The 110,496-nt window shown below is 71.7% G+C and carries 111 protein-coding genes, 1 rRNA gene and 4 pseudogenes (1 of these 116 only partly in view); 57 read left to right on the top strand and 59 right to left on the bottom strand.

The annotated features are described in order from the left end of the window. Positions 1 to 447: the 5' portion of an Lrp/AsnC family transcriptional regulator gene (locus ACFOSY_RS30085; protein ID WP_369161787.1), read on the bottom strand. It extends 12 nt beyond the left edge of the window; the window shows 447 of its 459 coding nt (coding positions 1-447); its start codon is at positions 445 to 447; its stop codon lies beyond the left edge, outside the window. Positions 448 to 567: 120 nt separating this feature from the next. Next, on the bottom strand, positions 568 to 1,254 hold the full coding sequence (locus ACFOSY_RS30080) for a UbiX family flavin prenyltransferase (RefSeq protein WP_394312923.1): 687 nt from the start codon (positions 1,252 to 1,254) through the stop codon (positions 568 to 570). Between the two features lie 91 nt (positions 1,255 to 1,345). On the opposite strand from ACFOSY_RS30080, the gene ACFOSY_RS30075 reads away from it, so the two are divergent. Next, positions 1,346 to 1,951 carry a rhomboid family intramembrane serine protease gene (locus ACFOSY_RS30075; RefSeq protein ID WP_394312916.1) on the top strand — a complete coding sequence of 202 codons (606 nt, stop codon included), beginning with the start codon at positions 1,346 to 1,348 and terminating at the stop codon, positions 1,949 to 1,951. A gap of 27 nt (positions 1,952 to 1,978) precedes the next feature. On the opposite strand, the gene mqnP is transcribed toward ACFOSY_RS30075, so the two are convergent. Together mqnP and ACFOSY_RS30065 are read right to left on the bottom strand one after the other, a co-directional pair. After that, positions 1,979 to 2,884 (bottom strand): menaquinone biosynthesis prenyltransferase MqnP, encoded by a 906-nt coding sequence (gene mqnP, locus ACFOSY_RS30070; RefSeq protein WP_394312913.1) that lies wholly within the window; start codon positions 2,882 to 2,884, stop codon positions 1,979 to 1,981. Then, on the bottom strand, positions 2,881 to 4,338 hold the full coding sequence (locus ACFOSY_RS30065; protein ID WP_394312911.1) for a menaquinone biosynthesis decarboxylase: 1,458 nt from the start codon (positions 4,336 to 4,338) through the stop codon (positions 2,881 to 2,883). The genes mqnP and ACFOSY_RS30065 overlap by 4 nt, the downstream gene beginning before the upstream one ends. Before the next feature lie 67 nt (positions 4,339 to 4,405). On the opposite strand from ACFOSY_RS30065, the gene ACFOSY_RS30060 reads away from it, so the two are divergent. Continuing rightward, positions 4,406 to 4,729, top strand: a complete 324-nt coding sequence (locus tag ACFOSY_RS30060; RefSeq protein ID WP_394312910.1) for a PLD nuclease N-terminal domain-containing protein — start codon at positions 4,406 to 4,408, stop codon at positions 4,727 to 4,729. A gap of 25 nt (positions 4,730 to 4,754) precedes the next feature. On the opposite strand, the gene ACFOSY_RS30055 is transcribed toward ACFOSY_RS30060, so the two are convergent. Next, positions 4,755 to 6,575 (bottom strand): serine/threonine-protein kinase, encoded by a 1,821-nt coding sequence (locus ACFOSY_RS30055; protein ID WP_394312908.1) that lies wholly within the window; start codon positions 6,573 to 6,575, stop codon positions 4,755 to 4,757. A 239-nt stretch (positions 6,576 to 6,814) separates the two neighbouring features. Between ACFOSY_RS30055 and ACFOSY_RS30050 the strand changes: the two genes are divergently transcribed. The 3 genes from ACFOSY_RS30050 to ACFOSY_RS30040 are packed head-to-tail and all read left to right on the top strand — an operon-like array spanning position 6,815 to position 8,313. Further along, on the top strand, positions 6,815 to 7,507 hold the full coding sequence (locus ACFOSY_RS30050; protein ID WP_394312905.1) for a DUF6232 family protein: 693 nt from the start codon (positions 6,815 to 6,817) through the stop codon (positions 7,505 to 7,507). After that, entirely contained in the window at positions 7,504 to 7,848 is a 345-nt protein-coding gene (locus ACFOSY_RS30045; RefSeq protein WP_394312903.1) for a hypothetical protein, read from the top strand. Before ACFOSY_RS30050 ends, ACFOSY_RS30045 begins: the two co-directional genes overlap by 4 nt. Positions 7,849 to 7,854: 6 nt before the next feature. Further along, positions 7,855 to 8,313: a nucleoside deaminase gene (locus ACFOSY_RS30040; RefSeq protein ID WP_394312901.1), complete on the top strand. Its 459-nt coding sequence runs from the start codon at positions 7,855 to 7,857 to the stop codon at positions 8,311 to 8,313. A 66-nt stretch (positions 8,314 to 8,379) separates the two neighbouring features. On the opposite strand, the gene ccsB is transcribed toward ACFOSY_RS30040, so the two are convergent. From ccsB to hemL, 7 genes are all read right to left on the bottom strand, one after another. Further along, entirely contained in the window at positions 8,380 to 9,492 is a 1,113-nt protein-coding gene (ccsB, locus tag ACFOSY_RS30035; RefSeq protein ID WP_394312898.1) for a c-type cytochrome biogenesis protein CcsB, read from the bottom strand. After that, entirely contained in the window at positions 9,489 to 11,303 is a 1,815-nt protein-coding gene (gene resB / locus ACFOSY_RS30030) for a cytochrome c biogenesis protein ResB (RefSeq protein ID WP_394312894.1), read from the bottom strand. Before resB ends, ccsB begins: the two co-directional genes overlap by 4 nt. A gap of 4 nt (positions 11,304 to 11,307) precedes the next feature. Next, on the bottom strand, positions 11,308 to 12,081 hold the full coding sequence (locus ACFOSY_RS30025) for a cytochrome c biogenesis CcdA family protein (RefSeq protein WP_225654274.1): 774 nt from the start codon (positions 12,079 to 12,081) through the stop codon (positions 11,308 to 11,310). A 1-nt stretch (position 12,082) separates the two neighbouring features. Beyond that, complete coding sequence (locus ACFOSY_RS30020; protein ID WP_394312891.1) at positions 12,083 to 12,742, bottom strand: TlpA family protein disulfide reductase; 660 nt, start codon at positions 12,740 to 12,742, stop codon at positions 12,083 to 12,085. A gap of 77 nt (positions 12,743 to 12,819) precedes the next feature. After that, positions 12,820 to 14,097 (bottom strand): hypothetical protein, encoded by a 1,278-nt coding sequence (locus ACFOSY_RS30015; RefSeq protein WP_394313050.1) that lies wholly within the window; start codon positions 14,095 to 14,097, stop codon positions 12,820 to 12,822. A gap of 154 nt (positions 14,098 to 14,251) precedes the next feature. Further along, positions 14,252 to 14,899 (bottom strand): histidine phosphatase family protein, encoded by a 648-nt coding sequence (locus ACFOSY_RS30010; protein ID WP_037817550.1) that lies wholly within the window; start codon positions 14,897 to 14,899, stop codon positions 14,252 to 14,254. A 59-nt stretch (positions 14,900 to 14,958) separates the two neighbouring features. Beyond that, positions 14,959 to 16,275: a glutamate-1-semialdehyde 2,1-aminomutase gene (gene hemL / locus ACFOSY_RS30005; protein WP_394312889.1), complete on the bottom strand. Its 1,317-nt coding sequence runs from the start codon at positions 16,273 to 16,275 to the stop codon at positions 14,959 to 14,961. Positions 16,276 to 16,604: 329 nt separating this feature from the next. Here hemL and ACFOSY_RS30000 point away from each other — a divergent pair, with 329 nt between their 5' ends. Continuing rightward, complete coding sequence (locus ACFOSY_RS30000) at positions 16,605 to 17,213, top strand: hypothetical protein (RefSeq protein WP_189409268.1); 609 nt, start codon at positions 16,605 to 16,607, stop codon at positions 17,211 to 17,213. Between the two features lie 67 nt (positions 17,214 to 17,280). Here ACFOSY_RS30000 and ACFOSY_RS29995 read toward each other — a convergent pair whose 3' ends face one another. Together ACFOSY_RS29995 and ACFOSY_RS29990 are read right to left on the bottom strand one after the other, a co-directional pair. Beyond that, positions 17,281 to 18,600: a tyrosine-type recombinase/integrase gene (locus ACFOSY_RS29995; RefSeq protein WP_394313047.1), complete on the bottom strand. Its 1,320-nt coding sequence runs from the start codon at positions 18,598 to 18,600 to the stop codon at positions 17,281 to 17,283. Position 18,601: 1 nt separating this feature from the next. After that, positions 18,602 to 18,856, bottom strand: coding sequence for a helix-turn-helix domain-containing protein (locus tag ACFOSY_RS29990; protein ID WP_308408041.1), 255 nt, complete (start codon positions 18,854 to 18,856; stop codon positions 18,602 to 18,604). Positions 18,857 to 19,305: 449 nt separating this feature from the next. Here ACFOSY_RS29990 and ACFOSY_RS29985 point away from each other — a divergent pair, with 449 nt between their 5' ends. The 7 genes and pseudogenes from ACFOSY_RS29985 (at position 19,306) to ACFOSY_RS29955 (ending at position 30,529) form a co-directional block, all read left to right on the top strand. Beyond that, complete coding sequence (locus tag ACFOSY_RS29985) at positions 19,306 to 19,542, top strand: helix-turn-helix transcriptional regulator (protein ID WP_073725478.1); 237 nt, start codon at positions 19,306 to 19,308, stop codon at positions 19,540 to 19,542. A gap of 146 nt (positions 19,543 to 19,688) precedes the next feature. Beyond that, positions 19,689 to 20,945, top strand: a complete 1,257-nt coding sequence (locus ACFOSY_RS29980; protein WP_394312885.1) for a DUF3631 domain-containing protein — start codon at positions 19,689 to 19,691, stop codon at positions 20,943 to 20,945. 207 nt (positions 20,946 to 21,152) lie between these two features. Then, positions 21,153 to 21,959 carry a DUF2637 domain-containing protein gene (locus ACFOSY_RS29975; protein WP_394313044.1) on the top strand — a complete coding sequence of 269 codons (807 nt, stop codon included), beginning with the start codon at positions 21,153 to 21,155 and terminating at the stop codon, positions 21,957 to 21,959. A 113-nt stretch (positions 21,960 to 22,072) separates the two neighbouring features. After that, positions 22,073 to 22,714 carry a plasmid mobilization relaxosome protein MobC gene (gene mobC / locus ACFOSY_RS29970; protein ID WP_337657260.1) on the top strand — a complete coding sequence of 214 codons (642 nt, stop codon included), beginning with the start codon at positions 22,073 to 22,075 and terminating at the stop codon, positions 22,712 to 22,714. Continuing rightward, a complete protein-coding gene (locus ACFOSY_RS29965) occupies positions 22,711 to 24,417 on the top strand; it encodes a relaxase/mobilization nuclease domain-containing protein (RefSeq protein WP_394312882.1) in 1,707 nt (568 codons plus the stop codon). Before mobC ends, ACFOSY_RS29965 begins: the two co-directional genes overlap by 4 nt. Positions 24,418 to 24,835: 418 nt before the next feature. Then, positions 24,836 to 29,565, top strand: a pseudogene (locus ACFOSY_RS29960) (DUF6531 domain-containing protein); the annotation flags it as partial. 475 nt (positions 29,566 to 30,040) lie between these two features. Next, positions 30,041 to 30,529 (top strand): hypothetical protein, encoded by a 489-nt coding sequence (locus tag ACFOSY_RS29955; RefSeq protein ID WP_269959244.1) that lies wholly within the window; start codon positions 30,041 to 30,043, stop codon positions 30,527 to 30,529. A 168-nt stretch (positions 30,530 to 30,697) separates the two neighbouring features. On the opposite strand, the pseudogene ACFOSY_RS29950 reads toward ACFOSY_RS29955, so the two are convergent. The 3 genes and pseudogenes from ACFOSY_RS29950 to ACFOSY_RS29940 form a co-directional block, all read right to left on the bottom strand. After that, positions 30,698 to 30,889: pseudogene (locus ACFOSY_RS29950) on the bottom strand (flavoprotein); the annotation flags it as partial. A gap of 54 nt (positions 30,890 to 30,943) precedes the next feature. Further along, complete coding sequence (locus ACFOSY_RS29945) at positions 30,944 to 31,174, bottom strand: DUF397 domain-containing protein (RefSeq protein WP_257101872.1); 231 nt, start codon at positions 31,172 to 31,174, stop codon at positions 30,944 to 30,946. Beyond that, complete coding sequence (locus ACFOSY_RS29940) at positions 31,171 to 32,052, bottom strand: helix-turn-helix domain-containing protein (RefSeq protein ID WP_394312876.1); 882 nt, start codon at positions 32,050 to 32,052, stop codon at positions 31,171 to 31,173. The genes ACFOSY_RS29945 and ACFOSY_RS29940 overlap by 4 nt, the downstream gene beginning before the upstream one ends. A 183-nt stretch (positions 32,053 to 32,235) precedes the next feature. Between ACFOSY_RS29940 and ACFOSY_RS29935 the strand changes: the two genes are divergently transcribed. Further along, complete coding sequence (locus ACFOSY_RS29935) at positions 32,236 to 33,558, top strand: hypothetical protein (RefSeq protein ID WP_394312874.1); 1,323 nt, start codon at positions 32,236 to 32,238, stop codon at positions 33,556 to 33,558. 19 nt (positions 33,559 to 33,577) lie between these two features. Beyond that, entirely contained in the window at positions 33,578 to 34,294 is a 717-nt protein-coding gene (locus ACFOSY_RS29930; protein ID WP_337657381.1) for a 2'-5' RNA ligase family protein, read from the top strand. Here ACFOSY_RS29930 and ACFOSY_RS29925 read toward each other — a convergent pair. Beyond that, positions 34,272 to 34,715: an ATP-binding protein gene (locus tag ACFOSY_RS29925; RefSeq protein ID WP_237490577.1), complete on the bottom strand. Its 444-nt coding sequence runs from the start codon at positions 34,713 to 34,715 to the stop codon at positions 34,272 to 34,274. The two genes, ACFOSY_RS29930 and ACFOSY_RS29925, sit on opposite strands and share 23 nt — an antisense overlap. 223 nt (positions 34,716 to 34,938) lie before the next feature. Here ACFOSY_RS29925 and ACFOSY_RS29920 point away from each other — a divergent pair, with 223 nt between their 5' ends. The 5 genes from ACFOSY_RS29920 (at position 34,939) to ACFOSY_RS29900 (ending at position 37,841) form a co-directional block, all read left to right on the top strand. Next, on the top strand, positions 34,939 to 35,169 hold the full coding sequence (locus ACFOSY_RS29920) for a DUF6415 family natural product biosynthesis protein (RefSeq protein WP_269959246.1): 231 nt from the start codon (positions 34,939 to 34,941) through the stop codon (positions 35,167 to 35,169). A gap of 88 nt (positions 35,170 to 35,257) precedes the next feature. Beyond that, positions 35,258 to 35,476 carry a hypothetical protein gene (locus ACFOSY_RS29915; protein WP_394312867.1) on the top strand — a complete coding sequence of 73 codons (219 nt, stop codon included), beginning with the start codon at positions 35,258 to 35,260 and terminating at the stop codon, positions 35,474 to 35,476. Positions 35,477 to 35,618: 142 nt separating this feature from the next. Continuing rightward, entirely contained in the window at positions 35,619 to 36,737 is a 1,119-nt protein-coding gene (locus ACFOSY_RS29910; RefSeq protein ID WP_394312865.1) for a radical SAM protein, read from the top strand. Next, positions 36,734 to 36,946: a hypothetical protein gene (locus tag ACFOSY_RS29905; RefSeq protein WP_386934675.1), complete on the top strand. Its 213-nt coding sequence runs from the start codon at positions 36,734 to 36,736 to the stop codon at positions 36,944 to 36,946. Before ACFOSY_RS29910 ends, ACFOSY_RS29905 begins: the two co-directional genes overlap by 4 nt. Before the next feature lie 85 nt (positions 36,947 to 37,031). After that, positions 37,032 to 37,841, top strand: coding sequence for an aminoglycoside phosphotransferase (locus ACFOSY_RS29900; RefSeq protein WP_394313041.1), 810 nt, complete (start codon positions 37,032 to 37,034; stop codon positions 37,839 to 37,841). 191 nt (positions 37,842 to 38,032) lie between these two features. Here ACFOSY_RS29900 and ACFOSY_RS29895 read toward each other — a convergent pair whose 3' ends face one another. From ACFOSY_RS29895 to ACFOSY_RS29885, 3 genes and pseudogenes are all read right to left on the bottom strand, one after another. Next, on the bottom strand, positions 38,033 to 38,221 hold the full coding sequence (locus ACFOSY_RS29895) for a hypothetical protein (RefSeq protein ID WP_233226803.1): 189 nt from the start codon (positions 38,219 to 38,221) through the stop codon (positions 38,033 to 38,035). Positions 38,222 to 38,667: 446 nt separating this feature from the next. Beyond that, positions 38,668 to 38,922, bottom strand: coding sequence for a hypothetical protein (locus ACFOSY_RS29890; RefSeq protein WP_394312861.1), 255 nt, complete (start codon positions 38,920 to 38,922; stop codon positions 38,668 to 38,670). A gap of 110 nt (positions 38,923 to 39,032) precedes the next feature. Beyond that, a pseudogene (locus ACFOSY_RS29885) lies at positions 39,033 to 40,214 on the bottom strand (IS3 family transposase). 97 nt (positions 40,215 to 40,311) lie between these two features. Here ACFOSY_RS29885 and ACFOSY_RS29880 point away from each other — a divergent pair. Beyond that, positions 40,312 to 41,370 (top strand): CHAT domain-containing protein, encoded by a 1,059-nt coding sequence (locus tag ACFOSY_RS29880; RefSeq protein ID WP_394312858.1) that lies wholly within the window; start codon positions 40,312 to 40,314, stop codon positions 41,368 to 41,370. 328 nt (positions 41,371 to 41,698) lie between these two features. Here ACFOSY_RS29880 and ACFOSY_RS29875 read toward each other — a convergent pair whose 3' ends face one another. Further along, positions 41,699 to 42,007, bottom strand: coding sequence for a winged helix-turn-helix transcriptional regulator (locus tag ACFOSY_RS29875; RefSeq protein WP_394313039.1), 309 nt, complete (start codon positions 42,005 to 42,007; stop codon positions 41,699 to 41,701). A gap of 142 nt (positions 42,008 to 42,149) precedes the next feature. Between ACFOSY_RS29875 and ACFOSY_RS29870 the strand changes: the two genes are divergently transcribed. After that, entirely contained in the window at positions 42,150 to 42,746 is a 597-nt protein-coding gene (locus ACFOSY_RS29870) for a carboxymuconolactone decarboxylase family protein (RefSeq protein WP_394312856.1), read from the top strand. Between the two features lie 30 nt (positions 42,747 to 42,776). Continuing rightward, positions 42,777 to 43,070: a DUF1330 domain-containing protein gene (locus ACFOSY_RS29865; protein ID WP_394312853.1), complete on the top strand. Its 294-nt coding sequence runs from the start codon at positions 42,777 to 42,779 to the stop codon at positions 43,068 to 43,070. Positions 43,071 to 43,081: 11 nt separating this feature from the next. On the opposite strand, the pseudogene ACFOSY_RS29860 reads toward ACFOSY_RS29865, so the two are convergent. Together ACFOSY_RS29860 and ACFOSY_RS29855 are read right to left on the bottom strand one after the other, a co-directional pair. Then, a pseudogene (locus ACFOSY_RS29860) lies at positions 43,082 to 43,156 on the bottom strand (flavoprotein); the annotation flags it as partial. 198 nt (positions 43,157 to 43,354) lie between these two features. Further along, the gene (locus tag ACFOSY_RS29855) at positions 43,355 to 45,295 is read right to left on the bottom strand and encodes a BTAD domain-containing putative transcriptional regulator (protein ID WP_394312850.1); all 1,941 of its coding nucleotides are present in this window, start codon (positions 45,293 to 45,295) and stop codon (positions 43,355 to 43,357) included. 204 nt (positions 45,296 to 45,499) lie between these two features. On the opposite strand from ACFOSY_RS29855, the gene ACFOSY_RS29850 reads away from it, so the two are divergent. After that, positions 45,500 to 46,378 carry an alpha/beta fold hydrolase gene (locus tag ACFOSY_RS29850; protein WP_394312847.1) on the top strand — a complete coding sequence of 293 codons (879 nt, stop codon included), beginning with the start codon at positions 45,500 to 45,502 and terminating at the stop codon, positions 46,376 to 46,378. A 113-nt stretch (positions 46,379 to 46,491) separates the two neighbouring features. Further along, the gene (locus ACFOSY_RS29845; protein ID WP_394312844.1) at positions 46,492 to 46,992 is read left to right on the top strand and encodes a DUF4396 domain-containing protein; all 501 of its coding nucleotides are present in this window, start codon (positions 46,492 to 46,494) and stop codon (positions 46,990 to 46,992) included. A gap of 59 nt (positions 46,993 to 47,051) precedes the next feature. Here the strand turns inward: ACFOSY_RS29845 and ACFOSY_RS29840 are convergent, their stop codons facing one another. Together ACFOSY_RS29840 and ACFOSY_RS29835 are read right to left on the bottom strand one after the other, a co-directional pair. Beyond that, positions 47,052 to 47,666 (bottom strand): sigma-70 family RNA polymerase sigma factor, encoded by a 615-nt coding sequence (locus ACFOSY_RS29840; RefSeq protein ID WP_394312842.1) that lies wholly within the window; start codon positions 47,664 to 47,666, stop codon positions 47,052 to 47,054. 206 nt (positions 47,667 to 47,872) lie between these two features. Further along, entirely contained in the window at positions 47,873 to 48,523 is a 651-nt protein-coding gene (locus ACFOSY_RS29835) for a hypothetical protein (protein ID WP_394312839.1), read from the bottom strand. Positions 48,524 to 48,974: 451 nt separating this feature from the next. On the opposite strand from ACFOSY_RS29835, the gene ACFOSY_RS29830 reads away from it, so the two are divergent. Both ACFOSY_RS29830 and ACFOSY_RS29825 read left to right on the top strand, forming a co-directional pair. After that, the gene (locus ACFOSY_RS29830) at positions 48,975 to 50,483 is read left to right on the top strand and encodes a SulP family inorganic anion transporter (protein ID WP_394312837.1); all 1,509 of its coding nucleotides are present in this window, start codon (positions 48,975 to 48,977) and stop codon (positions 50,481 to 50,483) included. Positions 50,484 to 50,637: 154 nt separating this feature from the next. After that, a complete protein-coding gene (locus ACFOSY_RS29825; protein WP_394312835.1) occupies positions 50,638 to 51,273 on the top strand; it encodes a VOC family protein in 636 nt (211 codons plus the stop codon). A gap of 39 nt (positions 51,274 to 51,312) precedes the next feature. Here the strand turns inward: ACFOSY_RS29825 and ACFOSY_RS29820 are convergent, their stop codons facing one another. From ACFOSY_RS29820 to ACFOSY_RS29795, 6 genes are all read right to left on the bottom strand, one after another. Further along, positions 51,313 to 52,578, bottom strand: a complete 1,266-nt coding sequence (locus ACFOSY_RS29820) for an ArgE/DapE family deacylase (RefSeq protein ID WP_394312833.1) — start codon at positions 52,576 to 52,578, stop codon at positions 51,313 to 51,315. A gap of 85 nt (positions 52,579 to 52,663) precedes the next feature. Continuing rightward, entirely contained in the window at positions 52,664 to 54,067 is a 1,404-nt protein-coding gene (locus ACFOSY_RS29815; RefSeq protein ID WP_394313037.1) for a HAMP domain-containing sensor histidine kinase, read from the bottom strand. A 48-nt stretch (positions 54,068 to 54,115) separates the two neighbouring features. Next, the gene (locus ACFOSY_RS29810; protein WP_394312831.1) at positions 54,116 to 54,859 is read right to left on the bottom strand and encodes a response regulator transcription factor; all 744 of its coding nucleotides are present in this window, start codon (positions 54,857 to 54,859) and stop codon (positions 54,116 to 54,118) included. A gap of 73 nt (positions 54,860 to 54,932) precedes the next feature. After that, complete coding sequence (locus tag ACFOSY_RS29805; protein ID WP_394312829.1) at positions 54,933 to 55,565, bottom strand: FMN reductase; 633 nt, start codon at positions 55,563 to 55,565, stop codon at positions 54,933 to 54,935. Further along, on the bottom strand, positions 55,562 to 56,698 hold the full coding sequence (locus ACFOSY_RS29800; RefSeq protein WP_394312825.1) for an LLM class flavin-dependent oxidoreductase: 1,137 nt from the start codon (positions 56,696 to 56,698) through the stop codon (positions 55,562 to 55,564). The genes ACFOSY_RS29805 and ACFOSY_RS29800 overlap by 4 nt, the downstream gene beginning before the upstream one ends. Positions 56,699 to 56,762: 64 nt before the next feature. Further along, entirely contained in the window at positions 56,763 to 57,275 is a 513-nt protein-coding gene (locus tag ACFOSY_RS29795) for a MarR family winged helix-turn-helix transcriptional regulator (RefSeq protein WP_394313036.1), read from the bottom strand. Positions 57,276 to 57,460: 185 nt separating this feature from the next. Between ACFOSY_RS29795 and ACFOSY_RS29790 the strand changes: the two genes are divergently transcribed. The 4 genes from ACFOSY_RS29790 (at position 57,461) to ACFOSY_RS29775 (ending at position 59,467) form a co-directional block, all read left to right on the top strand. Then, complete coding sequence (locus ACFOSY_RS29790) at positions 57,461 to 57,796, top strand: YnfA family protein (protein ID WP_394312822.1); 336 nt, start codon at positions 57,461 to 57,463, stop codon at positions 57,794 to 57,796. Positions 57,797 to 57,898: 102 nt separating this feature from the next. Continuing rightward, a complete protein-coding gene (locus tag ACFOSY_RS29785; RefSeq protein WP_225654298.1) occupies positions 57,899 to 58,678 on the top strand; it encodes an SDR family NAD(P)-dependent oxidoreductase in 780 nt (259 codons plus the stop codon). After that, positions 58,675 to 58,854 carry a hypothetical protein gene (locus tag ACFOSY_RS29780; protein WP_394312819.1) on the top strand — a complete coding sequence of 60 codons (180 nt, stop codon included), beginning with the start codon at positions 58,675 to 58,677 and terminating at the stop codon, positions 58,852 to 58,854. The genes ACFOSY_RS29785 and ACFOSY_RS29780 overlap by 4 nt, the downstream gene beginning before the upstream one ends. Positions 58,855 to 58,903: 49 nt before the next feature. Beyond that, a complete protein-coding gene (locus tag ACFOSY_RS29775; protein ID WP_394312816.1) occupies positions 58,904 to 59,467 on the top strand; it encodes a dihydrofolate reductase family protein in 564 nt (187 codons plus the stop codon). A 21-nt stretch (positions 59,468 to 59,488) separates the two neighbouring features. Here the strand turns inward: ACFOSY_RS29775 and ACFOSY_RS29770 are convergent, their stop codons facing one another. Next, positions 59,489 to 60,682 carry an RtcB family protein gene (locus ACFOSY_RS29770; protein WP_394312814.1) on the bottom strand — a complete coding sequence of 398 codons (1,194 nt, stop codon included), beginning with the start codon at positions 60,680 to 60,682 and terminating at the stop codon, positions 59,489 to 59,491. A gap of 216 nt (positions 60,683 to 60,898) precedes the next feature. On the opposite strand from ACFOSY_RS29770, the gene ACFOSY_RS29765 reads away from it, so the two are divergent. The 3 genes from ACFOSY_RS29765 (at position 60,899) to ACFOSY_RS29755 (ending at position 64,077) form a co-directional block, all read left to right on the top strand. Beyond that, positions 60,899 to 61,723, top strand: a complete 825-nt coding sequence (locus ACFOSY_RS29765; RefSeq protein WP_394312811.1) for a DUF3558 domain-containing protein — start codon at positions 60,899 to 60,901, stop codon at positions 61,721 to 61,723. 133 nt (positions 61,724 to 61,856) lie between these two features. Then, entirely contained in the window at positions 61,857 to 62,708 is an 852-nt protein-coding gene (locus tag ACFOSY_RS29760) for a DUF3558 family protein (protein ID WP_394315864.1), read from the top strand. 115 nt (positions 62,709 to 62,823) lie between these two features. Beyond that, positions 62,824 to 64,077, top strand: coding sequence for a DUF2637 domain-containing protein (locus ACFOSY_RS29755; RefSeq protein ID WP_394312806.1), 1,254 nt, complete (start codon positions 62,824 to 62,826; stop codon positions 64,075 to 64,077). Positions 64,078 to 64,142: 65 nt separating this feature from the next. Here ACFOSY_RS29755 and lysS read toward each other — a convergent pair whose 3' ends face one another. Next, on the bottom strand, positions 64,143 to 65,909 hold the full coding sequence (gene lysS / locus ACFOSY_RS29750) for a lysine--tRNA ligase (protein ID WP_394312800.1): 1,767 nt from the start codon (positions 65,907 to 65,909) through the stop codon (positions 64,143 to 64,145). A 233-nt stretch (positions 65,910 to 66,142) separates the two neighbouring features. Here lysS and argS point away from each other — a divergent pair, with 233 nt between their 5' ends. After that, positions 66,143 to 67,900: an arginine--tRNA ligase gene (gene argS, locus ACFOSY_RS29745; protein ID WP_394312798.1), complete on the top strand. Its 1,758-nt coding sequence runs from the start codon at positions 66,143 to 66,145 to the stop codon at positions 67,898 to 67,900. 94 nt (positions 67,901 to 67,994) lie between these two features. On the opposite strand, the gene ACFOSY_RS29740 is transcribed toward argS, so the two are convergent. Next, entirely contained in the window at positions 67,995 to 68,378 is a 384-nt protein-coding gene (locus ACFOSY_RS29740) for a peptidase inhibitor family I36 protein (RefSeq protein WP_394312795.1), read from the bottom strand. A gap of 286 nt (positions 68,379 to 68,664) precedes the next feature. Here ACFOSY_RS29740 and ACFOSY_RS29735 point away from each other — a divergent pair, with 286 nt between their 5' ends. Together ACFOSY_RS29735 and ACFOSY_RS29730 are read left to right on the top strand one after the other, a co-directional pair. Further along, positions 68,665 to 69,435 (top strand): peptidoglycan-binding protein, encoded by a 771-nt coding sequence (locus ACFOSY_RS29735; protein ID WP_394312792.1) that lies wholly within the window; start codon positions 68,665 to 68,667, stop codon positions 69,433 to 69,435. Further along, on the top strand, positions 69,432 to 70,280 hold the full coding sequence (locus ACFOSY_RS29730) for a helix-turn-helix domain-containing protein (RefSeq protein ID WP_394312791.1): 849 nt from the start codon (positions 69,432 to 69,434) through the stop codon (positions 70,278 to 70,280). Before ACFOSY_RS29735 ends, ACFOSY_RS29730 begins: the two co-directional genes overlap by 4 nt. 26 nt (positions 70,281 to 70,306) lie before the next feature. On the opposite strand, the gene ACFOSY_RS29725 is transcribed toward ACFOSY_RS29730, so the two are convergent. The 3 genes from ACFOSY_RS29725 to ACFOSY_RS29715 form a co-directional block, all read right to left on the bottom strand. Beyond that, a complete protein-coding gene (locus ACFOSY_RS29725; protein WP_394312788.1) occupies positions 70,307 to 71,149 on the bottom strand; it encodes an arylamine N-acetyltransferase family protein in 843 nt (280 codons plus the stop codon). A gap of 48 nt (positions 71,150 to 71,197) precedes the next feature. Further along, positions 71,198 to 72,433, bottom strand: coding sequence for an aminotransferase-like domain-containing protein (locus tag ACFOSY_RS29720; protein ID WP_394312786.1), 1,236 nt, complete (start codon positions 72,431 to 72,433; stop codon positions 71,198 to 71,200). A 152-nt stretch (positions 72,434 to 72,585) separates the two neighbouring features. Next, positions 72,586 to 74,031 carry a transcriptional regulator gene (locus ACFOSY_RS29715; RefSeq protein WP_394312784.1) on the bottom strand — a complete coding sequence of 482 codons (1,446 nt, stop codon included), beginning with the start codon at positions 74,029 to 74,031 and terminating at the stop codon, positions 72,586 to 72,588. A gap of 213 nt (positions 74,032 to 74,244) precedes the next feature. Between ACFOSY_RS29715 and ACFOSY_RS29710 the strand changes: the two genes are divergently transcribed. Together ACFOSY_RS29710 and ACFOSY_RS29705 are read left to right on the top strand one after the other, a co-directional pair. After that, entirely contained in the window at positions 74,245 to 74,994 is a 750-nt protein-coding gene (locus tag ACFOSY_RS29710) for a DUF4232 domain-containing protein (protein WP_394312782.1), read from the top strand. Between the two features lie 115 nt (positions 74,995 to 75,109). Further along, entirely contained in the window at positions 75,110 to 75,697 is a 588-nt protein-coding gene (locus tag ACFOSY_RS29705; protein ID WP_394312779.1) for a hypothetical protein, read from the top strand. A gap of 19 nt (positions 75,698 to 75,716) precedes the next feature. Here the strand turns inward: ACFOSY_RS29705 and hemB are convergent, their stop codons facing one another. Beyond that, positions 75,717 to 76,709 (bottom strand): porphobilinogen synthase, encoded by a 993-nt coding sequence (hemB, locus tag ACFOSY_RS29700; protein WP_394312777.1) that lies wholly within the window; start codon positions 76,707 to 76,709, stop codon positions 75,717 to 75,719. A 517-nt stretch (positions 76,710 to 77,226) separates the two neighbouring features. Here hemB and ACFOSY_RS29695 point away from each other — a divergent pair. The 8 genes from ACFOSY_RS29695 to ACFOSY_RS29660 all read left to right on the top strand — a co-directional run bounded on the left by ACFOSY_RS29695 (position 77,227) and on the right by ACFOSY_RS29660 (position 85,269). Then, on the top strand, positions 77,227 to 78,603 hold the full coding sequence (locus ACFOSY_RS29695; protein WP_394312775.1) for an FAD-binding oxidoreductase: 1,377 nt from the start codon (positions 77,227 to 77,229) through the stop codon (positions 78,601 to 78,603). Positions 78,604 to 78,755: 152 nt separating this feature from the next. Next, the gene (locus tag ACFOSY_RS29690) at positions 78,756 to 79,520 is read left to right on the top strand and encodes an alpha/beta fold hydrolase (RefSeq protein WP_394312772.1); all 765 of its coding nucleotides are present in this window, start codon (positions 78,756 to 78,758) and stop codon (positions 79,518 to 79,520) included. 30 nt (positions 79,521 to 79,550) lie between these two features. Continuing rightward, entirely contained in the window at positions 79,551 to 80,510 is a 960-nt protein-coding gene (locus tag ACFOSY_RS29685; protein ID WP_394312770.1) for a D-2-hydroxyacid dehydrogenase family protein, read from the top strand. A 117-nt stretch (positions 80,511 to 80,627) separates the two neighbouring features. Continuing rightward, positions 80,628 to 81,236: a LysE family translocator gene (locus tag ACFOSY_RS29680; RefSeq protein WP_394312767.1), complete on the top strand. Its 609-nt coding sequence runs from the start codon at positions 80,628 to 80,630 to the stop codon at positions 81,234 to 81,236. Beyond that, on the top strand, positions 81,233 to 81,973 hold the full coding sequence (locus ACFOSY_RS29675; RefSeq protein ID WP_394312765.1) for a B3/B4 domain-containing protein: 741 nt from the start codon (positions 81,233 to 81,235) through the stop codon (positions 81,971 to 81,973). The genes ACFOSY_RS29680 and ACFOSY_RS29675 overlap by 4 nt, the downstream gene beginning before the upstream one ends. Before the next feature lie 14 nt (positions 81,974 to 81,987). Beyond that, positions 81,988 to 83,457, top strand: a complete 1,470-nt coding sequence (pdxR, locus tag ACFOSY_RS29670; protein WP_394313035.1) for a MocR-like pyridoxine biosynthesis transcription factor PdxR — start codon at positions 81,988 to 81,990, stop codon at positions 83,455 to 83,457. A gap of 106 nt (positions 83,458 to 83,563) precedes the next feature. Further along, complete coding sequence (locus ACFOSY_RS29665; RefSeq protein WP_394312763.1) at positions 83,564 to 83,956, top strand: hypothetical protein; 393 nt, start codon at positions 83,564 to 83,566, stop codon at positions 83,954 to 83,956. A gap of 89 nt (positions 83,957 to 84,045) precedes the next feature. Next, a complete protein-coding gene (locus ACFOSY_RS29660) occupies positions 84,046 to 85,269 on the top strand; it encodes a hypothetical protein (RefSeq protein ID WP_394312760.1) in 1,224 nt (407 codons plus the stop codon). Positions 85,270 to 85,384: 115 nt separating this feature from the next. Here ACFOSY_RS29660 and ACFOSY_RS29655 read toward each other — a convergent pair whose 3' ends face one another. Continuing rightward, positions 85,385 to 85,855 carry an RICIN domain-containing protein gene (locus ACFOSY_RS29655; protein WP_394313032.1) on the bottom strand — a complete coding sequence of 157 codons (471 nt, stop codon included), beginning with the start codon at positions 85,853 to 85,855 and terminating at the stop codon, positions 85,385 to 85,387. A gap of 199 nt (positions 85,856 to 86,054) precedes the next feature. Next, positions 86,055 to 86,246 (bottom strand): hypothetical protein, encoded by a 192-nt coding sequence (locus ACFOSY_RS29650; protein WP_394312755.1) that lies wholly within the window; start codon positions 86,244 to 86,246, stop codon positions 86,055 to 86,057. A gap of 458 nt (positions 86,247 to 86,704) precedes the next feature. On the opposite strand from ACFOSY_RS29650, the gene ACFOSY_RS29645 reads away from it, so the two are divergent. Continuing rightward, positions 86,705 to 87,316, top strand: coding sequence for a DUF4232 domain-containing protein (locus ACFOSY_RS29645; RefSeq protein ID WP_394312753.1), 612 nt, complete (start codon positions 86,705 to 86,707; stop codon positions 87,314 to 87,316). A gap of 85 nt (positions 87,317 to 87,401) precedes the next feature. Here the strand turns inward: ACFOSY_RS29645 and ACFOSY_RS29640 are convergent, their stop codons facing one another. Further along, positions 87,402 to 87,968, bottom strand: coding sequence for an RICIN domain-containing protein (locus ACFOSY_RS29640; protein WP_394312750.1), 567 nt, complete (start codon positions 87,966 to 87,968; stop codon positions 87,402 to 87,404). A gap of 239 nt (positions 87,969 to 88,207) precedes the next feature. Between ACFOSY_RS29640 and ACFOSY_RS29635 the strand changes: the two genes are divergently transcribed. Both ACFOSY_RS29635 and ACFOSY_RS29630 read left to right on the top strand, forming a co-directional pair. Continuing rightward, positions 88,208 to 88,879, top strand: a complete 672-nt coding sequence (locus ACFOSY_RS29635) for an RNA polymerase sigma factor (RefSeq protein ID WP_394312748.1) — start codon at positions 88,208 to 88,210, stop codon at positions 88,877 to 88,879. After that, positions 88,876 to 89,103, top strand: coding sequence for an anti-sigma factor family protein (locus ACFOSY_RS29630; RefSeq protein ID WP_394312746.1), 228 nt, complete (start codon positions 88,876 to 88,878; stop codon positions 89,101 to 89,103). Before ACFOSY_RS29635 ends, ACFOSY_RS29630 begins: the two co-directional genes overlap by 4 nt. Positions 89,104 to 89,140: 37 nt before the next feature. Here ACFOSY_RS29630 and ACFOSY_RS29625 read toward each other — a convergent pair whose 3' ends face one another. Next, positions 89,141 to 89,647, bottom strand: coding sequence for a DM13 domain-containing protein (locus tag ACFOSY_RS29625; RefSeq protein WP_394312744.1), 507 nt, complete (start codon positions 89,645 to 89,647; stop codon positions 89,141 to 89,143). A gap of 194 nt (positions 89,648 to 89,841) precedes the next feature. Here ACFOSY_RS29625 and ACFOSY_RS29620 point away from each other — a divergent pair, with 194 nt between their 5' ends. Beyond that, entirely contained in the window at positions 89,842 to 90,594 is a 753-nt protein-coding gene (locus tag ACFOSY_RS29620; RefSeq protein ID WP_394312741.1) for a hypothetical protein, read from the top strand. Positions 90,595 to 90,621: 27 nt separating this feature from the next. Here ACFOSY_RS29620 and ACFOSY_RS29615 read toward each other — a convergent pair whose 3' ends face one another. Further along, positions 90,622 to 91,056 (bottom strand): ATP-binding protein, encoded by a 435-nt coding sequence (locus ACFOSY_RS29615; protein WP_394312740.1) that lies wholly within the window; start codon positions 91,054 to 91,056, stop codon positions 90,622 to 90,624. Positions 91,057 to 91,220: 164 nt separating this feature from the next. Between ACFOSY_RS29615 and ACFOSY_RS29610 the strand changes: the two genes are divergently transcribed. Both ACFOSY_RS29610 and ACFOSY_RS29605 read left to right on the top strand, forming a co-directional pair. Beyond that, complete coding sequence (locus ACFOSY_RS29610; protein WP_394312738.1) at positions 91,221 to 92,054, top strand: helix-turn-helix domain-containing protein; 834 nt, start codon at positions 91,221 to 91,223, stop codon at positions 92,052 to 92,054. After that, positions 92,051 to 92,245, top strand: coding sequence for a DUF397 domain-containing protein (locus tag ACFOSY_RS29605; RefSeq protein ID WP_394312735.1), 195 nt, complete (start codon positions 92,051 to 92,053; stop codon positions 92,243 to 92,245). Before ACFOSY_RS29610 ends, ACFOSY_RS29605 begins: the two co-directional genes overlap by 4 nt. Before the next feature lie 97 nt (positions 92,246 to 92,342). Here the strand turns inward: ACFOSY_RS29605 and ACFOSY_RS29600 are convergent, their stop codons facing one another. Beyond that, on the bottom strand, positions 92,343 to 93,146 hold the full coding sequence (locus tag ACFOSY_RS29600) for a methyltransferase domain-containing protein (protein WP_394312733.1): 804 nt from the start codon (positions 93,144 to 93,146) through the stop codon (positions 92,343 to 92,345). 28 nt (positions 93,147 to 93,174) lie between these two features. Here ACFOSY_RS29600 and ACFOSY_RS29595 point away from each other — a divergent pair, with 28 nt between their 5' ends. Beyond that, positions 93,175 to 93,618: a MerR family transcriptional regulator gene (locus tag ACFOSY_RS29595; RefSeq protein ID WP_394312731.1), complete on the top strand. Its 444-nt coding sequence runs from the start codon at positions 93,175 to 93,177 to the stop codon at positions 93,616 to 93,618. Between the two features lie 60 nt (positions 93,619 to 93,678). Here the strand turns inward: ACFOSY_RS29595 and ACFOSY_RS29590 are convergent, their stop codons facing one another. The 5 genes from ACFOSY_RS29590 to ACFOSY_RS29570 form a co-directional block, all read right to left on the bottom strand. After that, on the bottom strand, positions 93,679 to 95,385 hold the full coding sequence (locus ACFOSY_RS29590) for a bifunctional uroporphyrinogen-III C-methyltransferase/uroporphyrinogen-III synthase (protein ID WP_394312729.1): 1,707 nt from the start codon (positions 95,383 to 95,385) through the stop codon (positions 93,679 to 93,681). Beyond that, the gene (hemC, locus tag ACFOSY_RS29585; protein ID WP_394312727.1) at positions 95,382 to 96,341 is read right to left on the bottom strand and encodes a hydroxymethylbilane synthase; all 960 of its coding nucleotides are present in this window, start codon (positions 96,339 to 96,341) and stop codon (positions 95,382 to 95,384) included. The genes ACFOSY_RS29590 and hemC overlap by 4 nt, the downstream gene beginning before the upstream one ends. Next, the gene (locus ACFOSY_RS29580) at positions 96,338 to 98,044 is read right to left on the bottom strand and encodes a glutamyl-tRNA reductase (RefSeq protein ID WP_394312725.1); all 1,707 of its coding nucleotides are present in this window, start codon (positions 98,042 to 98,044) and stop codon (positions 96,338 to 96,340) included. The genes hemC and ACFOSY_RS29580 overlap by 4 nt, the downstream gene beginning before the upstream one ends. Then, complete coding sequence (locus ACFOSY_RS29575; RefSeq protein WP_394312723.1) at positions 98,041 to 98,832, bottom strand: redox-sensing transcriptional repressor Rex; 792 nt, start codon at positions 98,830 to 98,832, stop codon at positions 98,041 to 98,043. Before ACFOSY_RS29575 ends, ACFOSY_RS29580 begins: the two co-directional genes overlap by 4 nt. Positions 98,833 to 99,133: 301 nt before the next feature. Continuing rightward, positions 99,134 to 99,415, bottom strand: a complete 282-nt coding sequence (locus ACFOSY_RS29570; RefSeq protein WP_394312721.1) for a glutaredoxin family protein — start codon at positions 99,413 to 99,415, stop codon at positions 99,134 to 99,136. 106 nt (positions 99,416 to 99,521) lie between these two features. Between ACFOSY_RS29570 and ACFOSY_RS29565 the strand changes: the two genes are divergently transcribed. The 3 genes from ACFOSY_RS29565 (at position 99,522) to ACFOSY_RS29555 (ending at position 103,139) form a co-directional block, all read left to right on the top strand. Continuing rightward, a complete protein-coding gene (locus tag ACFOSY_RS29565) occupies positions 99,522 to 100,433 on the top strand; it encodes an HAD family hydrolase (protein WP_394312719.1) in 912 nt (303 codons plus the stop codon). Positions 100,434 to 100,857: 424 nt separating this feature from the next. Next, positions 100,858 to 101,634: an ECF subfamily RNA polymerase sigma factor, BldN family gene (locus tag ACFOSY_RS29560; RefSeq protein ID WP_031022504.1), complete on the top strand. Its 777-nt coding sequence runs from the start codon at positions 100,858 to 100,860 to the stop codon at positions 101,632 to 101,634. Positions 101,635 to 101,897: 263 nt separating this feature from the next. Further along, on the top strand, positions 101,898 to 103,139 hold the full coding sequence (locus tag ACFOSY_RS29555) for a DUF5667 domain-containing protein (RefSeq protein WP_394312715.1): 1,242 nt from the start codon (positions 101,898 to 101,900) through the stop codon (positions 103,137 to 103,139). Between the two features lie 102 nt (positions 103,140 to 103,241). Here the strand turns inward: ACFOSY_RS29555 and ACFOSY_RS29550 are convergent, their stop codons facing one another. The 9 genes from ACFOSY_RS29550 to rrf form a co-directional block, all read right to left on the bottom strand. After that, a complete protein-coding gene (locus ACFOSY_RS29550; RefSeq protein WP_394312712.1) occupies positions 103,242 to 104,306 on the bottom strand; it encodes a lysophospholipid acyltransferase family protein in 1,065 nt (354 codons plus the stop codon). Between the two features lie 14 nt (positions 104,307 to 104,320). After that, positions 104,321 to 105,382, bottom strand: coding sequence for an NAD-dependent epimerase/dehydratase family protein (locus ACFOSY_RS29545; protein ID WP_394312709.1), 1,062 nt, complete (start codon positions 105,380 to 105,382; stop codon positions 104,321 to 104,323). A gap of 232 nt (positions 105,383 to 105,614) precedes the next feature. Further along, positions 105,615 to 105,713 (bottom strand): 30S ribosomal protein bS22, encoded by a 99-nt coding sequence (locus ACFOSY_RS29540; protein ID WP_003948845.1) that lies wholly within the window; start codon positions 105,711 to 105,713, stop codon positions 105,615 to 105,617. 153 nt (positions 105,714 to 105,866) lie between these two features. Then, entirely contained in the window at positions 105,867 to 106,079 is a 213-nt protein-coding gene (locus ACFOSY_RS29535; protein WP_157842153.1) for a helix-turn-helix domain-containing protein, read from the bottom strand. Positions 106,080 to 106,208: 129 nt separating this feature from the next. Further along, positions 106,209 to 107,024 (bottom strand): phosphatase, encoded by an 816-nt coding sequence (locus ACFOSY_RS29530; RefSeq protein ID WP_394312702.1) that lies wholly within the window; start codon positions 107,022 to 107,024, stop codon positions 106,209 to 106,211. A 93-nt stretch (positions 107,025 to 107,117) separates the two neighbouring features. Beyond that, complete coding sequence (locus tag ACFOSY_RS29525; RefSeq protein ID WP_394312700.1) at positions 107,118 to 108,290, bottom strand: acetoin utilization protein AcuC; 1,173 nt, start codon at positions 108,288 to 108,290, stop codon at positions 107,118 to 107,120. Next, on the bottom strand, positions 108,241 to 109,473 hold the full coding sequence (locus tag ACFOSY_RS29520) for an MFS transporter (protein WP_394312698.1): 1,233 nt from the start codon (positions 109,471 to 109,473) through the stop codon (positions 108,241 to 108,243). Before ACFOSY_RS29520 ends, ACFOSY_RS29525 begins: the two co-directional genes overlap by 50 nt. 60 nt (positions 109,474 to 109,533) lie before the next feature. Then, positions 109,534 to 110,208: an HAD family hydrolase gene (locus ACFOSY_RS29515; RefSeq protein ID WP_394312696.1), complete on the bottom strand. Its 675-nt coding sequence runs from the start codon at positions 110,206 to 110,208 to the stop codon at positions 109,534 to 109,536. 65 nt (positions 110,209 to 110,273) lie between these two features. Next, a 5S ribosomal RNA gene (gene rrf / locus ACFOSY_RS29510) occupies positions 110,274 to 110,390 on the bottom strand. Between the last annotated feature and the right edge of the window lie 106 nt (positions 110,391 to 110,496).

The raw sequence follows: 110,496 nt of genomic DNA, 5'->3' as shown, positions 1-110,496 counted from the left end.
TTCGGGCAGCTCACCGACGCGGTTCTCCCACTTGGTGGAGAGCACGATCGTGGTACGGGTGCGGGAGACGCCCTTGGTGCCGGACAGCCGGCGGATGATCTTCTCGAGGCCGTCCACGTCGGTGGCGCGCACCTTGAGCATGAACGAGTCGTCGCCGGCGATGAACCAGCAGTCCTCGATCTCCTGGAGGTCCTTCAGCCGCTGCGCCACGTCCTCGTGGTCGGCGGCGTCGGAGAGGGAGATGCCGATGAGGGCGATGACGCCCAGGCCGAGCGAGGCGGAGTCCACCGTGGCGCGGTAGCCGGTGATGACGCCGGCCGCCTCCAGCCGGTTGATGCGGTCGGTGACGCTGGGTCCCGACAGACCGACGAGACGCCCCAGCTCCGCGTACGAGGCCCGGCCGTTCTCCCGCAGGGCCTGGATGAGCTGCCTGTCCACCGCGTCCATCGAATCGATGCCTTCCGCTGAAGAGGTACGAAGTTTCCGAGAGGTGGTGCCGTGAGTGCCGTGAGTCCGTGAGGTGCGCCCCGGTCCGGCGGGAAGCGCCGGGGTGCGGGGAGGGGTGGGTCAGTCGTCCGCGCGGGATCCTCCGCCGAGGTCGCCCTCCCAGCGGCGGTACAGGGTGTGGGGGACGCCCGCCGCGTCGAGTACGCGTCCCGCGACGAAGTCCACCAGGTCCTGGATGTGCGTCGCGCCCGCGTAGAAGGCCGGTGAGGCGGGCAGTACGGTGGCGCCCGCGTCGTCCAGCGTCACCAGGTGCCGCAGCGTCTGGCCGTTCAGCGGGGTCTCCCGTACGGCCACGACCAGCGGACGGCCCTCCTTGAGGGTCACGCTCGCCGCCCGCTGGAGCAGGTCCTTGGACAGCCCGAGCGCCACTCCGGCGACGCTCGCCGTGGAGGCGGGCACGATGAGCATGCCCTTGCTCGGGTACGACCCCGAGGACGGCCCGGCCGCGAGGTCCCCGGCGGCCCAGTACCGTACGCCGTCGAGGTCGACGGAGAAGGTGTCCGGCTTTCCGTCCGCCCCGCGGGACAGCCATTCCCGCAGGTCGTCACGCCAATGGGCGTCCCGGAAGGCGATCTTGGTCTCGTCCAGCAGGGTGAGCCGCGAGGCCCGGCTGACGACGAGGTCCACGCTCTCCCCCGCCGCGAGCAGCGCGCGCAGCACGGCCGCGGCGTAGGGGGTGCCGGAGGCGCCCGAGACCCCTACGATCCAAGGCGATCGCCGCGTCTCTCCTGGCTTGGCTGGGTTCACAGGACCGAGCCTATCCAAAGTCGCAGGACGGGAACCGGGCCAGGGTCGCCGGGCGTTCTCCCCCACAACGGGCCGGCGGTGGGGGTGCACGATGACGGACACGCGTCCGACGTGGTCGCGCGGCGACCGGGTGCGGGCCGCCGCGCTGCTGGTGGCGGGCTGGGTGGCGCTGCTGTGGCTGCTCGAGGTGGCCGACGCGGCGAGCGGTCACGCGCTGGACGACTTCGGCGTCGTGCCGCGTACGCCGTCCGAGCTGGTGGACGTCGTCCCGTCGGCGTTCATCCACTTCGGCTTCTCCCATGTGGCGGCGAACAGCGTGCCGCTGCTGGTGCTGGGCTTCCTCGCGGCGCTCGGCGGGATACGCCGGTTCCTGGCGGTCTGCGCGCTGATCGTCGTCGCGGACGGCCTGGGCGTGTGGCTGATCTCCCCGGCGGACAGCAACACGGCGGGCGCCTCCGGCCTGATCTTCGGCCTCTTCGGCTATCTGCTGGTCAGCGGTTTCGTCGAGCGCCGCCCGCTGGGCATCCTGGCCGGGGTCCTGGTGGCCGCGGTCTGGGGCGGCTCGATCCTCGCCGGCCTCGCCCCCACCCAGTCGGGCATCAGCTGGCAGGGCCACCTGATCGGCCTGGCGGCGGGCATCGCGGCGGCCTTCCTCCTCCGCCGCCGCCCCGCGAAGCCCCTCACACCGGCCCTCTAGTCCGCCGGCCGCACCGTAGGCCGCCCGCTACACCGTCAGTCCGCGCACCAGCAGGTCGAGCAGCGCGCACACGAAGAGCGCGATGCCGATGAAGCCGTTGACGCTGAAGAACGCGCGGTTCAGGCGGGTCAGGTCGTTCGGGCGGACGATCGTGTGCTCGTAGACGAAGGCGCCGGCCACGATCAGCAGGCCCAGCCAGAAGAACGCGCCGGCGTCGGTGAGCAGCGCGTACCAGGCGAACAGGGCCGTCGTGACGGCGTGGCAGGCGCGGGCGCCCCAGATCGCCGCGGGGATGCCGAAGCGGGCCGGGACGGACTTCACGCCGATCTCCCGGTCGGTCGCGACGTCCTGGCAGGCGTAGATCAGGTCGAAGCCGCCGATCCAGATGCCGACCGCGAGGCCGAGGACGACCGCCTCCCAGGACCAGGAGCCGGTGATCGCCAGCCAGCCGCCGACCGGGCCCATCGCCTGGGCGAGACCGAGGATGGCCTGCGGGAAGTTGGTGAACCGCTTGCCGTACGGATAGACCACCATCGGGATCACCGCGACGGGGGCCAGGGCCAGGCAGAGAGGGTTCAGCAGGGCGGCCGCGCCGAGGAAGACGGCGAGGGCGATCAGCGCGCCGGTCCAGGCGTGCTTGACCGACATGGCGCCGGTGACCAGCTCGCGGTGCGCGGTGCGCGGGTTACGGGCGTCGATCTCGCGGTCGATGATGCGGTTGGCGGCCATCGCGAAGGTGCGCAGGCCGACCATGGCGACGGTCACCAGGAGCAGCCGGCCCCAGTGGATGTTCTCGTCCCACTCGTACATCGCGGTCAGCGCGGCGATGTAGGCGAAGGGCAGCGCGAAGACCGAGTGCTCGATCATCACCAGGCGCAGGAAGGCCTTGGTGCGTCCCGGCTGCTGCGGGAGGGCGGCGGAGGCCGAGGTCACAGTCCGTACTCCTTCCAGCGGCGGTCGACCAGCGCGGCCGTGTCCGGGTCGGACTCGACCATGTCGGGCCAGCCGCCGTCGCGGGTGTACCCCTCCTCGGGCCACTTCCGCGTCGCGTCGATGCCCGCCTTGCCGCCCCAGAACTGCTGGTACGAGGCGTGGTCGAGGTGGTCGACCGGGCCTTCGACGACCGACAGGTCACGGGCGTAGTCGGTGTTGCCGAGGGCCCGCCAGGCGACCTCGTGCAGGTCGTGGACATCGCAGTCGGAGTCGACGACCACGATCAGCTTGGTCAGCGACATCATGTGCGCGCCCCAGATGGCGTGCATGACCTTCTGCGCGTGCTTCGGGTACTTCTTGTCGATCGAGACGATCGCGCAGTTGTGGAAGCCGCCGGCCTCGGGGAGGTGGTAGTCCACGATGTCCGGCACGATGATCTTGAGAAGCGGGAGGAAGAAGCGCTCCGTGGCCCGGCCCAGCGGGCCGTCCTCCGTCGGGGGCCGGCCGACCACGATCGACTGGAGCAGGGGACGCTTCCGCATCGTCACGCAGTCGATCGTCAGGGCGGGGAACGGTTCCTGCGGCGTGTAGAAGCCGGTGTGGTCGCCGAACGGGCCCTCGGGCAGCATCTCGCCCGGCTCCAGCCAGCCCTCGATCACGACCTCCGCCTGCGCGGGCACCTGGAGCGGAACGGTCTTGCAGTCGACCATCTCGATCCGCTTGCCCTGGAGGAACCCGGCGAACAGGTACTCGTCGATGTCGCCGGGCAGCGGCGCGGTGGAGGCGTACGTCACGGCCGGCGGGCAGCCGAAGGCGATGGCGACGGGCAGGCGCTCGCCGCGCCGGGCGGCCACCTGGTAGTGGTTGCGGCTGTCCTTGTGGATCTGCCAGTGCATGCCGATGGTGCGCCTGTCGTGGCGCTGGAGGCGGTACAGACCGAGGTTGCGGACGCCCGTCTCCGGGTCCTTGGTGTGGGTGAGCCCCAGGTTGAAGAAGGAGCCGCCGTCCTTGGGCCAGGTGAACAGCGCCGGCAGCTGCTCCAGGTCCACGTCGTCGCCGGTGAGGACGACCTCGTGCACGGGCGCGTCGGAGGACTTCACCTTCTTCGGCGGCACGTGCGTCATCGCGCCGAGCTTCCCGAACGCCTCGCGCACGCCGACGAACCCGTGCGGCAGCTCGGGCTTCAGCAGCCCGCCGATCTTCTCGGAGATCTCCGCGTACGACTTCAGGCCCAGCGCCTTCAGCAGGCGGCGGTCGGTGCCGTACACGTTCATCGCGAGAGGCATGCGCGAGCCGCGCACGTTCTCGAAGAGCAGCGCCGGACCGCCGGCCTTGTTCACCCGGTCGACGATCTCACCGACCTCCAGATAGGGGTCGACCTCGGCCTTGATGCGCTTGAGGTCGCCCTCGCGCTCCAGCGCCCTGAGCAGGGAGCGAAGATCGTCGTAAGCCATGGGGTCCAGTATCCCCGAGCGGCTACGCTGGACTCGTACCGCCCACCGCTTTCGCTGGAGAGGACCCATGCTTCGGGTGCTGATGTTCCTCGTGCCACTGGCCCTCAGCGTTTACGCGTTCATCGACTGCATCAGCACCAACGACGACGACATCCGCCACATGCCGAAGCCGCTGTGGGCGATCCTCGTTCTGCTCTTCCCACTGGTCGGTTCGATCTCGTGGCTCATCGCCGGCAAGAAGCGGCAGCCCGCGGGCCGCTCCCCGTGGCAGGCCGGCGGCGGCCGCCAGTGGGTCGCCCCGGACGACAACCCCGACTTCCTGAAGTCCCTCGACGAGGACACGAAGCGGGAGAAGGACCGCGACCCGGACGAGGACCCCAGGAACGACTGAGGCCGCCGGGGCCCGCATCGCCGAGCTAGGTCCGCGACCAGCTCTGGGACGCCGTGCCCTCGCACACCCGCGTCATGATCAGGCCGCTGGGCCTGGAGTGCTCCAGACACTGGCCGGACTTGGCGAGGATCACGGTGCCGCCCGAACCGAGACGCCACTCCTGGGCGTTGTCCGCGCCGCAGACGCCCGTGTGCATCGAGCCGTAGGCGCTCAGACAGTTGCCGCTCTCCGTGTGGACGATCCGGTACGCGCCGCCCGAGGCGCTCTCCAGGCTCCACCGGGCCGCCGGGGACGCGCAGTCACCTCCGGAGACGCTGCCGTAGCCGGCGTTGCCGGACCCGACGAGACACCGTCCGCTGAACCCGTTCCGCAGGGGCGCGGCGCCTCCCGAGCCGCCACCGCCCGAGGCGGAATCCCCGCCGCCGGATCCGCCGCCTTCGTCGCCGCCCCCGCCGGCGTCGGTGTCGCCGCCCGCACCGGGCCGCGTGCCCGCACCACCGTCGCCCGCGCCCGCACCGGCGCCCGCGTTCGAGCCCGCGCCCCCGGAGTCCTTCTCCCCCTCCTTCGCGTCGTCCTTCTGCTTCTTCGAGGCGGACGGGCTGCCGGACGGGGACGGTTTCGCCCGCCCGGCGGTCGCGGACGGCGAGACGTCGGCGGAGACGGTCACGGACGCGGAGGGGGTGGGACCTCCCGCGGCGTTGCCCGAGTCGGTGACGTACGGGAGGAGCTGGAAGGCGAGGGTGCCGCCGGTCACGACGACCACGACCGGTACGACGACGGGCAGGATGCGCCGCCGGCGCTCCTTGCGCGCGGGCGGCTCCTTCTTCTCACCGGCCTTCTTCTCACCGGCCTTCTTCTCACCGGCAGGTTCCTCGTCCGGCTTGCCGGCCGCTTCCGTCGCGCCCACGGTCGGCGGGAGGTCCCGCGGATCCGGGGTGCGGGCGGCGAAGGCGGCGCGCTCGGCCAGCCGCTCGCTGACGGCCGAGGGCCAGAGGGGCGTGCCGGACGGGCCGCGTCCGGAGGCCGCCTCGACCAGTTCCGCGGCGGTGGGGCGGCCCTCGTGGTCCTTGTCGAGGCAGGACGCGACGACGTCGGCCAGCGCCGGGTCCAGCCCCCGCAGCGGCCCCAGGTCAGGCTCCTCGTGCACGATGCGGTACAGCACGGCGTGCCCCGAGTCGTCGCCGAAGGGCGGCCGGCCGGAGGCGGCGTAGGCGATCACGGAGCCCAGCGCGAAGACGTCGACGACGCCGCTCGGCGCCCGCTTGCCGGAGGCCTGTTCGGGCGACATGTAGGCGGGCGTGCCCACGACCATGCCGGTCCTGGTGAGCTGGCTCTGGTCGGCGGCGCGGGCCACGCCGAAGTCGATGAGGGTGAGGCCGTCCAGGGTCAGCATCACGTTGGACGGCTTGAGGTCGCGGTGCACCATGTCCAGCGCGTGCACCGCCGCCAGCCCCGCGGCGGCCTCGCGCAGCAGCAGCCACAGCGCCTCGGGCGGCAGGGGGCCGTGCAGGTCGACGGCCTCGCGCAGGGTGATGCCGGGCACGTAGGCGGTGGCGAACCACGGCGGGCGGGCGTCCCGGTCACCGGCGAGCAGCGGGGCGGTGGCCTCGTCGGGGAGCCGGGAGAGGTTGTCCAGCTCGTGCCCGAAGCGGCGCAGGAAGTCCCGGTCCTCCCCGGCGACCGAGGGCAGCACCTGCTTGACCGCCGCGTAGCGGCCCTCGTGGACGCCGAGGTACACCCGGCCCATGCCGCCGGCCCCGAGACGCCCGAGCAGCGGGATCGGCCCGATCCTGCGCGGGTCGTCGTCCTGCAACGGCTCGGCCCCGCTCCCCGTGAGGCCGGTCACGTCTTCCCCGCTCAACTCTGTCCCCGTTCCACCTGTCACCCCGACCACTCGCGGCCCGCCGTCGGCCACTGACGGGACGCTACATCGTCACGCCCGGCAGCCCCAAGTGACGCTGTGTATACGTATGGTGAAACACCGTCAGTCCAAGGTGGCGCGTGCACGTAACTGACTTGCGCCGACGACACCGAGCGTGGTTAATGGGTCACCCCCTGACACCTTTTCAGATGACGGAGACCCCGGTGAGCACGGAGAGCGCCCCGCCGCCCGTACCTGGCACGCCACCGCCCGGTCCGGCCCCTCAGCCGTACCCGGCGTTCCCGCCTCCGGCCCAGCGGACCGAGCCCCCGGGGCACTACGACGTGCCGCCGCCGCCCGCGGCGCCGCCGCGGAGCATGCGCTCCCTCGACCTGCGGGTCGGCAGACGGCTGCTGTGGGTCGGCGGGGCCGCGTACCCCCTGCAGAACATCACCCGCGTCTACACGTTCACCCTCACGCCCCGCCGCAAGGACGCCACGATGCTGTTCCTCAAGCGGGCCGCGCTGACCCTCGCGCTGGCGTTCGGGCTGACGATCGTGGCGGCGCTGACGACGATCGGCAACCAGTCCCTGGCCGGCGGCATCCTCGTCCTCACCTGGCTGGGCGCCGTCGGGGCCCTGGTGTTCAGCGCGGTGGAGATGTTCTCCGTCCTGGGGGCGCCGTCCCAGTACGTGCTGGCGGTGGAGACCTCGGGTCCGTCCATCGCGATGGTGACCAGTTCCGACCCGCGCCGGCTCGACCAGCTCGTCGGGCCCATCGTGCAGGCCATCGAGAATCCCGAGGCGGAGTTCCAGGTCAGGGTGGAGCAGCTCCTGGTCAATCCCAAGAACTATTACTTCGGCGACAACGTCAACATGTACGGCGGATCAGGCAACGTGGGAGTGGGGCACTCATGAGCGGCGACAACTACTACTTCGGTGACAGCGTCTCGATCCACGGCGGACTCGGCCACACCGGCATCGTGAAGCATCAGGCCGCCCCGGCGCAGACGTCTCCCGCCCTGGAGGCGGCCGTCCAGCAGCTCGTCGAGCTGCTCACCGAGCTGCGCGCCCAGGTGCCGCCGGCCCGGGCCCGGTCCATCGACGAGGCCCTGCCGGACATCACGTCCCCCGCCGTCGAGCCGCAGCAGCGCCACCGGGCCCTGCTGGCGGTGGCGGGCATCGCCGCCACCGTGGGAGCGGTCGGCCAGCCCGTCGTCGAGGCCGTGAACAGCGTCCTCGCGCTGCTCGGCGGCTGATCCCCGATGAGGCCGCTGGACGAGGCGACCGCCCGCACCTGGCTGGCCACCGCGCTGGAGGAGGCGTGGGCCGGTCTTGCCGAAGGGGGCGTTCCGATCGGGGCGGCGTTGTACGGGGCGGACGGGACGCTGCTGGGGCGGGGGCGGAATCGGCGGGTGCAGGACGGGGATCCGTCGGCGCACGCGGAGACGGCGGCCTTCCGGGCGGCGGGACGGCAGCGGTCGTACCGGGGGACGACGATGGTGACCACGCTGTCGCCCTGCTGGTACTGCTCGGGGCTGGTGCGGCAGTTCGGGATCTCGCGGGTGGTGGTCGGGGAGGCGGTCACCTTCCGCGGCGGGCACGACTGGCTGGCGGAGCACGGGGTGGAGGTCGTGGTGCTCGACGACCCGGAGTGCGTCGCGACGATGCGGGAGTTCGTCGCCCGTGACCCGGAGCTGTGGAACGAGGACATCGGGGAGTGAACGCGGCGGAGGCCGCCCCGGGACTGGCGTCCGGGGCGGCCTCCGTGCGGCGGGTGGCGGGGCCGGTCAGAAGCCGGCCGACTGGAGCACGCCGAGGCCGACGTCGGCGTAGGAGTGCTTGCCGTTGACGAAGATGTTGACGCCGTAGTAGTTGAACAGCCAGCAGCCGAAGGCGAGCAGGGCCAGGTAGGCGGCCTTGCGGCCCTTCCAGCCGGCGGTGGCGCGGGCGTGCAGGTAGCCGGCGTAGGCGACCCAGGTGATGAAGGACCAGGTCTCCTTGGGGTCCCAGCCCCAGTAGCGGCCCCACGCGTCGCCGGCCCAGATGGCGCCCGCGATGATCGTGAACGTCCACAGCGGGAACACGGCGGCGTTGACGCGGTAGGCGAACTTGTCCAGCGAGGCCGCCGAGGGCAGGCGCTCCAGGAAGGACGTCGCGAAGCTGCCGGGCTTGCCGCCGCCGGCCAGCTTGTTCTCGTACGAGTCCTTGAAGAGGTACATGACCGTCGTGAACGCGCCGACGTAGAACACCGCGCCGCACAGGATCGCCGTGGAGACGTGGATGTACAGCCAGTACGAGTGCAGGGCGGGAACCAGCTGGTCGCTGGCGGTGTACAAGACAGTGACGGCGAGACCGAGGTCGAGGAGGACCGACGTGGTGAGGAACAGGCCCAGCCAGCGCACGTTCTTCTTCAGCGCCAGCAGCAGGAGGTACACGCCCACCGCGGTCGTGGAGAAGGTGATGTTGAACTCGTACATGTTGCCCCACGGCGCCCGCTCCACGGACAGCGCGCGGGTCAGCACCCCGCCGAAGGACAGCGCGAACGCGAGCACGGTGAGCGAGATGGCGATACGCCCGTAGAGGTCGCCCTGCTCGTCGCCGCCGTGCGCCCCGGGCCCGTCGGGCACGTCACGCGAGCCGGAGGCGGCGCGGACGGTGACCTTGGGCCGCTCCAGCACGGCGGTGCCGCCGCCCTGCCGCACGGTGACGGCCGGCGCCGTCCCCGCGGCGGCCGTCTTCGGGGTGAGCGCGGCCGCCGTGCGGGCGACCTTGCTGCGGCTGCCGAAGAGCCACTCGGCGATGTACGCGAAGAAAGCGAGGGTGTAGACCGCCATCGCGGAGTAGATCAGCACGTTGCTGATCTCCGCGAGGTTCTCGTTGGTCGCGGCGGCGAGAGTCACTGCTGCTCAGCCCCTTCGGCAGGCACGGCGTGAGAGTCGGGGTCGGTGGTGTCGGAGGTGTCGGAGGTGTCGGAGGTGTCGGAGGTGTCGCTGGTTCCGGGTCCGCCGGACGTTCCCGTGTCTTCGGGGGCTGTGCCGTCCGGGTCGGGGTCCGTCACGCCGGGCGCGCGCTCGTAGAGGATTCCGGCGAGGTCGCCGAGCTCCTCTGGCACCTTCGCGGACTCGCTGCGGCCGAGGCCCGCCATCTCCACGACGGTCACGCCGTCGTCGCCGCGCACCGCGCGCACCCACACGCGGCGCCGCTGCACGAAGAGGGAGGCGGCCAGGCCGCCGATCGCGGCGAGGGCGCCGCCGAGCGCCCAGCCGCCGCCCGGCTCCTGGACGACCTGGAAGCCGGCCCACTCCTTGACGTCCTTCTCGAAGGTGATCGAGCCGGCTCCGCCGGGGAGCTTCATGGTCTCGCCGGGGGTGAGCAGCTTCTTCAGCAGCTGTCCGTCGGCGTCCTTGAACTCCTTCATCTTCGACTTGTCCATCTGGTACACGCTCTGCGGAATGCCGGAGTCGGCCTTCAGGTCGCCGTGGTAGGCGTTGAGCGCGAGCACCGGATAGTCCAGCGCCGGGAACTGGGAGAGCATCGTGCCGCTCGCGGACCCGCCGAAGGTCGGCACGAAGAAGGCCTGGAAGCCGAGCTGCTCCTTCTTGCCCTGCGGGTTGCGGTAGCCGTCGAGGACCTTGACGACGCCGTTGGAGGTGACGTTGTTGTCCAGCGGCAGCAGCGGCACGGCGTCCCGGTAGACGATCTCGCCCTTGCCGTCGCGGACGGTCACCACGGGCGCGTAGCCGTGGCTGACGAGATAGACCTTGGCGTCGCCGATCTCCAGCGGCTTGTTCACCTTGATGACGGTGCGCTTCTCCTCACCGTCCGCGCCCTCGGTGTACGTGACCTCGGTCTCGTAGGTGCGCGGGGTGCCCCGGTTGGGGCCGGAGCGCTCGTAGGTGCCGGTGAACTCCTTGACGTCGAAGCTGAACGGCACCAGGTCGTCGTTGGTGAAGAGGTTGCCGGACTTGAAGTCGTCGTACTGGGTGAGCGTGTTGGAGAAGCCGTCGCCCTCGACGACGATCTTGTTGCCCTCGGACTTGAAGAGCTGGCCCCAGGCGAACGCGATCAGCATGACGATCAGCGCGAGGTGGAACGCCAGGTTGCCGAGCTCGCGCAGATAGCCCTTCTCGGCGGCGACGGCGTCACCGACGGCATGGGCGCGGAACCGGCGCTTCCGCAGCAGCGCGAGGGCGGCCTCGCGCACCTCCTCGGGGGTGGCCGAGGTGCGCCAGGAGGTGTGCGCGGGCAGCCGGGTCAGCCGGCGGGGCGCGCCCGGCGGGCGGCCGCGCAGCTGGCCGACGAACTGCCAGGTGCGGGGCACGATGCAGCCGATGAGGGAGACGAACAGCAGGATGTAGATCGCGGAGAACCACACCGAGCTGTACACGTGGAACAGCCCGAGCTTGTCGTAGACGGGCGCGAGGACGTCGTGCCGTTCCCGGAAGTCGGCGACCCGCGTCTCGTCGACGCCGGTCTGCGGGATGAGCGAGCCGGGGATCGCGGCGAGCGACAGCAGCAGCAGGAGCAGCAGCGCCACGCGCATGGAGGTGAGCTGCCGCCAGAACCAGCGCGCCCAGCCGATCACGCCGAGGGCGGGCAGGTTCGCCGTGGGGGCGTCCTCCACGGGGGCGGTGGACAGCTGGGAGCCGGCCGCGCCGAGGTCCTGGTCGTCACCGGTCTTCGTGGTGTCGTCCGTCGTGGTGTCGCTCATCGGGTCAGATCCCCACCGTGAAGCCGTTGGACCAGGTCTGCATCTCCGCCACGAGGGTGTCCCACGCGCCGGTCAGCAGGAGCACGCCGGTCGCGATCATCATCGTGCCGCCGATGCGCAGCACCCAGACGTAGTGCCGCTTGACCCAGCCGAAGGCGCCGAGCGCCTTGCGGAAGGCCACGGCGGCGAGCACGAAGGGCACGCCCAGTCCCAGACAGTACGCGACGGTCAGCACGGCGCCCCGTCCGGCGCTCTCCTGCTGCGCGGACAGGGTGAGGACGGAGGCGAGGGTGGGCCCGATGCAGGGGGTCCAGCCGATGCCGAAGAGGGCGCCGAGCACGGGCGCGCCGATCAGTCCGGTCGCCGGCCGCTTGTGGAAGCGGAACTCCCGCTGGGTGAGCCAGGGCATCAGGCCCATGAAGAAGACGCCCATGAGGATCATGAAGACGCCGAGCACCTTGGACAGCACGCCCGACTGCTCCTGGAGCGTCTGCCCGAAGTAGCCGAAGAAGGCGCCGCCCGAGACGAACACGACGGTGAAGCCGAGGACGAACAGGGAGGCGCCGGCCACCATGCGGCCGCGCCGGGCCTCGGCCAGGTCGGTGCCGGAGACGCCGGTGACGTAGGAGAGGTAGCCGGGGACGAGCGGCAGGACGCAGGGCGAGAAGAAGGAGACAAGGCCGCCGAGCACGGCGATGGGCAGGGCCACCAGCAGGGCGCCGTTGAGCACCGTGCCGTTGTAGCCCGTCTCCGCGGCGAGCGTGTGCAGGGCCGTCACGTCACTTCTCCGCGACGACCGGCTGAAGCATCTTCCGCAGCCGTTCCTCGTCGAGGGCGGTCAGCGAGCGGGCGGCGACCCGGCCCTCCCGGTCCAGCACCAGGGTGGAGGGGATGGCCTGCGGGTTGAGCGTGCCCTTCTCGAAGCGGAGCATCAGCTTGCCCGTGGGGTCGTACAGGCTCGGGTAGGTGATGCCGAAGTCCTTCTCGAAGGCGAGCGCGGCGGTGGTGCTGCCGTCGCGGGTGTTGATGCCGACGAACTGAACGTCCTTGCCCGCGTACTCCTGGGACACCTTGGCGAAGTACTTGGCCTCCGCGCGGCACGGGTTGCACCAGGAGCCCCAGACGTTGAGGACGACGACCTTGCCCTTGAAGTCGCCGACGTCGAGCCGCTCGCCCTCGAGGGTCTCGCCGGACAGGTCGGGCGCGGCGACGCGCTTGCCCGCGGGGACCGTGGAGATGCCGTCGGTGCCGGTGACGAAGCCGGTGTCGCCGCCACCGCCGGAGGTGCCCCCGGAACCGCACGCGGTCAGGAGCAGTGCGGCCGCGGCGGCGCCGGCGGCCAGGGCGGCACGGCGGCGGGCGCGCACGGCACGGGCGGCGCGGTACGGGCTCTGCGCGGCTCGGTTCGAGCGCTGGGGGGCGCGGCTGGCGGCACTCATGTGAAAAGTTTCGCATGCCCGTTCTGGGGATCTTGCGCACCCCCCCGTGGGCTCCTCCGCGGGCGGAGAACCGCATCTCAGGCGGGGTCGGAGGCCCCCGTGGGCGTGGCGCCGGCGAGGTCGCGGGTGAACGCCTGCCAGCCGCCGGTGGGTTCCTGGCCGACGTCCAGGGTGCGCAGCCGGTCGAGCATCTCGGGCTTCTGCACGTCGAGCCAGTCGCAGAACTGCCGGAAGGAGACGATCCTCACGTCCCCGCCCTTCTCCTTCTCGCGCGCGATGTGCGTGAGGGCCTGCTCCACGGCGTCCATGTAGATGCCGCCGTTCCACTGCTCGAAGTGGTTGCCGACGAAGAAGGGCGCCCGGTTCGTCTCGTATGCCCGCTTGAAGCCGGAGATCAACGCCTGCGCGGACTGCCGTCGCCAGCCCGGGTAGTTGTGCGCCGGGGCGTTGGTGGAGTTGACCGACTGGTTGGCGAGCATGTTGTAGTCCATCGAGAGGACTTCGAAGGAGTGTCCGGGAAACGGTATCTGCTGGAGCGGAAGGTCCCATATGCCCTGCTTCTTGGAGGGCCAGACCTGACGCCCTCCGGGCGAGGACGCGTCGTAGCGCCAGCCCAGCTCACGGGCGGTGGGCAGCAGCTGGTCCTGCCCCAGCAGACAGGGCGTACGGCCGCCGGTCAGCTCCTTGTCGTAGTCGAACGGCAGCGACTCCACGTCCGTCCACCCGGAGTTGGTCCGCCACTCCTTCACGAACGACTTCGCCTGCTCGATCTCGCTGCGCCACTGCCGCGACGTCCAGTTGCCGACGCTGCCCGAGCCGGCGCAGAAGTGCCCGTTGAAGTGGGTGCCGATCTCGTGGCCCTCGAGCCAGGCGCGGCGCAGGTTCCGCAGCGTGTCCTTGATGTGCGCGTCGGTGAGGTAGCCGATGTCGGAGGCGCCGCGGGGGTTGCCCGGCGGGTCGTAGAGCCGCTTCTTCGACTCCGGGAGCAGATAGATGCCCGAGAGGAAGAACGTCATGGACGCGCCGTGCTCCTTGGCGAGGTCCAGGAAGCGCGGGAACAGCCCGTTGCCGACCTCGCCGGCGCCGTCCCAGGAGAACACCACGAACTGCGGGGGCGCCTGACCCGGCTCCAGCGGCACGGGTTGCTCGGGCTGGTGGGGCTGCCGGCCGGTGAAGGAGGTGGAGCCGTCGCCGATCGGCCGGACCGTCGCGTTCGGCTTCGGCTTGGGCGACCCGGGACGGTCGCCGGCCCCGGGGCGGGAACCGCCGGAGGGGGTCGATCCGTCGGAGCCTGTGTGGCCGCCGCAGCCGGCCAAGGAGACTGCGGCCGCGGCCCCCGCGCCGAGCCCGAGCATTCCCCTGCGGGAGAGAGCGCGCATGGCGTCCCCCTTCGTCATGTCCCTGAGTGGTCACCCATTTAGAGGACATGACGAAGCGGGAGGTTCCCGTCGGATGCGGAGGTTTCGCAAGGAATTTCGATGAGGGCGGCGCACCGCCCTCACACGGGCGTCACGCGCCGTAGGCCTTGCCGCCGCCCTTCGCCGGCTTGGCGCCCGCCCGCAGATGCGCGGGCACCAGGTCGAGGGCGGGCTCGCTGTAGCCCACGGAGACGATGCTGTCGCCGCGGAAGGTGAACGTGGTCAGCGAGGCCAGGGTGCACTGGCGGCGGCGCGGGTCGTGCCACAGCCGGCGCTTCTCCACGTACGACCGCACGATCCAGATCGGCAGCTGGTGGCTGACCAGCACCGCCTCGTGCCCGCGCGCCGCGTCCTTCGCCGCCTCCAGCGCGCCCATCATGCGCACCACCTGGTCGACGTACGGCTCGCCCCAGGACGGCTTGAACGGGTTGACGACGTGCTTCCAGTTGGCCGGGCGGCGCAGCGCGCCGTCGCCGATGCCGAAGGTCTTGCCCTGGAAGACGTTCTCCGCCTCGACGAGCCGACGGTCGGTGGCGATGTCCAGGCCGTGCGCCTTGGCGATGGGCTCGGCCGTCTCCTGCGCCCGCTCCAGCGGGGAGGCGCCGACGTGCACGACGTCCCGGGACGCCAGGTGCTCGGCGACCCGGTCGGCCATACGGCGGCCCAGCTCGGAGAGGTGGTAGCCGGGGAGGCGGCCGTAGAGGACGCCGTCCGGGTTCTCCACCTCGCCGTGCCGCATCAGATGGACGACGGTGACGTCCTCGGGGCTCTTGTCGTGCCCGGGCTTGTTGTCGACGCTCACGCGGTGGCCTCCGCCGCTGCTCGGGCCGCCGCCGGGAGGGCGTCGGCGATGCGCTGGACGGCCCGCTCGTCGTGGGCCGTGGACACGAACCAGGACTCGAAGGACGACGGCGGCAGGTAGACGCCGTTCGCCAGCAGCGAGTGGAAGAACGCGGTGAAGCGGAAGGACTCCTGCTTCTTGGCGTCCTCGTAGTCGCGCACCGGGTTCTCCGTGAAGAAGACGGAGAACATGTTGGAGGCGTTCTGCAGCGTGTGCGCGACGCCCTCCTTGGTCAGCGCCTCGGTGACGAGCGACCGGATCTGCGCGGAGACCGCGTCCACCGTCTCGTACGCGGCGTCGTCGAGCAGCCGCAGCTGGGCGAGGCCGGCGGCGGTGGCGACCGGGTTCCCGGAGAGGGTGCCCGCCTGGTAGACCGGGCCGGCCGGGGCGAGGTGCGCCATGACGTCGGCGCGCCCGCCGAACGCCGCGGCCGGGAAGCCGCCGCCCATCACCTTGCCGAAGGTCATCAGGTCGGGCCGCACGCCGTCGACGCCGTACCAGCCGGCGCGGCTCGTACGGAAGCCGGTCATCACCTCGTCGGAGATGTACAGCGCGCCGTTCGCCGCGCACGCGTCCTTCAGGCCCTGGTTGAAGCCGGGCAGCGGCGGGACGACGCCCATGTTGCCCGGGGACGCCTCGGTGATCACGCAGGCGATCTCGCCCGGGTGCGCGGCGAACGCGGCGTGCACGGCGTCCAGGTCGTTGTACGGCAGCACGATGGTGTCGCCGGCCTGCGCGCCGGTCACACCGGGGGTGTCCGGCAGCGCGAAGGTCGCCACACCGGAGCCGGCGGCGGCGAGCAGCGAGTCGACGTGGCCGTGGTAGCAGCCGGCGAACTTGACCACCTTGGTGCGCTGCGTGAAGCCGCGGGCGAGGCGGATCGCCGACATGGTGGCCTCGGTGCCGCTGGACACCAGCCGCACCTGCTCCAGCGGCTCGATCCGGGCGGTCATCTCCTCGGCGAGCGCGACCTCGCCCTCACCGGGCGTGCCGAAGGAGGTGCCGCGCGCGACGGCCTCCTGCACGGCGGCGATCACCTCGGGGTGCGCGTGCCCGAGGATCATCGGCCCCCAGGAGCACACCAGGTCGACGTACTCGCGCCCGTCGGAGTCGGTCAGGTAGGGCCCGCTGCCGGAGACCATGAACCGGGGCGTGCCGCCGACGGCGCGGAAGGCACGCACCGGTGAGTTCACACCACCGGGAGTGACGGCCGCGGCACGATCGAACAGGGCCTGCGAGGCTGGGGCTTCGTACGAATATGGCAGTTCGCTCATGACCTGCGACTTCTCCGACCTTTTCCGACGTCCCGGGTTTTCTCGCCGGGCTGCGGCTGCTGTGACTCGTTTCAGGGTAGGCCAGGGGCGCGCCACGGCATCCCCGCCCCGATCGGGGCCGTGATCCGGGTCCCGGAGCGGCCGTGATCTGCGAAACTGACACCTGGTGCACACATCCCGCACGGCCGGGGCGGCCGCGGCCCGCGAAGATGTCGCGGACGGATGTTTCACCGCACGTTTCGGCGGGCGGCCGTGGGGGAGGTCACTGTCACGATGATCGGGTTGCGCGGCGGGGGCCACGCGTCCTAGAAAAGCAGTCGGGTGGAGATATGCATCGCGGTGGCGGACTGGGCGAGGGGACCGATGACCTGGGTCCTCGACGTGCCCGGCGGGGAAGGCACCGACGCGAAGCGGAGGAATCGGATCAGATACGTCGTGCACACGGCGAGCCGGAGCGGATCGGCCCGCTGAGCGGGGCGGGGAGCAGGAATGGTGGTCGGGTGGGGGTGACGTACAAGTACTTCGGTGCGCCGGACGGCGCCACCGCGGCCCGCGTCCCGATCTCCATGCGCCCCGAGGAGCTCGGCGGGGACGAGCTGGGCATGGGCGGCATGTTCACCAAGATCAAGCCCGAGACCATGGCCGCGATGGTCCTCACGGGCATCGAGGGCGTGCCCCTGCACAAGGTCCCGCCGCTCGAACTGGTCGTCCTGCACCCGGACTACGCGGTCGTGAAGCTGCCCATGACGGTGGTGGATCCCCTGCGGGACATAGGCGAGGAGGCGGTCGGCGCGGCGGCCTTCATCTGGTCGACGGTCCCGGACCGGGGCGGCCCGCGCGACGCGTTCAATGTCTACCAACTGCTGCACGAGTGGCAGGACTTCAGCCACCGGCTGCATGAGGCGGGGCATCAGCCGTATTGCTTGGTGTGGCCCTGAGCTGGGATTTCGTGAGGGTCGGGCGGGGTCTTCGGGCCTCGCCCTTTTGCGTGCCGGGGAGGGACCGTCAGGCGGCCAGGGCACATTGAGGGCACATTGGTTTTGCTGGGGGTGGTGATGTGCCCTGGGGCTCTCCGGTTTCCAACGGCTCCGCGCCGGTGAAGGCGTCGTCTATCGCCTTGCGGGTCCGGCTCTCGCTGGACGGCAGCAGGTGCGTGTACGTCCGCAGCGTGAAGCCCGGGTCCGAGTGGCCGAGGTACTCGGAGAGCGCCTTGATGCTCTCCCCCGCGTCCAAGAGCACGGAGGCATACGCGTGACGGAGGGCGTGCATGCCGTCCTCAGGAGCCGCCTGGAGGTATCTCGCCCCGCGCTCGCGGGGAGGGATCACGCCGGCGGCGACCAGGGCTCGCTTCCAAGCGCCCATGTTGAAGACGCTGCGGTTGTACGCTCGGCCCTTCTCGTCGACGAAAAGCAGCCGGAAGGTCTTGGGCTCGCCGTCGGGCTTCGCCCAGGGCAGCGTGACCGCCGTGGGCGGGAATCGCCTCATGTGACCCTTGAGGGCAGTGGCCAGCTGCACCGACAGCGGCACTGACCGGATCCGGTTGCCCTTGGGCAGAGCGAAAACTGGCTTCGTGCCGACGAGCCGCACCTGGCGGTTGACGTGGATCCAGCCGCCCCTGAAGTCGATGTCCTCGACGGCGTATCCGAAGACCTCCCCCTGGCGCAGGCCGCACCCGAAGGCGAGCTTGCCGCCTGCCTGGAAGCGCTCGGGCAGCCCGGCGATGACGGCACGCACACGCTCCAGGGACCAAGGGACGATCTTCTTCTTGGTCGCGGTCGGCAGCTTGACCGACTTCGACTTGCACGGGTTCTTCGGCAGCAGCCCGTCCTCCACGGCCATGCCCAGGATGCTGGAGAGGATGTCGAAGATGCCCTCGATCGTCGACACCTCGAAGCCGCCGTCCTGCAGCGCGCGAATCCAGCCCTGAATGACCGAAGGCTTGTTCAAGGACCGCAGTTCGCGCCGGCCGAGGTGGGCGACGATGTGGTTGCGGACGGTGGCCTCGTAGCGGAGGGCCGTGGTCGGGCCTACCGAGTTCGCGTCGAGCCACTTCTGGGCGTAGGCGCCGAGCGTCTGCTTCGTCTCAGCGGGAACGACGTAGCTGCCGCTCCGGATCTCGACGTCGACCTCGGCCGCCCGCTTGTCGGCTTCGGCCCTCGTGTGGAAGTTCTCTTTGCGCTGGTGGTTGTCCAGGTCCCGGTACCGGACCTGCCAGCGCTTACCGATCCCGTGGTCAGAGGTCGGGATCATCCGCCGGGTGCGGCTCTTGTGCTCGCTGCACTGGGTCTCCGGCTTGGGATGGGACTTGTGCCAGCGGTCGTACACGTCAGCCAAGGAGGACCCCCTGGGCACGGCAGCAGAGGTCTGCTTCGGTGTGGCGAGGGTGGGCGGGGCAGACCCCGGCAGGCAGCAGAGCCGTCGCACGAACACCGAGGGCTTCGGCGATCACGACGAGGTCGTCGATGTCGCAACGTCGATGGGCGCGCTCGGTGCGGCTGAGCGCGGTGTTGGTCATCGGGCGACCCATCGCGGTGCAGTGGGCAGCCAGTTGATGCTGGGTGAGGCCGAGCGCCAGCCGCATGCGCTCGATAGCGCGGGCGGTATGCAAGCCGGCGGGGCCTATTTCGAGAGGTCGAGTTGCCATAACAGGTAGCTGTAACTTGCAGCCGAAGCCTTTGGCAAGAGTTGGTTCTTAAACCCTACAGAAGTCGCACCCGGCCGGATCAACAATCGCGCCGGCTAATGCACGACACGCGGCACCGGGGAGGCAGCGCCGCCGATTCCGCCCACCGGAAAGCGAGCGCAGTGTAGCTGACCGCACCTCTCGACGATGGGCCACCACCTGGCCTTACGAACAGCACATCACCCTGGCGCCGACTTTTTGGTCAACCGCCAATTCGCCCTTACGGTATTGCCTCCCGCGCTCACCAACGGGAACTTCTGGAGCCTTCTAGAACCAACTCTGGACTTCTCCGCCCAGGGTGTGGCTGTGTTGTCCACGCAGTTGTCCGAAACCGAAAAGGGAGCCCTATGCCGAGCCTTTCCCCTCGCCCTGACCACACCACTGCCGACGCCAACCGACGCGGCCCCCTCGCCACCCCGGCGGAAGTCGCCGAGTACCTCGGGGTGCCGGTCAAGACGCTCTACCAGTGGAAGTACCGGGGCATCGGCCCGAACGTGCACAAGGTCGGTCGCCACCTGCGCTACCGCTGGGCCGAGGTGGACGCCTGGCTCAATGCCCAGGCCGCGTACGACCTCGCCGTCTGAGACCACCACACGGGAAAGCGAAGCGGCTCCCGGCGAGCCGCCGCCGGGAGCCGCGCGGCCCCTTCCCACATCGCCCCTTGCCAGAAAACGATCTGTCTCGGTGAGTCCGGACCTTGCCCGTCCGAACTCACCAGGGAGGAACGCCTGTGGACGAATCTACGACCTCTCCAGCCCCCACCGCACCCGCCGTCACCCCGTCTTGGCCACCCGTGGCCATCCCCTGCCAGGGCCCGGCGTCCGATCCCTCACCCAGCGAGCGTGATCGGACGGATAGCTCCAACGAAGGCGCCGGCCTGCTGGACGAGCTGCGCGCAGCGATCGCCCGGTACGTGATCCTGCCAAGTGGCGAGGCGCTGACCGCCGTCACGCTGTGGGTGGCGGCCACGCACATCCAGCCCGCACTGCAGCACGCTCCGCGCCTGGCGGTGGTCGGGCCGGCGAAGCGGTGCGGCAAGTCCCGCCTGCTGGACGTGATCACGGAGACGGCGCACGACCCGCTGATCACCGTGAACACCAGCCCGGCTGTCGTCTTCCGTGCCATCGGTGACGACCCGCCCACTCTGCTGGTGGACGAGGCCGACACCATCTTTGGCAGCATCAAGGCCGCCGAGAAGAACGAGGAACTGCGCGGCCTGCTCAACGCCGGCCACCAGCGCAACCGGCCCGCCCTGCGGATCTCCGGCCCCGAGCACAAGACGCGGAAGTTCCCCACCTTCGCCATGGCCGCGCTTGCCGGCATCGGCGCCCTGCCGGACACGGTCATGGACCGGGCGGTGGTGATCCGCATGCAACGCCGCAAGGACGGCGAGCGGGTCGAACAGTTCCGCTCCCGCCGCGACATCCCAGCCTTGCACGCTCTGCGAGACCGCTTGGAGGCGTGGCTCCGTCCGCTCCTGGACACCGCCGAGGACCTGGTACCGCGGATGCCGGTGCAGGACCGCGCGGCGGACACCTGGGAACCGCTCGTGATCGTCGCGGAGCTGGCCGGCGGCACCTGGCCCGAGGACGCGCGCGCTGCATGCGCGGCCATGTGCGCCGCCGAGGTGGACAAGGACGACGAGTCCAACCTCAAGACCCGCCTGCTGCAGGACATCCGGCGCGCCTTCGCCCGCTGCGGCGACCCGGACATCATGCGCACCCGGGACCTGCGGGAGGAACTCCTCAAGGACCAGGAGGCTCCCTGGGCCGAGTACGGCACTACCGGCCTCAGCCCACGCCATCTTGGGCTCCTCTTGAAGGACTTCGACATCAAGGCCGCCACCCTCCGCTTCGAGGGCGGCAGGCAGGCCAAGGGCTTCGCGCGCCTCCGCTTCACCGACGCCTGGGCGCGGTACTGCCCGGAGGAGTCCGCCTCCGGGAACGGTGACGAGAGCGCCCCGATCGGCCCGGACCCGCACCCGTAAAGACTCGTCGCACCCGTCGCATCGCAGGTCAACCCCGTGACGGGTGTCGTCGCTGCGACGAGTCGTCTCGTACCACGACGATCACCCGTACCTGCTCTGACCAGCCGTGCGACGGGTGCGACGGGTCCGCTACCTCTTTGCCCACCATCCCTCCCCGCTTGGAGCACCCGCTTGCCCGTACGCACCACCGCGACCCCAGTACCGATGATGACCGCCGCGATTCGCCTGGGAGTCGCTCTGGTCGGCACGATCGGCTTCGCCCTCTCGTACGACGCCCTGCGGCAGATGGCAGTGGCCATCCACATCCGCGGAGTGCTGACGTACGCCTTCCCGCTCGTGATCGACGGGTTCATCGCCATCGGCGTCGCGGCCCTGCTCATCCTGCGAGCCGCCCCCTGGCGCTCTCGCCTCTACGTCTGGGCCCTCGTCGGCATCGCCACCGTCACGAGCATCTGGGCGAACGCCCTGCACGCCGTTCGTCTCAACCAGGAGAGCGACGCTGCCGGGCTCCACCTGGACGACGTCACCGTCGGCGCCCTGTCGGCCATCGCCCCGCTCGCGCTCGCCGGAGCCGTCCACCTGGATCTCGTCATACGCCGCCACAGCACTGGTCGGCACTCGACTGAACCGGTCAGTGCTCAGCGCCACATTCACGTCGAGGACTTGCTGCGGCCCGCTCCGGACAGCGACACGGCCGATGTCTCGAAGGGCGCGGCACAAGCACGGCATGAAGTTGTGGCGGAGGACATCGCGGACGTGGCGGACCCTCCGGCCGAAGTGGCGGAGGCGCGTCAGCCCCACAGCCAGATCAAGGGTCGGCAGCTCAGCGCTTCCACGGAAACGCTCCTTGCTCTCGGCCGCGCCGCGCCCCTGGGCCGCCAAGGACGTATCTCCCGCCGCCACGTCGAAGCGGCGATCCGAGCCCAGGGCCACCCCGTCGGCAAAGACCGCCTCACCGAGATCACACGCCGCCTGCAGGCCGAACTCGACCGTACGCCCGAGCGCGCCTCCTAGCGCGCTGACCGGTCGGTACCGCCCGTCATCGCGCTGCTCTGCGAGTGGACAGAGGGCGGAGCCGACCGCCCCTGGCACTTACCGTCCGCCGACCCCTAGGAAGGACTGCCCCGATGCGCGAAGCCCGACGTGAGCTGCCCTCCGGACAGCGGGAGATGACCACGAGCGTCACCCAGCCAGCAAGGTATGCCGTTGGACCGTCCAAGGGACGGTCCAACGGGAGTTCCGCCCCGGGGGTGGCGGAGACCCACGGGCGCCAGGGGGCACCCGAGGAAGGACAACGCGTCCAGGCCACCCCCGTCGTCCTCCCTCGTGCCGCCGAAGCCGCCGCCCTGCACCGCATCGCCCGCCGCCGCAAGCGCAAAGACACTCAGCGCAAGGCACGCGTCGACGTGCGCTACAGCATCGAAGAGAAGAGCGCCATCCTCGCCAAGGCCCGGTCGCTCAACATCGCCGGCGCCCACTACGTCGGCGCCGTCGTTATGGCCCACATCCACGGTGATCTCGCCCTGCCCGGCCAGCGCACCCCGCTGGACGACTACATCGACGAGCTGACCGCCCTGCGCGAGCAGGTCGCCAAGATCGGCAACAACACCAATCAGATCGCCCGAAAGCTCAACTCCGGCGGTCATCCACACTCTGGGGACACCGCCGCCCTCGCCCAGGTCGAACGCACCCTCGGCACGGTCCGAGCAGCCATCAGCGAGATCGCCGCAGCTGCGAACCAGGCCGTCACCAACAAGGCCGCCCGATGATCGCCAAGATCAGCAGCGGAAAGGACACGGCTGGCCTGATCCGGTACCTGTTCGACACCAAGAAGGCCAAAGACCACAGCGACCCCCACCTCGTCGCCTCCTGGGACGGCTTCGCCCCCGACCCCGGCCGCACGGACGACTTCACCGCCACAAAGCGGCTTCTCGTGGCTGACCTCGACCTCCGCGTCAAGCAAGCCCGCCGACTCGGCCGCGCACCCGAGCGGCACGTCTGGCACTGCTCCCTCCGCGCCGCCACAACCGACCGCCACCTCAGCGACGAGGAGTGGGCCAACATAGCCCGCCGCGTCGTGGCCGCCACCGGCATCGCGCCACAAGACGACCCGGACGGCTGCCGCTGGGTCGCCGTCCGCCACGCCCCCGACCACATCCACATCGCCGCCACCAAGGTCCGCGGCGACCTGAGCACCGCACGCCACTGGAACGACTACCTCACCGCCGACCGCGAACTCGCCGCCATCGAGAAGGAGTACGGTCTCTTCCAAGTCGCCCGCGGAGACCGCACCGCCGCCAAGCGCCCCACCCGCGCCGAACAGGAAAAGGCACACCGCCAAGGCCGGGACAAGCCGGCCCGCGAACGCCTGCGCACCATCGTCCGCACCGCCGTGGCTGCCACCACCAGCACCGACGAGTTCATCCGCCTGCTCAGCCACACCGACGGCGTGCTGGTCGAAATCGTGTACTTCCCTTCTGGCGACGTACGCGGCTACAAGTTCGCCAGCGAAGACACCACCACAGCAGGCAGGCAACCGATCTGGTTCTCCGGCTCCGAACTCGCGCCGGACCTGTCCTTCCCCAAGATCCGAGCACGCCTGGAGGCCACCGACCCGCAGCCCGCCGACGGGCCGGGTAGACGCAGGCCCAACCCTTGGCACCGGGCAACCGCAGCCGCCGAACGCATCCCCCATCACCTCAGCGGATACGACGACCGAGCCTCCCAGGCCCACCTCGCCGCCTTCGGTGAAGCCCTCGACGTCCTGCCCCTCCTCGCTCCCGCACCCATCCGCGCCCAGCTCCGCGAGGCAGCCTCCGCTTTCGAACGCGCCACCCGATCCCGCGTCCAGGCCGAACACCATCACGCCAGCGCCCTGCGAAGCGCCGCACGGGCGATGCTCCGCGAGCCCGCCCCCGGGGACGGCACGGCTCTGGCGATGCTCCTCGATGCCGCGATCCTCGTCACCGTCGCGGCCATTCGCTGGCACCAGCTCCGCCACCACGACCAGCAGGTCACCGCCGCACAGCAGACCCTGCTCCACCTCCAAGCCGCCTACGACGAGGCAGCAGGCGCGCCCCTGACCGCTCTCGTCCAGCATCGACCGTCCCAACAGGCGGTGAACCGGTACATGCGCCACATCCGCCGGGCCCTGCCCGAGCACGCGGAACAGGTCCTGTCAGATCCCGCTATCGACGCCCTCACCGCCGGACTCGCCGAAGCGGAAGCACTCGGCCATAGCCCTGAGCGACTCCTCAAGCAGGCAGCCGACCAGCGCGCCCTGCATGACGCAAGCTCCCCCGCACGGACCTTGACCTGGCGTATGCAACGGATCACTGCACTGCATGCAACAAACGGAAGAGGCCGCGCGTGTAGCGGAGCGGAGTCCCGTAGGACACCACAGCTCCCGCGTACTTCGGTCCACGAAGCAACCCCAGTCTCGCCTCCGCCACCGCGAGGCCGTCGCCCCTGAGTACGCCCATATGAGCAGCCGGGAGCATGCGGCGGGGCGGCACGGGCACCACTTGTGTGGTCGTGTTCGCGCCAACTTACCTCGATGCGGCGTCACCCGTGATCAGGTGACCAGCGATCAAGCACCCCTCTCACGGTGAGTCACCGTAGGGTTCCAGTCGTGTCTCCTGCAGCAGGTTGCTCAGCACTCCTTATTGATCAGGCATCATTCGGCCCTTTCACTCCTGCCTCACAGGTGATACATCGTGCTCACACAAGTGCGAAGACTTGTCATAACCGCTCTATCTCTGGCTCTGCTGGTCACTGCAGGCGTAGCACCGTCGTGGGCGTCGCCGCGGGACCGACCATCCGCCGCTGAGGCGGCCATAGATCAGCCGGGGCCTAGGACGGCGGCTGATCTGCCGAAGCCGCCCAAGGCCATGACCCTGGCCGAGCGTCGCTCCCAGGTGAAGAGGGAACGGCATGAACTGTCCCCGATGCGCGACTACATGAAGTCGTACGGGAAGAAGCCCAAGGGAAACCCGTACGACCGATCTGACAAGAAACGTGCCGAACGCGGTCCTGCCGCCGAACCGCAGGCGCCGCTCCAGCCCCTGGTCGCGGCAGCTGATAACCCGACATGGGTATCGAGTTGGGCTACTGCCTACCCCGGCATGCTGTCGATCGGTGGGCAGGTAAAACTGCCCAAGACCGGATCGGCGTACACCGGGATGTGGCTGTACGTCCGGGACGAGGCTGGGAAATTCGTCGTCCAGCAGGAGATAAAAAGGGCCACGGACGATCCCAGTGGGTCCACTCCGAGCACCGGCGCCTGGTGCTACGACTGGTGGTCGAGCAGTTCCTACCCTGCGGACCAGTGTTTCTGGTGGGCGGCAGTGAACTGGGCGGCATTCTCGAGGACGGCAAGAAGTACTACGCCTGGGTCTTCCTCAACAGCGCCGACGGAACGTCGAGCCCCGGCGGGACCACCTCGCCGCTGGTAGAAGCGTTCTACACCCCGATCATCCCTGGTGCGCAGGCGGGAATCTGCACCTGCTACGCGCAGGCGCACCGCGCCGACCCGGTCAACACGGCTACCGGCATGTTCTTCGAACAGCTCACCGACGCCTCCTTGGTGAGCCCCGGCGTACCTCTGGTCCTGGAGCGCACTTACCGCTCCGACTCGAGTGCCGTCGGCCTGCTGGGGCGCGGCTGGGCGACGCCGTTCGACGCGAAGCTGGCAATCGCGACAGGGAAGGTGACCTATCGGACGGACGACGGGGCGTCGTTCGTCTTCACCCAGAACAGTGACGGCACATACACCGCCCCGGCGGGTTCTGCGGCCAAGCTGGTCAAGGGCACGAGCACCTACACGGTCACCACGCAGGACCACACCAAGCGGACGTTCAACAGCAGCGGCCAGCTCACTTCCGTGGTCGACAAGGCAGGCAAGGGCCTGACCCTGACGTACGCGTCGGGCACGCTCGCCTCCGTCAAGGACGCCGCCGGGCGCACCACCACCTTCACGCCCAGTGGCGACGGACTGTTGTCCAAGGTGGGCCTGCCGGACGGCACGTCGGTCTTGTACGGCTACACCGGCGGCCTGTTGACGTCGGTGACCGACCCGGCCGGCCGGACGTCGTCGTACGCCTACGACGCGAACAAGCGACTGTCCTCCTACACGGACCCGGCGGGCGGCAAGGTCACCAACGTCTACGACGCCGCGGGCCGTATCAAGTCCCAGATTGACCAGAACGGCAAGACCACGACGTTCACCTGGGACGGCAAGAGCGAGTCGCACACCACCGCGCCGGACGGCGGCGTGTGGACCGATGTGTACGCCGGCAACGTGCTGATGGAGACGATCGACCCGTACGGCAAGAGCATCGCCTACGACTACGACCGCCATCTGCGACCCGTCGCCATCACCGACCAGCGCGGCAACACCACGGAGATGACGTACGACAGCGCCGGGCGGATGCTCACCCGCAGCGCCCCGTCCGCGCTCGGTTACGTGGAGAGCTGGACCTACGACGGTGCGGGCAACGTCACCAGTCACACCGACGGCCGCAGGAACAAGACGACGTACACCTACAACACGTCGAACCAGCTGACGTCCACCACGGACCCGTTGGGCGGCAGGACCGCCTACACGTACACCCCGCTCGGATCGTTGGAGTCCGTGACGACGCCGCGCGGCAAGGTCATCACCTACGGGTACGACGCAGTCGGCAACCGGACGTCGGTCACCACGCCGCTGGGTGAGAAGACGACGTTCACCTACGACGCGGCCGGCCGGATCCTGACGAAGACGGACCCGCGCGGCAACGTCTTGGGCGCCGACCCGGTCGACCACACCACGTCGTACGCCTACGACGGTCGCGGGCTGCTCAGCTCGGCCACCGATCCGCTGGGCCGCACCACGACCTACGAGTACAACGGGGCCGAGCAACTGACGTCGGCCAGGAACCCGGCGGGCGACACCACCACATTCGCCTACGACGACGCCGGGCACCTGACCCGGACCACCGACCCCTCAGGCAACTCCGTCACCCGCACTTACGACGCGAGTGGACGCCTGGCCTCCGAGACCGATGCGACGGGCGGCAAGACCACCTATACCTATGACAAGGTGGGCCGCCTGCTGAGCAGCGTCTCGGCGCGCGGCAACGTCTCCGGCGCCGACCCGGCCGCCTACACCACGAGTTACGCCTACGACGCGGCAGGCAACACCACGAAGGTCACCGGCCCGACCGGCGCGTCGACCAGCACGACCTACGACGCGATCAACCGGCCCCTCGTGGTCACCGACCCGCTGGGCCACACCACCGGCTATACCTACGACGCCAACGACAACGTCACCAAGGTCACCGACGCCGCAGGCAAGACGGTCGCCTCCGTCTACGACAAGAACAACCGGCTGACCAGCAGCACCAATCAGCTGGGGAAGACCACCTCCTACGCCTTCGACGCCGACGGCAACCTGCTCAGCCGCACCTCTCCGCTCGGCCACAAGGAGAGCTGGACCTACGACGCCGACGGCCGCCGGGCCACCGCGGTCGACCCGCGCGGCAACGCCACCGGCGCCGACCCCGCCCAGTACACGACCACCTACGGCTACGACCCGGCCGGCAACCCCACCACGGTCACCGACCCGCTCGGCGGCGTGACCACCACCGCCTACGACGCGGTGAACAACGTGGTCAAGCAGACGGATGCCGACCAGCGCGCCAGCGTCTACGGCTACGACAAGCTGGACCGGCTGACCGAAGTCACCGCTCCGGACGGCGCGGTCACCACGTACGGCCACGACACGGCCGGCAACGTCACCGAGCGCACCGACGCGAACGGCCACGTGACCACGTACGGCTACGACGCGGCCCGCCGCCTCACCTCGGTCACCGACCCGCTGAAGCGGGAGACCACCTACGCCTACGACGCCGCCGGCAACCTCACCAAGAAGACCACGCCCCCCCGCGGATCCACCGGCTACACCTACGACCCGCGCGGCCTGCTCACCAAGATCGACTACTCCGACTCCACCCCCGACGCGACGTTCGGCTACGACGACGCCGGCCGCATGACTGCCCGCGCCAACTCCAAGATCTCCGAGGACTTCGTCTACGACGCGGTCGGCAACCTCACCAAGACCCGCGGTTTCGCCTACACCTATGACGCCGCCGGGCAGATACTCACCCGCAAGTACTCCGACGGCAACACCATCACCTACACCTACGACAACGACGGCCGCACCGCCACCATGCTGGCCGACGGCAAGACCACCACCTACACCTGGGACCCGGCCGGCAACCTCACCAAGTCCGCGCTGCCCAACACCGAGACCGAGGACCGCGCCTACGACCGGGCCGGCCGTCTCACCGCCGTCACCTCCGCCAAGGCCGGCACCACGGTCACCAAGACCGCGCACACCCTCTCCCCGGCGGGCCTGCCCACCCACATCGACATCACCCGCGCCGATGTCGGCACGACCGGCTACGACCTCACCTACGACACCGCCGGCCGCCTCACCTCCGGCTGCTTCCCGCAGCCCTGGGTCGCCGGCTGCGCCACCAGCCGCACCGCGTCCTACACCTACGACAAGGTCGGCAACCGCCTCACCTCCGCCCTCGGCACCATCTCCACCAGCTACACCTACGACGCGGCCGACCAGCTCACCTCCACCACCACTGGCACCACGACCACCGCCTACGCCTACGACACCGAAGGCAACCAGACCAAGAAGGGCGCCGACACCTACACCTACGACCTGGCCGGGCAGATCTCCGCCGCCACCGTCGGCGGCACCGCCTACACCTACGACCACGATGCCGCCGGCAACCAGGTCGCCACCCTCAAGGACGGCGCGGTCACCCACCGCACCCAGTGGGACCCCAACGCCCCGCTGCCGATACTGGCCACCGAATACGACAGCGCCTGGAACATCAAGCAGTCCTTCCGCTACGACCCCCTCGGCCAGCCCACCTCCGCCAAGACCGGCACAGGGGCGCTCTTCTACTACCACCACGACACCCAGGGCTCACCGGTCGACGTCACCGACAGCACCGGCACCCTCTACCAGCGCTGGGCCTACGACCCGTTCGGCACCCGAGTCCTGGGCACCACCACCGGCGGCGCCCCCGCAAGCCCTCCCTCCTACACCGGCGCCCGCTACGAGACCACCACCGGCAACCTCGACCTCCACGCCCGCCAGTACGACACCACCACCGGCCGCTTCACCCGGCCCGACCCCGCCACCCGCGCCCAGACCACGCCGTACATCTCCCCCTACGCCTACGCCGACAACATCCCCACCCTCCTGACCGACCCCAGCGGACTGACCCCCGACGACCCCAACAACGACCGCGTCGACAGCCTCGGCGAAGCAGCGGGCATCTTCGGCGACGCCTTCGTCGAGGGCTTGAAGTCCCCCTTCGTCTTCCTCGGAGACGCGTACGACGCATTCACCGGCCAGAACGGCGGAGCCGGCGCCTTCGTCGACAAGTACCTCCCCGTCCGCCCCGCCTACCGCCTCTACCGCGCCGAATCCCTGCTGCGGCAGCAAGGGTGCGACGCCCTTGCAGATCTCTACGCCGAGGCCGCTGAGGAGCTCACGCAGCAGATCGCCCTCGTGGGGATCGGCGGCCTCACGGGGTGGAGGCGCGCAGCAGTCGAGCCAGATATCAACCGGTATCCCGCAGAACCAGGCAGCCCGACACGCTATGGACCGGGCGCGGCGCATTCTGGTGACCCTTCTTTTGGAAGCAACGGCTATCGGTGGGCCGCGCCAAGAGTACGGACCGACGTACTCGGCCCCGGCGAGGCGTGGCATCCCAGCCACGGCACACCGGTCATCGGACGCCTCGACGACACTCTTATCGGGGGGGCATGGTCCCATAACGCAAAGCTCACAACTGGCAGTTGGACCCTCGCGAAGAACGATGCGTGGATACAGACCATCATCGATCAACGCGGTACCGTGTACGTCACGTCACCCACTGCAGGAAACTACTGGCTGACGTCCCGAAGGGAACCAACTGTGTTCGCCCGCGAGATCCAGCAGCTCCTCCAATCTGGGTACAAATGGAAGGGAGACTATCTTGTCCCGCCGAAGGGGTAGCAAGGAAGCAGAACAACCACCTGTAAACGTGTCAATCCTCAAAGACAAGCGCTTTGACGGTTACCTGCGCTACGCCATTCCACACGATCTGGACGCTGCTATCGATGTCGTGATCCAGTCGTACATGCAGAGTTCCGCGCCTGTCAGACAGAAGGCGATCGACGACCTGAATGAACGAAGCGCATCCGTTCTCAGCGTTTATGGGCAGCGAATGGCCTCGACCGCGGTCCGCGCCAGATCGATTGACCCTCTACACCGCGGGGTCGTCGCAGTCGGCATGGCGGAAGAGCGCCTCAGCGACGCTCGCGAAAACCTGTACCCGCTGGCAGCTATCAACGATGGCGCTTCTCTTGTCGGCATTTCACTCCGGGAGCTGATCACGGATGCCTCGGCCTTTCTGCCGCCGACAGCAGTAGACCGATTGCGCGCCTTCGATCAGCGCCAAGAACAGGATAAATCTCTCGAAGCTATGGGCATGAGAAGAACTGGTAGCGGCCAGAACTTCCTCTACTCCTAGCCCACTTCAGGGGAAGCGGCCACGTGGGTCTCCCAGCTCACCCGTGTGACTGTTTCGGAGATTCCCATCCGACATGCTTCGCTGCGGCCGCGGCTGGCCTCGCCTGTCACGTACTACGCATAAGTGGTCCGGATCGCGCATGTACCTTTTGATCCCCGATGATCGTCAGGCCGCGCGGCTGGGACGGCTGTTCTGAGCCTCGGTCGCCTCCGCGTCCAGGAAGCCGAGTCCTTACAAGGTAACGACGGCGCCGACGTCTCAGTGCCGTTCATGCACTGCGGCGATCAGCCGGCCGACGGCAGCGACCCCGGCGGCGCAGACCACGACCTGCAGGAACGGCTTGTCGTGCTGGTCACTCACGCGGATACTCTCAGTTGGCGGCTGACACGGTGCGCGTACAGCTCGGACAAGGCTTCAGCCGACGCAAGTTTCGCCGTCGTCGCAATGACCCAGCAAACTGTCCAGGGCGGAACGGCCGAGGATCACGGGTGACCGACCGAGGTCCTTTGAATCCCGTACCGCCGCGTACGCACCGAGGTCGGCGATCTCGACGCAGTCGTTGGCGCCTCCGCTGTAGGAGCTCCTGCGCCAGTGCGCGTTGTACAGTTCCTCGGCGCGGGGGCGGCGGGGTGGAATCGTGCTCAAGGTTCGAGCTCCTCGGCAGTGCGGATGAGGCGGGTAAGGGTCTCGGCCGGGCTGAGGGCGGAGGCCCTGAGCTGGTCGAAAGTGTCCGTGTAGTTTTGGACGTCGCTTTGGGATTCCAGATACACGGAGTTGTTGGGGTTCTCCAGCCAGACCAGCGGAGCTGTGGGCTGGGGGAAGGTGAGGATGACGAAGGGGCCGTACAGGCCCGGATGGGCGCCGAGGGCGAACGGGAGGAGCTGGATGGTGACGTTCGGCTGTTCGCCGACCTGGGCAAGGCGCTCGAACTGCTGGCGCATCACGCCGGGTGAGCCGATGACGCGGTGGAGGACTCCTTCGTCCAGGACGGCACGCAGTTCGGCGGGGCGCTCACCGGACAAGCGGCTTTCCTGGCGTTCCATGCGTACCTTGACCAGAGCGTCCACCTGATCGGCACCGAGATCAGGACGCATCTGGGCGATGACGGCACGAGCGTAGTCCTCCGTCTGAAGCAGGCCGGGAACGAGCAAGGGCTGGTAGTTGGCCAGCGCGACGGCACCTGCCTCCAGGGCGAGGTAACCGTCGTAGCGGGTCGGGGTGAGAACCGTGGAGTACTTGCGCCACCAGGGCTTCTGCTGTTCCTTGTCGGCACGCACCAAGTCCAGGATGTCGTCACGCAACTCGGTGTCCGTGACGGCGTAGCAGTCGAGGAGAGCGCGAACCAGAACCGGGGTGGTGCCGCGCTCGCCGGTCTCAATCCGGCTGAGAGACCCCTGATTGACTTCGATCTGCTCCGACACCTCGGTGAGGGTCAGACCGGACGCCTCCCGTAACTCGCGCAGCCGTGCGGCGAGCTGGCGTCGGTAGACCGACTGAGGGACCAGCTTCCTCTTCAGTGCCATGAGGGCAGTCTGTCCATCCACCCGTTGACGGACAACCCGAACGGGCCAACTTAACCAGACATATTGTCTAGTTGCCCTTTGCGTCGGCACTCTTGCGTAGGACATCCCGTACGCCGCACGGTCCGGCGTGCGTGCCGTTCGCCGAGGAGCCCCTGGTTCCGCCGACGTGTTGGGAGGTCTTCCATGCCCCGGAACACGCTGCTGCGGCAGTTACTCGAAGAGCGCCACCTCACGACTTACCCGGCGTTTGAGGCGCAGTTCGCCCGCGCGGCCCGGAACCTGGCCGAGGAGGCGGGTGACCCTCGGCTGGCCTCGGTCGCGGTCTCATCGCGGCAGTTCGACCGGTGGATGAGCGGGGAACTGAAGCAGCTTCCCCGCCCCGACACGTGCCGGGTTCTGGAGGAGCTGCTGGGCAGGGCTGCCCGCGACCTGTTCGCTTCGGCCTCGGCTTATCCGCCGACCGCCCCAGAGCCACTACCTGCGAACGTTCCGCCTTCTCCCCAGGTCGGCCCGACCGCCCACGATGACGACCCGACGGAGATCGTCGCCCAAGCCCGCCAGCTGGCCTGCGGCAACGTCGACCAGACCACTCTGTCCTTTCTCGCCTCCCGGATCGAGGTGATCACCGAGCGGTACGAGAAGGACGGGCCGGACGGCCTGTGGGGACAGACGAAGAGCCTGCGCAGCATGGGGCACACCCTGCTCGCGGGTCAGCAACCTCCATCCGCACGCAGGGAACTGTTCCGAATCACCGCACGCGCCGGCGGGCTGCTCGGCTACATGGCGGTGAACCCCGGCGCGTTCCCCCTGGCTGAGGCGTACTGCGCCGAAGCGCTGGAACTGAGCCGGACAATCGGCGATCTGGACACCGAGATGTGGGCCTGCGGCACCCAGTCCTTCGCGGCGTACTACGCAGGCCGTTACGACGAGGCCGACGCGCGGGCCGCCGCCGCGGTGGACCGGGCGCCGAACCACCCGCAGGCCATCCGGCTGCTCGTCAATGGCCGGGCCCGGGCGCTCGGCAAGCTCGGTGACCGGAACCAGGCCGAGCGGGCCATCGGGCGGGCGCTGGAGCTCTCCGACCGGCATGACGTTGCCCCCGGCCTTACCTCCTGCATCTCCTTCTTGCCGTATGGGCGGGCCCGCACCCTGGCCAATGCGCTGACCGCCCGTGTCGCTCTGCAGGACACCGGCCACGTGCTGCGGGACGCCGAGAACCTCGACGACCTGGTCGAGAAGTCCGACTCCGCGTGGAGCCGCTCGCTGGTCCGCCTCGACGTGGCCACCGCGATGCTTCAACAGCGAGCACCGGACGTGGAGCACGCCATGTCCCTCGGACAACAGGCGATCACTCTGGCCAGTCCGCTGCCGATCAGCTCGGTGCGACAGCGCTCTCGGGACCTGTACGAGCGAGCAGCCCCTTGGCGCTCCCGGCCGGCGGTACGCGAGTATGGCGAACAGCTCCGCATCTGGGGCCGTCAGCTCCCGCCTGCCGAGGCGGGGTGATCACGAAGGAGTTCGCCGGGTGCCTTGGCCGCACATCCAGCTCAGCGCCGATCCCGCAGCCTTCCCTGCCCACCCGCCGGCCGACCTGAGTGACCCGGCGGTGATCGCGGCGCACGACCAGGCCGCCTTCGACGCCGTGGAGACCATGGTCGATCACTGGGACCGTCCCGGCTGGACGGCACAGACCCGGGCGTACTACTGGATGCTCACCTTCCCCGACAGCCCGGCGCTGGCCGACCTCGCTCTTCGCTGCCAGCAGCACCTCGCGCCGCTCGGTCTAGATCCGGTCCCCGACGACGGGTTGCACATCACGCTCACACGCGTCAGTTCCGCCGCAGCGCTGCCGCTGAGCCGTCTCGATGACGTCATCAGCGCGGCGGCCCCGCTACTCCCGGCGGCCTTCCGCCTGCGGGCGGTCCCGCTCGCGGGTTCTCGGGGAGCCGTACGCCTGACGGTCGCCCCTTGGGGCCCTGTCCTGGCTCTGCACTTGGCCCTCAGCGAGTCCATGGCTTCGCTGGGGCTGGCTCCCCGCAAGCCGACCGCGCTGTTCCGCCCGCACCTGAGCCTGGCCTACAACAACCGGCCACGCCCCGCTGGTCCGGTCGTTGAGGCCGTCACGGCGCTTCGGGGCCTTCCGTCGGTCGAACTGCACGTCCGGGAGGTGCAGCTGGTGGAGCTTCGACGCGAGGACCGTTCCTACCGGTGGGACGTCGTCAAGAGCCTGCCGCTCGGCTGACTGCCGTTTTCTCACGCGGCAGGACGGCAACGACCGCCTTGCCGACGGCGGTGGTCTCGACGTACCACCGCCGTGCCAGCGTCTGCACCAGCCACAGACCACGGCCGGACTCGGCAAGCGGATCGGCAGCATCCTCCGGCAGGTGCACACGACCATCGTCAGGCTCCGGGTCGTGGACCGCGACGATCACTTGGTCCCCGTCAATCTCGATGGTCAGACAGTCGGGGCCGGCAGTCGTATGCCGCACGGCGTTGCCCACCAGCTCGGATACGACCAGCACCGCGTCATCCACGCAGGGGACGACGCCGGCCAGCACACTACGAACCCGGTCACGGGCCGGACCAAGGGTCTCGCACCGACCGGCCAGGGCCACCCAGTACGTGTGCGGACTGTGAACTGCCGGGCTTGAGTCGTTCAGCATCGCGGTCGCTCTTCCGGTCGTACGAACAGGCGTGTCCCACAGGTTCCGCTTGTCCGCAGCGCGTCTCCACGCCGTCCGACCGACGGTTCTCCGCCGTCCAGACGGCGGGGAGGCGGCGTATCGACGGCGTGGAAACGTCGCCGCTACGACGGGAGCCTCGAAGTCGATGGCCGACCCTCACCAGGGGCGTCCGGATCGCCGACTTCGCGTAGAGGAGATCGCCGTGCTTGCCCCCGTACGAGATACCCACCGGCTCCGCATCACCGTGAACTCCAAGGTGACCGAGCAGGACGAGCAAGTGGCCGACCTCATCGAGCGCGGGCGCACCATCGGGACCGAGGAAGTACCCACCGACCACCGTCGTGCCGTCGGGCACCTCCGGCGCATGGCGTGGACGCTCGACGAACTCCTCGAACGCCTGGTAGCCCACCAGTGCCTTACGGAGGCGCCGTGACCTTCCCGCCTCTCCGCCTCACGTACATCCCAGCAGGCACACCCGTGCCGCCGCGAGGCTTTGTCCGCACCTGGAGGACGACCCGACGGTGTTCCTGGCCAGGAGCGCACCCCTGTACGGCGTGCACGGCACTCTGTACGGCCGGGACGAGAGTGGTGTGAAGGTCATCGCACAGCCGGATACGCCCTTGCCGTACGGCCATCCGAACCTCGGGACGTTCCTCGCCTCGCAGTTGGTTCGCCGCCTCCAGTCGTTCCGCGTCGTCGGCCTCGACGAGCTGATCAACGATCTGGCCACTGCCTCGTAGAGCCCCGCGTCGGGGCCCTCCAGCCTCACCGGCCGGCCAGCCGAAGGACAGGTGGCCGGTGAGCGGGGCGGGTCCGAGGAGTTCCCCCGACTCCACCTCTGCACGGACCCGTCCCACCCCTGCCAGACGACATGGAGGCAACGTGCACCAACTGATCGCGAGTCCGTTCCTGGGCCAGTACCTCCTCCTCCGGCCCGGTCACGCCAAAGGAGTGGCCATCCCCGAGTCCCGCTTCGAGGAACTGCACACGGCGGTCACCGCGGACCGGTCGGCCCCGGCCTGGCTCACCGAGGCGACCACGGCTGCATGGCAGATGCCCATGCCCAACAGGCCACTGCGAGACACCCTCATCGTCCGCGAACGCTCCGCCTACGGGTACGCGAAGGCGTCCTGGGAGATCAACCTCGGCTGCGACCACGACTGCGGCTTCTGCTACCTCGGCGAGAAGCGGTTCGAGGGCCTGGACTGGGACGACAAGACGCGCCTGCTCACGATGCTGCGAGACGCCGGTGTCCTGTGGCTCCAGATCACCGGCGGCGAGGCACTGATCGACCCGCAGTTCGCCGCCGCGTACGAATACGCCACCGGGCTCGGGATGATGATCCAGGTATCGACGAACGGCAGCCAGCTCCACAAAGTGAGGATGCAGGAGCTGTTCGCCCGCCTGCGGCCCTACCGCCTGACGGTGAGCCTTTACGGGGCGACTGGGGAGACCTACGACGCCGTCACCCGCAACCGCGGCGCCTTCGACCGCTTCAGCCGCGGCCTGGACGCCTCCCGTGCGGCGGGCCTGCCCGTGCGAATCAACATCATCGTCGCCGAGGAGAACGCCCACGAGGTGGACGACATGGTCCGCATGGTGGAAGACCGCTGGGGCTTCCCGTACCAGGTCTTCACGAACATGTCCCCGACGATCGACGGAGAGGCGAAGCCGCTCGCCTCACAGGCCCAGAAGTACGTCCGCGCCCGCCGTGTCTTCACCGGCTGCAACGCCGGCCACACCTTCTTCCACGTGGACCCGCACGGCATCGCCTCGGTCTGCAAGATCGGCCGCGACCCCAGCGTGAACCTCATGACCGAGGGTCTGACCGCCCTCCCCCGACTCGGCGGCATCGCCGAGTCCCTCCAGCTCCGCACCGGTGGATGCTCCGGCTGCTCGAAGGTCGGCACCTGCAGGACATGCCGACCACTGGCCAAGCTCCACCAGGAGGCGGGGGACAACCGATCGCTCTACTGCCAACACGGAGGTTACGGAGCATGACTCCCACCAGCGCCACCCTGACCCGGCCCGCACCGGTCCCGGTCACCATCGGCCTGCGCCCGCCCACAGAGGCCACCGGCACCCTGCCCGTGCCCATCTCCGCGCCCCCGGTCCCTGAGGGCACGTTCCGGATCATCAGCGACCTGGACGTCGACGTCGCCGAGTCCGCCGGGTGCAGCTGCTCGGCCGGCGACGACCAGCCCTACTAGACCGGGGCTCCGCTCCGGCGCGCTGCCCCGGCCGTACGCTGGCCGGGGCAGCCCATCGTCTTCTCCGAGGAACCGCGCCGTGTCCATGATCCGCCGCCACTTCCACGACCTTCCCGTGGAGGCATGCCAGGCCATCGCCGACAAGGCGGGCCCCGTCCACGCCGCCCGCACCGCCGACGGAGGGCTGAACTCGGGCATCGCCGCGTTCCTCGAGACCGATCACGGCACGGTCTTCGTCAAGGGCATCCCCACCGACCATCCACAGGCCCCGGCCCAGCGTCGAGAGGCCGCGATTAACCCACACCTCCCCCGTGCCTGCCCCCGCCTGTACTGGCACATTGAGGTGGCCGGCTGGGACCTCCTCGGATACGAGGTCCTCCCGGGGCGGCACGCCGACTACAGCCCGGGCTCCCCCGACCTGCCCCACGTCGCCGGGGCCCTTGCAGAACTACAGGCAATCACCGCTCCGACGGACGTCCCCACCAAGACCGCCGAACAGCGCTGGGCGGCATACGCCCCACCCGGAACCGCTGCTCTTTTCGCCGGTGACACCCTCCTGCACACCGACCCCGCCCCGCACAACGTCCTCGTCGACGACCGCGCCCACATCATCGACTGGGCCTGGCCCACACGTGGCGCAGCCTGGATCGACCCCGCCATCCTCATCCTGCGGCTCCTCGAAGCCGGACACACGCTCGTTGAGGCGGACGCCTTTGCCCTCCGCTTTCCCTCCTGGCGCACCGCACCAGCGGATGCCAAGGAGGCGTTCGCCGCCGCCAACGCTGCGGCCTGGCAGGAGATCGCCCACGCCGATGCCGCGCCCTGGAAGGCTGCGATGGCGGTTCACGCGGTCGCCTTCCATGCCCACCTGCATGCCCTGCCCGGCAACAGGTAGCCCGTGGAATTGGTACGGCACCTTGGACCGCGGTCCGAAGTAGGCCAGCGACGCCATCTCCCGTCCGGAGCGCCAATGACGTCTTGGGAGCCAGGTGGGTCCTCTACTCGCTCCTAGCCTGATTGTCGGTGTCAGGACTGGCCGGGCCGCAGTCAAAGCGGTGATCATGGATTCCGTGCCCCGGGGCGGGCCTACGCGGACGGGTGGGACTGCGATCCCTCCCGCTGGGCTGCTTCCCTCCGGGCCCGTTTCAGCTCCTGCCACGCCTCCCAGGCGCGCCGGATGGACGCGAAGAATTCGGGCAGCTGATCAATGAAGCCCTTTAGGGCGTAGAGGAGGATCGACATAACGCCGAAAATGGCGAGGATGGAGAGCGTCATGGCCCCGTCCAACGGTCTCGGTACCTTCCATTCGGGTGACCGAGCCGTGGCTCATGCGCAGGGCATTCGTCAGCTCGGCCACTGGTTGAGTGGCTCGAACTGAGAAGCCCCACGCTCGACGCAACGTCGGGTGTCTCAGTGGCCGGGTGTGGAGCCCGACCTTAGGTATTCCTCGTCATGGTGGTTGCAGGCACCCCCAGTGTCTATGCGACCGGCATCGATTGGATCTGCCGCACGTTCACTAACCCGTTAGGCAAACCCCAGCCGCGCCCGTTGGAATCCTGCGCACTGCGCAAGCCCGGGCAACACATAGGCCCTTCAACCGGCGCGCATGGAGTTCGCAGCTACCTCGCACGCCACCTTGATATTAGGGCAGAGACGACGGCCGTGCTTGGACAACTCCGAAATGGCATAAGCCCCGTCTCAGTTGGGTTGACCCGACGGGGTTACGGCGACTCGCACGCGGCGACGGACGGCTCCTCGTCGCCCGCCGGGACGGCCGCCGAGGACGGGGGCTCCTTGGTGTCGTCGGGCTTAGTCACCTCGCCCTGCTCCTCCTTGAGGCGCCTCCACGCGTCGCGCGCACGGCGGAAAGACTCGAAGAGGTCGGGGAGTTGATCAGAGATGCCCTTGATCGCGAAGAGCAGCACAGAGGCCACGCCAGCGACGGCGAGAATGATGACGATGACGGTGCCGTCCACCGATCCTTACCTTCCCTGTCATGGGCCGGATCGGGCATAGGCAGCCTCGATCCGAACCCTCCTACGGTTCGGACCGAGGGGACTGCTGCATGATCGGGTGACAGCGGGGTTTATGCAGCCAGGGCTGCGAGTGGGGTCATGATGGTCTCGTACTCGACGGGGGTCAATCGGCCCAGGCGCTTCTGGCGCCGGCGCCGGTGGTAGGTCCGCTCGATCCAGGTGACGATCGCGATCCGCAACTCCTGGCGAGTGGCCCAGGTACGGCGGTCGAGGACGTTCTTCTGCAGCAGGGGCGAAGAAGCTCTCCATAGCGGCGTTGTCGCCGGCGGCCCCGACCCGGCCCATCGAGCCGACCAGGCCGTGCCGGGTGAGTACGGCAGCGACCTTCCGGGACCGGAATTGCGAGCCGCGGTCGGAATGCACGATGCAACCCGCAGCCGGGCCGCGGCGAGCGACGGCGGACTCCAGCGCGGCCACTGCGAGGCGGGACTTCATCCGGGCGTCGATGGAATAGCCCACGATGCGGCCGGAGTACACGTCCTTGACCGCGCACAGATACAGCTTGCCCTCACCGGTCGCGTGCTCGGTGATGTCCGTGAGCCACAGCCGGTTCGGCCCGTCGGCGGTGAAGTTGCGGCGCACCCGGTCGTCGTGGACCGGCGGTCCGGCCTTGGCGTTCTTGCCGCGGCCCCTGCGCTTACCGAAGACGCTCCACCAGCGGTTGTCGCGGCAGATCCGCCAGGCGGTCCGCTCGGCCATCGCCTCACCGGCCGCGCGGGCCTCGTCGAGGAGGAAGCGGTGACCGAACTCGGGATCGTCGCGGTGAGCGTCGAACAGGGCGCCTGCCCGGTATGCCTCGGTCAGCTCGGCATCGGTGACCGGAGAGGCCAGCCACCGGTAGTAAGGCTGGCGGGCCAGCCCGAGCACCCGGCACGTCACCGCCACCGGCACCCGGTGAGGGGCATCGGCGGCGGCCAGCTCGCGGACGAGCGGGTACATCATTTTGCCGGCAGGTTCGCCTGCGACAGATATGCCGCAGCCCTCCTGAGCACCTCGTTCTCCTGCTCCAACAACCGGATCCGCTTACGGGCCTCACGCAGCTCGGCGGACTCACCCGACGGCGTTGGGGACGTGGCGCCATCGTCGGTCTCGGCGCGGCGCAGCCACTTCGACAGCGTGATCGGGTGGACGCCGAAGTCGGCGGCGATCTGTTCCAGCGTGACGCCGGGCTCGCGGTTGCGCGCGACCCGCACGACGTCCTCGCGGAACTCCTTCGGATACGGCTTGGGCACTGCAACATCCTTCCAGGCTGCTTCTCAGCAAGCCAGGTCAGGTGTCACCCGATCGTGCAGCAGTCCCGTGGTACGAGTACCTCGGGAGGCTACGGGCATGAATGCGAGCTACTACCGCAGTCAGCTGGAACGCAAGAACAAGGCACGCACTGACGCGGAGAAGAAGGCCGGCGAGTATCGCCGTAAGGAGGCCGACAAGCGCGCCGCCGCTGCGAAAGCTCGCGCCTCTGCCGCGAAGTCGAAGAACGCTGGCACGGTGCGGAGCAAGCTCCGGGAGGCGGACAGGTACGAGGACCAGGCGAACACTGCGGCTCGTGACGCTGCCTCCTGGAGCGCCAAGGCCGCGAAGTACGGAAAGGAAGCAGCAGACCTGCAGGTCAAGCTGGCGAAGGCAGAGCAGGCCGAGCAGAAAGCAGCCGAGCGGGCGCATCAGCGTGAGCAGAAGGAGGCCGAGCGCCGGGCCACGGCAGAACGTAAGAAGATCCAGGGCCGCCTGGCCACGACCGAAGAACAGGTCGGCATCGTGCTGCGGCAAATGCGGGAGCCGAAGCCGGAAAAGCTGCGCGTTCTGATGCTGGGTGCCGCATCGGAAGGCGACTTGCGGGTAAGTCGCGAGCAGGCGCGTATCCGGACAGCGGTCGAAAGAGCCCTGCACCGCGACCTCGTCGAGTTGGACGTCCACCCCGCCGCTACGACAGAGCATCTACTCGACGGCCTCACCAGGTTCCGCCCCCACGTGGTGCACTTCTCCGGCCACAGTGACACCGATCTGATCGTCTTCGAGCAAGACCTCGACGAGCCTCACGAGGGCGCGATCGTTACAGATCGCGCCTTCGCAAGCGCCATCAAGGCCACCGACGACCCCCCGCTACTGGTTCTGTTGAACTCCTGCCACTCCGCCGCCCAGATCAAGAACTTGGTCGAAGCTGTGCCCTTCGCCATCGGTATGGCTGACGAGATCGGCGACGGCGACGCGATCACGTACGCCGCTCGGTTCTACGCCGCTGTCGCCGACGGCCAGTCGGTCCGGGCAGCGCATAGCCTGGGCCGAGCGGCCGTGGAACTCGCTGGTTTGCCGGACCACGAACTGCCGACCCTCGCGTGTGCCTCTGACGTCGATCCCAGTACCACCTTCCTGGTCAAGCCACCACGGTGACCGACAGTGCCCCTTGAGGTGGGCGGCGTTACAGCTGCGGCTGGTGGACTACCCGTGCGAGGGCACATCCAGGGCACATGAGCCTGGGAAATGACGCAGACCAGCGAGAACTACCGTGAGTAGTTTTCGCTGCTCAGCGCACATATAGCCTGGAAACCCCAGGTCAACACCTCGCCGCTCCCAATCGCTGCACGAATGGCAGGACTTCTCGCACCGGCTGCATGACGCGGGGCATCAGGCGTACTGCCTGGTGTGGCCGTGAGCTGAGGTTTCGGCGACTTCTGGGCGGGGCCTTCGGGCCCCGCCCTTCTCTTGGCACCGGCTCCCCCTACGCCTCCGCGGAACCCTGATCGTCGTGCTCCCGCGCCTGCTCCTGCGCCTCCGCCCAGGTGATCGCCCAGGCGTCGAGCGGTTGAAGGGCGTCGCGGAGTGCTGCCCCCAGGGGCGTGAGCTCGTAGCCGTCGGCCGAGGGGGCGATGATCCCGTTGGTCGTGAGTTCGCGGAGCCGCTGGTAGAGGACGCTGGAGGACAGTCCCTCGCACCGGGCCAGCAGGGCGCGGGCGCCGAGCGGTCCCGTACGCAGCTCCCAGAGGATGCGCAGCGCCCACCGACGGCCGAAGAGGTCCATCGCGGCCATGATCGGACGGCCGGTCGTCGATCCACGGACCGGTGTTCCTGGGCGCGGTGTCGGCATGACCCTCCTTGCGTTTCGTTATTCGAAACACTAGCATCCGTGCGTGCGGGTTTCGTTTTTAGAAACAACCTCGACGGGAGCTCCCATGCCGCGCATAGCTCTGCCGGAACCGCCGTACACCGACGAGGCCCACGCGCTGCTCGCGCGCATGATGCCCGGGGACGCGCCGCCGATCGGGCTGTTCCGGATGTTCGCCAGAAACCTCCCGATGGCCGGCGCCATGCACGGGTGGGGGCGGTACGAGCTGGGCCGGCAGCTGACCCTGTCGATGAGGGAACGCGAGATCGTCATCGACCGGACGTGCGCGCTGTGCGGCTGCGAGTACGAGTGGGGCGTGCACATGATGACGTTCGCCGAACGGGCCGAACTCACCCGCGAACAGGCGGCGTCCCTGGTGCACGGCGGCCCCGCCGACGCGTGCTGGACGTCCGAGCGGGAGCGGCTGCTCATCCTCGCCGTCGACGCGCTGCACGAGCGTTCCGACATCGACGACGCGCTGTGGACACGGCTCGCGTCGGTCTTCGACGAGCTCCAGTTGCTCGACCTGCTTCTGCTGTGCGGCTGGTACCACGCCGTCAGCTTCGCCGCGCGCGCCACGCGCCTGCCGCACGAGCCGGGCGCGCCTCGCTTCGCCGATTTCCGTCCCGCGGCGACGCGACCGACGACCGCGACCGACCGGTGAGCCTCGCTCACGCATGACACTGGAGGTTCCATGCCCAAGGGCTACTGGGTCAGCGTCTACCGCACCATCTCCGCCCCCGAGAAGCTGGCTGCCTACAACGAGCTGGCCCGCTCCGCACTCCAGCCTTGGGGCGCCCGGACCCTCGTCCGCGGCGGTCGGGTGGAGGCGTACGACGCCGGCATCGCCGAACGCACCGTCCTGGTCGAGTTCGACAGCTTCGAGCAGGCCGTCGCGGCACGCGAGAGCGCGGCCTACCAGGAGGCGCTGGCCGCGCTCGCCGACGGCGTCGAGCGCGACTTCCGCATCGTCGAGGGTCTCGGCTGACGCAAGGCTCTTCACCGCCGCTCGAGCAACTCCAGCACCTCCTCCCACCGGTAACGGCCGGCCCCGCCGCCCGCCTTCGGCCGGTGGGTCGGAGTTCAGCTACGGCAGCACGGCCACCGGAACGCCCATGGCGGGGCGTCTCGCACAGGATGCCCAGCGCGGGCCGACGAGGTGGTGGCGGCCTCGGACGACTTCGGACCGGGCGAACTGGACACCGTACGGCGCTTCCTGACGTCGGTGAGGGTCAGGACGCGGTGCGCGCGGGCGTCCTGTCGTGGGTGGGATCACCGCGTGTCCGCGCACCTCTCCGCCTCCGCCAAGTACGTCGCCACCGGGCCCAGGGTCAGCAGGCCGGAGGCGGCGCCCGCGTGTTCGGTGCGCGCGGTGCGGAGGGCCCTCGCGGCGTGGGCCGCGGTGTCCTGGTCGCCCAGGCGGGCGGCGGCGCGGGCGGTCAGACACCACAGCGCCTCCTGCATGTGGTCGGGCGGTGGTGCGGGGGCCGCGGTGAGCGCGGTGCGGGCCTGGGCCTCGCGGCCCTGGTCGAGCAGGACGAGGGGTTCCGTCCAGGGGCGGTACGGGCCCCAGTCCAGGCGGGGGTCGGCGGGCGCGGGCCGGCCGTGCAGCAGGCGCAGGCCCAGCAGCGCGAGCGGGAGCAGGCCGCGGTGCAGGCCCGGCATGCCCGCCGTGCGGAGGGCCTCGTCGGCGGTGCGGTAGTGCGCGGCGACCGTGGCGGGGGACGGTCCGCCCGCCTCGGTGCTCCGAGCCGCCGCGACCCGGGCCCGGAACCACGCCGTGAGGAGGGGGACGAGGGGCGCCTCGGTGGCGGCGGCCAGCCGTTCGGCGGCCTCCGCGTGCGCGGACGCCGCGTCCAGGTCGCCGAGGGCGGAGGCGCACTGGAGACGTACGAGACGGCCGAGCACGGCGAAGGCGGGCAGGTCGTGCGCGGTGGCCAGGTCGAGGATCTCGGCGCCGGTGCGGTCGCGTGCCGCCGCGAGCCCGGGGCGCGTGAAGGAGTGCAGGAACACCCCGTTCAGGGCGAACGCCAGCAGGGCGGGATCGCCCAGCTCCCGGGCCAGCGCCTCCGCCCGACGGGCCGCGTCCCGGGCGCGGTCACGCTCCGGTGGGGTCAGGCCGGCGCTGCGGCTCTCGACCGCGACCGTCGCCAGCAGGCGGACGGTCAGGTCGGCGGGGGCGTCGGGACCGAGCGCGGCGAGGGTGCGGACGGCGGCCTCGACGACCGCCCGGGACTGCGCGGGGTCGTCGGCCCGGCTCCACAGGGCGGGCACGTCGTACGCGCCGATGATCCGGGCGGTGAGGGCGAGGTCACCGGTGCGTTCCGCCGCCGTGATCGCGGCGAGGCGGTCGCTGCGGGAGCGGACCAGCGCGTCGCCGCCCGCCAGGGCGAGGGTGCGGGCCACGTCCACGGTGGTGCGCGGGCCCAGCGGGACGCCGGGGCCGGTCCAGGTGGCGGCAGGGGCGGTGGACGGGGCCGCCCCGCCCAGGATGTCGGCCTCCAGGCGCAGCAGGTCGGCGCCCGGGTCGAGTCCGAGCTGGTCGGCCAGGGTCGCGCGGGCGCGGCGGAGGGTGTCCAGCGCGTCGGCGCGGCGGCCCGTGTGGTGCAGGGCGCGGGCGAGGAGCGTCCAGGCGGGCTCGCGCCACGGATGGACGGCGACGTGCTCGCGCAGGTCGGTGACCAGGCCGGCGCCCTCGCCCCGGTCGAGGAGGAGGCGGGCGCGCAGCTCGACGGCCTCCGCCCGCAGCTCCTCCAGCCGGACCCGCTCGCGTTCCGCCCATGCGGAGCCGGTCACGTCGGCGTAGGCGGGACCGCGCCAGGCCGCGAGCGCCTCACCGAGCGCGGCCACCTCGCCGGGGGTGCGCCGGGCGCGGGCCAGGACGTCCTGGAAGCGGTGCGCGTCGACGTCCTCGCGCGGCAGGCGCAGGGCGTAGCCGGGACCCTCGGTGACCAGGACGCCGGGCGGGGTGCGGGGCGGCCTGCCGGGTTCGAGGGCGCGGCGCAGCGCGGCGACGAACGTCCGCAGGGCGCCGACGGCGCGGGCCGGCGGCTGATCGGCCCACAGGTCGTCGACGAGCGTCTCGGTGGTGACCATCCGCCCCTCGGCGGCGACGAGACGCCCGAGGACCTCACGGTGCCGGGGCCCGCCGAGCGGGACGGGGCTGCCGTCGTCCCGGAAGGCCCGGACGGCGCCGAGGACGTCGATGCGCATGGTGTCCATCCTGGGGGGTGCGCGCTCTCACTCCGGCGTACCGGCCCTCGGTCGGGCGTACCGAGCCGGGTGTGCCGAGCCCTTGGTCGGGCGCACCGAGCCGGCTACCGAGCCCTCGGTCGGGCGTACTGATCCGTTGCTCATCGACGTGCCCGACGCTGCTCCGGTACCCACCACCCCCGAAGAAAAGGGCGCACCACCCCTATGACACCCACCCTTCCCGGCTTCGAGTACCTCCGGCTGCCCGGCGTGGACGGCGTCGAACTGGCGGCGGCCGTCGGCGGGCACGGCAGCCCCGTCGTGCTGCTGCACGGGTTCCCGCAGACCCACCTCATGTGGCGGCACGTCGCCGAGCGCCTCGCCGACCGGCACACCGTGATCTGCCCCGACCTGCGCGGCTACGGCGCCAGCGACAAGCCGGCCGCCGACAGCCCCGGCGTCTACGCCAAGCGCACCATGGCGGCCGACGTCGTGGCGCTGGCCGCCGCGCTCGGTCACGACCGCTTCGCCCTCGTCGGGCACGACCGGGGAGCCCTCGTCGCCTTCCGGGCCGGGCTTGACCACCCGGGGACCGTCACCCACCTCGGCATCCTCGACGTCGTGCCGACGCTCGACATGTGGGACGTCCTGCACGGCGTCTCCGCGGCGGTCGCCTTCCACCTGTATCTGATGGCGCAGCCGCCCGGGCTTCCGGAGACGATGATCGCGGGCAGCGCGGACGCCTTCTTCGGGTCGTTCCTCGACGCCTGGGCGGGCGGACCGGACGCGCTGCCGCCGGACGTGCGGGCCGCGTACCTGCGCGCGAGCCGCGCGGCGGTGCCGTCGATCGTCGCCGACTACCGGGCCTCGGCGACCGTCGACATCGAGCACGACCGGGCCGACCTGGACGCGGGTACCCGGCTCACCATGCCGGTGACGGTCCTCCAGCAGGACTGGGGCGCCCAGCTGGGTTACGACGCCTCGGCGGTGTGGCGGGCCTGGGCGCCGGACCTGGACCACCGGCTGACCGAGGCCGGGCACTTCATGGCCGAGGAGGCGCCCGAGGAGGTGACGGCGGCGATCCGGGAGCTGTTGACCCGGTGACGAGCCCGCGGTGGAAGAATCACGCCTGCCGGAATACCCCTGGGGGGTATGTCGTTCCGGGTGTGCGTGGGGACGGCACCGTCCCCGTGACGCAGCGAAGGGGGATGAGGTTCATGGACCACGCCATGCATCACCACCACACCGGCGCCGGACCCGGCGCACCGCAGGGTGCCGCGCCCGGCGCGACCTGGTCGACGGCGGTCCGGGCGACGCTTCACTGCCTGCTCGGCTGTGCCGTCGGTGAGATCCTCGGCATGGCCATCGGCACGTCCCTGGCGTGGGGCACCGTTCCGACGATGGTCCTGGCCATCGGGCTGGCCTTCGTCTTCGGCTACTCCTTCACCCTCTTCGCCGTGGTGCGCGCCGGGGTGTCGCTGAAGGCCGCCGTCACGATCGCGCTGGCCGCCGACACCGTCTCCATCGCCGTGATGGAGCTGGTCGACAACGCCGTCATCGCGCTCACCCCGGGGGCGATGGACGCCCAGCTGTCCGAGGGGCTGTTCTGGTACGCCCTGCTCGGCGGCTTCGCCGTCGCCCTGCTGGTCACGACGCCGGTCAACAAGTGGATGATCGGCCGGGGCAAGGGCCACGCGGTGGTCCACGCCCACCACTGAACCCGCCCCGGCCGGCGGCCGGTCCAGGCCGGTCAGCCCCGGCCGGCCGGCTCACCCCGTCAGCTCCGGCCCGTCAGCTCCGCGTCGGCCAGCAGTCTCCGCAGGTCGGCGCGGGCGCGGGCGACGCGGGAGCGGACCGTGCCGACGGGGCAGCCGGTGCGCGCGGCCACGTCCGCGTACGACAGCCCGGCGAGCTGGGTGAGGACGAACGCCTCCCGCCGCTCGTCCGGCAGCGTCGCCAGCAGCGCGAGCAGAGCGACGCCGTCGTCGAAGCCGGGCAGGCCGCGCGGCTGGGACCGTTCCACGGCCGTCCGCCAGTCCGGCGCGTCCGACATCCGGGGCCGGGCGACGGCGTACCGGTGGCTGTCGACGACGGCCCGGCGGGCTATGGCCAGCAGCCACACCCGCGCCGGGGCGCGGCCCTCGAAGCGGTGCAGTCCGGCGAGGGCGCGCAGGAAGGTGTCCTGCACGAGGTCGTCCACAGCCTGGGGATCGCCGCACAGGTGGGTGACGTAGCGGAGCACGTCACGGTGCAGCGCGCGGACGAACCGGTCGCCGGCGTTCGCGTCGCCGCTCCGGGCGGCCAGCGCCCAGGCCGTCGCCGACGCGTCGGCCGACGCATCGCGCCGGGCAGGGGCGGGCGCTTGGGCGCGGGGCAGGGTAGAGGTGATCACTCGGTGTCCTTCTCGGAGTCCGTGATCCGGCCCGGGCGGCGCGCCATGACACCACGCGTCGCACGCCGGCGCGCCGCGCGGCCCGGTGAGCAGCAGGGAACGGCCCTACGGCCACACGGGCACGCGCGACGGCGCCCCGGCGGTGGCGGTACGTACGGCCGGTGACCCGGTGCGTACGACCGACGCCCCGGGTGGATCGGCTGTCGTCAGGCGACAGCGGTCCCCCTGGGCGGGCCCCGAGAGGTGAGCGCGTGGACGAGCAGACGCAGGGCCGGCCTGCGGTCCGAGCGGGGGCGGCGCGGGCGGACCCGGGGGCGGCCGAGGGCGGGCGGGAGCCGGAACAGCAGCCGTAGCGGCGCGGTCAGCCGGCCCGCCACCGCCCGCAGGATGCGGAACGCCGCGCGCTCGCCGTGCCCCAGCCACAGGCCGGTGAGCAGCGCGGCGAGCAGGTGCGCGGCGAGCATCCCGGACGACGACCCGTCGCCGCCGGTCATCAGGGCCGCGCCCCCGGTGTCCGCGTACGCACCGCCCATGTCACCGGCGTGCGGATGGTCCATCCCCGGAGGCGACGCGTGCGCCGCATGCCCCTCGTGCGCCTGCGCCGCGCCCTGCCCCAGCGAGAACGCCTGGTGCAGCGCCGCCTGGGCGGCCACCGCGACGCCGGCCACCGTCGGCAGCCCGCGTTCCCGCGCGGCCAGGCACCACCCGGCCGCGCCCGTCGCGACGGCGCCCGCGCCCAGCGTCCAGCCGGGGACATGGCTGCCGGACATCAGCACGTGGCCCAGGGCGGCGAGCAGCACGCAGACGGCCGCGAACACCGCGGCCCGCACCGTGCGCGCGCCCCACCCTGCCGTCATGGCGCCTCATCCTGGCACCCGGGCCCGCCCCGCCTCAGGTGAACGGGGACACCGGGGTACCGGGCGCGCCCGGTAAAGTGGGCGGGTCAGCCGTGTCGGGGCCGACGAAGCCCCCGGCGAAGCCGCAGTCCGCAGGAGAGAGCGAGCGCATGTCCGTGACGCCCGGCGCCGCTGTCTTCCCGCCGTGACCCTTCGCCCCCGGTCGGCGTCCGGACTCCCCGGAGTCCCTCCGCGCCGCGCCACCGTGGTCCACGGGCCCCGCGTCAACGCCCGCTGACCCCGGCCGTACGCCCCCCTCACGCCCACCGCTCCCGGTCTCGTACCGGCCGTCCCACGCCGGCCGTCCGGCCGTCCGGCCGTACCCCCGTGCCCGCCCCCGTCCCGCGTGCCCCGCCCTGTCCCGGGCGCGCCCGAGCAACGACAGGTCTTCCTCCCCTTGTCTCCCTCTTCCATGTCCTCCGCGTCGTCCCTGTCCCCGTCCTCCTGGCTGCGCGGCTCCCGGCGCCCCTCCTGGCTCTCCGACCCGAAGGTGCTGCGCACCGAGGTGCTCGGCGGTCTGGTCGTGGCGCTCGCGCTGATCCCCGAGGCGATCTCCTTCTCGGTCATCGCCGGGGTCGATCCGGCGGTCGGTCTGTTCGCCTCGTTCACCATGGCCGTGACAATCGCGGTCGTCGGCGGCCGGCCCGCCATGATCTCGGCGGCGACCGGCGCCGTCGCCCTCGTCATCGCGCCGCTCAACCGCGAGCACGGCTTCGGTCACCTGGTCGCCGCCGTGATCGTCGCCGGGGTGTTCCAGATCGTGCTGGGCGCGCTCGGGGTGGCGAAGCTGATGCGGTTCGTGCCGCGCAGCGTGATGGTCGGCTTCGTGAACTCCCTCGCCGTCCTGATCTTCATGGCGCAGGTGCCGGAGATGACGGACGTACCGTGGGCGGTCTATCCGCTGATCGCGGCGGGCCTGGCGATGATGGTGTTCTTCCCGAGGCTCACCACCGTGGTCCCGGCGCCGCTGGTGTCCATCGTGATCCTCACCGTGATCACCGTCGCGGCCGGGATCGCCGTCCCGACCGTCGGCGACAAGGGCGACCTGCCGTCGTCTCTGCCCGTGCCGGGGCTGCCGGACGTGCCGTTCACGGTCGACACGCTCACGACCGTCGCGCCGTACGCGTTCGCCATGGCGCTGGTCGGGCTGATGGAGTCGCTGATGACGGCCAAGCTGGTCGACGACATCACCGACACCCGCTCCTCCAAGACCCGCGAGTCCGTCGGGCAGGGCGTCGCCAACATCGTCACGGGCTTCTTCGGCGGCATGGGCGGCTGCGCGATGATCGGCCAGACGATGATCAACGTGCGGGTGTCCGGGGCGCGCACCCGGCTGTCGACGTTCCTGGCGGGCGCGTTCCTGATGGTGCTGTGCGTCGTGTTCGGGCCGGTCGTGTCGGACATCCCGATGGCGGCGCTCGTCGCGGTCATGGTGATGGTGTCGGTGGCCACGTTCGACTGGCACTCGATCGCCCCGAGGACGCTGCGGCGGATGCCGCTCGGGGAGACCGTCGTCATGCTGGTCACCGTCGTCTGCGTGGTCGCCACCCACAACCTCGCCGTCGGCGTCGTCGTCGGCTCCGTCGCCGCGATGGTGGTGTTCGCGCGGCGCGTCGCCCGGCTGGCCGAGGTCACCGCGGTCACCGACCCGGACGGCGGCACGGTGGTCTACCGGGTCACCGGCGAGCTGTTCTTCGCCTCCTCCAACGAGCTGGTCGGCCAGTTCTCGTACGCCACCGACCCCGACCGGGTCGTCGTCGACCTGTCCGCCGCCCACATCTGGGACGCCTCGTCGGTGGCGGCGCTCGACGCCGTCGAGACGAAGTACGCCCAGCGCGGCAAGACCGTCGAGATCGTGGGGCTGAACGAGCCCAGCGCGCGCATCCACAAGACGCTCAGCGGCGAGCTCACCGGCAGTTGACCGAAAGGCGCGGGGCCCCCGAGCAAAGGCGCGGGGCCCCCGCCCCGGTCCGGCGCGGTCCGCCCCCGTCCGCCCCGGCCCTCCACGGCCCGCCCCGGCAACCGGTCAGTTTCCGAGAAGCGCCGGCGGCCGGAGCGGTCCTACCGTCGACCGCATGAACTCCATCGACTCCGTCACCCTGGAGGTGGCCGACCCCACGGCCGCCGCGCGCTTCTACTCCGACGCCTTCGGCCTCGACCGGGAGCGGGTGCGCCTGCGCGCGTCCGACGCGCCCACGAGCGGCTTCCGCGGCTTCACCCTGTCGCTGGTCATGTCCCAGCCCGGCGACGTCGACGCGCTGCACCGTGCCGCCCTCGACGCGGGCGCCAGCCGGCTGAAGCCCGCCGAGAAGTCCCTGTGGGGCTACGGCGGCGTCGTCCAGGCGCCCGACGGCACGATCTGGCAGCTGGTGACCTCGTCGAAGAAGAACACCGGCCCGGCCACCCGGACCGTCGACGAGATCGTGCTGCTGCTCGGCGTCGAGGACGTGAAGGCGACCAAGCAGTTCTACGTCGAGCGCGGACTCACCGTCGGCAAGAGCTTCGGCGGCCGGTACGTCGAGTTCGCCGGCGAGCCCGGCAGCATCAAGCTGTCGCTGTACAAGCGCAAGGCGCTGGCGAAGGTCGCGGGCGTGCCCGCCGAGGGCAGCGGCTCCCACCGCGTCGTCCTGGAGAGCCCGGTCGGCCCCTTCACCGACCCGGACGGCTTCGTCTGCGAAGCTCCGGAGCGCAAGCCCGACGAGGACGAGTGAGACGCGCCCCCAGCGCCCTGACGGCGTCTCACTCCCGTCTCACTTCACCCCCGCCGTCCGCAACACCGTCAGCGCCAACGTCCGCGCCGCCTCCACCACCTCCCGCACGCTCACCCGCTCCCGCTCGCTGTGGGCCACCGCGATGTCACCCGGCCCGTACTGGAGGGCCGGTATCCCCGCGCCGGTGTAGTGCCGCAGGTCGCTGCCGTACGTCGCCCCGCGCCGCCGGGGCACGCCCCCGCCCGTCGCGTCGGCGTGCGCGGTGCCGACCGTGTCCGCCAGCGGGTGCCCCTCGGGCAGCCTGCCGCTCGCGAACTGCCCGCCCGGCCAGGTCACCGTCGCCGGGTGGTCGCGCAGCCAGGGGTCGGCCGCACACGCCTCGGCCACGCACCGCTCCAGCGCGGCGCGCGCGTCCGCCGGGTCCTCGCCGAGCCGTACGCCGAACCTGCCCTCGGCGACCAGCAGATCCGGCACGCTGCTGGCCCAGTCCCCGGCCCGCAAGGTGCCCACCGACAGGCCGTACGGGACCGGGTACTCGGCGAGCAGCGGGTCCGGGTCCCGGTTCCGCTCCTCCTCCAGGGCGGCCAGCGCCCGGTGCAGCGGCAGATAGGCGTCCACGGCGCTCACGCCCTTGTCCCGCGTGCTGCCGTGCGCGGCCTTCCCGGGCACGGACAGGCGGAACGTCAGCGCGCCCGCGTTGGCGGTGATCAGCGTGCCGGCGGTGGGTTCGGCGATGACGCAGGCGTCGCCGGTGTGACCGCGCCGCAGCGTGCCGAACGCGCCGAGACCGCCGTCCTCCTCGCCGACGACGAAGTGCACGGCGACCCGGCCGCGCAGCCGTATCCCGGCCGCCCGTATCGCGGTGAGCGCGGCGAGGTGCGCCGCCAGACCGGCCTTCATGTCGCACGCCCCGCGCCCGTGCACCAGGTCCCCCGCCACCCGCGGCACGAACGGGTCCCCGTCCCACGCGGCCAGGTCCCCCGGCGGTACGACGTCGACGTGGCCCTGGAGGATCAGCGTCGGCCCGTCGCCCCCGTCGGGGGTCGTCCCGACCAGACCCCAGGCCTCCTCGCGCGGCGCCTCCGTGCCGGGAAAGTCCGGCTCGGCGCGCAGCGCGGGCAGGTCCATCGACCACAGGTCGACGTCCAGCCCGAGCCACTCCAGCCGCCCGGCGAGCTGATGCTGCAACTCGGACTCGGCGGCGCTGCCCGTGACGCTCGGCACGGAGATCAGCTCCATCAGTGTCCGCGCCGTGCCCGCCTCGTCGACCGCCGCCAGCGCCGCGCCCTCCTCGTCGGTCAGCATGCCGTCCCTCCCCTCGCCCAGGGGACGACCCGGCACCGCCCCCCCATGCATACCTGCGCAGACGGCACCCTCCCTACGCCTACGCCTATGCCTCCGCCTCTCCCCGTCCCTCCGTCGCCCCCGCCACCGTGAACCCCGTGACCGTGCCGCCGCCCTCGCGGTGGAAGGCGTAGGGGGCGCCGCCGTGGGCGAGGGCGACCTCGCGGACGATGGAGAGGCCGAGGCCCGAACCGGGGAGGGAGCGGGCGTCGGCGGCGCGGTAGAAGCGGTCGAAGACGCGGGTCAGGTCGTCGTCGGCGATGCCCGGGCCCCGGTCGCGGACCTCCACCCGTACCGTGCCCGGACGGGCCGGACCCGCCACGTGGATCTCCACGGGCGCGCGGCCCTCCCGGTCGAACTTGACCGCGTTCTCCACCAGGTTGGACAGCGCCCGGGTGAGCATCCCCGGCCGGCCGTGGGTCGTGGTGTCCCCGGCGGCGTGGACGACGATCTCGCGTCCCGTGCGCCGCCGGGCGAGCCCCGCCACGTCCTCGGCGACGTCCGCGAGGTCGATCCGCTGCGGCGGCTCCGTGTCGGACTGCCCGGCCGCCAGGTCGACCAGCTCGTTCACCAGGTCGGTCAGCTCACGGGCCTCCTGGGCGAGGTCGGCGACCAGCTCCTCGCGGCTGTCGGGCGGGAGTTCGTCGATGCGGCGCAGCAGCGAGATGTTGGTGCGCAGCGAGGTGAGCGGGGTGCGCAGCTCGTGCCCCGCGTCCTGCACCAGCCGGCGCTGGTCCTCCTCGGACTGGGCGAGCCGGCCCAGCATCCGGTCGAAGGCGCGGCCGAGCCGCCCCACCTCGTCGTAGCCGGCGACCGGCACCGGGATGCCGAGCCGGCGGGTGCGGGCGACGGCCTCGGCGGTGTTGGTGAGCACCACCAGACGGCGGGTGATACGCCGGGCCAGCCACCAGCCGAACAGCCCGGCCCCGACCACCACGGCCGCCATGAACACCAGCGTGCGCCGCTGGAGCGCCCGCAGCAGGTCCTCGGTGTCGCTGAACTCCTGCGCGACCTGCACCGCGCCCCTGCCGCCGCCCAGGGAGACGGTCGCCACCCGGTAGACGTCGTCGCCGACGTCGACGCCCGCGTGCACGACCACGCGCCCCGCCGTGGCGGCGCCCGCGACCCGGCGGTCGACGTCCACCACGGGCAGCCCCGGGTTGCCCGGGTCGACGATCCCGCCGTCCGGCCCGAGCACCTGCACGTCCGTACGGGCCGGACGCACCAGGTCGTGGCCGGGCGCGGCGGAGGAGAAGTCGTGCGGCGACATCCGGTTGTCCCGGACCTCGTCCCGCAGGTCGCGCACCACCTCGTCGAAGACGGACTGCTGGTCCACCCGCACCAGCCGCGCCGCCGCGTTGTACGACAGGAAGCCGATCAGCAGCGTCACGGTGGCGGTCACCGCCGCGAACGCCACCGCGAAGGTCGTGCCCAGCGACAGCAGCCGCATCCGGCGGCGCGGCGCCGACGGCCCGTGCGCACCGCCGCCGACGGCCACTCAGCCCTCCCGCAGGACGTAGCCCACCCCGCGCACCGTGTGGATGAGCTGCGGGGCGCCGGGCTCGTCGAGCTTGCGGCGCAGATAGCCGACGTAGACGGCGAGGTTCTTGGAGCCGGGGCCGAAGTCGTAGCCCCAGATGCGGTCGTAGATGGTGGAGTGTTCGAGGACCACGCCGGCGTTGCGGATGAGCAGTTCGAGCAGCTCGAACTCGGTGCGGGTCAGCTCCAGTTCGCGGTCGCCGCGCCAGGCCCGGCGGGCCTGCGGGTCCATGCGCAGCCCGGCCGCCTCCAGGAAACGCCCGGATGCCTCCGGGTGACGCCCGGACGGCACAGGCGCACCGGCGGCCTCGGCGGGCTCGGGCTCCGAGGGCGCGGGGGCCGCGCGGCGCAGGAGGGCGCGCAGCCGGGCGAAGACCTCCTCGACGTCGAACGGCTTGACGACGTAGTCGTCGGCGCCCGCGTCGAGCCCGGCGATCCGGTCGGCGGTCTCCACCAGCGCGGTCAGGATCAGCACGGGCGTGCGGTCGCCCTCGGCGCGCAGCACCCGGCACACCTGGAGTCCGTCGATGCCGGGCATCATCACGTCGAGCACCAGCACGTCGGGACGGCTGCGGTGGGCCTGCGCGAGGGCCTCCACGCCGTCGGCGACGGCCGTGACGCGGTAGCCCTCCAGGGTCAGGGCGCGCTCCAGCGCGTTGCGGATGGCGCGGTCGTCTTCGGCGAGCAGAACGGTGTGCGGCACCCGCCCAGTGTGCCAACCCGCCGGGCCCGCACGCCCCCGCCCGCCGTCAGGGCCTCCGCTTCTTACCGCCGTCTCACCCGCCAGGGCGCAGGGCGGCGAGCCGCTCCGCGAAGGGGGTCACGTCCTGGAAGGAGTCCTTCTCCGGGATCTGCCGGGGCACGGCGCCCGTCGCCGGCGGCGTGACCCCGGTCAGCGCGACCAGTTCCGCCGCCGCCCGCCCGATGCGGGCGTTCAGCCCCTCCGCGCCCCAGTCCTCCGAGGCGGCGTAGACGCCCGTGGGGACGACGACGGCGCGGAGGTACGAGAACAGCGGCCGCAGCGCGTGGTCCAGGACCAGCGAGTGCCGGGCCGTACCGCCCGTCGCCGCGATCAGCACCGGCGTGCCCGTCAGGGCCTCCGGGTCGCTGACGCTCAGCGCGTCGAAGAACGACTTGAACAGCCCGCTGTACGACGCCGAGAACACCGGCGTGACCACGATCAGCCCGTCCGCCCCGCTCACCGCGTCGAACGCCTCCGACAGCGCCGGCCCGGGGAACCCGTTGGTGAAGGTGTGCGCGATCTCCACCGCGAGGTCCCGCAGCTCGACCACCCGCACGTCGGCAGGGTCCGCACCGGCCGCGGCCACGGCGGCCGAGGCGAGCCGGTCGCCCAGCAGCCGCGTGGACGACGGCACGCTCAGGCCGGCCGACACGACGACGATCCTCATGCCCGCGCCCCTTCCTGCTCGGCGGCGGAGGCCCCCTTCGCCGCGCCCTTCGCCGCTTCCTTCCGCGCGGCGCCCAGCAGCGAGGCGTGCGTGGGCGCCTCCGGCACGCCGGCCGGACGGTTCTTCGCGAACTCCGCGCGCAGCACCGGCACGACCTCCTCGCCGAGCAGGTCGAGCTGCTCCAGCACCGTCTTCAGCGGCAGCCCCGCGTGGTCCATCAGGAACAGCTGACGCTGGTAGTCGCCGGCGTAGTCGCGGAAGGACAGCGTCTTCTCGATGACCTGCTGCGGCGAGCCCACGGTCAGCGGGGTCTGCGCGGTGAACTCCTCCAGGGAGGGCCCGTGCCCGTAGACCGGCGCGACGTCGAAGTACGGGCGGAACTCGCGCACCGCGTCCTGCGAGTTCTTCCGCATGAACACCTGCCCGCCGAGCCCGACGATCGCCTGCTCGGGGGTGCCGTGCCCGTAGTGGGCGTACCGGCTGCGGTACAGCTCGACCATCCGCCTGGTGTGCTCGGCCGGCCAGAAGATGTTGTTGTGGAAGAAGCCGTCGCCGTAGTACGCGGCCTGCTCGGCGATCTCCGGCGAGCGGATGGAGCCGTGCCAGACGAACGGCGGCACGCCGTCCAGCGGGCGGGGCGTGGAGGTGAAGCCCTGGAGCGGGGTGCGGAAGCGTCCCTCCCAGTCGACGACGTCCTCGCGCCACAGCCGGTGCAGCAGGGCGTAGTTCTCGACGGCGAGGTTGATGCCCTGCCGGATGTCCTGGCCGAACCACGGGTAGACCGGGCCGGTGTTGCCGCGGCCCATCATCAGGTCCACCCGGCCGTCGGCCAGATGCTGGAGCATCGCGTAGTCCTCGGCGATCTTCACCGGGTCGTTGGTGGTGATCAGCGTGGTGGAGGTGGACAGCAGCAGCCGCTCGGTGCGGGCCGCTATGTAGCCGAGCATGGTGGTCGGCGAGGACGGCACGAACGGCGGGTTGTGGTGCTCGCCGGTCGCGAAGACGTCCAGGCCCACCTCCTCGGCCTTCAGCGCGATGGCGACCATGGCCTTGATCCGCTCGCGCTCGGTCGGCGCGCGCCCTGTCGTCGGGTCGGGGGTGACGTCCCCGACGCTGAAGATCCCGAACTGCATGGCCGCTCACCCTCCAGGTTGTTGACGGTTCAACTATACCCCTGGAACGACACCCCGCCCCGCACTATTCCGCCTGCCCGGACACGCCCTCCCGATCCCCCGCGCCCTGCCGGCTCCCCGCCCCCACCGGAGCCGGCTCGCCCGCCCGCAGCCGGGCCGCCTGCTCCGCGCCGTACTCCGTGGTGCGCCGCATGTGCTCGATGAACAGCGCCAGCTCACGGTCGTCCAGATCGGCGAAGAGCGCGAACCAGCCGCCCCCGACCCGCTCCCACACCCGCGCCACCTCCGCGGTCCGCTCCCGCACCGGCGCGACCAGCACCACCCGCCGGTCGCCCGCGTCCCGCTCCCGGACCACGTACCCGGCCCGCTCCAGCCGGTCCACCAGCCGCGTCGCCGACCCGGTGGTCAGCCCCGTCAGCTCCGCGATCCGCCCGGTCGTCACCGGGCCGGGCTCCAGGGTCAGCAGGTTCAGGCACTGGAGGTCGGTCGGGTGCAGCCCCAGACGGTCGGCGAGCGCCTGGTTGAACAGCGCGTACGACGCCATGTACCGCCGGGCCACCACCGCCAGCTCGGCCATCAGCCGCGACCGCGTCTCCCCCGGCGGCCCCGCTGTCGACTCCCCCGGCCCCGTCGTCGTCGCGTCCCCGGCCCGTCCGTCCGCTGTGTCCGTCACGGGACCATGTATCCCGCGCACCGCACCGGCGCAGGCGCCCTCCAACAGGTGACACAGGTGACACCGGCGGCCCGTGCCAAGCTGCGGACATGCTGATCCTCCGCTCCGCCGCCCTGTTCGTCCTCGCCGCGATCCTGGAGATCGGCGGCGCCTGGCTGGTCTGGCAGGGCGTCCGCGAACACCGCGGCTGGATGTGGGCGGCCGGCGGCGTCCTCGCCCTCGGCGCGTACGGCTTCGTGGCCACCTTCCAGCCCGACGCCCACTTCGGCCGGGTGCTGGCCGCGTACGGCGGCATCTTCGTCGCCGGGTCGATCCTGTGGGGCGTGGTCGCCGACGGCTACCGCCCGGACCGCTGGGACATCACCGGCGCGCTGGTCTGCCTGGCCGGCATGGCGGTCATCATGTGGGCCCCGCGGGGCGGCTGAGGCGAGCCCCCGAGGGGCCGCCCGCCCCCTCCCCGCCCCCGCTTATGCTGGCCGGGCGCGGCCGTACCGCACGCGCCGACCGTCCGCCCCGAGGAGCAGCCCATGGCCACCGCCGTACCGCCCGCCGCGTCCCGTATCGCCGTCGTCACCGGGGCGAGCAGCGGGATCGGCGCCGCCACGGCACGCAGGCTCGCCGAGGCCGGCTACCGCGTCGTCCTCACCGCTCGCCGCAAGGACCGCATCGAGGCGCTCGCCGAGGAGCTGACCGCGGCCGGGCACTCGGCGACGGCGTACCCCCTCGACGTCACCGACCGCGCCGCCGTCGACGAGTTCGCCACCGCCTTCCGCACCGTCGGCGTGCTGGTCAACAACGCGGGCGGCGCGCTCGGCGCGGACCCGGTCGCCACCGGGGACCCGCAGGACTGGCGCACGATGTACGAGACCAACGTCATCGGCACCCTCAACCTCACCCAGGCCCTGCTGCCCAAGCTGGACGCGAGCGGCGACGGCACGGTCGTGGTGGTCTCCTCCACCGCCGGCCACGCCACCTACGAGGGCGGCGCCGGTTACGTCGCCGCCAAGCACGGCGCGCACGTCCTCGCCGAGACCCTGCGCCTGGAGATCGTCGGCCGCCCGGTGCGGGTGATCGAGGTCGCGCCCGGGATGGTGAAGACAGAGGAGTTCGCCCTCACCCGGTTCGGCGGCGACGCGGAGAAGGCCGCCAAGGTCTACGAGGGGGTCGCCGAGCCCCTCACGGCGGACGACGTGGCCGACACCATCGCCTGGGCGGTGACCCGGCCGCCCCACGTCAACATCGACCTGCTGGTCGTCCGCCCGCGCGCCCAGGCGTCGAACAGCAAGGTGCACCGGGAGGCACGATGACCACGGACGGAACCACGGGCGACGGCACCACGGGCGGGACGACCGACGGCGAGCGGCGCCGACTGGAGCTGGAGAAGAAGCGCGAGCGCTACGTCTGGCTCTACCTCGGCTACTTCCTCTTCGGCATCCACATCGTGGCGTTCGTGATGATTTACGCGGTCAAGCACGCCAAGTAGGGCGATCCTGTACGTGTACCGGGGCACCCGACACGGAGGAGGACGCGCCATGCGCGACGTGACCTATGCGATGAGCACCTCGCTCGACGGCTACATCACCGGGCCCGACGGCGGCATCGACTGGTCCGCGCCCGAGGAGGAGATCTTCCGCTTCTGGATCGACGAGACCCGGAGGCTCGGCGTCCACCTCCTCGGCCGGCGGCTGTACGAGACGATGCTCTACTGGGAGACCGCCGCCGGCGACCCGACGCTCAGCGAAGCGGACCGCGAGTGGATCGACGTGTGGAACCCGCTGCCCAAGGTGGTCTTCTCCCGCACGCTGACAGAGGTGCGGGGCAACGCCCGCCTGGCCACCGGGACCGTCGCCGAGGAGATCGAGCGGCTGCGGGCGGAGCCGGGCGAGGGCGACATCGCGATCGGCGGCGCGACCCTGGCCGCCGAGGCGGCCGCGGCGGGCCTGATCGACGAGTACCGCACGATCGTCCGCCCGGTCCTCGTCGGCGGAGGCACCCGCTTCTTCCCTCACGACGAACGCCGCGTCGACCTCGACCTCGTCGAGACCCGCACGCTGGCATCGACAGCGGTGTACCTCCGCCACCGCGTGCGGAGGTGACCCCGCACGCGGCAGCGGCGCTCAGCCCTTCACGCAGACGACCTGCTTCAGCTTCGCCACGACCTCCACGAGGTCCCGCTGCTGGTCGATGACCTGCTCGATCGGCTTGTACGCGGCCGGGATCTCGTCGACCACGCCGGAGTCCTTGCGGCACTCCACACCCCGCGTCTGCTCCTCCAGGTCCCTCGCCGTGAACCGCCGCTTCGCCGCGTTGCGGCTCATGCGCCGGCCCGCGCCGTGCGACGCGGAGTTGAAGGCCGCCGTGTTCCCGAGGCCCTTCACGATGTACGAGCCGGTGCCCATCGAGCCCGGGATGATCCCGTACTCGCCGGAGCCCGCCCGGATCGCGCCCTTGCGGGTGACGAGCAGGTCCATGCCGTCGTAGCGCTCCTCGGCCACGTAGTTGTGGTGCGCGCTGATCTCCGGCTCGAAGGTCGGCTTCGCCTTCTTGAACTCCTTGCGGACCACGTCCTTCAGGAGCGCCATCATGATCGAGCGGTTGTACTTGGCGTACTCCTGCGCCCAGAACAGGTCGTTGCGGTACGCCGCCATCTGCGGGGTGTCCGCGACGAAGACGGCGAGGTCCCGGTCGACCAGGTTCTGGTTGTGCGGGAGGCGCTGGGCCACGCCGATGTGGTGCTCGGCGAGCTCCTTGCCGATGTTGCGGGAACCGGAGTGCAGCATCAGCCAGACGGACCCCTCCGTATCCGTACAAACTTCAACGAAGTGATTCCCCGACCCGAGCGTCCCCATCTGCTTCGCCGCCCGCTCCTCGCGCCACTTCACCGCGTCCGCGACCCCGCCGAAGCGGGTCCAGAAGTCGTCCCAGCCGGACGTCGCGAAGCCGTGCAGGCGGCCGGGGTCGACCGGGTCGTCGTGCATGCCGCGGCCCACCGGGATGGCCTGCTCGATGCGCGAGCGCAGCCGGGACAGGTCGCCGGGCAGGTCGTTCGCCGTCAGGGAGGTCTTCACCGCGGACATGCCGCAGCCGATGTCGACGCCCACCGCCGCCGGGCACACCGCGCCCCGCATCGCGATGACCGAGCCGACCGTGGCGCCCTTGCCGTAGTGCACGTCCGGCATCACGGCCAGGCCCTTGATCCAGGGGAGGGTGGCGACGTTGCGCAGCTGCTGGAGCGCGCCCTCCTCGACCGTCGCCGGGTCCGTCCACATACGGATCGGCACCTTCGCGCCCGGCAGTTCCACGTACGACACGGTGTCCTCATTCCCCCGGAAAACGTACAGAAGTCTCATAACGCAAAACCGGCGCCAAGGTCGGTGAAAAGGGATGACGGACCGGCGTCCGCGGCAGTGCGTGCGATACACATTGTCTGCGAACGGCTCCCCCCTGCGGCAAGCGAATAACCAGCGGGGACACTGGAAGGACCCGGCGGGCAGCGGCCCGCACCCACCGTCGAGAGGACCTGGACCGTGCAGCGGAAGGCGTACGGACCCGGCGTCGCCGCGCTCCTCGCGGCCGTACTGGCCGGCTGCACCGGCAGCCCGGACAGCGGCGGTCAGGCGGACGACTCCAACCCGGGCAGCGCCGGCGCGGCGACCCAGGCGGCCCAGCCGGGCCGGTACGCGACCCTTCCCGAGCCGTGCGGCGCCGTCGACGGCCGGACGCTGGAGGAACTCCTGCCGGGGCTCGCGGAGTTGACGGACGAGCAGCAGCGGGAGAAGGCGTACGCGGGCGAGGCCACGCTCACCTACGACACCGACCGCAAGGTGGGCTGCCGGTGGAAGGTGGAGTCGCTCGCGGCGACCGACCGGCTGCTGGTGGACTTCGAGCGGGTCGTCTCGTACGACAACGCGGTCAGTGACGACGCCCAGGCCGAGGAGCTGTTCGCCCGGAAGCAGGACGCGGCGCAGCTGCCCGAGCCGACGGTGACGGGCTCCGGTTCGCCGTCCCCGTCCGGTGCCGGCGGGACGACCGCCCCGGCGGATCCCAGCGGGTCGGCGACGGCGTCCGGTTCGCCCTCGTCGTCCGCGTCGCCGTCCGTCTCGCCGTCCGATCTCCAGCCGCGGGTGCTGGAGGATCTGGGCGACGAGGCGTTCCTCGACGACGCGCTCGACCGGTCCGGGTCGACCGCCCAGGAGCGCACCGTCACTGTGGCGTTCCGCACGTCCAACGTCATTGTGACCGTCGAGTACGCGGAGCAGCCGGTGACCGTCGGAGCGGTGCCGGACAGCAAGGAAATGCAGGACAGGGCCCGGAAACTGGCCGCCGAGCTGTCCGAGTCGCTGGGCGGCTGACCGTCGTTCACGGCGCCTCCACGCTTTCCGCGAAGCCCGCGAGTTACGGCCGTACGGGTGACGGGGCGCGTACCGTGACCCCTCGGACACCGTTCCGACCGCAGGGAACACGAGCGTCATGAGTGAAGGAACCATGCAGCGACGAGCACAGCGAGAGCAGCCCGAGCGAGCCAAGCGCCTGACCCGCGTCCTTGTCTGCGCGGCAGCCGTCCCCGTGATGCTGGTCGCCGCCGGCTGCTCCTCGGACTCCGGCTCCGACGACGGAGGGGACAAGGCGGCGAGCGCGTCCGCGTCGGCGAGCCCGTCGCCGACCGTGCAGGCGGCGGCGTACCGGACGCTGCCGGAGGCGTGCGGGGTGCTGACGAAGAAGACCCTCAAGGAGCTGGCGCCGAAGGCGAAGTCCGGCAAGGAGGGCAGCTCGGACGACGTGGCCTCGCGGGCCAGTTGTTCCTGGAGCAGCCTGGACAACAACGGCGTGAAGGGCTCGCAGTTCCGCTGGCTGAACGTGTCGTTGCTGCGCTTCGAGTCGGACACCACGCGCGGCCCGGGCGACAAGCTGGCCAAGGAGTACTACGACAAGCAGGTGGGCGAGGTCCGGGCGACGCCGGGCGCGAGGAGCCTGCGTGCGGAGGCGCTGGCCGGCACCGGCGACGAGGCGACGGCGGTGCGCTACGACCTGAAGAAGAAGGAAGGCACCTTCAAGCAGCAGACGGTCGTGGCGCGCGTGGAGAACGTGGTCGTCACGCTCGACTACAACGGCGCGGGTCTGGCGGGCGACAAGACGCCGGACGCCGACGCGCTGATGGTGGACGCGAAGAAGGCCGCCAAGGAGGCCGTGCTGTCCGTGACGAAGGCCAACGGCCCTGGTGCGGCGGCCGGTTCGCCGTCCTCCGCGCCGTCCTCCGCGGCGTCGGGCAAGGCGTCCGGCAGGCCGTCGGTGACGCCGTCCGACGCGGCGTCGGCGTCCGCCTCCGGCAAGAGCTGAACCCGCTGTACCAGAACCGGCCACCCGTCCTCCGCACACATGTGCCACTCTGTTGCGCGCAACAACACGCACTGGGAGGGGAGTACGGGTGGCCGCGCCACTTCAGCTGACACGGATGCACCGGATTCTCATCGGCGTGGTCGTCACCGGTGCCGTCGTCATCGCCGGGATCGGCTTCGCCGGGTCCTATGCGGCGGTCCGTGAGCTGGCCCTGAAGAAGGGCTTCGGCGACTTCAGTTACGTCTTTCCGATCGGCATCGACGCGGGCATCTGCGTCCTGCTGGCGCTGGATCTGCTGCTGACGTGGATCCGCATCCCGTTCCCGCTGCTGCGGCAGACGGCGTGGCTGCTGACGGCGGCGACGATCGCCTTCAACGGCGCGGCGGCCTGGCCCGATCCGCTCGGTGTGGGCATGCACGGGGTGATTCCCGTGCTGTTCGTGGTCTCCGTGGAGGCCGCCCGGCACGCGATCGGCCGGATCGCCGACATCACCGCCGACAAGCACATGGAGGGCGTGCGGCTCACCCGCTGGCTGCTCTCGCCGGTCCCGACGTTCCTGCTGTGGCGCCGGATGAAGCTGTGGGAGCTGCGCTCGTACGAGCAGGTGATCAAGCTGGAGCAGGAGCGGCTGGTCTACCAGGCCCGGCTGCGCTCGCGCTTCGGCCGCGCCTGGCGCCGCAAGGCGCCGGTCGAGTCGCTGATGCCGCTGCGCCTGGCCCGGTACGGCGTTCCGCTCGCGGAGACCGCCCCGGCGGGCCTGGCGGCGGCGGGCATCGAGCCGGCGCTGCTCCCTCCGGCGCCGGAGCCGCCCGTGGCGGCGGACGGCCGCGCTGCCGGGGCGGTGGGGGCTGCCGCGCCTCCCGGCGAGCAGCGCCTGGAACTCGAGGGCTACGGGAACCCCGGTCAGGCGGAGGACGCCGCGGCCAATCCGTGGCTCCACGCCCGCGACCCGCAGTCCGTCGAGTACCAGGGCGGCTACGACCCCACGTACGACCCGGACGAGGAGTACGCCCGCTGGTACGAGGAGCAGCAGCACGCCGAGCAGTACCAGGACCAGTACCAGGAGGAGCCGCCGCTTCAGGAGCCCTCCCCGGAGGAGACCGGCAGCTTCCCCATCCCGGTGGTCCCGGGCGGCCGCACCCGCGAGCTCGGTGAGGGCGGCGGCGTGCCCGGCGTGGAGCCGGACGAGGAGGCGTACTACCAGGTGTTCCGCCAGTCGATAGACGGCAGCTACCCCACGCCCCGCGTCCTCGGGGACAACATCGAGGCGACCTACGGCACGGCACTGAGCCCGAGCACCTTGAAGGCGCTCGCGGAACGCTTCCAGGCGCGCCATACGGCAGAGATGGAAGAGGACCACATCGCGTAACGCGCGCACACGACGACAGGGGGCGCCCGGCCTGCACCGGGCGCCCCCTGTCGTCGTACCGCCGCTTACTCGCCGAGCAGATGCCTCACCCGCTCCTGCCCCACCGCGAGCAGCAGGGTGGGCAGGCGCGGGCCCGTGTCGCGGCTGACCAGGAGCTGGTAGAGGAGGGCGAAGAAGGTCCGCTGGGCGGTCTTGATCTCCGCGGGCAGCTCCTTGGGCGTGGCGTCGGGGGAGAAGCCCGCCTGGACCTTCGGCACGCCGTAGACGAGGTGGGTCAGGCCGTCCAGGGACCAGTTGCCGGCGAGGCCGTCGAGCAGCAGCCGCAGGGACTCGCGGGCCTGCTCGTCGAGGGACTTCAGCAGCTCGGTGTCGGGCTCGTCGCGGACGATGGTGCGCTGGTCGGCGGGGACGTGGGTGTTGATCCACGCCTCGGCCTTGTCGTAGCGCGGGCGGGCCTCGTCGAGGGAGGTCAGCGGGTTCGCCGGGTCGAGGTCGCTGAGGATGCGCAGCGCCTGGTCCTCGTGGCCGGCGGTGATGTCGGCGACGGAGGCGAGGGTGCGGTACGGCAGCGGGCGGGGCGTGCGCGGCAGCTCACCGCTCGCCGTGCGCACCGCGCGGGAGTGGGCGGCGACGTCGGCGGGCAGCGCGGAGCCGTCGGCGACCTTGGCCTCGAGGCGGTCCCACTCGTCGTAGAGGCGCTGGATCTCCTGGTCGAAGGCGACCTTGAAGGACTGGTTGGGGCGGCGGCGGGCGTACAGCCAGCGCAGCAGCTGCGGTTCCATGATCTTCAGGGCGTCGGCCGGGGTGGGCACGCCGCCCTTGGAGGAGGACATCTTCGCCATGCCGCTGATGCCGACGAACGCGTACATCGGGCCGATCGGCTGCTTGCCGCCGAAGATGCCGACGATCTGGCCGCCCACCTGGAACGACGAGCCGGGCGAGGAGTGGTCCACGCCGCTGGGCTCGAAGACGACGCCCTCGTAGGCCCAGCGCATCGGCCAGTCGACCTTCCAGACCAGCTTGCCGCGGTTGAACTCGTTGAGCCGGACGGTCTCCGAGAAGCCGCAGGACGTGCAGGAGTAGGTCAGCTCGGTGGAGTCGTCGTCGTAAGAGGTGACCGTGGTGAGGTCCTTCTCGCAGTTGCCGCAGTACGGCTTGTACGGGAAGTACCCGGCGGAGCCGGAGCTGCCGTCGTCCTCGGCGGCTGCGCCGGAGCCCTCGGCGGCCTCCAGCTCGGCCTCGTCGACCGGCTTCTGCTGCTGCTTCTTCGCGGGGGCCTTCTTGGTGCGGTACTGCGCGAGGATCGCGTCGATGTCCGCGCGGTGCCTCATGGCGTGCAGGATCTGCTCGCGGTAGACGCCGGAGGTGTACTGCTCCGTCTGGCTGATCCCGTCGAACTCCACGCCCAGCTCGGCCAGCGACTCGACCATGGCGGCCTTGAAGTGCTCGGCCCAGTTCGGGTGCGGGGAGCCCTTCGGGGCGGGGACGGAGGTCAGCGGCTTGCCGATGTGCTCGGCCCAGGTCTCGTCGACGCCGGGGACGCCGGCCGGCACCTTGCGGTAGCGGTCGTAGTCGTCCCAGGAGATCAGGTGCCGCACCTGGTACCCGCGGCGGCGGATCTCGTCGGCGACCAGGTGCGGGGTCATGACCTCGCGCAGGTTGCCCAGGTGGATCGGGCCGGAGGGGGACAGCCCGGACGCGACGACGACGACCGGCGCGGCAGCGCCTGAGGTTTTCGCGCCCGGGGCCCGACGCTCCGACTCCTCGATGACCTCATCCGCGAAACGGGAGACCCAGTCGGTGGTCTCGGTGCTCTGAGCCACGATCGGCACGTCCTTCTTTCTGCTCGGGCAGCCGGTACGGTCGCACGGCTGACCGTGCCATTCTCCCAGCTCCCGCGGCCACCGCGAAAACGCCTTTTCACCGGCCTCCGCGCGGCCCCGGACGCCCTCGCGGGAGGGCGTCCGCGAGGGGCGCCGCGCCCCCGCGCACGGAAAAACCGCTTTACCCCCCGTGGGATACTGACCGTGTCCATCTGACCCACGAGGAGAACGGCACCCACTCCATGGCCTCGGTCACATCGCTCACCGATCTCGTCAGCGAGCAGCTCACGTCCGCCCTCTCCGCCACCCGGCCGGAGGCGTCCGCGGACCCGCTGCTGCGACGCAGCGACCGGGCGGACTTCCAGGCCAACGGAATCCTCGCGCTGGCGAAGAAGGCCAAGGCCAACCCGCGGGACCTGGCGACCGAGGTGGTCTCCCGCATCACCACCGGTGACGTGATCAAGGACGTCGAGGTGTCAGGCCCCGGCTTCCTCAACATCACGATCGCCGACCGGGCCGTCGTGGAGAACCTGGCCGCGCGGTACGCGGACGACACGGGCCGCCTCGGCGTGCCCCTCGCCGAGAACCCGGGCGTGACGGTGATCGACTACGCCCAGCCGAACGTGGCCAAGGAGATGCACGTCGGCCACCTGCGGTCCGCGGTGATCGGCGACGCCCTGCGCGGCATGCTCGACTTCACCGGCGAGACGACGATCGGCCGGCACCACATCGGCGACTGGGGCACCCAGTTCGGCATGCTCATCCAGTACCTGCTGGAGCACCCGGGCGAGCTGGCCCCGCCCTCCGAGGTCGACGGCGAGCAGGCCATGTCGAACCTCAACCGCGTGTACAAGGCCTCGCGGGCGGTGTTCGACTCCGACGAGGCGTTCAAGGAGCGGGCGCGCAAGCGGGTCGTCGCCCTCCAGTCCGGCGACAAGGAGACCCTCGAGCTGTGGCAGCAGTTCGTGGACGAGTCGAAGGTCTACTTCTACTCGGTCTTCGACAAGCTCGACATGGAGATCCGGGACGAGGAGATCGTCGGCGAGTCCGCGTACAACGACGGCATGCCGGAGACCGCGCGGCTCCTTGAGGAGATGGGCGTCGCCGAGCGCTCCGAGGGCGCGCTGGTGGTGTTCTTCGACGACATCCGCGGCAAGGACGACCAGCCGGTGCCGCTGATCGTGCAGAAGGCCGACGGCGGCTTCGGCTACGCGGCCTCCGACCTCACCGCGATCCGCGACCGGGTCTTCGGCCTGCGGGCGACGACCCTGCTGTACGTGGTCGACGTCCGGCAGTCGCTGCACTTCAAGATGGTCTTCGAGACCGCCCGCCGGGCCGGCTGGCTGAACGACGACGTCACCGCGCACAACATGGCCTACGGCACGGTGCTGGGCGCGGACGGCAAGCCGTTCAAGACCCGTGCGGGCGAGACGGTCCGGCTGGAGGACCTGCTGGACGAGGCCGTGCAGCGGGCCGCGGAGGTCGTCCGGGAGAAGGCGAAGGACCTCACCGAGGAGGAGATCCAGGAGCGGGCCGAGCAGGTCGGCATCGGCGCCGTGAAGTACGCGGACCTGTCGACGTCGCCGAGCCGCGACTACAAGTTCGACCTGGACCAGATGGTCTCGCTCAACGGCGACACCTCGGTGTACCTCCAGTACGCGTACGCGCGGATCCAGTCGATCCTGCGGAAGGCCGGGGACGTACGGCCGGCCGCGCACCCGGAGCTGGAGCTGCACGCGGCCGAGCGGGCGCTCGGACTGCACCTGGACGCGTTCGGGGACACGGTGTTCGAGGCGGCGGCGGAGTACGCGCCGCACAAGCTGACGGCGTACCTGTACCAGCTGGCGTCGCTGTACACGGCGTTCTACGACAAGTGCCCGGTGTTGAAGGCGGATTCGCCTCAGCAGGTGGAGAACCGCCTGTTCCTCTGCGACCTCACGGCCCGCACGCTGACCAAGGGCATGGCTCTGCTGGGCATCAGGACGCCCGAGCGCCTCTGACGCCCCGACGGCCCTACGGCACGCGGCCCGTCCGCTCCCTCGGGGGGAGCGGACGGGCCGCGGTCGTGTCGGGGTCCCCCGTGACCGCCGTCGGTCAGCGGCAGTTCACCCACTTGTTGGACTTGATGTAGTGGGAGGCGCCGTCGGTCGTCTTGTACCCGCGCGGGACGATGCCGCTGGAGCCGCCGTAGTTCTTCGCCGAGTACCACTTGAAGTCGCAGGACTTGCCGTGGTTGTACCAGGACTTGAAGTTCTGGAAGACCGCGAACTTGGTCAGGTCCGCGTTGGTGCCGGCGACCTTCTGCATGCGTCCGGTGTAGTTCTGACCGGACCAGACGCAGAACCAGCCCGACGGGCAGTCGCTCGCGGCGGACGGCGCGGTCTCGGCGGCTCCGGCGGACCCTGCGGTGCCGGCCAGCAGGCCCCCGGTCATCGCGACCCCGGTGGCCAGGACGGCGAGCTTGCGGGTGATGGTCATGCTGTTCCCCCTTCGAAATGCGGGTGGCGCCGGCCCCGGTGGGCCGGCTCGTCACCGAGACTGGCGGACTCCGCCCCGCCACCGCCACGGTTTCCGCCCAAGTGACGTCACCGTGGGACGCCCCACCCTCTGACCTGCGGTTTCCCAGGGGCGTGGGACGGTCCGGCGGGACGGCGGGACGCCGTGGCCGGAACGGTGCGGGGCCGGCGCCGAAGTCCCGTGGGGGCGTCCCTCGCTGTTGCAGAATGCGAACGGGGAGAACCCGTACGCGCGATCGGGGGAAGAGATGTCGCGTTGGAAAGCACTGCCCGCGGGCCTCGATCCCAGGGCACGGCATCTGGTGGTGAGCCTGCGCCGGCTGAAGGACCACAGCGGACTGAGCATGCGTCAGCTGGCGGCGAAGACGGGGTACAGCACGTCGTCGTGGGAGCGGTACCTGGGCGGCAGGTCGCTGCCGCCGAAGGAGGCCGTCGAGGCGGTCGCGGCGGTCGCCGGGGAGAACCCGACCCGCCTGCTGGCCCTGTGGGAGGTCGCGTCGGCGGCCTGGACGGGGCCGCCGGCGGACACGGCCGCCTCCGACGGCGCCCCGGCCGAGGCGACGCCCGGACCGCCCGTCCGCCGCGGGCGCGCCAGGGGCCCGGTCGTCGCGGGCGTGGTGGCGTTCGTGCTGGTGGCCGCGTCGGCGGCGGTGCTGGTGGCGCGGGCCGTCGGGGGCGACGAGGGTCAGGCGCGGCCCCCTGCGGTGTCCACGGCCGCGCCGGCCGGTGTCGCGCCGTCACCGACGACCACGTCGTACACCTGCCGGATCGAGCGGATCGGCGGGCAGTGGTTCGCGGGGCTGAGCCGGACGCGGGACGCGATCCTGGTGAACGGGCACGCCGGGCCCCAGGTCGCCGAGGCGCAGTGCCTGTTGCGGCGGGCCGGGTTCCCGCCGGGGGACATCGACGGCATCTACGGTCCGAGGACCGAGCGGGCCGTCCAGCGGCTCCAGCAGAGGGCGGGCCTGGTCGTGGACGGCATCGTCGGTCCGCACACCTGGGGAGCCCTGCGCGGATGACGCCACCGCCGGAACGAGCCGAACTGGCCGCCGCCCTCAGGGAGGTGCGGCAGCGCACGGGCCTGAGCCTGACGGGTCTGGAGGAGCGCACCCCGTTCAGCAAGTCCTCCTGGGGCCGCTACCTCAAGGGCGACACCCTGCCGCCCCGCGACGCGGTGCGGGCGCTGTGCCGCCTGGCGGGCGAACCGGACGGGCGCTGTCTGGCGCTGTGGGAGATCGCGGAGGCGGCGGGCAGCGGACGCGCCGCCCACGCCCCGGCGGACGCGCCGTCCCGCGAGACCCCCCGGACGGAGGCGTCCGCGCCACCGCCACCCGAAGGGACGAACCGGAATCGGTCGTTGCGCGTCGCGGTGGCGGTCGCGGCCGGGGCGGCGGTGCTGGCGTCGGCCGTCACCGCGGCCGTCGTGCTGACGGACGGCGAGGCGCCGGACGGATCCGCCGGGACGGCCCGTACGGCACCGGCCTCCCCGGGGGCGGCCGTGGTCCCGCCGCCGCGCTGCCGGGGCGCGTCCTGCGCGGGCAAGGACCCCATCAACATGCTGTGCGGGGTCCACCCGGACACCCTCACCACCTACCGCACCGCGGCCGGCGCCCGCCTGGAGCTGCGCCACAGCCCCCGGTGCGGGACGAGCTGGGCCCGCATGTGGGCCACCGAGATCGGCGACCGCATCGAACTGGTCGCGCCCGGCCCGCCCCGCTCCGCCGAGGTGACGGACACCCTGGACGCGCGGGCGTACCTCTACACGCCGATGGCGGTGACGCGCCCGGGCGCGGTCGTCCGGGCCTGCTTCCACCCGTCGGCCGCCGGCACGGAACCGGAGTGCTTCGAGGCCACGGTGCGCTGAGCCCGGGACGGGGGCCGCCTCCGTCCTCACCGCAGCAGCGTCAGGCCCTCGGGTACGTCGATGCCGAACTCCTCGTCCAGGACCCGGCGTGCCTCCGCCTCGTCGGCCACCTTGCGTTCGGTGACCGTGCCGTCGTCGGTACGCGTCACGGTGACGCGGTCGCCGTCGAGGAGCAGATGCGCGTCCGGGGTGAGGCGCTGGACGTAGGGGCGCCGGGAGAAGGGGGAGCGCGGGTTGGTGGCGATGTGCCAGTTGATCATCTCGTAGTCGGACGGCTCGAACGGCTCCACGGTGAAGGCGTACTGCGCCTGCCAGCCGCCCGCCACATACGCCTGGAGCACCCACATCTCCAGCGGCCCCCGGTGCGGCGCGTGCACCAGCCGGTGCCGGCGCCCGGCGTCTTCGAACTCGGTGTCCGCCACCAGCGGCACCGGCTCCAGCAGCGAGCCGACGGCGCCGAAACCGACGTCGGCCAGGTGGGGCCGCGGGTCGCCGGGCAGGTCGGCGAGGAGGGCCATGTGCGTACGCGGACGGTCCGCGAAGCGGTCCGCGCCGACGACGACCCGCGCGGTCAGCCGGGTCACCCGCACGCCGAGCGCCTCCAGGACCGCCGCGAACAGGGTGTTGTGCTCGTAGCAGTAGCCGCCGCGCCGACGGCCGTGGACCAGCTTCGCCGTCAGGTCGGAGAGGTCGAGGGAGGGGGCCCGGCCGCCGAGGGCGTCGAGGTTCTCGAAGGGAATGGCCCTCATGTGGGCGAGCTGCACGCCGCGGAGCGTGGCCGCGTCGGGCCGCCGCCCGCCCTCCCAGCCGATGCGCTCGAAGTAGGCGTCGAGGGGGAAAGATGTCGTCGTCCGTGCGCTGTCGGGCATGGTTTCACCGTACGTGCGGCGAAGTCGCCACCGCCTCGGTCGTTGGTCCTACGACGGGAGCCCCCTCGCGCCGCGCGCCCTGCCCAGACCCGCGCCCAGCCTGCGCAGCCCCTCCGCGATCTCCTCCGGCGTCTGCGTCACGAAGCACAGACGGAGGGTGGAGCGGTCGGGTTCGCCCGCGTGGAAGGGGGCTCCGGGGACGTACGCCACGTCGTGCCGGACGACCTCGGGCAGCAGGGCCGTGGTGTCGTACGAGGACGGCAGCCGGACCCACAGGAACATGCCGCCCTCGGGACGGGACCAGACCGAGCCGGCGGGGAGCGCGTCGGGCAGGCCGGCCAGCATGGCGTCCCGGCGCTCGCCGTAGACGCCCGCCACCCGGCGGACGTGGGCGTCGAGGTCGCGGTCGGCGAGATAGCGGGCGGCGGCGCGCTGGTTGACGGTCGGGGTGTGCAGGTCGGCGGCCTGCTTGGCGACGGCGCAGGCGCGGCGCAGCGCCTCGGGGGCGCACAGCCAGCCCAGCCGCAGCCCGGGCGCCATGATCTTGGAGAGGCTGCCCAGCAGCACGGTGCGGTCCTCCGCGCCCGGGTGGGCGGCGATCCACGGCACCCGTTCGCCCTCGTACCGCAGTTCGCCGTACGGGTCGTCCTCGACGATCCACAGTCCGCGCCGCGCGGCGACCTCGGCGACGGCGGCCCGGCGGGGGGCGGGGAGGGTGCGGCCGGTGGGGTTCTGGAAGGTGGGGACGGTGTAGAGCAGCTTGGGCCGCTCCCGGACCACCAGCTCCTCCAACGCGTCGGGGTACAGGCCGTGTTCGTCGCCGGGGACCGCCACGATCCGCGCCCCGGCGAGGCCGAAGGACTGAAGTGCCGCGAGATAACAGGGGTCTTCGACCAGCACCGTGTCGCCGGGTTCGAGCAGGGCGGTGGCGAGGAGGGACAGCGCCTGCTGGGAGCCGGTGGTGACGAGCAGGTCGTCCGGCGCGGTCACCAGGCCGCGGGCCGTGGCGCGTTCGGCGAGCGCGGCCCGCAGCGCGGGTTCGCCCTCGGTCGTGGAGTACTGGAGCGCCCGCGCGGGCGTCTCGGCGAACACCGCGCGGTACGCCTCAGCTATGCCGTCGGCGTCGAACAGCCCCGGCGCGGGCAGGCCGCCCGCGAAGTTGATCACCTCGGGGCGGGCGGTGACCGCCAGGATGTCCCGCACGGGCGAGCCGCCGACCGCCGCGACCCGTGCGGCGAGCCGTGGGGTGGGAGCAGGGGCGGTGGGCGGCTCGGTGACGGTCATGGCACGGGCTCCTGGGGCTGGGTGACGGTGACGGCGCGTGCCCGCAGCCTAGGCAAACGCGTGCTATTTACACGCGCCTTTCCGCGATCCGGACATCCCGCGCATCGCGTGCCCGGGTCGTCACCTGCTCGGGTCGCCCCCCGGCTCGTCGCCTACTCGAGCTTGGTCGTCCCCTCCGGCACCCAGCCGTCGCCGCCGATCGGGAACTCGTACGCCGGACGGCCCTTGTTGCCGCTGGTGCGGAAGGGGCGGCCTTCGTCGTCGACGGTGAGCGTGCCGCTGCGGTCGCCGCTGGACCACTCCAGCTCCAGGTACCAGTCGACGTCGTACGCGGAGACGGAAGCGGTGACGTAGTACACCTCCGGGTCGGACTCGCTGACCTTGAACGGGAAGTCCTGGTTGCCCGGTTCGGGGGTGAGGGCCGGCCGCGCCGAGTCCAGGGAGACGCTGAACGCCCGTGTCGGGACGCCGCCTCCGCAGCCCACGCCGGGGTAGGCCATGGCGAAGTCGTTCCAGGCGAGCGGCGCCCGCTTGCCCGCGACGCGCACGGTGAGGCCGTCGATCACCACCGTCTCGGGGCCGGTGCCCTGCACGGTGAGCCGCAGGTACTGCTGCCCCGAGGACACCGCGCCGTTCGCCGCCACCCAGCTCGCGGCGCCCTCCTCGACCGGCGGCGGCTTCATCTCGCTCGCCGGCTTGTCCACCAGGTACCGCTGCGAGCAGGGGCTCTCCCACGCGTACGGGTCCGCCTGCACGGTGACCGGCACCCCGCTCTTCTCCGCCCCTTCGTCCGGCGCGTCGGCGGGCGCGGAGCCGGCGGGCGTCCTGGCCGGGTCCTTCTCCTTGCCCGAGGGGGACGCGGAGGCGGTGGAGCGGGAGGGCGAGGGTGCGGACGACGTCGGGGCGGTCCCCTCGGCGGTCACCCCGGCCGCGCCGACCGGGCGGTTCCGTCCGCCGTCCCCGTCACCGTGCGAGCCACCGCCGCCCGGCAGCCCGACGGCGAACGTGATCCCGGCGGCCACGACGGCGACCGCCGTGCCGGCGAGGACGGCGGTACGGGTGCGGCGGCGGGTGGAGGCGGGGGCCCGCCCGGCGGGAACGCCGGCGTCCGTGAGGCCGGTCTCCGGCGCCTCGTCCCCTTCTCCGACAGGGCTTTCTCCAACAGGGCTGGTATTCGTTGGGCCAACCGGGGGCGCGGGGGGCGCCTCCGGCGGGGGTGTGTCGGCGGGAGCCGCGACGCCGGGTTCCGTGCCCGGGCCGTCCTCCGCCGAAGGCGCCTCGGCGACAGGGGCCCCCGAAGCAGCCGTAGGCCCAGTAGCCCCCGAAACCCCCGTGGCCCCCTTCCGCCCCCGCACCGCGTCCGCGAGCACCCACCGGCGGTGCAGCTCGACGAGTTCCTCGGGGCGCGCCTTGCACAGCCGGGCCAGCCGCTCGACCGGGGCGTAGTCGGCCGGCACCGCGTCCCCGTTGCAGTACCGGTGCAGGGTCGACGTACTCATGTGGAGCCGCTTGGCGAGCACCCCGTAGCTGAGCCCCGACCGGTCCTTCAACTCCCGCAGCAGCGCGGCGAATTCCGCTGCGGCCGTCTGTTCCGACACCGTTCCTCCACTCCCCCGTGTCCCGTTCCACCGTTCCAGGGGACGGCCGTTCCCCCAGGTCAGCGCGGTATGAGCGTTCCAGCGTCCCGGATCGCCCGTCGACGGTGGCGGCCGGGACGGATCACACCGCACGCTCTGGTCATCCAAGCACGCCGCTCCCGCCGACCGGTCGAGCGGCTGCGCCAAGTCCCTTCACATGACAAGGAATCCGCCATGCGCACCTCTCGCCTCCAGCTCCTCGCCGCCGCCGGTGTCGCCGTCGCCTCGCTCGCCCTGACCGCCTGCCAGGACGGCACCGGCACCCGTGACGAGGGCGCGTCCGCCTCGCAGCCCGTCGCGTCGGCGCCCTCGGACGCCTCCTCGCAGGCGCCGAAGGAGTCCGCCTCGGGCAGCGGCGGGAACGACTCCTCCGCGAACGGGTCGAGCGGGGACGCGGCCGGCACCGGCGACAGCGGCGGCAAGGGCTCTTCGGCCGGTAAGGGCTCCTCGGCCGGCAAGGGCTCCGCTTCGGGCGGGTCCGACGACGCCCCTGCGTCCTTCAACCCCTGCAACGGCTCGAACACGTCCGTCACCGCCGAGCCGGTCTCCCGCCCGGTGAACCACATGCTGATCACGGTCGAGAACACCGGTTCGCAGAACTGCGACCTGACCTACTACCCGGTGCTGCGGTTCGACGAGATGCAGTGGGTGCCGCAGCCGATCGAGGACTCCAAGCCGCAGGCCGTGGTCACCCTGGCGCCGGGTGAGTCGGCGTACGCGGGGGTCGTGCTGTCGGCCGCCGACGGCAGCGGCTCGGGCGGCGCCACCGGCAAGAAGCTCACCGTCGGCTTCCAGGGCCGCACGCCGAACAGCGACGGCGGCCCCGCCGCGATCCCGTCCCTGCCGGCCAAGGGCGTCTACTACGACAGCAGCCTGACGGTGACGTACTGGCAGTCCTCGATGGACGACGCGCTCGCCCACTGAGCGGCGGCCGGCGCCGAAAACCGCGTGCGGCGCCGGCCCGGGTACGGCCACGATGGGCGGGTTCACCTGCGACAGCAGGGCCGAACCCGCCCACGAGCAGGTGAGGAGACGCGCCGTGCGGTCCAGGGACCAGCTCCGCAGCCTGCTCAGGGACCACGACGACCCGCGCCACCTCGACGTCCCCCGCGACTACGACCCCTGGGCCACGGTGGGGCGCTTCACCCGTCTCACCGAGGCCTTCGAAGGGCGCTTCGGGCCTTCCTGCCGTACGGGCCTGTACCAGGACGCGAGTGTCCACGGCGTCGTCCGGGTCCCCGCGGCGGCGACGGGCCTCGGCCGGCCGCTGTGGGCCGAACTGAGCAACTTCGGCGGCTTCGTCACCGCGGGCACCGGGGACGCCTGGGACACACCCGGTGCGGCCGAGGGCCTGCCGGCGGAGTGCGTCGCGTGGCTCGACGCGGCCTGCGCGGCGGCGGGGTGCGTGTTCGTCCCGCTCGACCTGCTGCTGGAGCCGTACGACGGCCCCTCCCCGACCTGGGCGGACGAGGACGCCGCTCTCGTTCGGGCCCTCGAGGCGGCCGACGAGCCGGTCGCCGACGAGAACGACGAGAACGACGAGAACGACAAGAGCGACGAGAACGACAAGGACGACAAGGAAGAGGCCCGGCCGGTCTGGGCCGACCGGTACTTCCAGTGGGTCTGAATGCGAACGGACCCGTGGGTCAGCGCAGGGCGCGGGCCACCTCGGTGGCCCAGTATGTGAGGACGCTGCGCGCGCCGGCCCGGCGGATGCCGGTGAGGGACTCGACGATCGCCTTCTCGCGGTCGATCCAGCCCTTCTCGGCGGCGGCCTCGATCATCGCGTACTCGCCGGAGATCTGGTACGCCACGACCGGCACGTCCACCGCGTCCGCGACCTTGGCGAGGACGTCGAGGTAGGGTCCGGCCGGCTTGACCATGACCAGGTCCGCGCCCTCCTCCAGGTCGAGCGCCAGCTCGCGCATCGACTCGCGGAGGTTGGCCGGGTCCTGCTGGTAGGTGCGGCGGTCGCCCTGGAGCGAGGAGCCGACGGCCTCCCGGAAGGGCCCGTAGAAGGCGGAGGCGTACTTCGCGGTGTACGCGAGGATCGCGACGTCCTCCCGGCCGATCTGGTCGAGGGCGTCGCGGATGACGCCGATCTGCCCGTCCATCATCCCGCTCGGGCCGACCACATGGGCGCCCGCGTCGGCCTGGACCTGCGCCATCTCGGCATACCGCTCGAGGGTGGCGTCGTTGTCGACGCGGCCCTGCTCGTCGAGGACGCCGCAGTGGCCGTGGTCGGTGAACTCGTCGAGGCACAGGTCCGACATGACGAGCAGCTCGTCGCCGACCTCCGCGCGGACGTCCCGCAGGGCGACCTGGAGGATGCCGTCCGGGTCGGTGCCCGCGGTGCCCGCTCCGTCCTTCTTGGACTCCTCCGGCACGCCGAACAGCATGATCCCGGAGACGCCGGCCTCGGCGGCCTCGACGGCGGCCTTCTTGAGGCTGTCGCGGGTGTGCTGCACGACCCCCGGCATCGACGAGATCGGCACCGGCTCCGCGACGCCCTCGCGCACGAAGGCCGGGAGGATGAAGTCCGCGGGGTGCAGCCGGGTCTCGGCGACCATGCGCCGCATCACCGGGGAGGTACGCAGACGCCGCGGGCGCGTGCCGGGGAAGGATCCGTACGTCGTCATGCCACCTACGCTACGCCCGCCCCGCCCGTGCCTTTGCCGACGCCCAGTCGGCGCGGACGGGGGCCGGAGGGGGGCCGGGCGGGGGCCGGGCGGGGGCCGGGCGGGAGGCCGGACAGTGGCCGGACGAGGCCGCCGACGGACGGCCCACAGTGGCCGGACAGACGGCCGGACCGGGGGCCGGTCGGGCGGAGGACAGCGGCCAGACGGGGCCCACGACAGCGGCAGGGGCCGTACCGAGGACCGTACCGAGGGCCGGATCAGCGACGGACAGCAGCCGGACGGAGCCGCTGACGGGCCCTGTGGCCCGCCGTGCGGCTCCCGGGCGGCGGGACCATGCTGGAAGGGAGGGCCCGGACGGCCGGCGCCGGGACCGCACCGGACCCGGACCCTGGGACCGCACCGGACCCCGGACCCCGGGACCGCCCCAGGCCCCCGGGAACTCCCGTAAGCCCCCGGGACCCGGCCCCCGGACCCGGCCCGCCGCCGTCCCTCCGTACCGCGCGCCACGGAGGTCGCCATGGTCACCCTGCACGGAACGCCCGACCTGTTCGCCCTGTCGGAGATCCGCGGCCCGGTGCTGCGCCCCGGCGACGACGGCTACGCGCAGGAGGTCACGGGCTTCAACCTGGCCGCCCGGCGCACCCCCGACGTGGTGGTCGGGGCGACGGGCGTCGACGACGTGGTGACCGCGCTGCGCTGGGCGTCGGCCACCGGGACGCCCGTCGCCGTCCAGGCGACCGGCCACGGCGCCAACTACCCGCTCGACCACGGCCTGCTGATCAGCACCGCGCGGATGAACGCCGTACGGGTCGGCCCCTCGCGGGGCACCGCGACCGTCGCGGCCGGGGCGCGGTGGCGGGACGTGATGGCGGCGGCCGCCCCGCACGGCCTCGCGGGACTGTCCGGCACCTCCTCGGGCGTGGGCGCGGTCGGCTACACGGTGGGCGGCGGCCTGCCCGTCCTGGGGCGCGCCTACGGGTACGGCGCCGACCTGGTCCGCTCCTTCCACGTCGTCACCCCCGACGGGACGCTCCACGAGACGGACCGGGACCGCGAGCCCGACCTGTTCCGGGCGCTGCGCGGCGGCAAGGGCGCCGTCGGCGTGGTGACGTCGATGGTCACGGAGCTGCTGCCGCTGCGGACCCTGCTCGGCGGCGCCATCTGGTTCCCCGGCGAGCACGCGGAGGCCGTGCTGACCGCCTGGTCCGGGTGGATCACCACGGTGCCGGACCGGATGTGCACGTCGTTCACGCTGCTGCGGCTGCCGATGCTCCCGCAGGTCCCGGAGCCGCTGCGGGGCCGCTTCTGGGCGCGGGTCGCGGTCGCGTGGACCGGCGACCCGGACGCGGGCGAGGAACTGCTGGCGCCCGTGCGGGAGGCCGCCCCGGTGGCCGTCGACACGGTGGAGGTCATGCCGTACACGGAGGTTGACCGTATCCACACGGACCCGCGGGACCCGCTCCCGGCGCGGGAGTCGTGCCTGCTGCTGCACGAGCTGACGCCGGTCGCGGTCCGGACGTTCCTCGACCAGGTCGGCCCGGACGCGGCCGACTGCCCGCTGCTGCTCGTCGGGCTCCGGCACATGGGCGGCGCCCTGTCCCGCCCGGGGCCCGGCCCGGACATGATCTGCGCCCGGGACGCCGAACACCTCCTGGAGTCGGTCGGGGTGGTCGCCTCCCCGTCCGACGCGGAGGCCGTCGAGCACGCCACGACGGCCCTGTACACCGCGATGTCCCCGTACGGCACCGGCCGCACGATGGTGAACATCCACGGCGCCCCCGGCGACACCGCCGACCGGGCCCGCGCCTGGACCCCGGAGGTCCACGCCGACCTGCTGCGCCTCAAGCACACCCACGACCCGGCCAATCTGCTGCGCTTCGGCCACACTCCCTGAGCCGCACCCCCTGAACGGGCGCGGCACCCGTCGGATACGGTGCTCGTCTTCCGCGACACGCACGACAACACGTACGACGACCCGTACGACCACGTACGACGACCCGTACGACGGCCGTACGACGGCCCGTACGACGAAAGGGGCACCGGACCGTGCACAGCGCCGCCGTGACGACCGAGGGCGACCGCATCCGCTGGGTCGAGCTGCCGGGCCGGGACCCGGCCCGCGTGTACGTCCACGGCCTGGGCGCCACCTCCCCCGCCTACTTCACCGAGACCGCCGTCCACCCGCTGCTGGCCGGGCATCGCTCCCTGCTGGTCGACCTGCTCGGCCACGGCCACAGCGACCGGCCCACCACGTTCGCCTACACCCTGGAGGACCACGCGGACGCGCTCGCCGCCGCGCTGCGCGCCGCGAAGGTCACCGCCGCCGAGGTGGTCGCGCACAGCATGGGCGGCTCGGTCGCCGTCGTCCTGGCCGCCCGCCACCCGGAGCTGGTGTCGCGGCTGGTCCTCGTCGACGCCAACCTCGACCCGCTGGCCCCGGAGCCGGGCGCCCTCGGCAGCAGGGGCATCGCGGCGTACGGGGAGGAGGAGTTCGTCGCGGGCGGCTGGCGGGAGGTGCGGGACCGCGCGGGCGAGCTGTGGTGGTCGACGATGCGGCTGGCGGGCCGGGAGGCCCTGCACCGCAGCGCCGTCCATCTGGTCCGGGGCACGACCCCCACCATGCGCGACCTGCTGCTCGGCCTCACGGTGCCGCGCACGTTCCTGTACCCGGAGGCCGACGGCGCCTTCCCCGGGGCGGAGGCCCTGGAGGCGGCGGGCGTCCGCGTGGTCCCGGTCCCGGACTGCGGCCACAACATCATGCTGGACAATCCGGAGGGCTTCGCCCACGCGACGGCCAAGGCACTGGCCTGACCTCACTCCCGGCCCGCTGGAGGGACCGACATGCGACTGCGCTGTGCCGTGCTGGACGACTTCCAGGACGTCGCCACCACGATCGCCGACTGGGGTCCCGTACGGGACCGGGTGGACGTGACCGCGTTCCGCGAGCACCTCACCGACGAGGACGAACTGGCGTCCCAGCTGGCCGGCTTCGACATCGTGGTGACCCTGCGCGAACGCGTCCCGTTCCCCGCCTCGCTGCTGGACCGGCTCCCCCGGCTGAAGCTGATCGTCGCGTCCGGCATGCGCAACTCGGTCATCGACTACGCCGCCGCCGAACGCAACGGCGTCACGGTCTGCGGCACCCGCAGCTTCCCCACCCCGCCCGTGGAGCTGACCTGGGCGCTGCTGCTCGGGCTCGCCCGGGGCCTGGTCACCGAGAACAACGCCCTGCGCGCGAACGGACCGTGGCAGTCGACGGTGGGCGCCGATCTGCACGGCCGCCGCCTCGGCCTGCTCGGCCTGGGCAAGATCGGCAGCCGGGTGGCACGGGTGGGCCTCGCCTTCGGCATGGGGGTCACGGCATGGAGCCCGCACCTCACCGAGGAGCGCACGGACGAGGTGGGCGTCGAACTGGCCTCGTCCAAGGAGGAGTTGCTGCGCACCAGCGACTTCGTGTCCCTGCACCTCGTCCTGGGCGACACCACCCGGGGCCTGCTCGGCGCGCCCGAACTGGCCCTGATGAAGCCGACCGCCCACCTGGTCAACACCTCACGCGCCGGCCTCGTCGACCAGGACGCCCTGCTCACCGCGCTGCACGAGGGCAGGATCGCGGGCGCGGCGGTGGACGTCTTCGACACCGAGCCGCTCCCCGCCGGCCACCCGATGCGCACGGCACCGCGTCTGCTGGCCACCCCGCACCTCGGTTACGTCTCCGAGCTCAACTACCGCACGTACTACGCGGAGGCGGTCGAGGACATCGAGGCGTACCTGTCCGGCGCCCCGGTCCGCCGCCTGCACTGACACCGCGCGCTCCCGTTGCGCGTTGTGGACCGGTCGGACGACCCCTCTTTGGCCCTGTCCACAGGTCCATGACGCCACCAGGCTGGAAGGAACCGACGTAGTTCCCCGGAGGTTCCCTTGAGTCTCGCGTTCCTGCCGGCCGCTTTGGCCGTGGTGGCCACCCCCGGCACCGGCGTGGTGTACACGCTCGCCGCCGGTCTCTCCCACGGCCGGCGGGCCGGTCTGGTGGCCGCCTTCGGCTGCACCCTCGCGGTCGTGCCCCACCTGCTGGCGTCCGTCACCGGCCTCGCCGCCCTGCTCGCCTCCAGCCCGCTTGCCTACGCGGTGGTGAAGTACGCGGGCGTCGCGTATCTGCTGTACATGGCGTGGGCGATGCTGCGCGACAAGGAGGCGTTCACCGTCCGCCCGGAGTCCGAGCCGCGCCCCGCGCTCCGCGTGATCACGAAGGCCGTGCTGATCAACGTGCTGAACCCGAAGCCGACCCTTTTCTTCGTCGCCTTCCTCCCCCAGTTCGTCCCGGCCGGCTCGACGGACTCGCTCGGCCTGATGCTCCAGCTCGGCGGGGCCTTCATGGCCCTGACCTTCGTGGTCTTCGCCGCGTACGGCGTGTGCGCCGCGGCCGTACGGGACCGGCTGGCGGCCCACCCCCGGGTCACCACCGGACTGCGCGCCGTCTTCACGGCGAGCTTCGTCGGGCTGAGCGCCCGGATGGCGGTGGCGGGATGACCGGGCTGACCTTCCGGCACGCGGAGGCGGTCCGGTCCGCCCACCCGGGCCTGGCGGCGGGCGTGCTGTACGGCACGGACGTCGACGCCACCGACGCCGGCTCGCCGGACGCGGTGGCTTCGCGCATCGAGGAGTACACCGCCCGCGCCCTCGCCCGGCTCGGCGAGGGCCCCGAGAGCCAGTTCCCCGAAGTACTGGCGTGGCGGCGGGCGTTCGCCCGCATGGGCCTGCGTCCGACGCAGTACCGCTGCGCCTCCGAGTCCCTGCTGCGCCGCCTGCGCAAGGAGGGCGCCCTGCCCCGCATCCACCCGGTCGTCGACCTGTGCAACGCGGTCTCCGTGGCGTACGCCGTGCCGGTCGCGGTGCTCGACGCCGACCGGATCACCGGCCCGCTGCTCGAGGTGCGGCCCGCGCACGGCGACGAGGAGTACACGACCTTCGGCGGCCGCACCGAGCACCCGGCCCCCGGCGAGGTGACGTACGCCGACTCCGCCGGGCGCGCGCACGCCCGCCGCTGGACGAACCGGCAGAGCGGCCACTCGGCGGTGAGCGACAGCACCCGCCGGATCCTCGTGGTGGCGGAGGCGATGCACGAGGGAGGCGCGGACACCGTGGCACAGGCCCTGAAGACCGTCGCCGAGGAGCTGACCGCGCACTGGCCCGTCACGCCGGTCACCGCGCTCCTCACCGCCGGCACACCGGAGTTCACCCTCGGGCACGGGGTCCGGACGCCGTAGCGGTGCATGGCACCATCGGTCCGGTGACCGACAGGGACGGCGCGACGGCGCACGGCTCGGACTTCCTGAACCTGCGGGCGGACGACGTGCCCGCGCACGGCAAGGCCGACTGGCTCGCACATCGGGTGCGGCAGGCGATCACCGAGCGCAGGCTGACCGTGGGCAGCAGGCTCCCGGCCACCCGGCTGCTCGCCGCCGAACTGCGCGTCTCGCGGGGCGTGGTGACCGAGGCGTACCGCAGGCTCGCGGAGGACGGTCATGTCGAGGGGCGCCGGCGCGGCGGCACGGTCGTGGTCGCGGCGCCCCCGCCCCCGCCGCCCGACCGCGCCCAACACCCGACCCACGCCGTCCCGTTCACCGGCCCGCCCGACCCCCGCGTCTTCGACGCGCTGCGCGCCGCCGACGCCCGGATCGACCTCACCCCCGGCCGCCCCGACCTGTCCGCCTTCCCCCGCACGGCCTGGCTGCGGGCCGAGCGGGCCGTGCTCGCCGAACTGTCCAGCGCGGACCTGGGGTACGGCGATCCGCGCGGCGCGCCCCGGCTGCGGCGCGCGGTCGCCGACTGGCTGGCGCGCAGCCGGGGCATCGCGGCCGACCCGGACGGCATCGTGATCGTCGCGGGCATCGCCCAGGCGCTCACCCTGCTGCATCCGGTGCTGCGCGCGGACGGGATCACGGCGGTCGCGGTGGAGGAGCCGGGCTCGCTCGGCACCCGCCAGCATCTGGCGCACGGCGGCCTCGCCACCCCGCCCGTCCCGGTCGACGCGCACGGCCCGGACGTCACCGCGCTCCGCGCCACCGGGGCCCCCGCCGTCCTGCTCACCCCGGCACACCAGTTCCCCACCGGCGTGGTGACCAGCGGGGAGCGCCGCCGCGAGCTGCTGCGGTGGGCGGCGGACGGCGGGCTGATCCTGGAGGACGACTACGACGCGGAGCACCGCTACGACCGCCCGCCGGTCCCCGCGCTGCGTTCCCTGCTCGCCGACCGCCTCTGCTACATGGGCAGCGTCTCCAAACTCCTCGCCCCCGCCCTGCGCATCGGCTGGCTGCTCCCGCCCCGGCGCCACCTGGACGCGCTGACCGACGCGAAACGCTTCACCGACCTGGGCAGCGCGGTGCTGCCGCAACTCGTCCTCGCCCGGCTGATGGAGACGGGCCAACTGGAGCGGCACCTGCGGCTGTTGCGCGCCCGGCACGTGCGCCGCCGGGACGCGGTGATCGCCGCCGTCCGCACCCATCTCCCGGGCGCGGCCGTGCACGGCGCGGCGGCGGGCCTGCACCTGACGGTCACGTACGCGCCGGACGTCCCCGACACCGAACTGGCCGCCGCCGCGTTGTCCCTGGGCGTCAAGTGCCACCCGCTGTCCTGGCACCGCCAGCTCCCCGGCCGCCCCGGCCTGGTCCTCGGCTACGCCGCCGACCCGCCCGGCACCCTCACCGAGGGCGTGGCCCTGCTCGGCGAGGCGCTGCGCTCCCTGGTGTGAAGAGGCTCTGAATCCCCTCAAGTTGCTTCACCGGCCGCCGACGGACCCGTACCGTCGAAGCACAAGCAGATGCGTACGACCCAGAGGGCAGGAACAGGGGAACGCTGTGTCGATCGAACACATCGCCGTGATCGTCCTGGCGGTCGAGGTGGTCGTCATGGTGTCGGCGCGGGTCGGCATCGAGCGCCGCCACTGGGCGCACGCCAAGGGACGCGGTCCGGCGCCGCAGGCGGGCGACGACCTCACCTTCGTACCGGCGGCGCTGTACGGGATCGCCGCGGCGGCGATGGCGGCCGGCGCGCTCACCGTGTCCGTCGAACCGACCCTCGAAACGCTCGCCACGGTCGCGACGTTCGGTGTGCTGCTGCCCGCGTTCACCGCGAACGCCGTGCTCAGGCTGTTCACGCGGGGTGGCCGCAGGGCCGTCACCCCGGGCCTGCGCGGTCTCGCCGCCACGGTCGCCGCGGCCGGCGGGCTGGTGTCGGTCGGCCTGATCTGACATCCGTTCCCGGGAGCCGGGCCGGACCTGCTATGGTCCGTCGGTCAGCCTTCGCGCGCCCCCGACAGGGCAGCACGAAGGCTTTTTTCATGACTTCTTCCGACCCCAACTCTTCCAAGCACACCCCCGGTTATCGCGCGCTGCTCCGCAACCGCGAGTTCGCCGGCCTGTACGCGGGTTTCACGCTGACGGTGGCCGCGAGCACCCTCTCCGGCTTCGCCCTCGGCACGCTCGTCGACCGGTCGACCGGCTCGCCGTTCCTCACCGCCGTGAGCATGTACGGCGCGACCTTCGCGACCGTGCTCGGTGCTACCACGCTGATGTCGGTCGCGGACGGCAGCCGCCCGCGCCGCACCCTGGTCGCGCTCCAGGCCGTCGCCCTCGTCGGCGCCTGCGCGCAGGCGGCCCCCGGCATGCCGCTCACCGCCCGCTTCGCCCTGCTGCTCCTGCTCGGCTTCTTCCAGTCCCTCAACACCGGGACGCGCATGGGCCTGCTCGCCGAGGCGGTGCCCGCGTCCGCGTACGTCCCGGCCCGGTCGCTGATGAACATCACCGCGGGCGGCACCTCCGTCCTCGGGTTCGCCCTCGGCGCGGTGCTGCTGCGCCATCTCACCCCGCAGGGCCTGTTCGTCGCGGCGGCGGCGCTGACGGCGGCCGCGCTCGCCGTGACGGCGGCGACCGTACGGGAACGCTCCATCCGCCCGCCCCGCCGCCCCGACCTGCGCGAGACGTGGACGACCAACGCGGCTCTTCTCTCCCGTACCGGCCCGCGCGCCCTGCTGCTGAACCTGTGGGTGCCCAACGGCCTGATCGTCGGCTGCGAGGCGCTGTTCATCCCGTACGCCGGGGAGAACGCGGGTGTCCTGCTGGCGGCCGCATCGGGCGGCATGCTCCTGGGCGACCTGACCGTCGGCCGCCTGCTCTCCCCCGAGTGGCGACGCCGCTCCGCGTTCCCGCTGCGCCTGCTGCTCGCCGTGCCGTACCTCCTCTTCGCGCTGCACCCGCCGGCGCTTGTCGCGGCGGTCGCGGTGTTCGTCGCGAGCGCGGGCTTCGCGGCCACGCTCCCCCTCCAGGAACGGCTCCTGGCCCTCACGCCCGAGCAGGTGCGTGGCCAGGTGCAGGGCGTGGAGTCGGCGGGCCGGATGACGTGGCAGGGCATCGGCGCGGCGGTGGCGGGCGCGACGGCGCAGGTGCTCTCGCCGACGGTGACGATCACCACCCTGGCGGCGCTCTCGGTGTGCGTGACACTGCTGTCCCGCCCGTACGTCAACCGCACACGGCCCCTGACGGTCCCGCGGGCCGCCCGGTCCTGACAACTGGCGCGCACGCCCGTCGAGGCCTGTCTGTCCGGCCCTCGGGTCCGCCGTCCCGGCCGACGCCGCCGGAGCGCGCGTGGCCGGGACGGCCGCCCCGCACGTGGCTCAGGGATCAGAACTCACTGGCGGGGAACACCCGCCACACCTGGGCGAGGTGCACACCGCCGCCCCACAACCGGGTCAGGCCGAGCAACTTGTCGTTCAGCTGGTGGTATTCGGCGAGGCCGAGCGCGAAACGCGGATGCACGACCGAGACGATGACGTAGCTGTCGGAGCTGACGTCCTGGCGGACGAACCGCCAGTTCTGGTGGAGGCTGTCGGTCCGCTCCTGGAAGGTGACGATGTCCGACGGCTTGGCGCCGACGGTCAGGCACCGGCGGTGGGCGAACGATTCGATGCGTGCGGTCCCGTCCCCGTTCTCCACCAGGTACCACTTGTGGCCGGTGGTGTTCGTCCGGAACGGGAACTCGGCCCAGGTCTGCACGTGGTTGCCGACACCGTCGTGCCAGTCGTTGCACATGAAGTACGTCCCGGTGACGTGATGAGACATCCCCACCGGACCGATGGGCAGCGTCGTGATCATGTCGGGCACGAGTGACTCCCTCGTCTCTCCGTTCGGGCCGCGTGGCCCCGTACGCGAAGAGCCTTCACACCCACCCACCGCCCCAACCAGTGGGCGGAGTCGCGTCACCGCGCTCCGCGCCCGCCTGCGCACTCCGCGCAGTGGCGCACTCCGCGCGCGCACCGGCACCCGGCGGGACGCCGTACGCCTCACGGTGCGGTCAGCACCTGCCGCACGAACTCTCGCAGGTGTGCGCGCAGTTCGTCCCGACCCGACCCGCGCGCGCCCCGGCGAGGTACTCGACCAGGTCCGCGCGGACGGCGGCCGGCAGGGCGTGTGCGGTGAAGTCTCCGTCGGCGAGATGGCGGTTGTCGAGCTTGAAGCACAGGATGGCGTCGAGCAGTGCGGGCACGCGCTCCGGCGCGGGCGCCGGGACCCAGCGGCGGCGGTCCTTCCGCCACGGCCCGCTTCAGCGTTCCCTTGCCGACACCGGCCGGCCGCCCCGCGACTTCCGCACGGCCAGCGAACGGGAGACCGCACTCGTCCCCTGAGGACCTCAGCCCTGTGGTGGACCCCCGGCTGCGGTCAAGGATCGCCACGTCACGGGTCCGTCCCGGCGGACGGCGGCCGCCGACGGGCGCGGAACGGCGCGGGAACCGCCGTACCCGCCGGGCCCCCGGCCTGTCCCGGCGCGGCGCGGACGGGGGTGCGCCCCGTGACGGTGTGCGCCCCGCCCGCTTCTCCCTGTAACAGGGCTGTATTAGCGGACGGTCGAGCGAAACGCCCGGACGGGCCGGACGGCTCTTCGTGCTCAGAGACGCCGGCCCGCACAGACGGGCCGGCACCCCCACCGACACCGAGGAAGCCACCATGCGCGTCAACAAGCTCACCTTCGCAGCCCTGGCCGTCGTCGCGGGTCTCTCGCTGACCGCCTGCCAGAGCGACGACGACACCACGTCGTCCTCGACCTCTTCCTCTTCCTCCTCTTCGAAGGGGGCCGACTCGGCTCAGGGAACCGCGGAGAACGCCGCCGCGGAGTCTTCGGACCAGGAACAGGACACGGTCGGCGCCTGCCGCACCGACGAGCTGGAGGTCACGGCGCAGGACACCACCATCGACGGCGACGAGGAGAACACCGTCGCGGTGACGTTCACCAACGGCGGCGGCCGGGACTGCTCGCTCGCGGGCTTCGCGGGCGCGGACCTGACGACCGACGCGGGCACGGTGTCGGCGGTGCGCACAGGCGACCCGGCCCCGGCGACCGTCCTGAAGGACGGCAAGTCGATCTCCTTCTACATCTCCTACCCGGCCAACGACACGGGCGGCTCCGGCATCCGCGTCACGGGCCTGGTGGTGACCCCGCCCAACGAGACCAAGTCCGTCACCCTCGACTGGCCGGGCGCGGCATCCCTCCCGGTCACGGACGGCTCGGGCACCCCGGTGAAGGTCGGCCCGATCGGCAGCGCGGGCCAGGGCGAGTGACCCGTACCGGCGGGCGGTGCGCCGGGGCGGGGCGGAAGGCACCCACCGCCCCGCCCCGCCCCGCCCCGCCCCGACGACGCATCGGTCAGAAGCCGGACTTCCACTTCTGGTTGCCGCCGCCGTTGCAGGTGAACGAGTACGCCGACCCGGCGGAGTCACTGTCCAGGCACGTGTTCCAGGCGACGCTCCTCAGCGACACCTGGTCCCAGCCGGTGCCGACGCCCGACCAGAGCTGCAACTGGTAACCCCAGTCGTTGTCACTGGCGCAGGGAGCGGTGGCGATGGCCGAGTTGACCTGGACAAGGCACCGTCCGGTCGCCTTGTTCCTGATCTGCACGACGTCGTAGCCGGAGTGGTACCGGTACACCACGCTCCAGGTCTGGTGGCCGTTGCCGGACTGACAGGGCAGCGTGTAGACACCACCGCCGCCGTCACTGTCCAGGCAGCGTCCGGTCGCCCAGTTGCGCAGCAGGTCCGTCCTGATGACCGTCTCGGCCGACGCCGTGCCGGTGCCGAGGACGGTGAACCCCAGGGCCAGCGGCAGGGCGAGGGCTCCCGCCCACCACCGGCGAGCCGTCCGGCCCGAGGACGGCTCCGTCCCGTGCCGCTTGTCCGTCACGTTTCGCTTGTCCGTTCCGTTCGCAGCGAGCATGCCGTTCTCCCTCACTTCTCGTGGGCACCTGCGTGCAGGTCGTCGGTGGTGGTCGGTCCGCGACGGGCCGGCACCGCCGAAGGGGACCGGTCGCCGTCGTCCACGCCCCTCAGTGCCGCCGCGGCGCGGAACGTTACGCACCGGCGCGGAATCACTTCGTACGCCGCCCGAGGGACACCGGGAGCGGCGCCGCGGTACTAGGCTGACGCCACCAGCGCACGGTCGGCGAGGAGAGGCTCATGGCGGGCGCGCCCCAACTGCCCCCGGACAACGTCCTGGTGGAGCGACTCCGGGACGGCGACGAAGAGATGTTCGCCCTGGTACTGGACGCCTGGTCGGGCGGCATGCTCCGGCTGGCCAGGTCGTTCGTGTCGACCAGGGAGTCCGCCGAGGAGGCCGTGCAGGACACCTGGCTGGCGGTCATCAAGGGGATCGGCGACTTCGAGGGCCGCTCGTCCCTGAAGACCTGGGTGTACCGCATCCTGGTCAACACGGCCAAGGCACGGGGGACGAAGGAGAGCCGGACCGTCCCCTTCACCAGCCTGCTGCCGGAGGAGGAGGGGCCGACGGTGGACCCCGCGCGGTTCCGCGGCCCCGGCGAGCCCCACCCCGGGCACTGGGCCGTCGGACAGGAGCCGCGTCCCTGGCACATACCCGAGGACCACGTGCTGCGCGGCGAGGTGCGCGGCGTGCTCACGGAGGCGATCAACGAACTGCCGCCCCGGCTGCGCACCGTGATCACCCTGCGTGACGTCGCGGGTTACGGTTCCGAGGAGGTGTGTACGCTGCTGGACATCAGCCCCGGGAACCAGCGGGTCCTGCTGCACCGGGCCAGAGCCGCCTTACGGGGCAAGCTGGAGATGTATCTGTCCGGTGCCCGCGAGGTCGCGGAAGGAAGGGGACGAGCGTGAACTGCGACGAGTTCGTCGAGCTGGTCACGGACTTCCTCGAATCCGCCCTGTCCGAGGAGGACGAGCGGCGCTTCATCGACCATCTCGCCGAGTGCTCCAAGTGCGAGACCTACCTCGACCAGATGCGCCGGACGATCGCCGTAACGGGCGAGCTCACCGCGGAGAGCATCTCCCCGGACGTCCGCCGGGAGTTGCTCACCGCTTTCCGCGACTGGCGGCGCTAGCGCGCATCACCGCGGCGCACGAGGGGACACCGGGCGGTCAGGCCGTCCGGTTCAGTTCGGCCGCCCCGAACGAGACACTGAACCGCTCGCACCAGATCGTGACCGTGGAGAACCTCTCCAGGTCGGTGCCGGCCGGGACCGGGTAGTTCTGGTTGCCCTCGTTGCCCTTCAGACCGCCGAGGTCGATGTGTTCGCCGTCGTCGAGGTTCCCGCCGCTGGACCGGTTCACCGGCTGGTCACTGAGCCACACCCTCAGGGCCGGCCCGTCGGAGGTGCGCAGGTCCGCCAGGCGCAGCACCGTCTTCCCGTCGGCGAGGCGGTGGATCTCCACCGAGCCGTCGGTCTCATGCGCGTGGGAGACGAACGTACCGGTCACCTGGACGGGGGCGGCGCCGTCCTGCCGGACCGCGGCCGCCGGCGGCGCCTCGTCCACCCGCTCCGTGGTGAACAGCCGCCACGGCTGGAAGAGGTGGAGCCCGACGGCCGTGACGGCCAGCACCACTGCGGCGACGGCGAGGAGGAAGGGGCGCTTGCTGCGAGGCATGAGGGGTGTCTCCTTCTGTCAGGTCCCGTCACGTTCTTGCGACCGGGCGCGTGACCCGGACGGCATTCAGAGCGGGGAAGGGCAGCGGGCGTTACAGGGGAACCGGCGAAAAAAAGATCCGGGCGGGCCGTAACGTTCCGCGGCCCGACGGAACTGAGGAGGCAACAGCCAGTCAGCTACGAGAGGCCGAGAGCATGACCGTCGAAACCACCGCCCACGTCTGCGCCTACCCGGACTGCACCCAGCCGGCCGAGGCCCCCGCCCCCGGCGCGCACCCACACGCTCCCCGTTTCTGCGCGCACCCCGACCACAACGCGCTCGGCGCGTTCCGTAAGTTCCGTGCGAAGCGGCAGCAGCGCAAGGAGGACAAGCGCGCGGCGGCCGAGGCCAAGAAGGCGGCGAAGGCGGAGGCGAAGGCCGCCCAGGCCGCGACCACCCAGCCTGCCGCCCCCACCTCACCCGAGCAGGCGCCGGAGCCGGCGGAGGCCATGATCCTCGAGATGGCGGCGGAGATGATGACGGTGTCCGACGCCGCCTCCGACGCCGACCGCACCGCCCAGTCACGCGACGACCTCGTCGCCCTGATCAAGCAGCTGGCCACCGATCTCCCCGCCTACATCGAGGAGTTGGCGCTCATCACCGACTCAGCGGCGGCCGAGTCCCGGATCGAGACGGTCACCCGTGCCTCCGCCCAGCGCATCCTGGCCGCCGAGGAGCGCGCCGCGCTCGCCGAGCAGGCGGCGGAGATGGCCGTCACCGCACTGGACGAGGCGCAGGAGAAGTTCGACCGGGAGACGGCCGCCGTCCGGGAGGAGACGGCCCGTAAAGTTGCGGACGCCGAGTTCGTCAGGGCGGAGCTGGAGCGGTACCGGGAGCGGGTCGGCATGCTGGAGGTCCGCCTGGACGCGGTCCGCGACGAGGCCGACGAGCTCCGCCGGGCCAGGTGAGGGTGCCGTCCCCCTCCGCCGCCGAGGTCACCGGAAACGGCCGAGCTCCAGCTCGGCCCACACGGTCTTGCACGGGAACGGCCCCGGCAGCACACCCCACCGGTCGGCCAGCTCCTCGACCAGCAGCAGCCCGTATCCGGACTCGGCGGGCTCAGCCCTCGCAGTCGCCCGCGCCCGCGTGGGCAGGTGCTCTCCCTTGGAGTCCGTGACCTCGACACGAAGGGTGGCGGGCTCCACGAGGGAAAGCGCGAGCCGGAAACTCCGGCCCGGAACACGGCCGTGCACGGCGGCGTTCGCCGCGGGTTCGGCGACGATCAACCGGGCCGGGTCGACCGGCAGTTCCCAGGAGCGCAGTTGCTCGGCGGCGAGCAGCCGGGCGAGACGGGCTCCTCGGCGGGTGGCGGAGAGCGGCACGGTGAAGTGGTGGAGCGGAGCGCTCGGAGCGGTGATTTCTCGACTCACGTCACTCAGGGTGTTTGCGCGTGCGTAATCTGTGAAGGGCGGCGGCCCGTGCGATCAATGGCTGTCCGCGAGGTGTCCGGTTTCCGTCCGGGCTGCCCGGGATGACCGGGCGCGGGCGGCCGGAGTTGGTCCGGGGAAGGGCGCGCGAACGGAGGGCGGCGGAGATGAGCGGGTGGGAAGCGTGGCTGGACGACGAGGAGGCCGGCGCGGTCATGCGCACGGTCGTACGCCAGCTCAAGCTGTGGCGGGAGGCGGCGGGACTCACTCAGGCGGAACTGGGCGCGGCCATCGGCTACGGCGAGGAACTGGTCTCCTCGGTGGAACGCGGGCGTCGTATCCCTCGGCCCGAGTATCTGGACGCGGCGGACAGGGTCTTGGGTGCCGACGGCAAGATCTCCGCGATGGCAAGGGACGTCGCGGAGATCAGGTATCCCAAGACCGTACGGGACCTGAAGAAGCTGGAGGCGGGAGCCGCCGAGCTGGGCGCCTACAACAATTCCGTGATCCACGGCCTGTTGCAGACGCCGGACTACGCCCGCGCCGTCTTCGGCGCCCGGCGGCCTCCCTACACCGCGGACGAACTCGAACAGCGCTTGACCGCTCGCGTCGCACGTCAGGAGATCCTCAGTGAAACGGCAGCCCGCCCTCTTTTCAGCTTTGTCCAGTGCGAGTCGACACTTCGCCGACCTCTCGGGGGCAGGATGGTGATGCGCGGACAGCTCGAACGCCTGTTGGCCGTCGGCAGGTTCCCCCACGTCGACCTCCAGGTGCTTCCGCTGAGCCACGAGGAAAACCCGGGCCTGGCCGGGTCGTTCCGGCTGCTCAGGCTCAAGGACGGCAGCACAGTCGGGCACCTGGAGGTGCAGCACATCAGCCGTGTGGTCGCCGACCGGAAGGAAGTGCAGCTCCTCGAGATGCGTTACGGAGCCATCCGGGCGCAGGCTCTCAGCCCGCGAGAATCACTGGCCCTCATCGAGAAAGTGCTGGGAGAGACATGACCCTCAAGGCCGACACCCACCCCGTGTGGACGAAGAGCAGCTACAGCACGGACGAGGGCCCGGACTGCGTCGAAGTCGCCGCCACCCCCGCCCACATCCTCGTCCGCGACTCCAAAACCCCCGAAGGCCCCCGCCTCACCCTCGCCTCCACCACCTGGGCGGCCTTCCTCCCGTACGCGTCCCGGCGCTGACGCACGGAGCACAACGTGGCCCGCACCCGAGCTCACGGGTGCGGGCCACATCCGCGTGTCGGTCGGCGACCGGAGCCGAAAGAGTCAGGCACCGCACCTACGCAGACGCCGACGCCGACACCACCCAAAACGGCACCGCCACGAGAAACCTCCCCCTCTCCGCCCGTCCGCGCTGCTCGGCGAGCCACCCGTCCGCAAGGTCACGGTCGACGGCGCCCGCCGCGCACGCCGGCTCCGCGAGCCGGGTGAGCAGCGGCAGCATCGCCGGGTCGGTGAAGACGCTGGTGTGCACCTCGACCGTGACGTCGGTGAAGCCGCCGGCCAGCAGCAGGGCGCGGAACTGACGGCCGGCGTGGGGCGAGCCCAGAAGGTCGGCGCGGGCGTGCACGATCGTGCGGGTGAGCGCCGCGTCGTCCGAGTCGATCATGACGGCGTCCCAGTCCTGGTCGACCAGGACGATCCTGCCGCCCGGGCGGAGGACCCGCCGTGCCTCCACCACCGCCCGCGCCGGGTCGCGAAGTACGTGGAAGACCTTGTCGGCGCGGTAGCCGTGCACGCTCCCGTCAGGGAACGGCAGACCCTCCGCCCCCGCCTCCCGGAACTCGTCCCGCGGCCACCGCGCCCGGGCCGCCGCCAGCATCCGCGGGCTGGGGTCCACACCCACCGCGTGGACGCCGCGTCCGGCCAGCTCGGCGACCGCCCGTCCGCCGCCGCAGCCGACGTCCACGACGGTCGAGCCCGGGACGAGGGACAGCAGTTCGTAGGTCCGGGCCCGCAGCCGCGTGGCGCCCGGCATCTCGTCCGCGGCGTCGAGGACGGCCAGCAGGGCTTCGGTGCCGTGGTTGTCGCGGTTGTCGTGGTTGTCACGGTGCTCGGCGACCGCGTCCTGGTTCTTGGCCATGGAGGTCATGCTGCGACTTAATGTCGGCATGAAGTCAACCGAGGACGGCGGCGCCGGCGGCGCCGAAACCCTGGGCATCGGCGCCTTCGCGGCACGGTTCGGTCTGGCCACGCACGTGCTGCGGCACTGGGAGGCGATGGGCCTGCTGCACCCCGCACGGGACACCGCCGGGCGCCGCCGCTACGGTGCGGAGGACCTGACCCGCGTGGCGACGATCCTCGTCATGAAGGAGGCCGGCCTCGGCCTGGACACCATCAGGAGCCTGTCCGCGACCGCCGACCGCGCCACCCGGCACGCGATCCTGCGGCCCGCGGCCGAGGAGCTCCGGGCGAGGATCGCGGCGGCGCAGGCCTCGTTGGAGCTGATCGAGGGCGGGCTGAACTGCGAGCACGAGGACGTGACCCGGTGCCCGGGCTACCGGCGGCTCATCGCCGAGCGGACCGGTTCCGTGGTCCGACAGGAAAGCCGGTGACCGGACGGACGAGGAGGGGCGCCCTCGAAAGGGCGCCCCTCCTCACCTCACCGCTTCACCTCACGTCGTCGACCGACGCCTCCGCGCCCCCGGCCGCCGCTCACTCGGGCGGGTGACCGGGTCACCCGCCTCCAGCGCGGCCAGCCGGCGTCGCGTGCCGAAGTCGGCGAGGGCTTCCGCCAGCTTGTGGACCGACGGCTCGGGAGCCATCACGTCCACCCGCAGGCCGTGCTCCTCGGCCGTCTTCGCCGTGGCCGGGCCGATGCAGGCGATCACCGTGACGTTGTGCGGCTTCCCGGCGATGCCGACCAGGTTCCGGACCGTCGACGACGACGTGAACAGCACCGCGTCGAAGCCGCCGCCCTTGATCGCCTCGCGGGTCTCCGCCGGCGGCGGCGAGGCGCGCACCGTGCGGTAGGCGGTGACGTCGTCGACCTCCCAGCCCAGCTCTATGAGGCCCGCGACCAGCGTCTCGGTGGCGATGTCGGCGCGCGGCAGGAAGACGCGGTCGATCGGGTCGAAGACCGGGTCGTACGGCGGCCAGTCCTCCAGGAGGCCGGCGGCCGACTGCTCGCCGCTGGGCACCAGGTCGGGCTTCACGCCGAAGGCGATCAGCGCCTTCGCGGTCTGCTCGCCCACCGCCGCGACCTTGATCCCGGCGAAGGCGCGGGCGTCGAGCCCGTACTCCTCGAACTTCTCGCGGACCGCCTTGACCGCGTTGACCGACGTGAAGGCGATCCACTCGTAGCGGCCGGTGACCAGGCCCTTGACGGCACGTTCCATCTGCTGGGGCGTGCGCGGCGGCTCGACCGCGATGGTCGGCACCTCGTGCGGCACGGCCCCGTAGGACCGCAGCTGGTCGGAGAGCGACGCCGCCTGCTCCTTGGTGCGCGGCACGAGCACCTTCCAGCCGAACAGCGGCTTGGACTCGAACCACGCCAGCCGGTCCCGCTGGGCGGCGGCGGAACGCTCACCGACCACGGCTATCACCGGACGGCCGCCCTCCGGGGAGGGCAGCACCTTCGCCTGCTTCAGCGTCTGCGCGATCGTGCCGAGCGTCGCCGACCAGGTGCGCTGCCGCGTCGTCGTACCGGCGACGGTCACCGTCAGAGGGGTGTCGGGCTTGCGTCCGGCGGACACCAGTTCGCCCGCGGCGGCGGCCACCGAGTCCAGCGTGGTGGACACGACCACCGTGCCGTCCGACGCGCCGACCTCCGTCCAGCACCGGTCGGACGCCGTGCGCGCGTCCACGAAGCGCACGTCCGCGCCCTCCGCGTCACGCAGCGGCACACCGGCGTACGCGGGCACGCCGACCGCGGCGGCGACACCGGGCACGACCTCGAACGGCACCCCGGCCGAGGCGCACGCCAGCATCTCCTCGGCGGCGTTCGCGTCGAGGCCGGGGTCGCCGGACACCGCACGGACGACCCGCTTGCCGCCCCGCGCGGCCTCCATGACAAGATGTGCGGCATCCCTATTCGCGGGGACACCGGCGGTTGTTGACGCGCCGTCAACGACCGTCAGCTGGGGCGTGCCCGTGCCCGGCGTGGACGACGCAGTCGTGTCCGCGTCCGTGTGCACCTCGGCGACGCCCTGCCTGGCGTGCGTCCGTACGACGTCGAGCACGTCGTGCTCGGCGACGAGGACGTCCGCGTTCGCCAGGGCCTCCACGGCGCGCAGGGTCAGCAGTCCCGGATCCCCGGGTCCGGCACCGAGGAAGGTGACGTGCCCTTGTTCCGGAGGGGCGGGAAGAGTGGTGGGGCTCAAAGTGCTCGCTCCCCCATCAGACCGGCCGCGCCCTGCGCGAGCATCTCGGTGGCGAGTCCGCGACCGAGCGCCGTCGCCGCCTCGTGCGTCTCGGGCACGGGACCGGTGGTGGACAGCTGCACCAGCGTGGAACCGTCGGTGGTGCCGACGACGCCCCGCAGGCGCATTTCCTTGACAGCCTGCCCGTCGTCCAGGAGATCGGCCAGCGCCCCCACGGGTGCGCTGCAGCCGGCCTCCAGAGCGGCGAGCAGGGAACGCTCGGCCGTCACGGCGGCCCGCGTGAACGGGTCGTCGAGCTCGGCGAGCGCGGCGACGAGGTCCGCGTCGTCCGCGGCGCACTCGATCGCCAGTGCCCCCTGGCCGGGGGCGGGCAGAACCGTGTCGACCGACAGGAAGTCGGTCACCTCGTCACTGCGTCCGATCCGGTTGAGCCCGGCGGCCGCCAGCACGACCGCGTCCAGGTCGCCCTTCGCGACGTACCCGATGCGGGTGTCGACGTTGCCCCGGATCGGGACCGTCTCGATGTCCGTGCCGTGGGCGCGGGCGTACGCGTTCAGCTGCGCCATGCGGCGCGGCGAACCGGTGCCGATGCGCGCCCCGCGCGGCAGGTCGGTGAGCTTCAGCGCGTCCCGCGCGATGATCACGTCCCGCGGGTCCTCGCGCTCGGGGATCGCCGCCAGGACCAGCTCGTCGGGCTGGGCGGTCGGCAGGTCCTTGAGGGAGTGCACCGCGAAGTCCACCTCGCCGCGCGCCAGCGCCTCGCGCAGCGCGGCGACGAAGACGCCCGTGCCGCCGATCTGCGCGAGGTGCTCACGCGAGACGTCGCCGTACGTGGTGATCTCGACGAGCTCGACGGGCCGTCCGGTCACCTGGCTCACGGCATCCGCCACCTGCCCGGACTGGGCCATGGCGAGCTTGCTGCGCCTGGTCCCCAGCCTCAGTGCCTTCTCAGTCATCCCGGCCCTCGGTTCTGTGCGTTCTTCTCGGTGCTTTCCTCGGCGCGGGAGACGGAGGCCACCGTCTCGGGGTCGAGGTCGAACAGGGTGCGCAGCGCGTCCGCGTACCCGGCCCCGCCGGGCTCGGCCGCGAGCTGCTTGACCCGGACCGTCGGGGCGTGCAGCAGCTTGTCGACCACCCGTCGCACGGTCTGGGTGATCTCCGCGCGGTGCTTGTCGTCCAGGCCGGGGAGCCGCCCCTCCAGGCGGGCCATCTCACCGGCCACCACGTCGGCCGCCATGGTCCGCAGGGCGACGACGGTCGGCGTGATGTGCGCCGCCCGCTGTGCCGCCCCGAACGCGGCGACCTCGTCGGAGACGATACGCCGGACCTGGTCCACATCGGCAGCCATCGGAGCGTCCGCGGACGCCTCCGCGAGCGATTCGATGTCCACCAGCCGCACGCCGGGCAGGCGGTGCGCCGCCGCGTCGACGTCCCGCGGCATGGCGAGGTCCAGCAGGAAGAGGACGGGCTCGGGGCGCGGCGGCGCGTCCACCGGCTCGGTCCTGCGCCGCTCGGGGATGCGGCCGATCGCGGCCGCGGCCGCGGCGAGCGCGCCGATGACCTCGGCGTCCGCCTCGGGTCCGGTGCCGCGGGCGGCGTCCCGGCGGTCGACGGCGGAGCCCGCCGCCCACGCGCCGTGCTGCTCCAGCGTGGCCGCGTCCATCCCGGCGACGGCCGCCTCGCCCATCACGGAGAAGCCGGGCCGCACCGTGGACAGGTCCACCGGGCAGCCGTCCTCGGCGGGAGGCTGCGCGGGGGCGCTCTCGCGGGCGTCCTCCGCGGCGACCGCGTCGAGGTCGACGACCGGCGCCGCGCCGGGGCGGCCCTCGACTCCCGCGCCGATCATCTCGGCGGTGAGGACCAGGCCGGTCGCGCCGGTGCAGGAGACGACCACATCGGCACGTGTCAGCTCGAACGGCACCGATGCCATCGGGACCGCGCGGGCCGCCACGTCCGTGTCGTCGCCCTCGGTGAGGATGCGCACCAGCCGCTCGGCGCGGTCGGGCGTGCGGTTCGCCACCACGACCTCGGCGACCCCGGCGCGCGCGAGCGTGGCCGCGGACAGCGAGGACATCGAACCGGCGCCTATGACCAGGGCCTTCTTGCCCCGCGCCCAGGTCTCGACGGGCGTGCCCAGCGCGAGCTGTTCCAGGCCGAAGGTGACCAGGGACTGTCCGGCGCGGTCGATGCCGGTCTCGGAGTGGGCGCGCTTGCCGACCCGCAGCGCCTGCTGGAACAGGTCGTTCAGCAGCCGTCCGGCGGTGTGGGTCTCCTGCGCGCGGGCCAGCGAGTCCTTGATCTGGCCGAGGATCTGCCCCTCGCCCACGACCATCGAGTCCAGTCCGCAGGCCACCGAGAACAGGTGGTGCACGGCCCGGTCCTCGTAGTGCACATAGAGATAAGGAGTGAGCTCCTCCAGGCCGACCCCGCTGTGCTGGGCGAGCAGCGTGGACAGCTCGGCGACACCGGCGTGGAACTTGTCCACGTCGGCGTACAGCTCGATGCGGTTGCAGGTGGCGAGGACCGCTCCCTCGGAGGCGGGCTCCGCGGCGACCGTGTCCTGGAGCAGCTTGGTCTGCGCCTCCGCGCTCAGCGACGCCCGCTCCAGCACGCTGACCGGGGCGCTGCGGTGGCTCAGTCCGACGACGAGAAGGCTCATGCCGGCATCACGGCGGGTACGTCCCCGTCGGGCCCCTGGTCGGTGGCGGAGTCCTCGCGCCCGGCGACGGCGGCGGTGCGGGCGGGACCGGCGGCCCGGTCGGCGGCGACCCCGGCCGCGGCCTCCTCGCCGGCCTTGCGCTGCTCGTGGAAGGCGAGGATCTGCAGCTCGATGGAGAGGTCGACCTTGCGCACGTCGACGCCGTCCGGGACGGTCAGCACGGTCGGCGCGAAGTTCAGGATGGACGTGACGCCGGCGGCCACGAGCCGGTCGCAGACCTGCTGGGCGGCGCCGGCCGGGGTGGCGATGACGCCGATGGACACGCCGTTGTCCCGGATGATCGCCTCGAGCTCGTCGGTGTGCTGCACGGGGATGCCGGCGACGGGCTTCCCGGCCATCGCGGGATCGGCGTCGATCAGCGCGGCGACCCGGAAGCCACGGGAGGCGAACCCGCCGTAGTTGGCCAGGGCGGCGCCGAGGTTACCGATTCCTACGATCACAACCGGCCAGTCCTGGGTGAGGCCGAGTTCACGGGAGATCTGGTACACGAGATACTCGACGTCGTAGCCGACGCCCCGGGTGCCGTAGGAACCCAGGTAGGAGAAGTCCTTGCGCAGCTTCGCGGAGTTCACACCCGCGGCGGCCGCCAGCTCCTCCGAGGAGACCGTGGGCACCGAGCGCTCGGAGAGCGCGGTCAGGGCGCGGAGGTACAGCGGAAGCCGGGCGACGGTGGCCTCGGGAATCCCTCGGCTACGGGTCGCCGGTCGGTGAGTTCGGCCAGTTGCCACGGTGCTCCTGCGGGTAGAGCGGGGCTTCAGGCGGTCATACGTCCCCGGACCGCCCCGTCGAATGCAGGCTATGTCTTTGTGAACGCGTGCACAAAGATTGTGTCCGATTTGCCCGGCCAACGTGACCGGGGTCACGCGCCCCCGGCGCGCACGGAGGGAACCAGCGCGCCCGCGCCGCCGTTCCTTTGCTTTCAGGGGCAAAACCGCACACTCTCCTCTGTGAATCCCGCCCCCGAGACCAGAACGCCATCGATCCTAAGCGAATTTCCGCCAGATTGAACTGGCCGGTCAGTCACCCGGGTCAGTCACTCAGGGCCGCGCGGAGACGGTCCTCGTTCACGCGCCAGAAGGTGTGCTGCCGCCCGTCGACGAGCACCACCGGGATCTGCTCCCAGTACAGGTCGTACAGCTCCCGGTCCTCGGTGATGTCCTTGCGCTCCCACGGAACCCGGAGCTCGGAGCACACCTTCTCCACCACCGTCTGCGCGTCGTCGCACAGATGGCAGCCGGGCTTGCGGATCAGCGTCACGAGCCGGTCCCGCGGGGGTCCGGCGCGGCGGAAGAGAGGGGTCATGCGGGCCATTGTCGCGCGCGGGACAAGGCCGGGACACCGCCCATGACACACGGAGTTCACGGCGCGGCGGCCTCTCGGCTCCGGAGCAGGCCCGCGCACTGGCTATGCTCACGCCATGGCCGCTCTCGGATGGCTCACTCCCCGTAGGCGCTCCGCCACGGCGCGGAGCGTGTTGGCTGGCGAGGCCTCGGCGGAGGCCGCCCGCAAATCCACCCAGGAAGTTTCCGAACGCGAACCCGAGTTCCCGGTCCCCGGTGACGAACGGGCCGCCGCGTTCTTCGACCTGGACAACACCGTCATGCAGGGCGCCGCCCTGTTCCACTTCGGGCGGGGCCTGTACAAGCGGAAGTTCTTCGACACCCGCGAGCTGGCCCGGTTCGCCTGGCAGCAGGCGTGGTTCCGGCTGGCCGGCGTCGAGGACCCCGAGCACATGCAGGAGGCGCGCGACTCGGCGCTCTCCATCGTCCAGGGCCACCGCGTCTCCGAGCTGCAGTCCATCGGCGAGGAGATCTACGACGAGTACATGGCGGAGCGGATCTGGCCCGGCACCCGGGCGCTGGCCCAGGCACACCTCGACGCGGGCCAGCGGGTGTGGCTGGTCACCGCCGCCCCCGTGGAGATCGCCACGGTGATCGCCCGCCGGCTCGGCCTGACCGGCGCCCTGGGCACCGTCGCCGAGTCGGTCGACGGTGTGTACACGGGCAAACTGGTGGGCGAACCGCTGCACGGCCCCGCGAAGGCGGAGGCGGTCCGCGCGCTGGCCCTCGCGGAGGGACTCGACCTCGGCCGCTGCGCCGCCTACAGCGACTCCCACAACGACATCCCGATGCTGTCGCTCGTGGGCCACCCCTACGCGATCAACCCGGACTCCAAGCTGCGCAAGCACGCCCGCCGGATGGACTGGCGGCTGCGCGACTACCGCACCGGCCGCAAGGCGGCCAAGGTCGGCATCCCGGCGGCGGCCGGCGTGGGCGCGGTGGCCGGGGGCACGGCCGCCGCCATCGCCCTGCACCGCAAGCGCCGCTGACGTACCGCCGGAACCCCGCCGGAACCCCGCCGGAACCTCGCCGGAACCCCGCCGGACTCCGCCGGCACCCCGCCGCCGGGCCCCGCGCGTGCCCGCGGTGACCGGGCCGGGCCGCGACACGCCCCGAACCGACTGCCTTACCCCGCAACCGGCCCGAGCAGTCCTCTTGGCTGCACACGGCCACAACTCGCCCCGGACCTAACCGGAATACGAAAGCTTCTGGTCACCAACCGATCAGCTCCTCACCCCTGAAGAAGCGTCAATCGGTTACGGAAGCGACGTAATCGATGATTTGAGCAACTCGGTGTAGCAGAGCCTGTACGAAGCGTTATTCTCCTCAGACGCATTCCGGGACCACCCCTTCGTCACGACGGGTGAACGGCCCCGCACTGCACGTGATGGAAGCTCTGCCTCTGGGAGTCCCGTGTACCCACACGTCGGGGTTGACGCCTCGGGCCTGGCTACGCTGCGCGCGACAGTCGCGACAGCCCGAGACATGTTGCGCGGAATCGTCCCCCCCGCGCACGCCGTCCCCGCATTCGCCGCCGTCCCCGCCGGCCCGTGCTACGCCCTCGCCGAGGGCACGGCCGCGGTCGGCAGACGAGGACGCCCGTCCGGCGCTCCCGCTGCCCGCCGTCCCGCCGCCGACAGCGACAGCGCCCGGATGATGGACCTCGTGGAGCGCGCCCAGGCCGGCGAGGCGGAGGCCTTCGGACGGCTCTACGACCAGTACAGCGACACCGTCTACCGCTACATCTACTACCGCGTCGGCGGCAAGGCGACCGCCGAGGACCTCACCAGCGAGACCTTTCTGCGGGCGCTGCGCCGCATCGGCACCTTCACCTGGCAGGGCCGCGACTTCGGCGCCTGGCTGGTGACCATCGCCCGCAACCTCGTCGCCGACCACTTCAAGTCCAGCCGCTTCCGCCTCGAGGTCACCACCGGGGAGATGCTCGACGCCAACGAGGTCGAGCGCTCCCCCGAGGATTCCGTTCTCGAGTCCCTGTCCAACGCCGCCCTCCTCGATGCCGTACGTCGGCTCAACCCCCAACAGCAGGAGTGCGTCACGCTCCGATTCCTCCAGGGGCTGTCCGTCGCCGAGACGGCCCGCGTCATGGGCAAGAACGAGGGCGCCATCAAGACCCTCCAGTACCGGGCCGTCCGCACCCTCGCCCGGCTCCTCCCGGACGACGCCCGCTGACCGGGCCCGTCCACCGGGCCCGTCCACCGGACGCGGCACAGCGAGCGACACTCAACTCACCCTGAGTGAAACCCGGTTGGATTCACCGATCGGGCCACCGGTGTGCGTAACCGAAGTGCCGCGCTCGTCGTTGTGCGGGATACAGGCTCCCTGTGGTCACCCGCTGACCGGCTGCGCTCACCCGATCGTGTGGCGTCGGCCGGCCCCGGGAACCCTCAGACCCCCTGGGGAGTCGACCGTCATGACGAGAGGAGGTGCCGCCAGTGATCGCGAACGTATCGGCGCACCGGCGGGCGAACGCCTTCGCCCAGGCCCTGGAGGAGCAGTCCGACCGGGGCACGGCGGCCGAGCGAACCGAAGGACCGGCACCGGCCCCGGCCGCCGAGACCGAACAGGCCCAGCTGCTCACGCTGGCCTCCGGTCTGCGCGCGATGCCCCGGCCGGAACTCGACCCCGAGGTGAAGGTCGTCCAGCGAGCCCAGCTGGTGGCCGCGTTCGAGGCCATGCTCCAGGAGGGCACCGCCGCAGGCGAGGCGACGGACCGGGCCGTTCCCGAACAGCGCTCGCGCCGCGCCAAGGGCGCCCACCGGGCCACCCCGCTGGGCAGGCTGCGACCGCGCTCCAGGCTGGCCAAAGGGCTCACCGCGGGCGGACTCACCGTCGGCGTCGCCGCCGGCGCGCTCGGCGGAGTCGCCGCCGCCAGCTCCGACGCCCTCCCCGGCGACTCCCTCTACGGACTCAAGCGCGGCATCGAGGACGTCAAGCTCACCTTCGCCGACGGCGACGACGAGCGCGGCCGGGTCTACCTCGACCAGGCCTCCACCCGGCTCGGGGAGGCCCGCCGGCTGATGGAGCGCGACCGCGCCGGCTCCCTCGACCACGAGTCGCTGACCGAGATCCGCCGCGCCCTGTCCGGCATGCGGCACGACGCCTCGGAGGGCCACCGGCTGCTCCGCGAGGCCTACGAGCGCAACCCGGACTCCCTCGGCCCCATCCAGGCGCTCTCCTCCTTCTCCCAGGCCCACCGCGACACCTGGGGCAACCTGCGCGACCGGCTCCCCGTGCAGCTCGGGGACGTCAGTGAGCAGGTCACGTCGGTGTTCGACGCCATAGACGAGGACGTCGCCCCGCTCCAGTCCCTGCTGCCCGGGCCGCCGAGCGACGAGGCGGACGACGGCAAGCGGCACGGCGGCTCCGCCCCGGCGTCCGACAGCCCCTCCGCCGCCGAGCCCTCGACGTCCCCCGGCACCGGCCGGGACGGCTCCGGCACGGGCGAGACGGGCAGCGCGGGACCGAGCGGCTCCGCCGACGCCGAGCGCGAGCAGGACGGCCTGCTCGGCGGCAACACCGGCGGCCTCCTCGACCCGCCCCAGGAGAGCGGCCAGAGCAGCACGCCGCCGCCGACGGGCTCGGCCACCCGGCCTCCCGCCCCCGACGTCACGCTCCCGCCTCTCCTCCCCGGGCTCCTGCCGGGTCTGGGCATCGACGCGGAGGACCGGGAGTAGCACTGGGGGCGCCCCTCGACAGCGAGGGGCGCCCCCAGTCGGCTCCCCGGAGCCTGCCGGCCTGCTCGGTCCTGCTCGCCCGGTCCTGCCCGGCCTGGACCCCTAGAAGAACACCGACCGCCGCTGCACGAGCAGCTTGTACAGCGTGTGCTGGATCTGCTCCCGCACCTGGTCGGTCAGGTTGAACATCAGCATCGGATCCTCCGCCGCCTCCGGCGGATACCCGTCCGTGGGGATCGGCTCCCCGAACTGGATCGTCCACTTCGTCGGCAGCGGAACCGCCCCCAGCGGCCCCAGCCAGGGGAACGTCGGCGTGAGCGGAAAGTACGGGAAGCCCAGCAGCCGCGCCAGCGTCTTGGCGTTGCCGATCATCGGGTAGATCTCCTCCGCCCCGACGATCGAGCACGGCACGATCGGCACCCCGTGCCGCAGCGCCGTCGACACGAACCCGCCCCGCCCGAACCGCTGAAGCTTGTACCGCTCCGAGAACGGCTTCCCGATGCCCTTGAAGCCCTCCGGCATCACCCCGACCAACTCGCCCTGCGCCAGCAGCCGCTCGGCGTCCTCCGCGCAGGCCAGCGTGTGCCCCAGCTTCCGCGCCAGCTCGTTCACCACCGGCAGCACGAACACCAGGTCCGCCGCCAGCAGCCGCAGATGACGCCCGGCCGGGTGATGGTCGTGCACGGCGACCTGCATCATCAGCCCGTCCACCGGGACCGTCCCCGAGTGGTTGGCGACGATCAGCGCACCGCCCTCCGCCGGGATGTTCTCGACGCCCTTCACCTCGACCCGGAAGTACTTCTCGTACATCGGGCGCAGCAGCGACATCAGGACCTGGTCGGTGAGTTCCTCGTCGTAGCCGAAGTCGTCGACCTCGTAGTCCCCGGTGAGGCGGCGGCGCAGGAACGCGAGCCCGCTCGCGATCCGCTGCTCCAGGCCGCCGTCACCGCCCGCACGGTCCGCGGCCGGCTCACGCGGCTCCTCCTCACCGGTCACGGGATCATCCTCCCGCACCCCGGCCGCGCCCGGCAGGGGCTGGACCTCCCCCACCGCGGCGGGCGACCGCGTCCCTCCCTGCCGCCGCGAGGCCGCACCACGGCGGCGCGACGCGGCACTCCCACGGGAGCGGTGGTCGTCGTCGAACGGAATGACCTTGGCGTCCGCCATCGTTGCTGCGCTCCTCAGTCGGCGCCGTGCGCCGGCACATGGCCGCTGCCCGGCACGGGCAGCGCGGCGATCCGGTCGACGGCCCTCGCGACGGTCTCCGGCGGCAGCAGCCCCGGACCGCGGCTGCGCACGAAGTCCGCAAACGTTTCGGCAGTCGAGTACTTCGGGGTGAAACCCAGCGTCTCCCGCATCTGGTCCGTCGCCACCACCCGCCCGTGCGTCAGCAGCCGGATCTGCTCGGGCGAGAAGTCCGACATCCCCAGCGTACGCATCAGCGAACCCGCCCAGGTGACCGCGGGAAGCAGCAGCGGCACCGTCGGCCGGCCCAGCCGCCGCGAGCACTGCGACAGCAGCAGCACCCCGTCCCCGGCGATGTTGAACGTCCCGCTGTTGAGCGTGCCCCGCTTCGGCTCGTGCGCGCCGATCCGCAGCACCTCGATCACGTCGTCCTCGTGCACGAACTGCAGCCGGGGGTCGTAGCCGAACACCGTCGGCAGCACCGGCAGCGCGAAGTACGACGCGAGCGGGGTGTCCGCGGCCGGACCCAGGATGTTGGCGAACCGCAGCACGCACACGGCGACGTCCGGGCGGCGCCGGGCGAAGCCGCGCACATAGCCCTCGACCTCCACCGTGTCCTTCGCGAAGCCGCCGCTGGGCAGCGACTTGGGCGGCGTCGACTCGGTGAACACCGCCGGGTCGCGGGGCGCCGAACCGTAGACGTTGGTGCTGGACTTCACCACCAGCCGCCTGATGTTCGGCGACTTCTGGCAGGCGCCCAGCAGCTGCATGGTGCCGATGACGTTGGTCTCCTTCAGCGACGCCCGGCCGCCGCCGCCCAGCGGCGTCCCCGTCACGTCGAGATGGACGACCGTGTCGGCGCCCGACTCGGCCAGCACCCGCGCGACGGTGGGCTGCCGGATGTCCGCCTGGACGAAATCGGCGCCGCCCAGATGGTGCTCGGGCCGCACCGCGTCCACGGCGACCACCCGGTCCACCTCGGGATCCCGCTGGATCCGCCGCACGAAACGGCCCCCGAGCTGCCGGGCCACCCCGGTCACCAGCACGACCTTCCCCAAGATCAGCGCCCTTCTCTCACCCTGCTGCCGACGGCCAACCTATCGGGTCCCGGTCGCCCTGTGACACCGGGCGGATACGTGAAGTGACAACATCCCCGCCACATGCACCGGACGTACCAAGCGGTGACGTCCCGAGGCGGTGGCGTACGAGCGGACGGTGCCGTACGAACGGGCAGTGGCCCCCCACCGAATCGCGGTGGGGGGCCACTGGAACACGCTCTCGCGCTGTCGCTTACTTCTTGTTGCGACGCTGGACGCGCGTGCGCTTGAGCAGCTTGCGGTGCTTCTTCTTGGCCATCCGCTTGCGCCGCTTCTTGATAACAGAGCCCACGACTACCCTCGCTCACTTCTCATCACTCGGTGTTTGGGCGCCATGGGCCCACACGACCTTCGAGGGGTCAGCCTACCCGCCCGAGCGCTGAGGTCGTAATCGAGGTGACCGGGAAGGCCCATGAGTGCCCGGTACGGACCCTCCCGGCCGCCGTCAGGCCGTGTCCACCCCCACATAGCTCTCGCGGAGGTACTCGTGAACCGCTTGCTCCGGGACGCGGAAGGACCGCCCCACCCGGATCGCGGGCAGATGACCGCTGTGCACCAGGCGGTACACGGTCATCTTCGACACTCGCATCACCGAGGCGACTTCCGCCACGGTAAGGAACTGAACCTCGTTCAGAGGCCTCTCGCCAGCTGCAGCCATGACACACCTGAACCTTCCGCACTCGACGGCCACCGGCTTCCCCTTCCGGTGACTCTTCGTCGTTGCGTGCTCACTCCCCAATGTAGGGGCGGGTGATGCGAGTGGGGAAGAGGTGCACCCATCGGCGGCCTACTGTGACAGACACGCTCGATTGAGTACGTAGCGGGTCAGCGGCAGGTAGTAATCGGACCGCGCACCGTCGTCAACCGGAACGACCACCGACACCGCCCCCTCGGCCTGCCCCACGAACGGCGCCGGGTCGTTCACATCGGCCAGCCCGGCACTGGCGAACCCCAGCTGACCTGCCCCGCAGACCCAGCCGTGGTCCCCGATCACCAGCCGGGGCAGCGGCCCGCCGGCATCCGCAGCGGCCGCCAGCGCGGCCCGAACCGGGAGGGGGGAGTGCGTGTGCGCGCCCGGCTCACAACCGGGGCGCTGCGCGGTCGCGCCCCGGACCAGCCCGACCCCCCGGACGTAGTCGAGACGGCCCGTGCGTAGACCGAACCGGGTCGTTATGTCGACACAGCGACCCTGCGCGGGGGTGAGGATCTCACATCCCGCCGCCGACAAGGCGTCTGCGAGCACGGCGTAGAAACCGAGCAGCCGCTGCGGGTGCCCGGTGCCCAGCAGCACCGGAACACGGTGCCGCGCGGCCTCCGCCAGCAGCGTCGCACACGCGTCCAGGGCGGCCAGCGTACGCTCCGGATCGATGACCTCGGGTCCCGACGTCCGCCCCGGATCCGCCGCCACCCCGCACCGCTCGGCCATCAGCGCGAGTACGTCCCGCTCGCCCCACGCCCCGACCGGGTCGAGCCCGATCAGCACCCGCGGATCCCGCGCGGCGAACAGCCGGTAACTGCGCAGACTCTCCTCCCGGGCGGTGCCCACCACCCCGGCGAGCCCGCGGTTCAGAAGATGCGCGCGGAGGCGGTCGGCGGTCACCATGCCAGCGATGGTGCGCCACCCGCCCCCACCCGCGGGCCGGAACGCCGCCCACGACCCACGGTCGGCGTAACACCCCGCCCATCGCAGGGACGGTCAGGGCAGCAGGCCCCGCAGCGGGAACACCGCCCGCCGGGTCGCCAGGATCGACTGGTCCAGCCGGTCCGCCGGGTCGTAGCCCTCGTCCCACGCGGCCCACGACACCGGCCACCGGCCGTCCGTCATCCGGTGCGGCGCCGGCTGCCGGGTCCGCGCGTACACCTGCCGCCGCCACTCGTCGGGCACCGGCGCCGTCGGCTCCACGGGCCGCCCGGCCGCGATGCCCACCAGGTGCGACCACGACCGCGGCACCACCTCGACCACCGCGTAACCACCGCCGCCCAGCGCCACCCACCGGCCGTCGGCGTGCTCGTGCGCCAGCTCATGGCACGCCACCTGCACCGCCCGCTGCGCGTCCAGCGACACCGCCAGATGCGCCAGCGGGTCCTCGAAGTGCGTGTCGGCCCCGTGCTGCGTCACCAGCACCTGCGGCCGGAAGTCCGCGATCAGCTCCGGCACCACCGCGTGGAACGCCCGCAGCCATCCCGCGTCCCCGGTGCCCGCCGGCAGCGCCACGTTCACCGCGCTGCCCTCCGCGCTCGGGGCGCCCGTCTCCTCCGGCCACCCGGTCTGCGGGAACAGCGTCCGCGGATGCTCGTGCAGCGAGATCGTCAGCACCCGCGGGTCCTCCCAGAACGCCGCCTGCACCCCGTCCCCGTGATGCACGTCGACGTCGATGTACGCCACCCGCTCCGCACCCAGCTCCAGCAGCCGGGCGACCGCCAGCGCGGCGTCGTTGTACACGCAGAACCCGGACGCGGCGCCCGGCATCGCGTGGTGCAGCCCGCCCGCGAAGTTCACCGCGTGCAGCGCCTCCCCGCGCCACACCGCCTCGGCCGCGCCCACCGACTGCCCCGCGATCAGCGCCGACACCTCGTGCATCCCCGCGAACGCCGGATCGTCGATCGTCCCCAGCCCGTACGACTGGTCCGCCGACCCCGGATCCGCCGACGCGGCCCGTACCGCGTCGATGTAGTCCTCCCGGTGCACGAGCCGCAGCGTCGACTCCCCCGCCGCCTTCGCCGCGACCACCTCGACGTCACGGTCCAGGCCGAGGGCGCCGACCAGGCTGCGCGTCAGCGCCAGCCGGACCGGGTCCATCGGATGGTCCCGGCCGAAGTCATAGCCCGTTACTGCTTCGTCCCACATCAGCTGTGCGCGGCCGCTCATGCCCGCCACCGTATCGGTCGGCCCCCGGCGCGAACGAACGGGCGTGCACCAGCGTCACCAGCACCAACACCATCGGCACCAGCATCGCCCCGCGATAGCTCCACGCGTCCCCGAGCGCCCCCACCAACGGCGAACCGACCAGGAAACCCACGTAGTTGAAGACGTTCAGCCGCGCCACGGCCGCGTCCGACGCCCCCGGCCGCCCCGCCTCGTGCGCCCGCCGTCCCGCCGCCGCGAACGTCTGCGGCACCAGCACGCACAGCCCGAGCCCCAGCAGCGTGAACCCCAGCATCCCCGCCCACACCCCGGGCGCCCCGGCCACCACGGCGAACCCGCCCGCCGCCACCAGCGCCCCCGCCCGCACCACCGCCACGGCCCCGAACCGCCGCACGCCGGCGTCCCCGACCGCCCGCCCCAGCAGCGTGGTGACCATGTAGACGTTGAACGGCACGGTCGCCGTCTGCTCGGAACTGCCCAGCACGTCCTGGAGGTACTTCGCGCTCCAGTTGGAGACCGTCGAGTCCCCGATGTACGCCACCGTCATCACCAGGCACAGCGGCAGCAGCCACTTCAGCCCGCCGCCCGCCCCGGCGTCGACGGCGTCCTTCTCCGCGGGTGCCCGGTCCTTCCCGTCGACGTACCAGCGACTCCCGACCAGCGCGGCCGGCAGCAGCACCAGCACCACCGGCAGATACGACACCCACAGCGCCAGCCCGAAGTGCGCCCCCACCCAGGCCAGCGACGCCCCGACGATCCCGCCCAGGCTGTACGCCGCGTGGAAGCTCAGCATGATGCTGCGCCCGTACGCCCGCTGAAGGCTCACCCCGAGCATGTTCATCGAGGCGTCCAGCGCGCCCACGGCCAGCCCGAACACGGCCAGCGCGAGAGCCAGGACGGCCATCGTCCGGCCCGCCCCGACGGCCAGCAGCGCCAGCAGCACGACCGGCTGGGACCACCGCAGCACCCGGCTCGGCGCCACCCGCCGCACCAGCCGCTCCGTGGAGACGCTGCCGATGCCGGCGAGGATCGGCACGGCGGCGAGGAAGACGGGCAGCAGCCCGTCGGAGACCCCGTACCGGTCCTGGATGCCCGGGATGCGCGTCACGAGCAGCGCGAAAGCGACGCCCTGCACCAGGAAGCCGAACGCCAGCGAGGCCCTGCCGCGCCGCAGCACATCAGTCATGGCGGCGAGCGTAGGGCGCGGGGGTACCGGTGGGTAGATCCGGTCAAAGATGAATCGTGCTCAGTTTTCAGCGCCGTCACCGGCGGCGAGGAGGTCCAGGAACGACGACAACTCCCGCATGTCGCCGAAGAGCCGGGTGGCGCCGCTCAGCTTCTCCGCCGGGGTCATCGCGGTGAACCCGTACACGTCCATCCCGGCCGCCACGGCCGCCTGCACCCCGAGCGGGCTGTCCTCGACGACCAGGCACCGCTCGGGAGTCGTGCCCATCCGCTCGGCCGCGTACAGGAACAGGTCGGGGGCGGGCTTCCCGCGGCCGACGTCCTGCGAGCTGAAGATCCACCCGTCGTCGAAGAACCGGTCAAGACCGGCCGCCCGGTGCCCCACCCTGATCCGCTCATGACTCCCCGACGAGGCCACGCAGTACGGCACCCCGTCCGCGGCCAGCTTCTCCAGCACGTCGGCGACTCCGGGCACCGGCTTCAACTCCCGCTCGAACGCGGCAAAGACGCGGGCGTGGAAGACGTCGTCGAAGTCGGCCGGCAGCCGCTGCCCGGTCCGCTGCTCGACCAGGTCGTGCACCCGGTGCATGGCCGACCCCATGTAGTCCCGGATGGAGTCCTCGTAAGTGGTGGGGTGCCCCAGCTCGGTGAGATAGGCGGCGAGGTGCCGGTTGGACAGGGGTTCGCTGTCGACGAGGACGCCGTCGTTGTCGAAAATCACGAGGTCGTAGCGCATGAACCTGACCCTAAACGCAGAAAGCCCCCGTGCCGAACGGCACGGGGGCTTTCTCTTCAAGAATTGTTCGGCGGCGTCCTACTCTCCCACAGGGTCCCCCCTGCAGTACCATCGGCGCTGTAAGGCTTAGCTTCCGGGTTCGGAATGTAACCGGGCGTTTCCCCTACGCTATGACCACCGAAACACTATGAAACTGACAACCAGCCGCATGCCGTGACCACGGCATGGGGTTGTTCGTGGTTTCAGAACCAACACAGTGGACGCGAGCAACTGAGGACAAGCCCTCGG

Origin of the sequence: Streptomyces lusitanus, from assembly GCF_042647945.1 — a bacterium.
Lineage (GTDB): Bacteria > Actinomycetota > Actinomycetes > Streptomycetales > Streptomycetaceae > Streptomyces > Streptomyces pseudogriseolus.
This window is presented reverse-complemented; position numbering and strand designations above follow the sequence as displayed.

Excerpts from the sequence above, each read along its gene's own strand:
- hemB (WP_394312777.1), bottom strand. The coding sequence starts at position 76,709 with ATGACGACGTACGGATCCTTCCCCGGCACGCGCCCGCGGCGTCTGCGT.
- ACFOSY_RS29870 (WP_394312856.1), top strand. The coding sequence starts at position 42,150 with ATGCCGCGCATAGCTCTGCCGGAACCGCCGTACACCGACGAGGCCCAC.
- ACFOSY_RS30000 (WP_189409268.1), top strand. The coding sequence starts at position 16,605 with ATGCATCGCGGTGGCGGACTGGGCGAGGGGACCGATGACCTGGGTCCT.
- ACFOSY_RS29675 (WP_394312765.1), top strand. The coding sequence starts at position 81,233 with ATGACCGGGCTGACCTTCCGGCACGCGGAGGCGGTCCGGTCCGCCCAC.
- ACFOSY_RS29880 (WP_394312858.1), top strand. The coding sequence starts at position 40,312 with ATGAATGCGAGCTACTACCGCAGTCAGCTGGAACGCAAGAACAAGGCA.
- ACFOSY_RS29605 (WP_394312735.1), top strand. The coding sequence starts at position 92,051 with ATGACCCTCAAGGCCGACACCCACCCCGTGTGGACGAAGAGCAGCTAC.
- ACFOSY_RS29735 (WP_394312792.1), top strand. The coding sequence starts at position 68,665 with ATGTCGCGTTGGAAAGCACTGCCCGCGGGCCTCGATCCCAGGGCACGG.
- ACFOSY_RS30015 (WP_394313050.1), bottom strand. The coding sequence starts at position 14,097 with ATGCTCGGGCTCGGCGCGGGGGCCGCGGCCGCAGTCTCCTTGGCCGGC.
- hemL (WP_394312889.1), bottom strand. The coding sequence starts at position 16,275 with ATGAGCGAACTGCCATATTCGTACGAAGCCCCAGCCTCGCAGGCCCTG.
- ACFOSY_RS29610 (WP_394312738.1), top strand. The coding sequence starts at position 91,221 with ATGAGCGGGTGGGAAGCGTGGCTGGACGACGAGGAGGCCGGCGCGGTC.
- ACFOSY_RS29740 (WP_394312795.1), bottom strand. The coding sequence starts at position 68,378 with ATGACCATCACCCGCAAGCTCGCCGTCCTGGCCACCGGGGTCGCGATG.
- ACFOSY_RS29850 (WP_394312847.1), top strand. The coding sequence starts at position 45,500 with ATGACACCCACCCTTCCCGGCTTCGAGTACCTCCGGCTGCCCGGCGTG.
- resB (WP_394312894.1), bottom strand. The coding sequence starts at position 11,303 with ATGAGCGACACCACGACGGACGACACCACGAAGACCGGTGACGACCAG.
- ACFOSY_RS29635 (WP_394312748.1), top strand. The coding sequence starts at position 88,208 with ATGGCGGGCGCGCCCCAACTGCCCCCGGACAACGTCCTGGTGGAGCGA.
- ACFOSY_RS29935 (WP_394312874.1), top strand. The coding sequence starts at position 32,236 with ATGCCCCGGAACACGCTGCTGCGGCAGTTACTCGAAGAGCGCCACCTC.
- ACFOSY_RS29640 (WP_394312750.1), bottom strand. The coding sequence starts at position 87,968 with ATGCTCGCTGCGAACGGAACGGACAAGCGAAACGTGACGGACAAGCGG.
- ACFOSY_RS29685 (WP_394312770.1), top strand. The coding sequence starts at position 79,551 with ATGCGACTGCGCTGTGCCGTGCTGGACGACTTCCAGGACGTCGCCACC.
- ACFOSY_RS29900 (WP_394313041.1), top strand. The coding sequence starts at position 37,032 with ATGATCCGCCGCCACTTCCACGACCTTCCCGTGGAGGCATGCCAGGCC.
- ACFOSY_RS29695 (WP_394312775.1), top strand. The coding sequence starts at position 77,227 with ATGGTCACCCTGCACGGAACGCCCGACCTGTTCGCCCTGTCGGAGATC.
- ACFOSY_RS29620 (WP_394312741.1), top strand. The coding sequence starts at position 89,842 with ATGACCGTCGAAACCACCGCCCACGTCTGCGCCTACCCGGACTGCACC.
- ACFOSY_RS29595 (WP_394312731.1), top strand. The coding sequence starts at position 93,175 with ATGAAGTCAACCGAGGACGGCGGCGCCGGCGGCGCCGAAACCCTGGGC.
- ACFOSY_RS29600 (WP_394312733.1), bottom strand. The coding sequence starts at position 93,146 with ATGGCCAAGAACCAGGACGCGGTCGCCGAGCACCGTGACAACCACGAC.
- ACFOSY_RS29800 (WP_394312825.1), bottom strand. The coding sequence starts at position 56,698 with ATGCAGTTCGGGATCTTCAGCGTCGGGGACGTCACCCCCGACCCGACG.
- ACFOSY_RS29530 (WP_394312702.1), bottom strand. The coding sequence starts at position 107,024 with ATGGTGACCGCCGACCGCCTCCGCGCGCATCTTCTGAACCGCGGGCTC.
- ACFOSY_RS29925 (WP_237490577.1), bottom strand. The coding sequence starts at position 34,715 with ATGCTGAACGACTCAAGCCCGGCAGTTCACAGTCCGCACACGTACTGG.
- ACFOSY_RS29570 (WP_394312721.1), bottom strand. The coding sequence starts at position 99,415 with ATGGCCCGCATGACCCCTCTCTTCCGCCGCGCCGGACCCCCGCGGGAC.
- ACFOSY_RS30040 (WP_394312901.1), top strand. The coding sequence starts at position 7,855 with ATGAGGCCGCTGGACGAGGCGACCGCCCGCACCTGGCTGGCCACCGCG.
- ACFOSY_RS29520 (WP_394312698.1), bottom strand. The coding sequence starts at position 109,473 with ATGACTGATGTGCTGCGGCGCGGCAGGGCCTCGCTGGCGTTCGGCTTC.
- ACFOSY_RS29565 (WP_394312719.1), top strand. The coding sequence starts at position 99,522 with ATGGCCGCTCTCGGATGGCTCACTCCCCGTAGGCGCTCCGCCACGGCG.
- ACFOSY_RS29830 (WP_394312837.1), top strand. The coding sequence starts at position 48,975 with ATGTCCTCCGCGTCGTCCCTGTCCCCGTCCTCCTGGCTGCGCGGCTCC.
- ACFOSY_RS29805 (WP_394312829.1), bottom strand. The coding sequence starts at position 55,565 with ATGAGGATCGTCGTCGTGTCGGCCGGCCTGAGCGTGCCGTCGTCCACG.
- ACFOSY_RS29820 (WP_394312833.1), bottom strand. The coding sequence starts at position 52,578 with ATGCTGACCGACGAGGAGGGCGCGGCGCTGGCGGCGGTCGACGAGGCG.
- ACFOSY_RS29940 (WP_394312876.1), bottom strand. The coding sequence starts at position 32,052 with ATGGCACTGAAGAGGAAGCTGGTCCCTCAGTCGGTCTACCGACGCCAG.
- ACFOSY_RS30045 (WP_394312903.1), top strand. The coding sequence starts at position 7,504 with ATGAGCGGCGACAACTACTACTTCGGTGACAGCGTCTCGATCCACGGC.
- ACFOSY_RS29660 (WP_394312760.1), top strand. The coding sequence starts at position 84,046 with ATGACTTCTTCCGACCCCAACTCTTCCAAGCACACCCCCGGTTATCGC.
- ACFOSY_RS30065 (WP_394312911.1), bottom strand. The coding sequence starts at position 4,338 with ATGGCTTACGACGATCTTCGCTCCCTGCTCAGGGCGCTGGAGCGCGAG.
- ACFOSY_RS29775 (WP_394312816.1), top strand. The coding sequence starts at position 58,904 with ATGCGCGACGTGACCTATGCGATGAGCACCTCGCTCGACGGCTACATC.
- ACFOSY_RS29905 (WP_386934675.1), top strand. The coding sequence starts at position 36,734 with ATGACTCCCACCAGCGCCACCCTGACCCGGCCCGCACCGGTCCCGGTC.
- ACFOSY_RS29790 (WP_394312822.1), top strand. The coding sequence starts at position 57,461 with ATGCTGATCCTCCGCTCCGCCGCCCTGTTCGTCCTCGCCGCGATCCTG.
- ACFOSY_RS29655 (WP_394313032.1), bottom strand. The coding sequence starts at position 85,855 with ATGATCACGACGCTGCCCATCGGTCCGGTGGGGATGTCTCATCACGTC.
- ACFOSY_RS29725 (WP_394312788.1), bottom strand. The coding sequence starts at position 71,149 with ATGCCCGACAGCGCACGGACGACGACATCTTTCCCCCTCGACGCCTAC.
- ACFOSY_RS30020 (WP_394312891.1), bottom strand. The coding sequence starts at position 12,742 with ATGAGTGCCGCCAGCCGCGCCCCCCAGCGCTCGAACCGAGCCGCGCAG.
- ACFOSY_RS29975 (WP_394313044.1), top strand. The coding sequence starts at position 21,153 with ATGACCGCCGCGATTCGCCTGGGAGTCGCTCTGGTCGGCACGATCGGC.
- ACFOSY_RS29985 (WP_073725478.1), top strand. The coding sequence starts at position 19,306 with ATGCCGAGCCTTTCCCCTCGCCCTGACCACACCACTGCCGACGCCAAC.
- ACFOSY_RS29710 (WP_394312782.1), top strand. The coding sequence starts at position 74,245 with ATGCGCACCTCTCGCCTCCAGCTCCTCGCCGCCGCCGGTGTCGCCGTC.
- ACFOSY_RS29535 (WP_157842153.1), bottom strand. The coding sequence starts at position 106,079 with ATGGCTGCAGCTGGCGAGAGGCCTCTGAACGAGGTTCAGTTCCTTACC.
- ACFOSY_RS29865 (WP_394312853.1), top strand. The coding sequence starts at position 42,777 with ATGCCCAAGGGCTACTGGGTCAGCGTCTACCGCACCATCTCCGCCCCC.
- ACFOSY_RS29785 (WP_225654298.1), top strand. The coding sequence starts at position 57,899 with ATGGCCACCGCCGTACCGCCCGCCGCGTCCCGTATCGCCGTCGTCACC.
- hemC (WP_394312727.1), bottom strand. The coding sequence starts at position 96,341 with ATGACTGAGAAGGCACTGAGGCTGGGGACCAGGCGCAGCAAGCTCGCC.
- ACFOSY_RS29965 (WP_394312882.1), top strand. The coding sequence starts at position 22,711 with ATGATCGCCAAGATCAGCAGCGGAAAGGACACGGCTGGCCTGATCCGG.
- ACFOSY_RS29625 (WP_394312744.1), bottom strand. The coding sequence starts at position 89,647 with ATGCCTCGCAGCAAGCGCCCCTTCCTCCTCGCCGTCGCCGCAGTGGTG.
- ACFOSY_RS29515 (WP_394312696.1), bottom strand. The coding sequence starts at position 110,208 with ATGCGCTACGACCTCGTGATTTTCGACAACGACGGCGTCCTCGTCGAC.
- ACFOSY_RS29525 (WP_394312700.1), bottom strand. The coding sequence starts at position 108,290 with ATGAGCGGCCGCGCACAGCTGATGTGGGACGAAGCAGTAACGGGCTAT.
- ACFOSY_RS29875 (WP_394313039.1), bottom strand. The coding sequence starts at position 42,007 with ATGGCCGCGATGGACCTCTTCGGCCGTCGGTGGGCGCTGCGCATCCTC.
- ACFOSY_RS29720 (WP_394312786.1), bottom strand. The coding sequence starts at position 72,433 with ATGACCGTCACCGAGCCGCCCACCGCCCCTGCTCCCACCCCACGGCTC.
- ACFOSY_RS30075 (WP_394312916.1), top strand. The coding sequence starts at position 1,346 with ATGACGGACACGCGTCCGACGTGGTCGCGCGGCGACCGGGTGCGGGCC.
- ACFOSY_RS29755 (WP_394312806.1), top strand. The coding sequence starts at position 62,824 with ATGCACCGGATTCTCATCGGCGTGGTCGTCACCGGTGCCGTCGTCATC.
- ACFOSY_RS29835 (WP_394312839.1), bottom strand. The coding sequence starts at position 48,523 with ATGACGGCAGGGTGGGGCGCGCGCACGGTGCGGGCCGCGGTGTTCGCG.
- ACFOSY_RS29645 (WP_394312753.1), top strand. The coding sequence starts at position 86,705 with ATGCGCGTCAACAAGCTCACCTTCGCAGCCCTGGCCGTCGTCGCGGGT.
- ACFOSY_RS29990 (WP_308408041.1), bottom strand. The coding sequence starts at position 18,856 with ATGCGGCTGGCGCTCGGCCTCACCCAGCATCAACTGGCTGCCCACTGC.
- ACFOSY_RS30060 (WP_394312910.1), top strand. The coding sequence starts at position 4,406 with ATGCTTCGGGTGCTGATGTTCCTCGTGCCACTGGCCCTCAGCGTTTAC.
- mobC (WP_337657260.1), top strand. The coding sequence starts at position 22,073 with ATGCGCGAAGCCCGACGTGAGCTGCCCTCCGGACAGCGGGAGATGACC.
- ACFOSY_RS29855 (WP_394312850.1), bottom strand. The coding sequence starts at position 45,295 with ATGCGCATCGACGTCCTCGGCGCCGTCCGGGCCTTCCGGGACGACGGC.
- ACFOSY_RS29895 (WP_233226803.1), bottom strand. The coding sequence starts at position 38,221 with ATGACGCTCTCCATCCTCGCCATTTTCGGCGTTATGTCGATCCTCCTC.
- ACFOSY_RS29730 (WP_394312791.1), top strand. The coding sequence starts at position 69,432 with ATGACGCCACCGCCGGAACGAGCCGAACTGGCCGCCGCCCTCAGGGAG.
- ACFOSY_RS29550 (WP_394312712.1), bottom strand. The coding sequence starts at position 104,306 with ATGGCGGACGCCAAGGTCATTCCGTTCGACGACGACCACCGCTCCCGT.
- ACFOSY_RS29825 (WP_394312835.1), top strand. The coding sequence starts at position 50,638 with ATGAACTCCATCGACTCCGTCACCCTGGAGGTGGCCGACCCCACGGCC.
- ACFOSY_RS29845 (WP_394312844.1), top strand. The coding sequence starts at position 46,492 with ATGGACCACGCCATGCATCACCACCACACCGGCGCCGGACCCGGCGCA.
- ACFOSY_RS29815 (WP_394313037.1), bottom strand. The coding sequence starts at position 54,067 with ATGCGGCTGCTGTCGCTGGGCACGACCTTCGCGGTGGCGTTCGCGGCG.
- ACFOSY_RS29795 (WP_394313036.1), bottom strand. The coding sequence starts at position 57,275 with ATGGCCGAGCTGGCGGTGGTGGCCCGGCGGTACATGGCGTCGTACGCG.
- ACFOSY_RS29780 (WP_394312819.1), top strand. The coding sequence starts at position 58,675 with ATGACCACGGACGGAACCACGGGCGACGGCACCACGGGCGGGACGACC.
- ACFOSY_RS29760 (WP_394315864.1), top strand. The coding sequence starts at position 61,857 with ATGCAGCGACGAGCACAGCGAGAGCAGCCCGAGCGAGCCAAGCGCCTG.
- ACFOSY_RS29580 (WP_394312725.1), bottom strand. The coding sequence starts at position 98,044 with ATGAGCCTTCTCGTCGTCGGACTGAGCCACCGCAGCGCCCCGGTCAGC.
- argS (WP_394312798.1), top strand. The coding sequence starts at position 66,143 with ATGGCCTCGGTCACATCGCTCACCGATCTCGTCAGCGAGCAGCTCACG.
- ACFOSY_RS30010 (WP_037817550.1), bottom strand. The coding sequence starts at position 14,899 with ATGCGGCACGGCGAGGTGGAGAACCCGGACGGCGTCCTCTACGGCCGC.